This is a genomic window from Wolbachia endosymbiont (group A) of Pipizella viduata (assembly GCF_964028555.1).
Lineage (GTDB): Bacteria > Pseudomonadota > Alphaproteobacteria > Rickettsiales > Anaplasmataceae > Wolbachia.
Genome location: NZ_OZ034787.1, coordinates 1153428 through 1268770 on the forward strand (window position 1 = coordinate 1153428; position 115343 = coordinate 1268770).

At 36.3% G+C, this 115343-nt stretch carries 112 protein-coding genes, 1 tRNA gene and 11 pseudogenes (2 of these 124 cut by a window edge); 56 read left to right on the forward strand and 68 right to left on the reverse strand.

Features of this window, described 5'->3' with window-relative positions:
* A protein-coding gene (locus ABWU50_RS05570) for a WPE palindromic element domain-containing protein (protein ID WP_353275682.1) crosses the window boundary here: on the reverse strand, window positions 1-1772 show its 5' portion. 1111 nt of this gene lie to the left of the window's left edge; only the first 1772 of its 2883 coding nucleotides appear in the window; the start codon lies at window positions 1770-1772; its stop codon lies beyond the left edge, outside the window.
* A 107-nt stretch (window positions 1773-1879) separates the two neighbouring features.
* On the opposite strand from ABWU50_RS05570, the gene ABWU50_RS05575 reads away from it, so the two are divergent.
* The 6 genes from ABWU50_RS05575 to ABWU50_RS05600 all read left to right on the forward strand — a co-directional run bounded on the left by ABWU50_RS05575 (window position 1880) and on the right by ABWU50_RS05600 (window position 10362).
* Window positions 1880-4984, forward strand: coding sequence for an AIR synthase-related protein (locus ABWU50_RS05575; RefSeq protein ID WP_353275683.1), 3105 nt, complete (start codon window positions 1880-1882; stop codon window positions 4982-4984).
* A gap of 206 nt (window positions 4985-5190) precedes the next feature.
* Window positions 5191-5703 (forward strand): hypothetical protein, encoded by a 513-nt coding sequence (locus ABWU50_RS05580; protein WP_353275684.1) that lies wholly within the window; start codon window positions 5191-5193, stop codon window positions 5701-5703.
* A gap of 307 nt (window positions 5704-6010) precedes the next feature.
* The gene (gene uvrA / locus ABWU50_RS05585; RefSeq protein ID WP_353275685.1) at window positions 6011-8806 is read left to right on the forward strand and encodes an excinuclease ABC subunit UvrA; all 2796 of its coding nucleotides are present in this window, start codon (window positions 6011-6013) and stop codon (window positions 8804-8806) included.
* Window positions 8807-8860: 54 nt separating this feature from the next.
* Window positions 8861-9022: a hypothetical protein gene (locus ABWU50_RS05590; RefSeq protein ID WP_353275687.1), complete on the forward strand. Its 162-nt coding sequence runs from the start codon at window positions 8861-8863 to the stop codon at window positions 9020-9022.
* Window positions 9003-9509 (forward strand): hypothetical protein, encoded by a 507-nt coding sequence (locus ABWU50_RS05595; protein WP_353275688.1) that lies wholly within the window; start codon window positions 9003-9005, stop codon window positions 9507-9509. Before ABWU50_RS05590 ends, ABWU50_RS05595 begins: the two co-directional genes overlap by 20 nt.
* Before the next feature lie 121 nt (window positions 9510-9630).
* A complete protein-coding gene (locus ABWU50_RS05600; RefSeq protein WP_353275690.1) occupies window positions 9631-10362 on the forward strand; it encodes a ComF family protein in 732 nt (243 codons plus the stop codon).
* A 440-nt stretch (window positions 10363-10802) separates the two neighbouring features.
* On the opposite strand, the gene ABWU50_RS05605 is transcribed toward ABWU50_RS05600, so the two are convergent.
* The 5 genes from ABWU50_RS05605 to ABWU50_RS05625 all read right to left on the reverse strand — a co-directional run bounded on the left by ABWU50_RS05605 (window position 10803) and on the right by ABWU50_RS05625 (window position 17597).
* Complete coding sequence (locus ABWU50_RS05605) at window positions 10803-12227, reverse strand: Mur ligase family protein (RefSeq protein WP_353275692.1); 1425 nt, start codon at window positions 12225-12227, stop codon at window positions 10803-10805.
* Complete coding sequence (gene metC, locus ABWU50_RS05610) at window positions 12202-13443, reverse strand: cystathionine beta-lyase (RefSeq protein ID WP_353275693.1); 1242 nt, start codon at window positions 13441-13443, stop codon at window positions 12202-12204. The genes ABWU50_RS05605 and metC overlap by 26 nt, the downstream gene beginning before the upstream one ends.
* Window positions 13444-13450: 7 nt before the next feature.
* The gene (locus tag ABWU50_RS05615; protein WP_253309613.1) at window positions 13451-13735 is read right to left on the reverse strand and encodes a BolA family protein; all 285 of its coding nucleotides are present in this window, start codon (window positions 13733-13735) and stop codon (window positions 13451-13453) included.
* Window positions 13736-13823: 88 nt separating this feature from the next.
* On the reverse strand, window positions 13824-15746 hold the full coding sequence (gene dnaK / locus ABWU50_RS05620; protein WP_264731144.1) for a molecular chaperone DnaK: 1923 nt from the start codon (window positions 15744-15746) through the stop codon (window positions 13824-13826).
* A gap of 87 nt (window positions 15747-15833) precedes the next feature.
* Complete coding sequence (locus tag ABWU50_RS05625) at window positions 15834-17597, reverse strand: ribonuclease E/G (RefSeq protein WP_341822443.1); 1764 nt, start codon at window positions 17595-17597, stop codon at window positions 15834-15836.
* Window positions 17598-17746: 149 nt separating this feature from the next.
* On the opposite strand from ABWU50_RS05625, the gene rpmG reads away from it, so the two are divergent.
* Entirely contained in the window at window positions 17747-17947 is a 201-nt protein-coding gene (gene rpmG / locus ABWU50_RS05630; protein WP_064124823.1) for a 50S ribosomal protein L33, read from the forward strand.
* 25 nt (window positions 17948-17972) lie between these two features.
* Entirely contained in the window at window positions 17973-18248 is a 276-nt protein-coding gene (locus tag ABWU50_RS05635; RefSeq protein WP_264687833.1) for a helix-turn-helix domain-containing protein, read from the forward strand.
* A gap of 74 nt (window positions 18249-18322) precedes the next feature.
* Here ABWU50_RS05635 and ABWU50_RS05640 read toward each other — a convergent pair whose 3' ends face one another.
* The gene (locus tag ABWU50_RS05640; protein ID WP_264731148.1) at window positions 18323-19204 is read right to left on the reverse strand and encodes a zinc ABC transporter substrate-binding protein; all 882 of its coding nucleotides are present in this window, start codon (window positions 19202-19204) and stop codon (window positions 18323-18325) included.
* Here ABWU50_RS05640 and ABWU50_RS05645 point away from each other — a divergent pair.
* Both ABWU50_RS05645 and ubiB read left to right on the forward strand, forming a co-directional pair.
* The gene (locus ABWU50_RS05645) at window positions 19196-19936 is read left to right on the forward strand and encodes a metal ABC transporter ATP-binding protein (protein WP_064124826.1); all 741 of its coding nucleotides are present in this window, start codon (window positions 19196-19198) and stop codon (window positions 19934-19936) included. The genes ABWU50_RS05640 and ABWU50_RS05645 overlap by 9 nt on opposite strands.
* Window positions 19933-21363, forward strand: a complete 1431-nt coding sequence (gene ubiB, locus ABWU50_RS05650; protein WP_353275696.1) for a 2-polyprenylphenol 6-hydroxylase — start codon at window positions 19933-19935, stop codon at window positions 21361-21363. Before ABWU50_RS05645 ends, ubiB begins: the two co-directional genes overlap by 4 nt.
* 172 nt (window positions 21364-21535) lie before the next feature.
* Here ubiB and ABWU50_RS05655 read toward each other — a convergent pair whose 3' ends face one another.
* Window positions 21536-21928, reverse strand: a complete 393-nt coding sequence (locus tag ABWU50_RS05655; RefSeq protein ID WP_253302608.1) for a TraR/DksA family transcriptional regulator — start codon at window positions 21926-21928, stop codon at window positions 21536-21538.
* 107 nt (window positions 21929-22035) lie between these two features.
* Between ABWU50_RS05655 and ABWU50_RS05660 the strand changes: the two genes are divergently transcribed.
* The gene (locus ABWU50_RS05660; protein ID WP_353275698.1) at window positions 22036-22683 is read left to right on the forward strand and encodes a heme exporter protein CcmB; all 648 of its coding nucleotides are present in this window, start codon (window positions 22036-22038) and stop codon (window positions 22681-22683) included.
* 735 nt (window positions 22684-23418) lie between these two features.
* Window positions 23419-23625, forward strand: coding sequence for a hypothetical protein (locus ABWU50_RS05665; protein ID WP_353275700.1), 207 nt, complete (start codon window positions 23419-23421; stop codon window positions 23623-23625).
* 7 nt (window positions 23626-23632) lie between these two features.
* On the opposite strand, the gene ABWU50_RS05670 is transcribed toward ABWU50_RS05665, so the two are convergent.
* From ABWU50_RS05670 to ABWU50_RS05685, 4 genes are all read right to left on the reverse strand, one after another.
* Window positions 23633-24199: a hypothetical protein gene (locus tag ABWU50_RS05670; RefSeq protein ID WP_265016699.1), complete on the reverse strand. Its 567-nt coding sequence runs from the start codon at window positions 24197-24199 to the stop codon at window positions 23633-23635.
* A gap of 18 nt (window positions 24200-24217) precedes the next feature.
* Window positions 24218-24292 (reverse strand) — tRNA-Gln (locus ABWU50_RS05675).
* Window positions 24283-24618 (reverse strand): divalent-cation tolerance protein CutA, encoded by a 336-nt coding sequence (gene cutA, locus ABWU50_RS05680; protein ID WP_253309735.1) that lies wholly within the window; start codon window positions 24616-24618, stop codon window positions 24283-24285. Before cutA ends, ABWU50_RS05675 begins: the two co-directional genes overlap by 10 nt.
* A gap of 671 nt (window positions 24619-25289) precedes the next feature.
* Window positions 25290-26888: a hypothetical protein gene (locus ABWU50_RS05685; RefSeq protein ID WP_353275702.1), complete on the reverse strand. Its 1599-nt coding sequence runs from the start codon at window positions 26886-26888 to the stop codon at window positions 25290-25292.
* 454 nt (window positions 26889-27342) lie between these two features.
* Between ABWU50_RS05685 and hflK the strand changes: the two genes are divergently transcribed.
* The 4 genes and pseudogenes from hflK (at window position 27343) to terL (ABWU50_RS05705) (ending at window position 32347) form a co-directional block, all read left to right on the forward strand.
* Window positions 27343-28377 carry an FtsH protease activity modulator HflK gene (gene hflK, locus ABWU50_RS05690; protein WP_353275704.1) on the forward strand — a complete coding sequence of 345 codons (1035 nt, stop codon included), beginning with the start codon at window positions 27343-27345 and terminating at the stop codon, window positions 28375-28377.
* A gap of 2 nt (window positions 28378-28379) precedes the next feature.
* Window positions 28380-29252 (forward strand): protease modulator HflC, encoded by an 873-nt coding sequence (gene hflC, locus ABWU50_RS05695; protein ID WP_010962867.1) that lies wholly within the window; start codon window positions 28380-28382, stop codon window positions 29250-29252.
* Window positions 29253-29255: 3 nt separating this feature from the next.
* Window positions 29256-30740, forward strand: a complete 1485-nt coding sequence (locus ABWU50_RS05700; RefSeq protein WP_353275706.1) for a DegQ family serine endoprotease — start codon at window positions 29256-29258, stop codon at window positions 30738-30740.
* A 176-nt stretch (window positions 30741-30916) separates the two neighbouring features.
* Window positions 30917-32347, forward strand: a pseudogene (gene terL, locus ABWU50_RS05705) (phage terminase large subunit).
* 33 nt (window positions 32348-32380) lie between these two features.
* Here the strand turns inward: terL (ABWU50_RS05705) and ABWU50_RS05710 are convergent.
* The 4 genes from ABWU50_RS05710 to ABWU50_RS05725 form a co-directional block, all read right to left on the reverse strand.
* Window positions 32381-35074, reverse strand: a complete 2694-nt coding sequence (locus tag ABWU50_RS05710; protein ID WP_353275707.1) for a hypothetical protein — start codon at window positions 35072-35074, stop codon at window positions 32381-32383.
* A 24-nt stretch (window positions 35075-35098) separates the two neighbouring features.
* Window positions 35099-35296, reverse strand: coding sequence for a hypothetical protein (locus ABWU50_RS05715; protein ID WP_353275709.1), 198 nt, complete (start codon window positions 35294-35296; stop codon window positions 35099-35101).
* Window positions 35297-35539: 243 nt separating this feature from the next.
* Window positions 35540-35671, reverse strand: coding sequence for a hypothetical protein (locus ABWU50_RS05720; RefSeq protein WP_353275711.1), 132 nt, complete (start codon window positions 35669-35671; stop codon window positions 35540-35542).
* Window positions 35672-35673: 2 nt separating this feature from the next.
* Window positions 35674-37014 (reverse strand): hypothetical protein, encoded by a 1341-nt coding sequence (locus ABWU50_RS05725; RefSeq protein WP_410542072.1) that lies wholly within the window; start codon window positions 37012-37014, stop codon window positions 35674-35676.
* 875 nt (window positions 37015-37889) lie between these two features.
* On the opposite strand from ABWU50_RS05725, the gene ABWU50_RS05730 reads away from it, so the two are divergent.
* The 6 genes from ABWU50_RS05730 to ABWU50_RS05755 all read left to right on the forward strand — a co-directional run bounded on the left by ABWU50_RS05730 (window position 37890) and on the right by ABWU50_RS05755 (window position 47829).
* A complete protein-coding gene (locus ABWU50_RS05730; protein WP_353275714.1) occupies window positions 37890-38486 on the forward strand; it encodes a hypothetical protein in 597 nt (198 codons plus the stop codon).
* A 37-nt stretch (window positions 38487-38523) separates the two neighbouring features.
* A complete protein-coding gene (locus tag ABWU50_RS05735; RefSeq protein WP_353275716.1) occupies window positions 38524-39186 on the forward strand; it encodes a hypothetical protein in 663 nt (220 codons plus the stop codon).
* Between the two features lie 105 nt (window positions 39187-39291).
* Complete coding sequence (locus tag ABWU50_RS05740) at window positions 39292-40929, forward strand: hypothetical protein (protein ID WP_353275718.1); 1638 nt, start codon at window positions 39292-39294, stop codon at window positions 40927-40929.
* Between the two features lie 21 nt (window positions 40930-40950).
* Window positions 40951-46203, forward strand: a complete 5253-nt coding sequence (locus ABWU50_RS05745; RefSeq protein WP_353275719.1) for a hypothetical protein — start codon at window positions 40951-40953, stop codon at window positions 46201-46203.
* Window positions 46190-46984 (forward strand): ankyrin repeat domain-containing protein, encoded by a 795-nt coding sequence (locus ABWU50_RS05750; protein ID WP_353275721.1) that lies wholly within the window; start codon window positions 46190-46192, stop codon window positions 46982-46984. Before ABWU50_RS05745 ends, ABWU50_RS05750 begins: the two co-directional genes overlap by 14 nt.
* Window positions 46985-47103: 119 nt before the next feature.
* Window positions 47104-47829 carry a latrotoxin-related protein gene (locus tag ABWU50_RS05755; RefSeq protein ID WP_353275722.1) on the forward strand — a complete coding sequence of 242 codons (726 nt, stop codon included), beginning with the start codon at window positions 47104-47106 and terminating at the stop codon, window positions 47827-47829.
* 34 nt (window positions 47830-47863) lie between these two features.
* On the opposite strand, the gene ABWU50_RS05760 is transcribed toward ABWU50_RS05755, so the two are convergent.
* A complete protein-coding gene (locus ABWU50_RS05760) occupies window positions 47864-48787 on the reverse strand; it encodes an Rpn family recombination-promoting nuclease/putative transposase (protein ID WP_353275723.1) in 924 nt (307 codons plus the stop codon).
* A 496-nt stretch (window positions 48788-49283) separates the two neighbouring features.
* Here ABWU50_RS05760 and ABWU50_RS05765 point away from each other — a divergent pair, with 496 nt between their 5' ends.
* Window positions 49284-50243, forward strand: coding sequence for a helix-turn-helix domain-containing protein (locus tag ABWU50_RS05765; protein WP_353275725.1), 960 nt, complete (start codon window positions 49284-49286; stop codon window positions 50241-50243).
* A gap of 82 nt (window positions 50244-50325) precedes the next feature.
* Window positions 50326-50502 (forward strand): hypothetical protein, encoded by a 177-nt coding sequence (locus tag ABWU50_RS05770; protein WP_353275726.1) that lies wholly within the window; start codon window positions 50326-50328, stop codon window positions 50500-50502.
* 97 nt (window positions 50503-50599) lie between these two features.
* Here the strand turns inward: ABWU50_RS05770 and ligA are convergent, their stop codons facing one another.
* Window positions 50600-52630: an NAD-dependent DNA ligase LigA gene (ligA, locus tag ABWU50_RS05775; protein WP_353275728.1), complete on the reverse strand. Its 2031-nt coding sequence runs from the start codon at window positions 52628-52630 to the stop codon at window positions 50600-50602.
* 268 nt (window positions 52631-52898) lie between these two features.
* On the opposite strand from ligA, the gene ABWU50_RS05780 reads away from it, so the two are divergent.
* The 3 genes from ABWU50_RS05780 (at window position 52899) to ABWU50_RS05790 (ending at window position 54181) form a co-directional block, all read left to right on the forward strand.
* Window positions 52899-53642, forward strand: coding sequence for a helix-turn-helix transcriptional regulator (locus tag ABWU50_RS05780; RefSeq protein ID WP_353275730.1), 744 nt, complete (start codon window positions 52899-52901; stop codon window positions 53640-53642).
* A gap of 135 nt (window positions 53643-53777) precedes the next feature.
* On the forward strand, window positions 53778-53999 hold the full coding sequence (locus ABWU50_RS05785) for a hypothetical protein (protein ID WP_353275732.1): 222 nt from the start codon (window positions 53778-53780) through the stop codon (window positions 53997-53999).
* Window positions 53921-54181, forward strand: a complete 261-nt coding sequence (locus tag ABWU50_RS05790) for an ankyrin repeat domain-containing protein (protein WP_353276381.1) — start codon at window positions 53921-53923, stop codon at window positions 54179-54181. Before ABWU50_RS05785 ends, ABWU50_RS05790 begins: the two co-directional genes overlap by 79 nt.
* A gap of 33 nt (window positions 54182-54214) precedes the next feature.
* Here ABWU50_RS05790 and ABWU50_RS05795 read toward each other — a convergent pair whose 3' ends face one another.
* The 23 genes and pseudogenes from ABWU50_RS05795 to ABWU50_RS05905 all read right to left on the reverse strand — a co-directional run bounded on the left by ABWU50_RS05795 (window position 54215) and on the right by ABWU50_RS05905 (window position 70792).
* A complete protein-coding gene (locus tag ABWU50_RS05795) occupies window positions 54215-54589 on the reverse strand; it encodes a hypothetical protein (protein ID WP_353275734.1) in 375 nt (124 codons plus the stop codon).
* Between the two features lie 140 nt (window positions 54590-54729).
* Entirely contained in the window at window positions 54730-54885 is a 156-nt protein-coding gene (locus ABWU50_RS05800) for an ankyrin repeat domain-containing protein (RefSeq protein WP_353275736.1), read from the reverse strand.
* Between the two features lie 39 nt (window positions 54886-54924).
* Window positions 54925-55410 carry an ankyrin repeat domain-containing protein gene (locus ABWU50_RS05805; RefSeq protein ID WP_353275737.1) on the reverse strand — a complete coding sequence of 162 codons (486 nt, stop codon included), beginning with the start codon at window positions 55408-55410 and terminating at the stop codon, window positions 54925-54927.
* Between the two features lie 184 nt (window positions 55411-55594).
* A complete protein-coding gene (locus ABWU50_RS05810; RefSeq protein WP_353275739.1) occupies window positions 55595-56218 on the reverse strand; it encodes a hypothetical protein in 624 nt (207 codons plus the stop codon).
* A gap of 3 nt (window positions 56219-56221) precedes the next feature.
* Window positions 56222-57142 carry a patatin-like phospholipase family protein gene (locus tag ABWU50_RS05815; RefSeq protein WP_353275741.1) on the reverse strand — a complete coding sequence of 307 codons (921 nt, stop codon included), beginning with the start codon at window positions 57140-57142 and terminating at the stop codon, window positions 56222-56224.
* A gap of 27 nt (window positions 57143-57169) precedes the next feature.
* Entirely contained in the window at window positions 57170-57403 is a 234-nt protein-coding gene (locus tag ABWU50_RS05820; RefSeq protein ID WP_353275743.1) for a hypothetical protein, read from the reverse strand.
* 58 nt (window positions 57404-57461) lie between these two features.
* Window positions 57462-57914, reverse strand: a complete 453-nt coding sequence (locus ABWU50_RS05825; protein WP_353275744.1) for an ankyrin repeat domain-containing protein — start codon at window positions 57912-57914, stop codon at window positions 57462-57464.
* Between the two features lie 101 nt (window positions 57915-58015).
* Window positions 58016-58960: a contractile injection system protein, VgrG/Pvc8 family gene (locus tag ABWU50_RS05830; protein ID WP_353275746.1), complete on the reverse strand. Its 945-nt coding sequence runs from the start codon at window positions 58958-58960 to the stop codon at window positions 58016-58018.
* 1 nt (window position 58961) lies between these two features.
* Complete coding sequence (locus tag ABWU50_RS05835) at window positions 58962-59171, reverse strand: tail protein X (protein WP_353275748.1); 210 nt, start codon at window positions 59169-59171, stop codon at window positions 58962-58964.
* Window positions 59168-59512, reverse strand: a complete 345-nt coding sequence (locus ABWU50_RS05840; protein WP_353275749.1) for a phage tail protein — start codon at window positions 59510-59512, stop codon at window positions 59168-59170. Before ABWU50_RS05840 ends, ABWU50_RS05835 begins: the two co-directional genes overlap by 4 nt.
* Window positions 59512-61935: a phage tail tape measure protein gene (locus ABWU50_RS05845; protein WP_353275750.1), complete on the reverse strand. Its 2424-nt coding sequence runs from the start codon at window positions 61933-61935 to the stop codon at window positions 59512-59514. The genes ABWU50_RS05840 and ABWU50_RS05845 overlap by 1 nt, the downstream gene beginning before the upstream one ends.
* A 109-nt stretch (window positions 61936-62044) precedes the next feature.
* Window positions 62045-62302, reverse strand: coding sequence for a phage tail assembly protein (locus tag ABWU50_RS05850; protein WP_353275751.1), 258 nt, complete (start codon window positions 62300-62302; stop codon window positions 62045-62047).
* A gap of 88 nt (window positions 62303-62390) precedes the next feature.
* On the reverse strand, window positions 62391-62522 hold the full coding sequence (locus ABWU50_RS05855; RefSeq protein WP_353276383.1) for a type II toxin-antitoxin system RelE family toxin: 132 nt from the start codon (window positions 62520-62522) through the stop codon (window positions 62391-62393).
* Window positions 62519-62662 (reverse strand): hypothetical protein, encoded by a 144-nt coding sequence (locus ABWU50_RS05860; RefSeq protein WP_353275752.1) that lies wholly within the window; start codon window positions 62660-62662, stop codon window positions 62519-62521. The genes ABWU50_RS05855 and ABWU50_RS05860 overlap by 4 nt, the downstream gene beginning before the upstream one ends.
* On the reverse strand, window positions 62646-62855 hold the full coding sequence (locus ABWU50_RS05865; RefSeq protein WP_245611063.1) for a hypothetical protein: 210 nt from the start codon (window positions 62853-62855) through the stop codon (window positions 62646-62648). The genes ABWU50_RS05860 and ABWU50_RS05865 overlap by 17 nt, the downstream gene beginning before the upstream one ends.
* Window positions 62856-62907: 52 nt before the next feature.
* On the reverse strand, window positions 62908-63414 hold the full coding sequence (locus ABWU50_RS05870) for a phage major tail tube protein (protein ID WP_353275753.1): 507 nt from the start codon (window positions 63412-63414) through the stop codon (window positions 62908-62910).
* 24 nt (window positions 63415-63438) lie between these two features.
* Window positions 63439-64592: pseudogene (locus ABWU50_RS05875) on the reverse strand (phage tail sheath subtilisin-like domain-containing protein).
* Between the two features lie 54 nt (window positions 64593-64646).
* Window positions 64647-65213, reverse strand: a complete 567-nt coding sequence (locus ABWU50_RS05880) for a hypothetical protein (RefSeq protein WP_353275754.1) — start codon at window positions 65211-65213, stop codon at window positions 64647-64649.
* 4 nt (window positions 65214-65217) lie between these two features.
* Complete coding sequence (locus ABWU50_RS05885) at window positions 65218-66774, reverse strand: hypothetical protein (protein WP_353275755.1); 1557 nt, start codon at window positions 66772-66774, stop codon at window positions 65218-65220.
* Window positions 66771-66956 carry a hypothetical protein gene (locus tag ABWU50_RS05890; protein WP_264688187.1) on the reverse strand — a complete coding sequence of 62 codons (186 nt, stop codon included), beginning with the start codon at window positions 66954-66956 and terminating at the stop codon, window positions 66771-66773. Before ABWU50_RS05890 ends, ABWU50_RS05885 begins: the two co-directional genes overlap by 4 nt.
* Window positions 66956-68143 carry a hypothetical protein gene (locus ABWU50_RS05895; protein WP_353275756.1) on the reverse strand — a complete coding sequence of 396 codons (1188 nt, stop codon included), beginning with the start codon at window positions 68141-68143 and terminating at the stop codon, window positions 66956-66958. Before ABWU50_RS05895 ends, ABWU50_RS05890 begins: the two co-directional genes overlap by 1 nt.
* Before the next feature lie 13 nt (window positions 68144-68156).
* A pseudogene (locus ABWU50_RS05900) lies at window positions 68157-70088 on the reverse strand (DUF4815 domain-containing protein).
* Window positions 70089-70105: 17 nt separating this feature from the next.
* Window positions 70106-70792, reverse strand: coding sequence for a hypothetical protein (locus tag ABWU50_RS05905; RefSeq protein ID WP_353275757.1), 687 nt, complete (start codon window positions 70790-70792; stop codon window positions 70106-70108).
* 245 nt (window positions 70793-71037) lie between these two features.
* Here ABWU50_RS05905 and ABWU50_RS05910 point away from each other — a divergent pair, with 245 nt between their 5' ends.
* On the forward strand, window positions 71038-71367 hold the full coding sequence (locus ABWU50_RS05910; RefSeq protein ID WP_353275758.1) for a hypothetical protein: 330 nt from the start codon (window positions 71038-71040) through the stop codon (window positions 71365-71367).
* A gap of 23 nt (window positions 71368-71390) precedes the next feature.
* Here ABWU50_RS05910 and ABWU50_RS05915 read toward each other — a convergent pair.
* The 7 genes and pseudogenes from ABWU50_RS05915 to ABWU50_RS05945 all read right to left on the reverse strand — a co-directional run bounded on the left by ABWU50_RS05915 (window position 71391) and on the right by ABWU50_RS05945 (window position 77486).
* Window positions 71391-73171: pseudogene (locus ABWU50_RS05915) on the reverse strand (AAA family ATPase).
* Between the two features lie 334 nt (window positions 73172-73505).
* The gene (locus ABWU50_RS05920) at window positions 73506-74195 is read right to left on the reverse strand and encodes an AAA family ATPase (protein ID WP_353275759.1); all 690 of its coding nucleotides are present in this window, start codon (window positions 74193-74195) and stop codon (window positions 73506-73508) included.
* Between the two features lie 26 nt (window positions 74196-74221).
* Window positions 74222-74731: a hypothetical protein gene (locus ABWU50_RS05925; RefSeq protein WP_353275760.1), complete on the reverse strand. Its 510-nt coding sequence runs from the start codon at window positions 74729-74731 to the stop codon at window positions 74222-74224.
* Entirely contained in the window at window positions 74728-75225 is a 498-nt protein-coding gene (locus tag ABWU50_RS05930; protein WP_353275761.1) for a hypothetical protein, read from the reverse strand. The genes ABWU50_RS05925 and ABWU50_RS05930 overlap by 4 nt, the downstream gene beginning before the upstream one ends.
* Window positions 75226-75250: 25 nt before the next feature.
* The gene (locus ABWU50_RS05935) at window positions 75251-76087 is read right to left on the reverse strand and encodes an AAA family ATPase (protein WP_353275762.1); all 837 of its coding nucleotides are present in this window, start codon (window positions 76085-76087) and stop codon (window positions 75251-75253) included.
* Between the two features lie 12 nt (window positions 76088-76099).
* Window positions 76100-76906: an ATP-binding protein gene (locus tag ABWU50_RS05940; RefSeq protein ID WP_353275763.1), complete on the reverse strand. Its 807-nt coding sequence runs from the start codon at window positions 76904-76906 to the stop codon at window positions 76100-76102.
* Between the two features lie 88 nt (window positions 76907-76994).
* The gene (locus ABWU50_RS05945) at window positions 76995-77486 is read right to left on the reverse strand and encodes an RNA polymerase sigma factor (protein ID WP_353275764.1); all 492 of its coding nucleotides are present in this window, start codon (window positions 77484-77486) and stop codon (window positions 76995-76997) included.
* Between the two features lie 1056 nt (window positions 77487-78542).
* Here ABWU50_RS05945 and ABWU50_RS05950 point away from each other — a divergent pair.
* From ABWU50_RS05950 to ABWU50_RS06075, 26 genes and pseudogenes are all read left to right on the forward strand, one after another.
* The gene (locus tag ABWU50_RS05950; RefSeq protein ID WP_353275765.1) at window positions 78543-79019 is read left to right on the forward strand and encodes a crossover junction endodeoxyribonuclease RuvC; all 477 of its coding nucleotides are present in this window, start codon (window positions 78543-78545) and stop codon (window positions 79017-79019) included.
* A gap of 182 nt (window positions 79020-79201) precedes the next feature.
* Window positions 79202-80440 carry a DNA modification methylase gene (locus tag ABWU50_RS05955; protein WP_353275766.1) on the forward strand — a complete coding sequence of 413 codons (1239 nt, stop codon included), beginning with the start codon at window positions 79202-79204 and terminating at the stop codon, window positions 80438-80440.
* 21 nt (window positions 80441-80461) lie between these two features.
* On the forward strand, window positions 80462-80962 hold the full coding sequence (locus ABWU50_RS05960; RefSeq protein WP_353275767.1) for a hypothetical protein: 501 nt from the start codon (window positions 80462-80464) through the stop codon (window positions 80960-80962).
* Window positions 80962-81207, forward strand: a complete 246-nt coding sequence (locus ABWU50_RS05965) for a hypothetical protein (protein WP_253308919.1) — start codon at window positions 80962-80964, stop codon at window positions 81205-81207. The genes ABWU50_RS05960 and ABWU50_RS05965 overlap by 1 nt, the downstream gene beginning before the upstream one ends.
* Entirely contained in the window at window positions 81204-83042 is a 1839-nt protein-coding gene (locus tag ABWU50_RS05970; RefSeq protein ID WP_353276385.1) for a phage terminase large subunit family protein, read from the forward strand. The genes ABWU50_RS05965 and ABWU50_RS05970 overlap by 4 nt, the downstream gene beginning before the upstream one ends.
* On the forward strand, window positions 83042-83266 hold the full coding sequence (locus ABWU50_RS05975; protein ID WP_353275768.1) for a gpW family head-tail joining protein: 225 nt from the start codon (window positions 83042-83044) through the stop codon (window positions 83264-83266). The genes ABWU50_RS05970 and ABWU50_RS05975 overlap by 1 nt, the downstream gene beginning before the upstream one ends.
* A complete protein-coding gene (locus ABWU50_RS05980) occupies window positions 83263-83955 on the forward strand; it encodes a glycoside hydrolase family 25 protein (RefSeq protein WP_353275769.1) in 693 nt (230 codons plus the stop codon). The genes ABWU50_RS05975 and ABWU50_RS05980 overlap by 4 nt, the downstream gene beginning before the upstream one ends.
* Complete coding sequence (locus tag ABWU50_RS05985; protein WP_353275770.1) at window positions 83949-85367, forward strand: phage portal protein; 1419 nt, start codon at window positions 83949-83951, stop codon at window positions 85365-85367. Before ABWU50_RS05980 ends, ABWU50_RS05985 begins: the two co-directional genes overlap by 7 nt.
* A gap of 65 nt (window positions 85368-85432) precedes the next feature.
* A complete protein-coding gene (locus ABWU50_RS05990) occupies window positions 85433-86527 on the forward strand; it encodes a S49 family peptidase (protein ID WP_353275771.1) in 1095 nt (364 codons plus the stop codon).
* Between the two features lie 179 nt (window positions 86528-86706).
* Window positions 86707-87066 (forward strand): head decoration protein, encoded by a 360-nt coding sequence (locus tag ABWU50_RS05995; protein WP_353275772.1) that lies wholly within the window; start codon window positions 86707-86709, stop codon window positions 87064-87066.
* Between the two features lie 72 nt (window positions 87067-87138).
* The gene (locus tag ABWU50_RS06000) at window positions 87139-88143 is read left to right on the forward strand and encodes a major capsid protein (RefSeq protein ID WP_353275773.1); all 1005 of its coding nucleotides are present in this window, start codon (window positions 87139-87141) and stop codon (window positions 88141-88143) included.
* A gap of 102 nt (window positions 88144-88245) precedes the next feature.
* Entirely contained in the window at window positions 88246-88551 is a 306-nt protein-coding gene (locus ABWU50_RS06005; protein WP_264731113.1) for a hypothetical protein, read from the forward strand.
* Window positions 88552-88710, forward strand: coding sequence for a hypothetical protein (locus tag ABWU50_RS06010; RefSeq protein WP_353275774.1), 159 nt, complete (start codon window positions 88552-88554; stop codon window positions 88708-88710).
* A 15-nt stretch (window positions 88711-88725) separates the two neighbouring features.
* Window positions 88726-89061 carry a phage tail protein gene (locus ABWU50_RS06015; protein WP_353275775.1) on the forward strand — a complete coding sequence of 112 codons (336 nt, stop codon included), beginning with the start codon at window positions 88726-88728 and terminating at the stop codon, window positions 89059-89061.
* Window positions 89061-89534 (forward strand): annotated as a pseudogene (locus ABWU50_RS06020) (hypothetical protein). Before ABWU50_RS06015 ends, ABWU50_RS06020 begins: the two are co-directional and overlap by 1 nt.
* A pseudogene (locus ABWU50_RS06025) lies at window positions 89521-89984 on the forward strand (phage baseplate assembly protein V). Before ABWU50_RS06020 ends, ABWU50_RS06025 begins: the two co-directional pseudogenes overlap by 14 nt.
* Window position 89985: 1 nt before the next feature.
* On the forward strand, window positions 89986-90240 hold the full coding sequence (locus tag ABWU50_RS06030; RefSeq protein WP_264731107.1) for a PAAR domain-containing protein: 255 nt from the start codon (window positions 89986-89988) through the stop codon (window positions 90238-90240).
* Window positions 90241-90242: 2 nt separating this feature from the next.
* Window positions 90243-90578, forward strand: a complete 336-nt coding sequence (locus tag ABWU50_RS06035) for a GPW/gp25 family protein (protein ID WP_353275776.1) — start codon at window positions 90243-90245, stop codon at window positions 90576-90578.
* A gap of 2 nt (window positions 90579-90580) precedes the next feature.
* Window positions 90581-91363: a baseplate J/gp47 family protein gene (locus ABWU50_RS06040; RefSeq protein ID WP_353275777.1), complete on the forward strand. Its 783-nt coding sequence runs from the start codon at window positions 90581-90583 to the stop codon at window positions 91361-91363.
* On the forward strand, window positions 91363-92523 hold the full coding sequence (locus tag ABWU50_RS06045) for a phage tail protein (protein WP_353275778.1): 1161 nt from the start codon (window positions 91363-91365) through the stop codon (window positions 92521-92523). The genes ABWU50_RS06040 and ABWU50_RS06045 overlap by 1 nt, the downstream gene beginning before the upstream one ends.
* 165 nt (window positions 92524-92688) lie before the next feature.
* A complete protein-coding gene (locus tag ABWU50_RS06050) occupies window positions 92689-93381 on the forward strand; it encodes an ankyrin repeat domain-containing protein (protein WP_353275779.1) in 693 nt (230 codons plus the stop codon).
* A 233-nt stretch (window positions 93382-93614) separates the two neighbouring features.
* Entirely contained in the window at window positions 93615-94178 is a 564-nt protein-coding gene (locus ABWU50_RS06055) for an ankyrin repeat domain-containing protein (protein ID WP_353275780.1), read from the forward strand.
* A 220-nt stretch (window positions 94179-94398) separates the two neighbouring features.
* Window positions 94399-94650 (forward strand): hypothetical protein, encoded by a 252-nt coding sequence (locus ABWU50_RS06060; protein ID WP_353275781.1) that lies wholly within the window; start codon window positions 94399-94401, stop codon window positions 94648-94650.
* The gene (locus ABWU50_RS06065; protein ID WP_353275782.1) at window positions 94559-96172 is read left to right on the forward strand and encodes a recombinase family protein; all 1614 of its coding nucleotides are present in this window, start codon (window positions 94559-94561) and stop codon (window positions 96170-96172) included. The genes ABWU50_RS06060 and ABWU50_RS06065 overlap by 92 nt, the downstream gene beginning before the upstream one ends.
* Before the next feature lie 214 nt (window positions 96173-96386).
* Window positions 96387-97463, forward strand: a pseudogene (locus ABWU50_RS06070) (recombinase family protein); the annotation flags it as partial.
* Between the two features lie 203 nt (window positions 97464-97666).
* Window positions 97667-98437 (forward strand): hypothetical protein, encoded by a 771-nt coding sequence (locus ABWU50_RS06075; protein WP_353275783.1) that lies wholly within the window; start codon window positions 97667-97669, stop codon window positions 98435-98437.
* A gap of 5 nt (window positions 98438-98442) precedes the next feature.
* Here the strand turns inward: ABWU50_RS06075 and terL (ABWU50_RS06080) are convergent.
* The 17 genes and pseudogenes from terL (ABWU50_RS06080) to ABWU50_RS06160 form a co-directional block, all read right to left on the reverse strand.
* Window positions 98443-98754, reverse strand: a pseudogene (gene terL, locus ABWU50_RS06080) (phage terminase large subunit); the annotation flags it as partial.
* Window positions 98729-100756 carry an ankyrin repeat domain-containing protein gene (locus ABWU50_RS06085; RefSeq protein ID WP_353275784.1) on the reverse strand — a complete coding sequence of 676 codons (2028 nt, stop codon included), beginning with the start codon at window positions 100754-100756 and terminating at the stop codon, window positions 98729-98731. The gene ABWU50_RS06085 and the pseudogene terL (ABWU50_RS06080), both read right to left, overlap by 26 nt.
* Window positions 100757-100951: 195 nt before the next feature.
* The gene (gene uvrB / locus ABWU50_RS06090) at window positions 100952-102865 is read right to left on the reverse strand and encodes an excinuclease ABC subunit UvrB (protein WP_353275785.1); all 1914 of its coding nucleotides are present in this window, start codon (window positions 102863-102865) and stop codon (window positions 100952-100954) included.
* A gap of 212 nt (window positions 102866-103077) precedes the next feature.
* Entirely contained in the window at window positions 103078-103374 is a 297-nt protein-coding gene (locus tag ABWU50_RS06095; RefSeq protein ID WP_264735990.1) for a hypothetical protein, read from the reverse strand.
* A 91-nt stretch (window positions 103375-103465) separates the two neighbouring features.
* Complete coding sequence (locus ABWU50_RS06100; protein ID WP_353275786.1) at window positions 103466-103594, reverse strand: hypothetical protein; 129 nt, start codon at window positions 103592-103594, stop codon at window positions 103466-103468.
* Window positions 103587-104132 carry an ankyrin repeat domain-containing protein gene (locus tag ABWU50_RS06105; RefSeq protein ID WP_353275787.1) on the reverse strand — a complete coding sequence of 182 codons (546 nt, stop codon included), beginning with the start codon at window positions 104130-104132 and terminating at the stop codon, window positions 103587-103589. Before ABWU50_RS06105 ends, ABWU50_RS06100 begins: the two co-directional genes overlap by 8 nt.
* Window positions 104133-104327: 195 nt before the next feature.
* A pseudogene (locus ABWU50_RS06110) lies at window positions 104328-105480 on the reverse strand (phage tail protein).
* Entirely contained in the window at window positions 105480-106271 is a 792-nt protein-coding gene (locus ABWU50_RS06115) for a baseplate J/gp47 family protein (RefSeq protein WP_353275788.1), read from the reverse strand. The pseudogene ABWU50_RS06110 and the gene ABWU50_RS06115 overlap by 1 nt, the downstream one beginning before the upstream one ends.
* Before the next feature lie 2 nt (window positions 106272-106273).
* Window positions 106274-106609, reverse strand: coding sequence for a GPW/gp25 family protein (locus ABWU50_RS06120; protein ID WP_353275789.1), 336 nt, complete (start codon window positions 106607-106609; stop codon window positions 106274-106276).
* Between the two features lie 19 nt (window positions 106610-106628).
* On the reverse strand, window positions 106629-107579 hold the full coding sequence (locus tag ABWU50_RS06125) for a YhcG family protein (protein ID WP_353275790.1): 951 nt from the start codon (window positions 107577-107579) through the stop codon (window positions 106629-106631).
* 141 nt (window positions 107580-107720) lie between these two features.
* A complete protein-coding gene (locus ABWU50_RS06130) occupies window positions 107721-107975 on the reverse strand; it encodes a PAAR domain-containing protein (protein WP_353275791.1) in 255 nt (84 codons plus the stop codon).
* An 8-nt stretch (window positions 107976-107983) separates the two neighbouring features.
* A pseudogene (locus tag ABWU50_RS06135) lies at window positions 107984-108447 on the reverse strand (phage baseplate assembly protein V).
* Window positions 108434-108907, reverse strand: a complete 474-nt coding sequence (locus ABWU50_RS06140; protein WP_353275792.1) for a hypothetical protein — start codon at window positions 108905-108907, stop codon at window positions 108434-108436. Before ABWU50_RS06140 ends, ABWU50_RS06135 begins: the two are co-directional and overlap by 14 nt.
* A 3-nt stretch (window positions 108908-108910) precedes the next feature.
* Complete coding sequence (locus tag ABWU50_RS06145; protein ID WP_353275793.1) at window positions 108911-109420, reverse strand: phage tail protein; 510 nt, start codon at window positions 109418-109420, stop codon at window positions 108911-108913.
* Window positions 109421-109726, reverse strand: a complete 306-nt coding sequence (locus ABWU50_RS06150) for a hypothetical protein (protein WP_353275794.1) — start codon at window positions 109724-109726, stop codon at window positions 109421-109423.
* 93 nt (window positions 109727-109819) lie between these two features.
* Window positions 109820-110824 (reverse strand): major capsid protein, encoded by a 1005-nt coding sequence (locus ABWU50_RS06155; RefSeq protein WP_353275795.1) that lies wholly within the window; start codon window positions 110822-110824, stop codon window positions 109820-109822.
* A gap of 70 nt (window positions 110825-110894) precedes the next feature.
* Window positions 110895-110972: pseudogene (locus tag ABWU50_RS06160) on the reverse strand (head decoration protein); the annotation flags it as partial.
* A gap of 256 nt (window positions 110973-111228) precedes the next feature.
* Between ABWU50_RS06160 and ABWU50_RS06165 the strand changes: the two are divergent.
* Both ABWU50_RS06165 and ABWU50_RS06170 read left to right on the forward strand, forming a co-directional pair.
* Window positions 111229-111924, forward strand: a complete 696-nt coding sequence (locus ABWU50_RS06165; protein WP_353275796.1) for an ankyrin repeat domain-containing protein — start codon at window positions 111229-111231, stop codon at window positions 111922-111924.
* 8 nt (window positions 111925-111932) lie between these two features.
* Window positions 111933-112631, forward strand: a complete 699-nt coding sequence (locus tag ABWU50_RS06170) for an ankyrin repeat domain-containing protein (protein WP_353275797.1) — start codon at window positions 111933-111935, stop codon at window positions 112629-112631.
* Window positions 112632-112666: 35 nt separating this feature from the next.
* Here the strand turns inward: ABWU50_RS06170 and ABWU50_RS06175 are convergent, their stop codons facing one another.
* The 3 genes from ABWU50_RS06175 to ABWU50_RS06185 all read right to left on the reverse strand — a co-directional run.
* Window positions 112667-112822, reverse strand: a complete 156-nt coding sequence (locus ABWU50_RS06175; RefSeq protein ID WP_353275798.1) for a hypothetical protein — start codon at window positions 112820-112822, stop codon at window positions 112667-112669.
* Window positions 112823-113419: 597 nt separating this feature from the next.
* Entirely contained in the window at window positions 113420-114181 is a 762-nt protein-coding gene (locus ABWU50_RS06180) for a cytochrome c1 (RefSeq protein WP_410542062.1), read from the reverse strand.
* A protein-coding gene (locus ABWU50_RS06185) for a cytochrome b (RefSeq protein ID WP_353275799.1) crosses the window boundary here: on the reverse strand, window positions 114181-115343 show its 3' portion. It continues 61 nt past the right edge of the window; 1163 of the gene's 1224 nt are visible here — the last part of the coding sequence; its start codon lies off the right edge, out of view; the stop codon is at window positions 114181-114183. The genes ABWU50_RS06180 and ABWU50_RS06185 overlap by 1 nt, the downstream gene beginning before the upstream one ends.

Sequence of the window (115343 nt, forward strand, 5' to 3'; positions counted from 1 at the left end):
TGAAAGCTTGGCGCTTCATTAAATCCAGCGAGTATTACAACTTTGTTGTGATATAAGCTGAATTTATTCAAGTCATTTGCTACAGAGAAAAACTCTTTCTCTAAAAATAAGGTCAGAATTTGGCTATATAACTCTAAGGAGCACTTAATTTCTATACCCTCACATGCATTCAAGAAATTACAGGTGAAATTACCTATTTCACTATTTAGCTCTGAAAAATTTATACCAGATAGCACATTAATACACTGCAAATGAGTTGCCACCACATCAGAAATAGGGCAATTTATAGAGTTAAGTAAAAGATTAAGTATAGCCTCTAACCTATTGATAATAAGCAATATATCCTCTTTATGTTTTAGCTTTTTATAGGTATTAATAGCATCTATAATATCTTTAAGGCCATTTGTACTAAAGTTGCGTAATATCTCTATTTCAAATTCAGATAAAATCTGAGAGTACTCTTCTTGAGTGTAATCAAAAGTCACTAGCCTATGTTTAAGGAGCGAAAGTAATGATACACTGCTCCAATTTGAGGTCAAAACTTCGATACTATAAAGTAGGAGTGTTATATAAGGATAATTTTCCGGTATGGCACTGTGTTGCCTTGATAAACATGCTATACGAGCTGCAAGTAATTTATCAAAGACAACCAAAGAAACGTTTTCATAACCTTCATTCTCTATAATTAATGATGTCACTTGTGCTTCTTCCTCTCTGGAATCACAAGTGATGACTTCAATATTGCCAATATGTCCATTACTAACTTTGCTTAGATCGGCAGTTGTATCAAAAATGTAATCTAGATATTCCTCAGGACTTCCTGTCATTCCAGCCCTTTGATTTTTGGTGTATGAACATTGCAATTTGCAGGTAATTTGAGTAATAGATGGTGTCATTCCAGTGCTTGACACTGGAATCCAGTTTCTATTGCACAGCCACCTGGTGCGCTCATTTAAAGTTAAGTTTTCTGGATCCCAGTGTCTGGGCACTGGGATGACATCAGAACACGCTTCTGGCAGAAAACTCACATCTCTTCTATCTACATTTAAATAATCGAGTAGATCTTTCAGGCAATATTGATAATGTTTTTTATCAAGTGATTGCCAATCTTTCTCTTTAATTTTCAAATTCAGATTAGGAAAAATTATTTTTCCAAACGGCAGGTCATATATAGCCTTAATTAACGACTTATCCTTTCCAATTCCAACAAAGATTATATGTTGGTCTTTTTGTAAAGAGATTATCATATTGTTTATGTAATCACTCTTATGTTCTAATATATCTACTACTCCTAAATCTTTTAAAATTTTATTCCAACTCTCAATGAGTAAGCTTATGAAATTCTCTATTTTTTTTGAATGTTCATCGAATTGATAACAATCCGTTGTTTGGGTAGATTGAATTTTATCAAGCAATGATGGCAGGCTATAAGCTAAATCAATGGGGAAATTATCATTATTTTTTCTATTCCACTCCAATATGAATTGAATGAGTAGCAGCGTCCTCTTTGTTGGATTGATAACTTTAACTCTATCAAGATTTAATATTAAATCCTCCTCATCGATGTTCTCTAGCGAAACTATCTCTGGCAAAATTATGCATTTTTTAGCGTTATAATTCTTGAACGCACTCAGAAGCGCTATTACATCCCTTTTGCAGGGAAGTATGATCTTTATCTCGGGAATTTTTTCTCTTTCATATTCAGAAAATATGTGCTGAACCAATACATTGAAAAAGGACTCATCCACATTAACGGTAAAAACTCTTCCCACTAACAGTAACAATTAATACAATATTTTATTATATAGAAATCACTCAAAATATAAATGTGCTCGCAGTTTCTTATGTTATTATATATTAAAGTCCTTAATAACATTACATGACAAACATTAGAATAGAAGTTTTAAATAAATGTGAACAAGTTGGCCGCAGAAGGGTAGTTAATGTTTACTTGATTTACATAAGCAAAGAATTACCATCAAAATTACATGAAGAAATTTGTGGGCTATTTTATAATAAAGTCATACAAGACTGCCGTTATTATTTCTACAATGAAAACCTTGAAGAAGTTCAATATAACTTCATAGAACCACAAGCAAAGTGGGGCTTGGAGATAAGCTTTTTACCTGGCATGACCGACAATGTAGGCAACACAGCAAAACAAATTATTACAGAATATTTAATAAGCAAAGGCTATATCGACCAGCCTGTCATCCCAGGCCTCCCTTCTGTCATCCAAGTAGCTGACACTGGGATCCAGAAAGAGAAAACGCAGATTCCAGCGTCACGCGCTGGAATGACACCAATTGAGATCAAAGCAAGAAGTTCAAAATTGATTCTAAGTCAAGGGAATTTGCCAACTGAAGATGATATAAAACAAGAATTCAACCCTATCACTGAATATTGCACACTTATCTGTAAGAACTATAGCTGGAAATATTATGGTAAATCGAATACAACACCTGGTGTCATCCCAGTGCCCCGACACTGGGATCCAGAAAATTTCAAGCAATTGTATAATGCAAACTGGATTCCAGTGTCAAGCACTGGAATGACAGAAGGTAGGGTTGGGATGACAGAGGATAGTACTAAGTCTGTTGACCTCAATGTGAGTGACCAAGAGCTTGAAAAGATCAGCAGAGATGGAATCGATGGTAATGGCACTTTAGGGCTCTCGCTGGCAGCAATGAAAGCTATAAAGGATTACTTTAAAAAACTCGGTAGAAATCCATATGATATTGAACTTGAGTCTCTGGCACAGACTTGGTCTGAACATTGTAAACACAATATTTTTTGCTTCCCTATTGATGAAATAAAAGACGGTCTATATGCTCATTATATTAAGCGTGCAACGCGTGAGATAAATTCTGACATATGCGTGTCAGTTTTCTCCGACAACGCAGGAGGAATAATTTTTGATGACGATTACTTGATTGTAGATAAAGTTGAAACTCACAATAGCCCTTCAGCTTTTGATCCATTTGGTGGAGCAATGACCGGAGTGCTTGGAGTTAATCGTGATATAGTGGGTTTCGGGAAAGGCGCGGAGCCTATAATGAATACCTATTACTTTTGCTTTGCCAAAGAAGCAAAAGGCAAATTTTATAGGGACAAGGAGCGTACTGATGAGATTTTACCGCCAAAATATATAATGAAAGAAGTGATTCATGGCGTTAATGTTGCTGGCAACTGCTGCGGTATTCCAACACAACTTGGATCAGTATATTTTGACGATAGATTTTGTGGAAAGCCGCTGGTCTTTGTTGGAAGTGTTGGAACTATTCCGCGCAGTATAAATAATGTACCTTCACACATTAAAGGACCAAAAAATGGCGATAAAATCGTAATTATTGGTGGAAGAGTTGGAAGAGATGGAATTCACGGTGCAACGTTTTCTTCAGAGGCTTTGTCGGGAAACAGCCCTTCAACGATTGTGCAAATTGGCGACCCCATAACACAAAAAAAACTATCCAATGCCGTCATAAAAGCAAGAGAGCTTGGTCTTTATAATGCAATAACGGATAATGGAGCAGGCGGTCTATCATCGTCCATTGGTGAAATGGGAAAAGACGGATTTGAAGTTGATTTGAGCAAAGTTCTCCTTAAAAACGATGGTATGGCTCCGTGGGAAATATGGATATCAGAATCACAAGAGAGAATGACCTTAGCAGTGCCAGAAGAAAATCTTCCTATGTTTAAGCAAATCATGAAAAAACATGATGTGGAGGTTTGTGTGATTGGAGAGTTTAACGAAAGTGGTAAAGCTGTTGTTAAATGTCCTGAAGGGAAAGTAATAATGGACATCGAAACTGAATTTCTGCATGACGGTAATCCCAAAGTGCATTTACAGACAAAGCCATGGTCTAAGGAGCCTGCTGTCATTCCAGCGCACAACACCGAAATGATACTCAGCCAAGAGACTGAACTAAAAGAAATGCTAAGCAGACCAAACATATGCAGCAAAGAGTTTATAGTGGTGCAATATGACCATGAGGTTCAAGGATCGTCAATACTGAAACCACTGCAAGGCAAGGGAAGAGTGTGCAGTGAAGCTGTTGTCTCGAGGCCAGTCCTTTCTTCAAACAAAGGTGTTGTAAAATCGCAGGGATTTGGCTCAAGTTATGGAGAAATTGACACTTATCACATGGCAGCATGTGCGATTGACACTGCAATACGCAACTACGTAGCTGCAGGAGGAAATATAAATCATCTAGCGTTGCTCGACAATTTTTGCTGGTGCGATGCTTATAATCCAGAAAGGCTATGGCAGCTAAAGAGAGCTGCAGAGGCTTGTTACGACTTTGCAACTGCATTTAAAACGCCATTCATATCCGGAAAAGACAGTATGTTCAATGACTTCAAGGGATATGACGAAAATGGCGAGAAAGTGATGATATCTGCACCACCTTCATTACTCATTTCAGCAATTGGAGTTATAGAAAATATTGAAAATGCGGTATCGCTTGATGTGAAAATGCCAGGGGACTTGATATATGTGCTTGGTACAACCCACGATGAGCTTGGTAGATCTGAATATCAGTTATATAGTGGAATAGATAATAACAACGTGCCAAAAGTTGATGCAAAGAGCGCTAGGAAGTTGTATGAGCGTTACAACCAGGCAATAAAAGATGGCATAATTGCCTCTGCAATTGCACCAAACTTAGGCGGCTTAATTATTGCTCTGGCAAAATCGCTAATTGCAGGAGACCTTGGTGCTGAAATCGATCTTTCACTAGTACCAATAGGAAAAACACAAAATACAGACATAATAAACAAGATAATAATGTTTTCTGAATCGCAAAGTAGAATTTTGGTTACTATTGCACCACAAAATCAGCAGAGGTTTGAAGCGTTGTTTGAAGATGCGGCTTATTCATGTATTGGCAAAGTAACAGAGAAAAAGGTGCTAAACATAAAGGATGTTTTAAAAGTAAATCTGAAAGATTTGGGAAATAGTTATTATATAGCTAAAGTAACTTAGGTTTACAGACGATTTGATAAACGACAAACTCGTCATCCCGCTGCTTGTTAGCGGCCGCGGCGGTATGACGTAGGAAAACCTTTCTTGGGTAGCTATAGCATGTCAGTTTAAAATGTTTTTTGTTTTCCATTAGGTTAAATAACTCTTTCACTATGTGCAATATTTACTTAAAATAAACGTATGTCATTAAATTTGGGTAGGTAGTTATGTCTATTTTACCGACACTCTTATTTATCAGTCTTTCTTTACTCAACACTTCAAATAAATTGATGATATGTGCTGCTTTATTTATAGGAGCTGCTTTAGTTGTAAATTCAATGGTTGAATTTTATGGCAAAGAAAAAGCTACGTATAGCTTAATAGTGTGTACAGCGCTATGCTGTATTTTAAAATGGCAAAGTTTTAGTTTGATGATATTGACTTCATATGCTGCAATTTTAGTATCTCTTCTCTCAAGCATAATTGTTTTTGAAAAATTGAAGTCCAAGTTGAATTTTCATATGGCAAATTTCATTACTTTAATTATGGCATCAGTAATTGATAGTGCCGTTGTATGTGTTGGATTACTATACAAATTTTCTGCAGGTAAATGCTTAGCAATATATATTAGAGATTTAATTTTTAAGTTTTCTTATGCGTCAGTATTAAGCATCTGCTTGTTTGTAGGAATGTATTTATTTTGCTTGGCGAACAAGAAGTATTTTAAGATTTCCACATAACCTGTTTTCTGATATAGCTAAACTGACTTTGGGTCCTGGGGATGTATTTGGTGGTCCTAATACGTAACAACAGTTTAGAATTTATAGGTAGTAGATTTGCCCTAAGATTCTAACACAAGTTGTACAGCCCTACGTCATACCGCCCGGTATCTCAGCATAGATTCCGCTAACAAGTAGCGGAATGACGATTTACCAAACGCTGCCTAATTTTCCGTAACAGTTGAAAAAATCAATAGAAAATCAACATATCACTGTAAATTCATGTATTTTAAGGCTATAATGGTTAAAATACGTTATATAGTATAATATGGACGATTTTATAAGAGTTAAGGGTGCAAGGGAACATAATCTGCAAGGTATAGACGTCAATATACCGAAAAATAAGCTAGTTGTTATAACTGGGCTAAGTGGTTCTGGTAAATCTAGTCTCGCATTTGATACGATTTATGCAGAAGGCCAACGCCGATACGTTGAAAGCCTATCAGCTTACGCGCGTCAATTTCTCAACATTCAGGATAAACCAGATGTTGAGTCGATTACAGGTCTTTCCCCTGCAATATCTATCAACCAGAAATCGATCTCAAAAAATCCAAGGTCAACAGTTGGAACTGTTACCGAAATTTACGATTACTTGCGCTTAGTATATGCACGAATAGGGGTTCCTTATTCACCTGCAACTGGATTACCGATAACAAAGCAAACTGTATCTCAAATTGTAGATACTATAATTGCGTTACCTTTAGAAACTAAAATATATATACTTGCCCCTGTTGTGCGTGGTAGAAAGGGAGAACATCTCAAAGAGATATTGGAAATTAAAAGACAAGGTTACGTAAGGTTCAAAATAGATGGTGAAGTGTACAATGTAGATGACTTGCCTAAACTCGATAAGAACAAGAAACACAACATTTTTGTGGTTGCAGATAGAATATCAATATTGGGCGATATAGGAAATCGACTGCCAAGTAGTATAGAATCCGCACTAAAACTTGGTAATGGTCTAATGTATGTAGAAGTAGTAAACCTACCTGACAACCATAATTCCGAGTATAAAAATGGTCAAATTCTGACTTTTTCAGAGAATTTTGCATGCTCCGAGTCTGGTTTCACTCTTGAGGAAATAGAACCAAGATTATTTTCTTTTAACAGCCCTTACGGTGCATGTGGTTCGTGTAATGGGCTTGGTAAAAAGCTGGCTGTTGATGTAAAGCTGATAGTGCCAGATGAAACTCTTTCAATATCTGAGGGTGCTTTAAAGCCAGTAGGACCAATGTTCCGTCAAGTGCACACAAGTTATGGATTTCTAAAAAGTGCAATTCTATCACTGGCTGAAAATTGTAAATTTAGCCTTGATGTTCCGTGGAAGAACATAGATCAAGAAGTAAAAGATATGATACTCTTTGGCTCTAATAAATTTCAAGGTTTGATCAGTATCTTGGAGAACCAGATGGATTATGATGAAACGCTTGTTGAGCGATACTGCTCCGTTATTCATTGTAAGGAATGTACTGGCTATAGATTGAGAAAAGAAGCACTCACAGTGAAAATTGATAGCAGACATATAGGTGAAATATCAGGGCTCAGCATCGATAAATCCCTTAAGTGGTTTGAAAATTTGCCAGACAAGCTCACAGAACAACAGAAGCAAATCTCAAGTAAAATATTAAATGAAATAATCAAGAGGCTAGTATTTCTAAAGAATGTAGGGTTGAATTACCTAACGCTCGATCGAGAATCTAGCACTCTCTCTGGCGGTGAGAGTCAGAGGATCAGACTTGCTTCGCAAATTGGCTCTGGTTTAACAGGAGTGCTGTATGTGCTTGATGAACCCTCGATAGGCCTTCATCAATGCGATAATGATCGGTTAATTGCTACACTGAAAGACTTGAGAGACATGGGTAACACTGTAATCGTTGTTGAGCATGATGAAGATACAATAATGGCTGCTGATTATGCGATTGATATTGGTCCTGGAGCTGGCGTAAATGGTGGAAAAGTTATTGCAGAAGGAACACCAGACCAGGTGCAAAGAAATTCAGGGAGCATAACAGGGCAATATTTGAGTGGAGAGAAAAAAATTTTAATTCCAAGGAGAAGAAAGCAAGCAACTCAGTTCATAAAAGTAATAAATGCATGTGAAAATAACTTAAAAAATGTGAACGTTAAATTTCCTATAGGGAATCTTATTTGTGTTACTGGAATATCAGGAGGGGGAAAATCAAGTTTAGTCATAGAAACGTTATATAAATATTCAGCACATAAGATATATCATTCGTCTGCACGGTATGGTCGGTGTGATAGAATAGAAGGCCTTGAATATATAGATAAAGTTATAGAAGTTGATCAGTCGCCAATTGGTAGAACTCCTGCGTCAAATCCAGCAACATATGTCGGTATGTTTACTCATATAAGAAATTGGTTTGCAGGTCTTTCGGAGTCAAAAGCAAGGGGATATAATATAGGCCGGTTTTCATTTAATACCAGAGGGGGAAGGTGTGAGGCTTGTAAAGGTGATGGGCACTTAAAGATAGAGATGCATTTTCTACCGGACGTTTATGTGAAGTGTGAGCAGTGTAAAGGGCGAAGGTATAATCGTGAAACATTGGAAGTTACTTATAAAGGAAAATCAATCTCTGATGTGCTTGATATGACGATAGATCAGGCTTGTGATTTTTTTGAAAACCTTCCAATGGTAAAAGAAAAGTTGGTTTCTTTGCAGGAAGTGGGGCTTGGCTATATAAAACTCGGACAGTCGTCAACAACGTTGTCTGGGGGTGAAGCACAACGAATAAAGCTGTCCAAAGAGCTATCAAAACGATTTACCGGAAGAACATTGTATATTCTTGATGAGCCAACAACTGGATTACACTTTGAAGATATAAATAACTTACTAAAAATACTCCATAGATTAGTCGATCTGGGAAACACTGTTATAGTTATCGAGCACAATTTGCACGTTATAAAAACTGCAGATTATATAATAGAAATCGGACCAGAGGGCGGAATAAAAGGCGGAGAAGTGATTGCTACTGGAACTCCAGAAGAAGTGGCAAAAATTCCAGAAAGTGTTACAGGCAGGTATCTTAAAACGTATTTATTATAAACTATTTCTTAATTATATTAGGCTAGGTTGCATATTTATGATTTGGAGATAAGAATGTCAGTATATCGATACTTTAGAAGGTACGTTGAATATGGAGTTGTACCTGCTAAGAGAGCAGAAGATTACACACTAGTTCCAGAAAATAGTTTCTATAAGTCCGTACATTACGTTGATAATGTGCTAGGACCTGTGAAAGATGGTAATTTGTGGAGTTGAGAGTAAAGACAATTATAACAAGTATTATAAAGATAATGATAAATGTGAATACATGGGCCACAGAGCAGAGGGAGTGTATTCATTGTGTACACTGGGTGCTGTTTTAGCAGCCAACATAATATTGCAACCTTTATTTTTGATGGTGGCATATTTGTCATACTTTCCAGCCAAGTTATTGTCAAAAATAACAGGGGACTATTGTTTAAAAGCAAGTACAAAATCATTAGTTGATCATTCAAATGCATTTTTAAGTGCTGGGCAAGATTGTGCTAGTGCAGTAGCTGAAGTATTTAACAAGATTGTAAGTTATTCTTGCGCTGCTATCATTTGGGCTGCCGCGTCAATGATAACGCCACTTGTGTGGGCTTGCAACAAAGTGCAAAGTAAGTTAAGTGAAATACAGGAGCCAGAAAAACATCAGCTTTTATCTAATCGGAGTGATTCGGAGACTACTTTAGTCAATGGTATACCGCAAACTGATTTATAAGTTCTGCTTTTTCAGCAGTGGCTCAGTTTGAATTACATTGAGATGAAATAAAAAGTGAAAGAGTGTAAGCACAAGTTACTTTAGCTATACTATATAAATTTTATAATATATTTAATGAATTGTGAACCTTCTCTTACTAAAAAAAGCTACAAATCTTATATTTCCGAACGTATGCGTAAGTTGCGAATATATCATTGATGAAAATCTTAATCTATGTAGTGAATGCAACAAAAAAATCAATTTTCTAACTAAGCATTACTGCAATGTTTGTGGCGTAGTAATCTCAGACAATATTCATACGTGTAGTAAGTGCATCATCAATCCTCCACCGTTTAAAGTATTAAGATCAGTTTTTGCTTATGATCAACATAGTAAAAACATGATTATAAATTTCAAATTTTTTGATAATTTGAATTACGTAAAAATCTATGCAAAGTGGATACACCAAGCTAATCAGGATACGTTTCAGAACGCAGAGGTCATAATTCCTATACCGTTACATAAAATGCGCTTGTTTAAACGTAAATATAATCAAGCAGCACTGCTTGCAAAAGAGTTGAGTAAGTTGTCCAATTTATCCTATACGCCATTTGCAATAAAACGTCTTCGCCATACTGCGCCTCAAGCTGGTCTTTCACTTAAACAGCGTGAAAAAAATTTGAAAAAGGCTTTTAGCATAAGCAACAAGAAAATTATCGAAAATAAAATCGTGATATTAGTTGATGATGTGGTAACAACCGGAGCAACTGTAAGATCTTGCTCTCAAGAAATTTTAAACTCCGGTGAAAAAGAAGTGAGAGTGCTATCACTTGCAAGAACGGTGAATGATTGGACCTCTTGCATAAAAAATTAGCAGTCAGTTTCATCCAAGTAGCTTGACTACTTGGATCTATTTTTTTCTAGATTCCAGTGCCAGCGTTACGCACATAGCTGTACGAACATTGTCTGCCAAGGAGGGTATCATCCCAGTGCCCCGAAACACAGCTGTACGAACATTGTCTACCAGGATGATGTCATCCCAGTGCTTGACACTGGGATCCAGGAAAGTTTGCTTGTAAACTGATTTGTTGAGTATGAAAAGTAGCTGATCTTATACTAAATTGATAAGGTTGCATAAAAAGCTAAATTCCAGCATCAGCTACTTTCATGACACCAATCCCTGCCATCCACTGGATCTATGCTCTTTTTTTCCTGGATCCCAGTGTCAAGCACTGGGATGACATCACTTTTGCTTCAATATTCGCACATTAGCCACGTCCCTGAACAGATACGGAGGTAAGCCCATTGTGAAAATCAGTATGTTAAGGCATGATTTTTAATAACCTCAACATCACTGAATTCAAAAGTTTGGCCGCTCACGATTTGGTATCCTTCATGCCCCTTTCCTGCAACTAGCAGAATCATACCCTCATTATAGGCAATATCTACTCCTTTCTCTATAGCTTCTCTTCTATCTTCTATCTCTAGCGCATTAGGGCAATGTAGTAAAATACCACGACGAATTTCTGCAGGATTCTCATCACGCGGATTGTCATCCGTGATTATCACTTTGTCTGCATATATTTGTGCTACTTTACCCATTTCTGCGCGTTTTGTTTGATCACGATTGCCACCACAACCAAAAACTAGAATTATTTTTTTATTGAAGTGCCATTTTAAAGACAATAGGGCTTGTTTAAGCGCACTTGGAGTATGAGCGTAATCCACAAATGCAAAAGGTTTCACTTTTTCCATTCTTCCTGGTGGAGAAACGAGTTTTTCTACGCATATTTCTCTGTAATTCAGTCCAGACGAGGTAACTATACCCATTGCACACAACAGATTATATGCTTGAAATTGCCCCAGAACCGGAAAAAACGTATCATAAATTTCACCACCAATTTTTATTGTAAGGTGTTGACCATTAGGGGTTGGTGTTTGCTCCAATAAAGTAATATCAGAGCCTGTTTTTCCATAGGTGATAATTTTGTTGCTGCGTTTTTCAGCTATCTTAAGCAACGCGTAGTATTCATCTATATCCGCATTTAAAATCGCTGTTTTTCCTTCTGGTAATACCTCGTAAAATAACCTTTTTTTAGTTTCTAAATATTCACCAAGATTTTTATGGTAATCTAAATGATCTTGCGAGAAATTAGTAAAAGCTGCAGCACTCAACTTTAATCCATGGATTCTATATTGATCAATCCCATGACTTGATGCTTCTAACACTAAGTGTTCTACATTTATACCATGCAATGTTGCGTAAAGGTCATCTGCATCTGGAGTGGTAAGACTGTTGCTATTACCTTTTCTACCATTATTGATGCATGTTCCAAGTGTTCCAATAGACGCAGCATTATAGCCAGAGTTTTGCCAGATCTGGCGGCAAAATTCTACTACTGAAGTTTTACCATTCGTACCCGTTACAGCAGCAACATATTTGGGCTGTTTGAATTGATAAAACCTGCTGACTATTTCGCTGTATATTTCTTGAGGATTTGGGTGGAAAATATGAATTCCAGCGTCACGCACTGGAATGACACCATTTGTTATGCAATCACTTGCAATTATCTCTTTAGCTCCACAAGATAATATCTGATCTATGTAAATCCTATCCCTTTCTGACACACAAACGAAAAGATAACCTTCCTTGACTCTCTTGGGATTACATGTAACGCCCTTGATTTCAACGTCAAAGTTAACATCAACAATATCATGCAGTAATTCTCTCAGTTTCATGTCCTACTTCATCGTTTTGAAAGTCTAAACATGGTAACCTTTTTAGTGCGTCATTAAGGTCAAAGATTAAATCTTCAGGATCTTCCAGTCCACAAAATATTCGCACGAAACTTCCACCACAATCTGAATTCATTACAGATCTTGACATAGATCTACGATCTACTGGTAATATCAAACTGTCGCACCCTCCCCAAGAAGCACCAATACTAAAAATTTTCATATGATCAACCATGCAGCTTAGTTCTTCACATGAATATTCTCTATCTAGTACTATACTGAATGTGCCGCTTGCTCCTTTGAAATAACTTTTCCACAATTCGTGTTGAGGATGGGAGGGAAGTGCTGGATATAAAACCTTTCTAACTTTTTGCTGTGCTTCTAGCCACTTTGCCACTTCCATTGCTGTATTTTGGTGCCTTTTCATACGTGTGTGCAGTGTTCTTAGTCCCCTGTGTGCAAGGTAGCAGTCGTGCGATTGAATGGTTACTCCATAATTTTTATAGCTCTCATAAAGCAATTTAAAAATTTCACCTTCAGCAATAATAGCTCCCATAACTAAATCTGAGTGACCGGCTAGATACTTTGTCACTGAATATAGTGCAACATCAATTCCATAATCAAGCGGCTTAAATAACAAAGGAGTGGCCCATGAATTGTCGCAAACGGTTACGATTCCATGTTCTTTAGCAACTTTTACTATATGCTCTATATTCGAAATCTCAAACATTATAGAACCAGGAGTCTCGATCATTATCAATGAAGTATTACTCTGAATTAAATCAGTTATATCCTGCGTTGGATCATAAAAAGTTACTTCTGTTCCTCTTTTTGGTAGCTCATTTTCTGCAAACCTCCTAAGCCTATAATAACTATTATCTTGAATTAAAACGTGCGAGCCTGCTTTAGTGAAAGTCAAAATAGCAAAAGTAAGTGCAAATAGTCCGGAAGGATAAATAAGCGCTTGTCCACTCCCTTCAATTTCAGCCAGTGCATTTGAAAGATAATGGACAGTAGGAGTACCAACATTACTGTAGCTATAATCCCTTACAACACCATCGTTGATTACATCGTATATACTTTCTCCATTTGCTGCATTTAAGTAGTCCTTGTAAGTAGGAAATAATATGGTAGAAGAATGATAAACTGGCGGGTTCATAGAACCTTTATAGTCATTAAATTTTCTTCCTGCTTTAACTAATATAGACTCTTCCTTCACATTTTTATTATTTATTTTTTAAATTGTACTCGTTTTGCGTATACAAGTGAAGAGAAATTGCATGTATTAGCTCTATCTCACCCTTCAATAACTCATAAATCAACTTATGTCTTTTTAGAATGCTCATTCCAATAAAGCCGTCAGATATTAATATTAATTTAATGTGCGAAGGTAATGTTGAAGATGAAGCAAAATAATGATCAGCATGCTTTGCTGATTCATCGACAATGTTGATATCAATTACATCTATCGAATCGCGTATCTTTTCTTCTATTGTTTTAATAATATCCATAATGGTTTCTTTAAGCAACAACATGCTCCTCTTGTCATCCAAGTAGCTGACACTGGGATGACAGGAAAAGTGATATAACAATACACCCTTATTTATTCTCTTCCTTATTATCTATGTCTTGATAATCAGAATCTACTACTTTTTCTTCTTTATCATTTGGATTCCCTTCTGATGAAAAGCCATTTCCAGCACTATTTTGTTGTGAGGCATTATACATAGCTTCTCCAAGTTTCATAGATAATTGAGAAAGATTAGTAACTTTCTGCTGGATTGAATCAGCGTCATCAATGTTATCAGATTTACTAACTTCTTTTAATTCGTTAACTGCATTTTCAATAGCAGATTTATCTTCTGGTGAAACTTTATCACCATACTCTGTCAGAGACTTTTCTGTAGAATGAACTAAACTATCCGCTTGATTCTTCACTTCAATAAACTTTTTGCGCTTTTCATCTTCTTGCGCTTTTTCTTCAGCTTCTTTTACCATGCGATTTATTTCATCATCAGATAGACCACCTGAAGATTGAATGCGTATTTTTTGCTCTTTTCCAGTAGCTTTATCTTTTGCAGAAACGTGTGCTATTCCATTTGCATCTATGTCAAATGTTACTTCGATCTGAGGAACTCCACGAGGAGCAGGAGGTATCCCTTCCAAACTAAACTGACCAAGTAGCTTGTTATCAACCGCCAATTTTCTTTCACCTTGATGTACCTTAATTGTAACGGCTGTTTGGTTATCTTCTGCAGTTGAAAACACCTGAGATTTTTTAGTAGGAATAGTAGTATTACGTTCAATAAGTGGAGTGAATACTCCTCCTAGAGTCTCAATACCAAGAGAAAGTGGAGTCACGTCAAGTAGTAACACATCTCTTACATCACCTTGAATGATTCCCGCCTGTATTGCAGCTCCAATTGCTACAACTTCATCAGGATTTACTCCTCTATGTGGATCTTTGCCAAAGAATTCTTTAACTTTCTCTATGACTTTTGGCATACGAGTCATGCCACCAACGAGAACCACTTCGCCAATTTGACTAGCAGACAAACCAGCATCCTCAAGAGCTTTTTTACAAGGAGCCATAGTTCTTTCGATTAAACCATTCACTAAGCTTTCAAGTTTTGCTCTCGTTAATTTCATATTTAAGTGTTTTGGACCACTTGCATCAGCTGTAATAAACGGTAGATTTATTTCCGTTTCCATTGCACTTGATAATTCAATTTTCGCTTTTTCAGCAGCTTCTTTGATTCTTTGCATAGCCATTGGATCATTTTTCAAATCAATGCCATTACTTTTCTTGAATTCATCTAGTAAATAACTCACTATTGCGTTATCAAAGTCTTCACCTCCAAGATGAGTGTCACCATTTGTAGCCTTTACTTCAAAAACCCCTTCACCTATTTCAAGTATTGAGACATCAAATGTACCACCACCAAGGTCATATACCACTATTGTGTGCCCATGTTTCTTATCAAGACCATAAGCAAGCGCTGCAGCAGTCGGTTCATTTACTATTCTGAGCACATTTAATCCGGCAATTTTTCCTGCATCTTTTGTTGCTTGACGTTGAGAGTCGTTGAAGTATGCTGGCACTGTTATCACAGCATCTTTTACTTCCTCTCCAAGATAAGCTTCTGCTGCTTCTTTCATGTTTTGTAGTATGAATGCACCAATTTGACTAGGAGAGTATTCTTTATTATCAGTGGTTTTAACCCATGCGTCACCATTTTTTGCTGCAAACACTTTATACGGCACGTTTAGATTTTTCATTTCAGAATCACCGTATTGACGGCCTATTAATCTCTTAGTAGCAAAAAAAGTATTACTTGCATTGGTGGTTGCTTGTCTTTTTGCAGGAGCGCCAATCAACCTTTCTCCTGACGAAGTAAATGCAACTATAGATGGAGTAGTTCTTGCCCCTTCTTTATTTTCTATTACCTTTGTATCCTTGCCCTGCATTATTGCAACACAAGAATTTGTTGTTCCGAGATCTATGCCTATTGCTCTTCCCATAATGAGTACCCCATTGTAAATATTATCTGATATAAGAATATATAAGTATAGGACTTATTAATTACAAGCCCAATTTAGGGTTTCTAATTAGTTATTGGAACTTAAAAAGCGCGAAAGCCATTTAGTCAGCCAAAAATTGCCTCGTAGTTTATTTGAATTATCAACTTCTTCATTGCTGCTATCCTCAATTTGGTATCCAGAGTTCTGTAATGGCTTATAACCGTTTGAATTAACATCATCTCCTTGTTTTAAAACAAATGTATTTACATCTAAACTGTTATCAATACTAATGTTCAATGTAATATTAAACTCTTTTTCGATTGTAGAAACTGTATTCCTTTTATTATTAAAAATATGCGCTATAACTGCACTATGCGCTACTAAATCAAAAGACTTATTTTGGTTCCTATGAGCAATGTGTTGTAAATCCCTTAGTATCGATGCAACAATTACTTCGTTCGATTTTACTCTTCCAATACCCTTGCAGTGTAAACACTCTGTAGTATTAATTTCTTGTATGTTTGGTTTAATTCTTTGTCTTGAAAATACCATTAAACCAAAGTCATTTATGTAGCTAAATTGAACTTTAGCTTTATCGTCTTTAAACGCTTGCTTTATAGCAGACTCAACAGCTCTGCAATACTGATATTTCAACATGTCAATAAAATCGACTACTATTAATCCTGATAGGCCCCTAAGATTCACCTGTCTTGATATTTCAGGTACTGCTTCCATATTGGTTCTATAAGCTGTTTCTTCTATGCTATCTTCTCCTGTCATCTTTCCTGAATTTACGTCTATTGAAACAAACGCCTCAGTTAAAGTTATTACCAAAGACCCACCAGATGGCAACTCTACCCTATTGCTATATAACTCAGAAATTTGATCTTCAATTCCATAGTAAGTAAAGATTGGGATAGAACCTCTATACAATCTGTAACGCAACTTACTACCTTTTAATGCATTTTTAGTATATTGTCTCACTGCTTCAAAAGCTTCCTTCCCAGATACTATGACTTCTATACCATCGCTACAAAAATCACGAACAGATCTCATAATTACATCTGCTTCGTTGTAAATTAATGATGGAGCATTTACAGAGAAGGCATTTTTTTGAATGCTCTGCCATAATGAGGATAAGTAATTGTAATCCTGCTCAATTTCTTTCTTATCTTTTCCTGAACCAACAGTTCTTACTATTAAACCTGATCTTTTTGGCAAGTTTATTGAACTCAGTATATCCTTTAACTGCTTTCTGACATTAGCATCTTCAATTCTGCGAGACACTCCACCTTTACTCATGGAATTTGGCATGAAAACACAGTATCTACCCACTAAAGTTATGTATGTTGTAAATGAAGCTCCTTTATTGCCTCGTTCCTCTTTAGTTAGCTGGACCAATACTTTTTGATTTACTGAAATAACATCTTGTAATTTGTATTTTTTATATAAAGGTACCTCTCTTACAAAACCACTACCTAACTCGTTGACATTCTTACTAGCTGCAGAATCTGAAGAAACATTTGCTGAAGCTTCTTCTGTACAATCGTCATTTGAGTAGCCCTCAAAGATAGTTTCCTTTTCTTTTTCTGGAATATTGAAGTAATCTAGAGATATCTCGGAAAAAGATAAAAAACCTTGCTTGTTTTTTCCATATTCAATAAATACGGCTTGCAAAGAAGGCTCTATACGCTTTACATAAGCAACGTATATATTACCTCTTAATTGTTTTTTTTCCTTGAATTCTTGTTCAAATTCTACAACCTTATTATTAACTGATAAGGCAACTCTTACCTCATTAGAACAGGCAGAATTTTCTATCAATAATAACCTTTTGCCACTATTTGCCACTTATTTACCGTTTGCTTTTCATTCTGAAGTTAACTTCATGCTACTTAATGCACTGTTGATTGTCAAGAATTTTACGATCTGCATTATTCGGTTGACTTTTAGTGTTTTGCGTAATAAACTCGCATAGAATTTATTATATCATTATAAGTATGGCGAAAAAAAATGCTTCTTTGCTCGTTAAGTTAGTCAGCACTGCAATCAAGATAACAAAAACTGGTGAAGAAAAATCAACTGGCTATTTTTATGTAAAAAAGCGTAATCCAAAAAAGCTCACCAGAAAACTGGAGTTTAGGAAGTATGACCCAGTAGTCAGAAGGCACGTATTATTTAAAGAAGAAAAATTAAAGTAGTTTTTTTATAAGGAATTTTATTATTATGCAAAATTTACAATTAAGTTATCCTATAATAGTAGAGTTGGGGGATGTAAAAGATACAAAACTGAAATTAATAAAGGTCATTGCACAATTAATAAGTAAGAGGTACAAAACACAGAAAAAAGCAGCAAGCGCTCTAAAGATTGATCAACCTAAAGTATCTCAAATCAATAGGTCAAAAATCGAAGGGTTTTCCTTAGAATACTTGCTTAACTTATTGATTGCATTGGACCAAGACATAAACGTAAGAATAAAGCATAATTCTAAACCTGTATAATATGTAAAGGACAAATGGTGATTTAAATGCAGAACAATAAAACAGTAAGTCAGAGGCATTTTAAAAAGAACTTGTTACTCAACAAAACAAGATTTGAAATTTTGTGCAATGCTATTGATTATAGCTAGATATGCATCTTTTCCAGGCTCTATGTCTGATCCAATAGGATCAAGAACTACCATTTTTGCGTCATTAGAAAGAGCATTAGGCTTTATGCTATCTTCTTGTGAATGAGCAAATATACATTTAACGTTTTCTTCCTTCATTATCTTTTTTAGCTTCATTAAACTCTTCATACCTATGTACGAATCCTCTTCTATAGAAAGAATGGCGCTTGGGTGATTTAAACCAAAATATTTTTCAAAATATTGATAAGCATCGTGAGTGACGATGTATTTTTGATTTTTAAAATCATTCAGTTCTTTCACGATTTCTTTTACTTCTTGGTCTATTTTTTTTATGGCTTTTGTTGCATTAGAGTTGTATCGATGGAAATTTTCTTTATCTATTTTAGACAATGTTGCACTTATAAAAAGTACCATGCTCTTTGCATTTTCGGGACTCAGCCAAATGTGTAGGTCTTTTTCATCTTGAGTATTGGTAATTTTTCTAGAAAATGAATGTGGCCGAGCAGGAAGTAGGTTGATTACCTTTGACAATTGCACTAGTTCTTTATTATTTTTGGCGAAAGTTTGAACAAACGTCTCTAAGTTATCGTCAGTGTAAAATATAACATCACTTGATTCCAAATTACTCGCATCAGACGGCTTTAATATATAATTATGCGCAGATGTTGCATAGCCAAGCAATTCCGGTTCTAAAATCCCTTCTGTCACAGAAGCTACAAGTGAGTGGATAGGTTTGATTGTAGCTACAACTTTTAAATTGGATGAAAAGGCAATATTATAGTATAGTGTAAATGAAAGTAATAGAAAAAAAGGCAGTAAATGTCTCATATAAACGTTGAGAAGAAGTTAAATTTTGCCAAAAAGTTAAATAATGTCAATAATCGTGTTCTAAAAATAGAAAATCTTGCTCTCACATATGATGGTAAAAGAATCCTTGACAATATCAATATGTTCATGGAAAGAGGAGACGTAATTACAATACTTGGTCCAAATGGTGGAGGTAAAACCTCTTTAGTGAAAGCAATTGCTGGCATAAATAAAAGCTGTACCGGTAGTATCGTATTTGCTGACAACATAAAAATTGGCTATATGCCGCAAAATTTTAGTATTAGTAATTTGATGCCAATAACAGTTGAATATTTCCTTTTAAATAGCTCCTTGAAAAGACTAAAGAAAAATCAATCCATTATTACAGAAGCGATAGAGTTGGTTGGTATCGGTAACATTTTGAAGAATCAAGTGTTAGAAATTTCTGCAGGGCAAACACAACTACTACTGCTTGCACGTTGTTTAATTGCAGAGCCTGACTTGATCATTCTAGATGAACCAGTCAGTGCAATGGATATTAACGCGCGGGCTAAATTTTATGATATTATAAATAAAATAGCAAAAAAACGATTGGTATCGATTCTTATGACTTCTCATGATCTTAACTCTGCTCTACCATCCTCAGATTACGTAATTTGTATAAATAATACTATCTATTGCCAAGGCAAGCCTGATGAGATTATGAAAAATAGAACCCTAAATGAAATATTTAGCAGTTACGCAGCAAAATGATTCAAAATATTTTGCGTCTTCTGCACATAACTACAGTGCTAACACGTTACAATATATTACCTTATTTACTTCCACCATCAAAGAAATCAATAAATAAAATACAAGGCCATAAGCTAAAGTGTGCTCTTGAAAAATTAGGTCCGGTGTTCATTAAGTTTGGGCAGTCTATCTCATCACGTACTGATGTTTTAAATGAGGATATAACAAATAACTTGTTATTGATATGTGATAGATTGCCATCATTTTCACATAAAATAGCAGTTAAAACTATAGAAAGTGAGTTTAATTGTAAATTGAGCGACATTTTTTCAAGCTTTTCTGAAAAGCCAATTGCAGCAGCATCGATTTCTCAGGTGCATAGAGCGGTTACAACTGAGGGTAAGGAAGTTGCTGTGAAGGTTTTAAGGCCAAATATTGAGAAAACATTCTCAAGGGATATAAAAATGCTTTCCTGGCTCGCAGAAATTGCAGAAAAATTTAGCGAACAATCAAAAAGGCTGAGGCCAATTGAATTAGTCAAAACTTTTGCTGAAATTTGCCGATTAGAGTTAGATCTACGTTTTGAAGCTGCTCACTCTTCAGAACTAAAGGAAAACACAAAAAATGACAGAGGTTTTTATGTACCTGAAATAGATTGGAATAGAACTGCAAAAAAGGTTTTAACATTAGAATGGATAGAAGCAACACCAATATACGAAGTTGAAAAACTGAATAATCGTAAGCAAATAGCTATCAATCTTATAGAATCGTTTTGTAGTCAGGTATACAGGGATTGTTTTTTTCATGCTGATATGCATCCTGGAAATCTAATGGTTGATAGTAATAACAATATTATTGCCCTGGATTGTGGAATCATGGGTAGAATAGATCGTGAGACATGCTATTACGTTATAGAGATACTCAAAGGCTTTTTAAATCGGGATTATGACCACGTTGCAAAAATGCACTTTAAAGCTGGTTACGTTTCATCACAGCATAGAAATTTTGTCACAGCTTGCAGGGCAATAGGTGAACCCATTATTGGGCAGCCTATACAGAAGATTTCATTTGCTAGTTTACTTGCTCAGCTATTAAAAATAACTGGTGATTTTGATATGAAAGTTCAAACACAATTGTTATTGCTGCAGAAAACTATGATTTTACTGGAAGGGACATGTAGAAAGATCTACCCAGAAATCAATATATGGAAAGTAGTTGAAGCGTGGATAAGCAGTCAACATGAAAGTAAAATAGGGTATAGGGAAAAAATTAGAAATTCTTATCCTGTAAAAACAATCCAAGGGATATTTAGCCTTATAGAAAAATTAAACCTAATAGCTGATAAAAAATTAGAAAACATCCAAGTTAAAAATAAATCAAATGGAAAAGTCTATTTTTTACTGTGGTTTGTAATTATAATTCTAATCGTTAAATTTTTAATTTTTTAAACTATGGGAAAAAACTGCGTCAAACCCAATTTTTAATTCAACTTAATTTTTAATCTGCAGGAGTCGAGTTGAGAATGTCCAATTTTCCACTTTCTTTATAGCATAACATACTTCAGTCCTGATCCGCCTCTTGCTCCTCTTGAAGCCCAATAGCTCACCACTTATGTGTAAATTAATCGTTAATGTTGTACACGTTCTTTTCTTTTTCTACTCTCTCTTGCTCTTCAATACAATATATAGCAAGCGGATTAGCTTTAAGTCTTTCGACTCCTATTTCTTCTCCTGTTCCATCGCAGTAACCATAAGTGCCTAATTTTATTTTTTCTAACGCCTCCTTAATCTTTTCTTTTCTATCTTTTCGGCGCTTGATTAATTCCTCATTTCCACTATCTCCATCAGAATAGTATGTATCAATACTATTATCTTCTAGTTCTTGTTTCTCCAACTCAGCGAGTATTGATTGTAACTTTAAGCTGAAGTATTCCAGTTGTTTTACGCTCATATATTCTTCATCTTCTGAAGGAGTATAATCCTCTGGTGACTTTATTTTCGGTAACTTTTCCATAATTGCATTATCAAAAAAATAATAAAACCTATATAACTTATGAACAAAAAATTATACTACCCTCAAAGTAAACACTATAATTTATAATAAACATTTAAAAGCCTAGTATGATCGACTTAGTAAAAAAATTAGTAATAGATGGTAAGAACCTTACCTATATAGTATGTATTTTTATTATAATGTTAAGTTTATCTTCATTTACACTTGAAAACAACCATAAACAAGAAGTTATGTTAACATTAACATGGATATGTGCTACATTTGTTTTGCAGATCTCTACAAATAATTTGTTTACATCTGATTATCATGATGGAATATTAGAGCAAATCTTTGTACAGCCACTCTCTTCTAGGCTTATAGTTGCTTATAAAATTTTCGCTCACTGGTTATTATTTGGGCTACCGATTTCAGTGGTTTCTTCCATATTCAGCTTTGCAGTTCTAGGCAATAGTATTGAACACTCAATAGCAGTTGGAGTGTCTTTATTATTTAATACGCTGATAATCATTAATATTTCAGCTACTGGAAATGCATTGATGATTGGTCGAAACAACTTAGCATCAGGAGTATCGCAAATTCTTGTTTTGCCAATGATAATGCCAACCTTTGTGTATTTTAAAATGCTAACTCAATTTGAAAATTTGTCCTTGAATATTTATACACTACTAATCACCATGTTAATTTTTGTCGTTTTGATTGTTAACAGCACTATAACTACTCACATGGCACTAAAATTTGCTGTGGAACAGGATTGAAAAATCTTACTGTTATTCAGTAGGTATCCGTTTAGCAGAGTGGCAAAATAGGTAGACAAGATAAACCAAAAAATCAAGAAAAAGTGAGTTTACAACAAATGGTGTCATGCAAGTAGCTGACAACATAGAAACGAAAAAACTTGCTTGACAAACTCCGTCAGCCCCCTTATTATGACAATAAGGGTATTTATGACTCAAAACTTGTTTTTGACCTGCAGGCTCAATGACAAAATTCAGTAAAAAACTCAGGTATTTATTGGCGGATTACATAAAATTATAGCGGCTGCATGTCTTTTTTATTTTTTCTACATTCAGCCAAATCGCGCTTATTTTAAGCGTTAGCACATTATTACAGCGCCACTTACAGTAATATAGAGTCAAAACTCGCACCACGGGGCTTCTTTTGCCTTTTTTTTTATTTGGTAAATTTCTTAAATTTTATAGCTAATCAGTACTGGGATGACATTATAGAGAGGCACTGGGATGACATTATAGGGGCTACTGGGATGACATTATAGGGGCTACTGGGATGACATTATAGAGAGGCACTGGGATGACACCCTGACAATCGTCATCCCGCTGCTTGTTAGCGGGATCTGCTGTGGCGACATAAACTCAAATCATTTCAAATTTCAATCCAAAGAGGTATCATTATGTCAAACAACTTCAATTTTAAAGAATTTTTTTAACCACTATGAAACAAATAGTACGTCAGATGATATACAAAGGTATTATTTGCTGTGGAAATCAGTAATAGCGCAGGCAATGACTGATGCAGCAAGTCACTGTAAAAAAACAGAAAGCTTGGTAGAGAAACGTAAGGCGATTTCTTGGTTATCGGACTTTAGTCAAGATTTTGCACACACATGTATATTGGCTGATTGTGATCCGGTATACGTAAAAAACAAAATACAGCCAATCTTAAAAAGCCTTACTAGATAAAGCCTTTTTAATGAGGTTTACTCCTTTTACCGAAAAAAATATCATTCAATCTCCTATCTATAGTTGCCTCTATATCTTTGATTAATAGCTGCTTTATTATGTTTACTTTCCGCTTTGCATCTTGAGCGTGATGCTCACTGTTATTGCTGTAATTATTCTTATCACTATAACTACTGCCACTCGGTTTACTACTGTTACTGAACTCACTACCCTTTTTTCTTCTTGTGCTGAGTATCTGCACTATCTTTTCCTTTAAAAAAGACTTCCAGCCTGTGCTAAGGAACAACTTATAGAGAAAATGCGGAGTAAGGAATGCTACTAATATTCGAATAGAAATTCCGTAACCGAGGTCTTCCCTATTTTCATAATACCACTTGCAATATTGAAATAAATGGTAAAACGCATTTTTGAAAGAGCCAAATTCTACAGCATACCAAAAACCATTGCTGAGAAACATGAGCACAATGCTGGATGTGTAAAGATACATTGTGAAGAGAAACAGTTTCACAATTATATCTTTTAGACTACCTAATATATAATTCAATAATCTTAATTTATAGAAAAGTGATATCATTTCACACCCACTTCAATATGGCTGGGGTGGAAGGATTCGAACCTTCGCGTGACGGTATCAAAAACCGCTGCCTTACCACTTGGCTACACCCCAATACTACTTACATCAATAACACTATTAGCCCAATTAGTAAAAGATTTATTTGCTTTTTCTATGGACATCACAGCAATAGCTGGCTGATCATAAGAATGCATTGCTTCGATTTTTTCTACAATTTTATCAACTTGATCATTTTTGCTCTTCATAATTGCTACTACTTCACAACTATTACTAATTTTACCTTCCCATAAATACAGAGAATTCACTTCGGGAAATATATTTACACATACAATTAATTTCTCGTTTAACAATTCCTCAGAAACAGTTTTAGCCTCTTCAAAACTTGAAAAAGTTGTATAAATCAAAACTAAACTATTCATTAGTAGCTACATAAATGCATTTCTACTATACTCCACTTAGGTTTATTCATCAAGAGAAAATAGATGAGATTTTTCTGTTATTCTAGCACTCTCTTCTGTCATTCCAGTGCTCTCTTCTGTCATTCCAGTGCTTCCTTCCCCTGTCATCCCAGTGCGTGACACTGGGATCTAGGAATTTTGATTGAGCACTAAGTTGGTAAACATGAAAGTGGCTAACATTTTTTAAAACACAGCGTTTTCGATGGGATTGCGTGAAATGGCTAGATCCCAGTGTCACGCACTGGGATGACAAGAGGGGGTATTGGGATGACAAAAAAAGGAGGCTACTGGGATGACAAGAAAGGAGGCTACTGGGATGGCAAGAAAGGAGCAGCAGGATGACGCCTCACCATGTCATTCCAGCGCGTGACGCTGGAATCCAGCCTTTTCATAATCATCAAAATGTTGTATTTTAACATAAAACGGCTACTTTTATGCTTCCCAACTTAATAAAATTCCTGGATCCAAGTAGTCAAGGCACTGGGATGACACCTTTCCTAGCGGAGAAATCATAATGTTCATACGGTTGTGCGCATAACGCTGGGATTTTTCTATAGTTTAAAAACAAAAAAAGGATGTTACTCATTGAGTAACATCCTTTTGAAGAAGGTGAGTAGCTTTGTTTATAACTACTATGCTTTCACATTTGTAGCTCCTTGTATAGTTGCAAGCTGTGGATGAACGTCAGCTTCAAAAGCCATTTGCGTAGAAGGCTGTCCCACCAGTTTGTCCAGATAACCTGTTTTTTTCAGTTCTGCACGAGCTTTACTTAAGTCTTCTGGAGAAGGACTTTTTAGCGTAGAAGAACCAGATGAACCTCTGCCGCTACCATGGAAATCACTGGAAGTAAAATCCCTTTTCTGTTTTACCGGTTCAGATTTTAGTCTCTCCAACCTTCTCTTGAGCCCTTCGCCGTCAACCCCTTGTGAAAAACGATTTCCTATTGGCGTAGACACACCAGAAGCATTAGGTGTACAATATTCACTTGGCGTAGAAGAATCAGATAAACCTATTGCACTATCAGAAGAATTACTGCGAGTTAGAGTTCCCTCATCCAGTGAATTGCTTCTGGTTGATTTGGGTGTAGAAAGCACATGTTTTTTTACCCGCTGATCAACAAACTCTGACCATTCATCCTCTAAAGTTGGACTTTCAGGTACTTTTGGTAGAGCAACTGGAATAGACTGCTTACCAGAAGGTTTTTGTCCTATTGTTGCAGTTTTGTCAAGCACCCCAAGATCAGAACTAAAAGGTTCGTGAAGTTGTTTTTCTACGTTACTCCCTCCAAATTGTATAGAACCTTTGAGTGTACCATACTTTCCTGCTACTTTATTAAGGTTCTCCACAGAGTTAGAAAGTTTATGCCCTCTTTTGCACTCTTCAATAATCCTCTTAATTTCATCGTGATGCTCAGAGAAAATTTCATAAAGATTGTTATTATTTTTAGACAACAAACTTTGCAACTTCTTAGCGTCTAATTTATTGACAAAATCTGCTTGCTGTTTCAACTGATTGATCAACTGGTCCTTTTTGGCACCTTGTGGACCACCAACAGAATAAGCTTTCTCTAATATTTTTTCTCCCAGCTTAGAAAATATTTCCTTAGTTAAAGCAGAGCTATTCACGGCTTTGTCTTCAAGAACTTCCTTAATAAACATCTCCTTTACACTATTGAAATTCCTTGTTTTTTCTTCTGTTTTCAAAACAACAGTTTGACCTTCGTTACCTATTGAATATGGAATGGCGTCTAAACTAGACATACTTTCACTTAAATTACTTAAACTGCGCCCCATTTTTCCTAACGTAGCACCAGTTCCCTCTCTTGTTGCTCGTCTCACAGAACTTATAGCTCCTTTTACTGAATGATAACCTTCTCTTGCTTTTTCTGCAGTATATACTGACGCGTCCTTAACTTTCTCGGCAGTATATTTCGCCCCATCAACTGTTTTTTCTGCTGACCATTTGAGCCCTTTGAATGTGTATTCAACTGCTTTCACAGCAAAAAATAGAGTAAGGGCAACTATTGCACCTGTTGCAGCAACCGGTAAAGCAACTGCCACAAATGGAAGTAATGCACCAACCATCACACCTACTGCACCTACTGCAATCATTTGCTCTTTTGCAGACCAATTAGAGAAATTTTTTATATCTTTTAGTTTATCCTGCACAGTTTCCATGAAAGGAGAATTTTTTTTAACAGGACTTGAATTTGTTTGTTCACTGGCTAACATTTTAAACCTCAATATTAATTAAATATATTCATATTGTACACCCTCGATTCTTAAGTTAGTGTTAATTTGGCTGTTAATGTTCATTTGTCTTTGAATAATTCTGCTTGACGTGTTTTTTGGAAGCGTAGAAAATTAGGTCAAGAAGCCGGAGTATTTATGAGGTGCATAAAAAGGGCACTCATCTTTTTGGCTGTTATAACTTTAATAATAATAGCTTTACTATTTAGGTATAATTCCCATTTTCACGAAGACGTAGTGCACTTAAAGAGTGACAACAAAGAATTCAAAAAAAAGCCAGAAAATTCTATAGAGTCGACCATACTACATAGAGAAAAGGAAGTGTACGATCATGTTTTCCATCCTGATGATTAATTTGTAAATAAAATAGCAATTTATGTTTGCATTTTCTTATTAAAGAAGTAATATTAGCGTATTAATTATAGAATCAATCATTATGTTTGATGAGAATAATCCTTGGAATCTGGGAAAGAAACCGGTAGGGAACAAAACTCCTAATAATGAAGATATTTTAAGTAAAGTTGTATCTGATGTAAGATTCTTTCTTAATGGATTAACCAGAAACAGGGGCAAAAAACCTTATTTCATCATTTTCATTATTTTACTGTTCTATGCTTGCACTGGCTTTTATATTGTCCGTCCTAGTGAGGAAAGTATAGAACTTACCTTTGGTAAATATTCTAATACAGAAACACCTGGTTTGCGTTATCACTTCCCCTACCCTATTGGCAAGGTTTTTAAAGTGAATGTTAAGGAAGTAAATCGTGAAGAAATTGGGGTAAGTAATTCTTATGGGCGAGACACAGATCGCGGTGAAGGTGTGATGCTAACTGGAGATGAAAATATAGTCAACGTTAACTTCGAGGTTCAGTGGCGCGTTAGAGATGCTAAGGACTATTTATTCAAAGTGCGGGATTACAAACCCGGTTTCAGTGTTAAAAATGCTGCTGAAAGTGCCATGAGAGAAATAATAGGTAAAAACACGATCTCTTTTGCACTTGGTCAAGGCAGACCAGAAATTTCTAGAGATACTAGAATTCTATTGCAGCAGATTCTTGATGGATACCAAATGGGCATAGAGATTTTATCTGTTCAAATGAAAAAAATTGATCCACCAGAAAAAGTAATCAGTTCGTTTAGAGATGTACAAAGTGCTCGTGCAGACAAAGAGCGTACTATAAACGAAGCATATGCTTATAATAATGATATTATACCTCGAGCAAAGGGTGAAGCGATAAAGATAAAATTAGATGCAGAGGCATATGAGAATGAAGTAATAAATGAAGCAAAAGGTAATGCAAATCGCTTTTTATCTCTTTATGAGGAATATAGACAGAATCCTTCTCTCGTTAAGAATCGTATTTATCTTGAAACTATGGAAAATATTTTCAGTAAGGTAGACAAAGTTGTTGTAACTGATGATCTGAAAGGTATGTTTTCTTATTTACCTCTTACAAATTTAGGGAAATAACCATGAGTAGTAATATTAAAATTGTTTTTGTTTCTGTATTTGTTGTTTTATTGATTGTTTTATTTAATTCAATATTTGTTGTGCAAGAAACAAAGCAAGCGATAGTTATACAACTCGGTAAAGTTGTAAGAGATGTTAGGGAAAGTGGCTTATATTTTAAGTTACCATTCATAAACAGTGTAGAGTTTCTTGATAAAAGAGTTTTAGATTTAAGTCCTGATAAGATCCCAAGGGAAGTGATAACAGCGGATCAAAAACGTATTATAGTAGATGCGTATGCAAAATATAAAATAACAAATCCTGTTACTTTTTACCAGGCTGTGAGGAATGAATCAGGGCTGGTTAGAAGATTGTATCCGGTTATAGAAGCACACATAAGAGAAAATATAGGCAGATTTTCGTTGATTAGTTTGTTGAATGAAAAAAGATCAGAGGTTATGCAATTGATTCAGCGTGGAGTTTATTCTGAAGCTGAAAAATTTGGCATAGAAATAATAGACGTAAGAATTAAGAGAGCAGATTTACCAGAAGAAAATAGTTCTGCAATATTTCGCCGTATGCAAACTGAAAGGGAAAAAGAAGCAAAAGAAATTAGAGCAGAAGGAGAGCAAGCTGGGCAGGAAGTTAGATCAAAAGCTGATAAATTAAAAAGGGAAATTATCTCCAGTGCAGTAAAAGAATCATATGAAATAAGGGGCCGTGGTTATGCTGAAGCAACTAGAATTTATAATGAGGCATTTAAGGTTGATGAAGAGTTTTTTAACTTTTATCGCTCTATGAGCGCTTACAGTAAATCATTTGCCGAAAATAATACTAAATTTGTACTTTCACCAAACAATAACTTTTTAGATATTTTAAACAAAGGATGGAAATAATTTATGAAAAGTAAGGTATTTATTTTATCTATATTTGCATATTTTCTAATTGCGTTTTCTTCATACGCTAATATGTTTGATTGGAATGCAAAAAAGGTCGTTGATGCTAGCACTACTGCATGTAACTGTAATCAAGGACTTGCCGATTTAGTGGAAGAACTCATTCCTGCGGTTGTAAATATTTCAAGCGAACAAATAATCAAACAAGAAAGTAACAATAGAACTAAAATCCCTTTTATGCCAAGAAATAATTTCTTTGATGATTTTAGAGAATTTTTTGAGCATTTTGATCAGTTTTTTATGGATAGGGGCCCTAGTGTTAACAGAGAGGTGGTGCTGCTTGGTTCTGGGTTTATTATAGATAAAGGTGGAACTATAGTAACCAATTATCACGTTATTAAAAACGCCCAAGATATCACAGTTACTATGAACGATAATACTTATTTCAAAGCAGAAGTTTTAGGCTATGATGCAAGAACTGATCTTGCTGTGCTTAAGGTTCATTCTAATAAAGATCTTCCTTTTGTTGCATTTGGTAATTCTGATACAGCAAGGGTTGGCGATACAGTTATTGCAATAGGTAACCCATTTGGTTTGGGTAGCTCTGTAAGCACAGGAATTATATCTGCAAGGTCCAGAGACATTAGTATCGGCACTATGAATGAATTTATTCAAACTGATGCTGCAATTAATAGAGGCAACTCTGGAGGGCCATTATTTGATTTAAATGGAAAAGTTATAGGCATTAACACCGCTATCTATTCCCCATCTGAGTCTGGCGGTAACGTGGGTATAGGCTTTGCTATACCATCTAATTTAGCTATGTCAATTATTGACACATTAAAAAGTGGCAAAAAAATAAAACATGGTTGGCTTGGTGTGCAAGTTCAGCCTATAACGAAAGAATTTGCTGAGTCTTTGGGTTTAAAAGATACAAAAGGTGCACTGGTTGCAAGTATAGTAAAGGATAGCCCTGCAGAAAAAGGTGGAATTAAGGTGGGTGACATATTATTAGAATTTGATGATAAAAAAATTGATAGAATGACACAACTGCCTCAAATGGTTTCAAGAACTGAACCTGGAAAAAAAGTACAAATTAAGTTACTTAGAAAGGGCAAAGAGGTCAATATTAAGGTTGTGATTGAAGAATCTGCAAATGATGGTCAAGGTAATAATCAAGAAGAAAATAAATCAACATCCGATTACATAACTGGTTTAACTGTTTCAAACCTGCCAAAAGAATCAAAAGAAAGTAATCCTACAAAAGGTGTGATAGTTACTAATGTAGATAGTAACAGTAATGCCACGCTGCGTGGTATTAAAAAAGGAGACATTATTATCCAATTAGATGGAACCGATATAGAAAATACTAATGATTTTCAAAAACAAGTTGATTCAGCAGTAAAGAAAAACGGTAAAGATTCAATAATGTTGCTCATTTACCGCAATGGAAATCAGTTTTTTACTTCAATAAAGTTAAAGAAATAGCACTTTTCGTAGGTTATTTACTAAATTCACAAAGCAGTAGCGTTTGCCATTATAGCTACTTCAATCTTATCAAATAAATCAAATCTACATTAGATTTATTGCATAACCATATATAAAAACCAAAGGATGTCATTCCAGTGTCAGCTACTTGTAAGAACATTTACTAAAATATACACATGAACAAAATCAACTTTTTAAAATTCATTGAACTGTGCTTTCAAACGGTGGTGCCGGGATGTGAGTATAATGATTATCAGTACATAAAAGTCATAGAAGACAGGCTGAAAGCAGCGAATGCTGGCGAAGTAAGGCGCATAATATTCAATATGCCTCCGCGTTCAATGAAGTCCATGTGCATAAGCGTTGCGTGACCCGCATGGATACTGGGAAATCAGCCAACCGCAAGAATAATAGTTGCAAGTTATTCTCGGCTGCTCAGCGAAAAGCACTCGCTTGATACCAGGTGCATAATGCAATCTGATTGGTATAAAGAGCTGTTTCCAGAGGTAAAATTATCCAAAGACCAGAACACTAAATATAAATTCCAAACAGTGCAGAGAGGATACAGAATCGCAACATCAGTTGGAGGGACGTTAACCGGTGAAGGTGGTGATTTTATTATTGTGGATGATCCGCTTAACCCTGCTCAAGCTTTGAGTGAAACGTTTAGAAAGCGTGTTACAAATTGGTTCGATCAGACTTTGGTAACGAGGCTCAACGATAGAAAAAAAGGAGTAATTGTGCTTGTTATGCACAGGCTGCACCTGGAAGACTTAACTGGGCACCTCTTATCCAAGCCAAAAAACATATGGCATCACATTTGTTTGCCAATGATTTCTGAAAAAGTGGAGATAATCAACTCAATTACGACACTAGAAAAAGGTTTATATTCAAGAGAAGAGAATGAGTTATTATATCCCCTGGAGGGAGGAAGAGAAGAAGTTGAGATGATAAAAGTTGAACTCGGGAGTTACGCTTTTGCTGCTCAATATCAACAAAACCCCCTGCCGCTTTCAAGCGGTATAATTAAACAAGAGTGGCTAAAGCGCTATAAAAATTTCCCTGATAATCCCTCACATGTAACGCAAAGCTGGGACACTGCAGTTTCAACAAACGATTCCAGCGACTTTAGCGTCTGCACCACCTGGGCAAAAATAGATAATAAATTCTATTTACTTGATGTATATCGAGCAAAGCTTGAGTATACAAAGCTTAAAGAGCAAGTTCTGTCACTAGCTGCAAGATGGGCACCACATGCAATTTTGATCGAAGCAAAAACAAGTGGTCAGCAATTAACACAAGAGCTAAAGGCAAATAGCGATCTACCGATTATTGAAATAGTGCCACACAATGACAAACTCACTCGATTTTATCAAATTGTTCCGACTATAGAGTCTGGCAGGGTTTTTCTGCCGCATCAAGCAGTATGGCTCAATAATTTTGAGTACGAAATTTTAATGTTCCCAGAAACTCGCCACGATGATCAAGTAGACAGTACCGTGCAATATCTGCAATGGACAAGAAAAACTAACACCAGTGCTTTTAGGGTCAGGGACTTTGGCCCCAACCCTAATAAAACGCTTAGATGGCTGAGAGCAGTGGATTAGATAATAAACCTAAGTTAGTTTCCAAAAGGTCCCTTACCATTTTAATATCCCGGTTTTACTGAGATGTTTGCGGACTTGTTCGAGTGTGGAACCGGAAAGACCTGGGTGTGGTGAATCTCCTGCCTCTTCAGACGATGAATTACTGTTTTCGCTTTTCAGAGATCTTTTTGCTGGACTATCTCTACCTACAGGCGATTGAACCTTACGTTTTTGCAGTTTTCCTCCAGTATTCTCCCCACCAGATTTAGGCGATGAATTACTGCTTCCGCTTCTCGAAGATTCACTTGAACTACCTTCAGATGATGAAGACTTACGGTTTAGCGGGTTTCTTTCAGTATTCTCACAATCCATAGACTCATAACCACTTGATCCACTTGTTGTTGCCTCAGCTTTATTATCTTCGGACTTCATCTTTTCAGCTTTTGATGTACCTTTAGCAGGCCATCGCTCTCTCCTAAACGACTTTACTTCCAAAGGATCATAAATACGGTCAATCCAGCATCCACCTTTGCCTTCTATAATTGAAATATATTCTAATTCGCTTTCATCGGGATAACAGGATGTAATTGCTGCTTTAGGGCATAACCCATATTCTCGCACCTGGGAATTTACCCATTCGTCCTTTTCAGATTTCACATACTTTTCGACGATGTTAATGTCGATATCTTCTATTTTTATTTCTACTTCTTTCTCATGATTCTGAATAAAAAGTTTTTTTAAGTTATATAAGGCACCACAACTTATATTAGCAACAACTGTTGTTTCTTGGTTTTTCTCACAATTAGAAAGAAATTTAAATGGAAACTCATTGAGATCATAGGCTTCTTTCTTATTGACACGATACTCTTCTTTCGTTTTATCTATCACCTTCTGTAAATATTCTTTTACATTAACACTATCATCAATTAAACTAGCAATCTTCCCATTTTTTACAATAAAGTTAGTATGAAGAGGATCCAAAGCATAATTATTTAAGTTAAACCAATAAAGCAATGCTTTAAACAACTCTTGTTCTTCCTTTGAAAGTGATGAATCACTTTCAATTTTTTCATAATCCTCTTCAAAATCCTCACAAATCTTTTTACAATCCTCCTTTAAATTACTGCTTTGTGATGACCAATGGCCCATTGGCTGAGACCAAGGGTTAGTCCCTACTGGATTAGCACCTTTCCATGATGAAGCTCCACTCTGTGAACATGACGAGAATCCTGCACTTGGAGCCGGTAATGACCAACGGTTCGGTTGCTGAGTCCAAGCAATAGTACTTGCTTGCACATTTTTAGCAGCACCTTTCCATGATGAAGGTCCACTAGAACTCAACTGTGTCGGTGGCTGGAATCGTGGAACACTAATATCACTACTTTGTGCATAAAAAACCGGTAATGACCAACGGTTCATTGGCTGAAACGAAGCACTAGTCCATGCTGGCATATTCGCAGCAGCACCTACCTCAGCAGCACCTACATCATGGTGCAGGATTGACCCTTGCCTAGGAGGACTCACTTGCGAATGTGATATCTTAGACGATGGCCCTGGACCACCACTTGAAGAACCAGAATCCTTAGGTTTCGGAGGTGAATTACTATCATAACCACTATCTGTGTCTGCTTTCCTTTGGTTGGGCGGTGTTTTTGGAGGCGACAATGCTCGAAAATGAAGCTCAGGGTCAATGGACAGTTCATGGTCTTTATTGATTACAGAGCTTTCCATGATTTTATTCAGCACACAACAGGCAATGTCCAAGTCAGAAAAATCTATACCATATATTATACTGTCAGAGCTGTCAGACTTCGGTAGTCTCACTGAAATAGATTCACTAACATCACTTAATATCTCCATATTAAATGCACTATTAATCTTATATGCATCATTATCATCGAAAAGTCTATTATCTTTCGCATTTTTAGCAACAATAGGAATAAGAACTGAATCCTCATTGCTTCCCTTATAAGAAGTACGAATAATAGTGCGAACTGGGATACTTGCTACCTTATCCATAAAATTAACTATTGTATATTTCAATTTATCAACGGCCTTACTCTTAGCACTAGGAGTCTGAAAATGACGACATATTAAAGATGCATTGTACGCTTCTGTGTCTTTTATGAACTCAACATCATTAAAAATACTTTTTTTAATGTATACAAGATTACCATTCTCTTCCAAGTAATCGCTTGGAGCATTTCCGTAACGTCTAATTTGTGCTGAAAATGAATCAACAAAGTCTTTTTGTAGTCCTTTATCATGAAAAAGCATACAATATAAATAGGAATCCCTATCGAAATTTGTATCATATATACTCTTTTTTATACGTTCCACACCAAACTTACTTCCCATTTTCTCTATTATATCTCTGGTAAGTGCTTGAACTAGATAGCATTTTAAATTAAAAACCACTCCTTCATCTATTTCTACTGAAAATTTCTTTCTTCCTTTATCATCTCTAGGTAAATGTTTCGTGTTAAAAGCGAACGGAAAAAACTTCAAGTTATAAGATACACCAGCAGCTTTTTCATCTCTATAAGATCTTTTAATTATTTTCTCCTTCACGTTATTCAAATACTTCATACATTGTTTGGAATCCATATTTTTATCAAATGAGACAACAATATGATCCTTACCATGCAAATTTTGCACGGTAAGGTTAGTAATGGCAATACTATTATAACAAAGACTAATATTAAATGCCCTTACTAATTCTTGATTCATTTCATTTACATTAGACATCTCTCCTCCCTATTTTAAATATACTTATGACCTTGAACTACCTTTACTACTACTCTGACTATTACAACTACTCATAGAACTGCTAGGATCATTCCTTCTTGCCTTCTCCTCATCTTCTTGCTTAAACCTATCACGATAGTCATCAATATACTTTGGATCTATTTTGCTTAGATCAATTCTTCCTCCTCCTTTTACAGTACGACTAGATTCTTTTTTATCCATAACCACTCCCAGTAAAAATGTTATGTAATTAATATACTAAAAATAAAATTAAGTGCAAGCACTTTTTTATATTTTTTTTCAAAAAATTTTATTCACTCTTTTTCATAAAATTCAGTTTTCTAGATTCCAGCGTCACGCGCTACCCTTCCTTGTCATCCCAGTGTCCAGACACTGGGATCCAGTCTTTTTTGCAATTTCATCAAAAACACTCCCTTTTAACATAAAACCATACACTTATCAAACCTAATGTACATCCTGGATTCCAGTGTCACGCACTGGAATGACATGGTGAGGCGTCATCCAAGTAGCTGATGCTGGTTCCATCCAAGAGGGTGTCATCCCAGTGCCCAGACACTGGGATCTAACTATTTTCATGATTATGTCTTCCCTACTGACTGACCTTCTACACATTTCTCAACTTTTACATCATTAGTCAATTCTTTTGGTGGTTGAACATCACTTGCAGAACCCTGCTGAGCAGCACTAGCATTAGACTTTTCATTATCAGTAGTTCCTGATGAAGCTTGATAATGACCAATTGGATAATCATGTACAGGAAAAGATCTTTTAGTATCCCTTCTTATTATAGGCTGATCTTTGTAATCGTCACCTAGCTTTTTTCTTTCTAATTTATCGTTGTCACCAGCTTCAACCCACTCATTCTCTATCTGAACTCTTGGCTGCTCCGCAGGTTTCAGTGGACACACCTCTTTCTTCGGCTGTTCCACTTTTTTATCTTCCACTTTTGGTTTTGTTTCTTTTACCTCGCGGATCTCCTCCTTTATAACCTCTTTAGGCATTCGTTCTTTCATAGGTTTTGGTAAAAGATCAAGTTCTGGTTTGCTCAGAACAACCGGTCTTACAAATCCGGGTGAAACGTCAAAAAGGAAAACTGGCACTTTAGGTTTTTCTCTTTCATCCACTTTTATTTCTACATTTTCACGAACTTCTTTATTTTCTTCCTTTAATGATGTTTTTTCTGCTTTTTTATCTTCTGCTTTAGTTGTTTCTTCTGTAGATGCCTCTACTATAGCTGTTAGTTCGACTCTAAAAATCTCTGCGAACATTGTAATAATCCATCCGGTAACGGCGAGCTGTAACTTGAGTTTCAGATCCGTCAAGGCTTGTAGACGTTCGAGCACCCTTGCAAGCTCCTCTTCTGATAACTCACCACTGGCCAATTTCTCCTGCAATTCTTTTATCTCTTTGTCCAACCTCTGATCGAAACTTAAATCGCGTGCAAAAATCCTCTTGATCAACTCCTTAAGCTTATCACGCAAAAACTTCATTATCGCAGCAATCAGGTTTTTTTCCTTCTTCTCCTTGAGCATTTGGTAGATTTTCGGATCATCTACATCTACTTCAAAGAGGTTGAAGAGAGGTTCAAAGAAACTCCAGAAATCTTCCAGTGGTTTTTCACAATCGAAGTAGCCCTCGTCACCACCTTCGATATGTAGCTCTGCTTGAGATGATATTTCATCGATACAACTAGAAGCCTGACACTCACACTCGAGCCTTCTGAGCAAATCTTGTCTGTCAAGCTTCTCTATGGCTGCTTTTAGTTCGTTTAGCTTCTGCTCCGCAGAGAAATCTTGCTCCCTGATTTTTCCTTGGAAGATTGAGCTACCGTTTTTGTTATTATCTGAAAAATTTTCCATTATTTTTGTCCCCTCAATAAAATTACTGTCTTTATTGTTACCTGAAAAGCTTTCTATCATTTTTACTTCCTTCATAAAACTTAATAATTTAATTCTATAGTACTAAACATTTAAGAAGTGTTAACGTAAAGATGTCAATAAAATTATTTATATTTTTACACTATGTATAGTATATCATACGCCATTTAACCTTTCAATAATATTTTTTATTCTTGCTGCTTTTTCAAGCTCTAGCATGCGCTTTCCTTCTTATTAATGTTCACTTTTGCCTCTACCACTACTTTTTCTTGTAAAGTATTTGATATAAGTTTTATTATACTCTTTGGTATAACATTGTGCAAAGTTATTATATTCAGAGTGTAATGATATAAAATTACCATCATCAAAGAGCAGCTATCAGAGCAACAGAGGCAGAGCAATACAAATAGTAAAAAACTCTCTAAACCTCGATCCGGAAACTTGAAAATGGAGGAAATGCTTATTCACTAAAGATGCTCCAAAACATCCAAGATCTTAACTCTTGACCAACACATTCCCAACAAAATTGTTCTCACGTTTGCTGGAAATGGTTATATTATTTAAGTTATTAGTAATATATGTTGCTAAATTAACAATAATCCATTAAAAACTTTCATCAAAAATTATTTCAAAAAAATTTCTAAATGATGGTTGACAAGTTTTAATGATGGAATATCATGCTCAAAATGTAGTTGCTAGCATGGATAGGAAAGCGGTTTTTTCTATTCATTTCAAGAGGTAGCTATGTTGCGTGAGAAGGTGTTTCAGGGGTTTTGTCTTCCATTAGGGAGGGCGTTCTCTACGTGGTGTCCGAGCTTTTTCAAATTAGGCGTTGATGTTATTCAGAGATTTTCTTAATAGGGAAAGATGAGGCACAGTAATTAGCATAAGTTTTGTAGTAAAGGCATGGGGGTTTTATGGATTATGACGAACTAAAAGAAGCAGTTTTTTCTATCATTAAGGACGATGATCCTTACAAGGCATCTAAACAACTTCAAGTAAAAAATTGGTGTGGTGCATTTTTGAATTTATTTGATAGCTGGGGTGAGACAAGACTTCCGTTCTTCTTGGATGTATTATCGGATAAGGGGTGTTGGGAGAAAACTGATACAATACATGGTATAAAGCTTAATAGGAGAATAGCAGCTAAAAAGATGGTTGAGCCACGGAGCTGGAAGGGCACAAGTAATCCTTTAGATGATTTTGAGCGTTATCAGGTTGCGTGTTGGTGTTGCTTAGAAGAGGACATAGTTGCTTTATTTGAGCACTTTAAACAGGAGGATAAAATAAAGGATAGTGATGCAGCTTCATTAAAAAAGTTAGTAAAACCAGTAAGTGGAAATTACTGTACAGATCCAATGATGGAATACTGGTCACATGTAGTAAGTGGGTATGCTCCAGAACTAAAATTAGAAGGTAGGCACCTATATATATACGGACTTGATTGTGCACTAGGTATGTGGAGGAAACGGTTGGAAGCAGTGGAATTCTTTTACAATAAAATCATTGCCTGAAGATGAATTAAGTACTCAGCAGAAAGATGAAGTCTTTATGAAAACTGCAGTGCGTGCAGCGGGAAATGGTTGTAACAGTTATCCTGAAATATTTGAGTTCTGTTTCAGTCAAGTAAGTCCCGATAAATATTCAGACCTTCTAAAAAGAGATTTAGCTGAAAATCGTTATTATGGTAGTTTGAACACACTACAGGGCGCACTCCGCTTTGATCAATTTCAGAGATTATTTGACTGCTTAAGGCCAGCTGATATTCCAAAAGATAAGTATTGTACCTTGTTACGGTATATAGAAATAGAAAAACGCTGTGGAAGTTATTTAGATTCAGGTGTAAAGCTTTTTATGCATATGTGGGTGAGGGAGGGGTTTGACAGTCATCGTGCCTCAGCGTTGAATGGGACAATGATGAACAATTCTGTCTTTCAAGGAAGATTGTTAGTACCTTTTGTTAGCAAGGGATGTATGGAACCAGTGTGGGCAGTGTTGGACAAAGCTAGTCCTGATCAAATTAAAGAATTTATGGGTTCTAGACAAGCGGACTACATACGTTCTGTGCTAAAGGAAAGAGGAGATGAAAATTCACTAAATAAATTTTTATCATACGGTGGGTCTACAATTAAAGAGCTTGAGAATCCAAATGCTAGTCTGAGTGAGGTGGATTTAAGTGAAGCACATGAAGCTAAGCGACCTAAAATGAGGTGAGGTTGATTTATCTTTAAGTCTTTTCATAGGTAAAAGTGGCTTGGTTGTTGATGTTTTTAGTTGCTATGTAGTAAGTTTGGAAAATTGGAGGTTTTTATATTAAGGGTGCAATATCCAGTAGACTATCTGAAAAAAGAAAGCGCTCATTCAGAGGTAGAGCAAGTAGCTTGGCAACAAAAGTCTATCTTAAAGCGTTTCAAGCGTTCAGGTGATGATCTAGGATTACCAGAGGGTTTTGGGATAGGGGAGGCAGTTACTGATGGAAACTGTTTTTTTGACTCGTTTAGGCAAGGTCTGGAACAACAGCTAGGAATACGAATTACTGTAGAACAATTGAGAAATGATTGTGAAGAATTTGCGCGAGACAATCCGCCAGAATGGTTTATAAGTGCTATCGCTAACAGTCATGATAACAGTGGTAGAGTGCGAAGTGAGACTCTAGGATCTTACATAGAGAATATTCCAAATAACAACAGGTGGGGTGATCCAGATATTGAGGGTAGAATACTTTGTCAAAAATATAACGTAAAATTGCATATTGCTGAGAGACAACCCACTGCAGGGTGGATACATCAAATTATAGATAAAATAAGTTCGAAGTCGATTGATAATGCAGATTATAGAGACTGCAGCATAATACACATAATTAATGAAGGAAGATCACACTTTGTACCAATTAAACGACTTACGAATTCACTGTCAGAAGACCCGCAACGAAAAAAGGTGAAGCCATCAGAGTCAGAACCTCAAGATTTTGAGTTAATAGAGCTCTTAATTCAAAAACCAGCAGAAATTGGTATGCGTACCCCACCTCGATTTAGTAGTGGACTTGATGTATCTTTTGAAAAGAGATTTCAGTCATTTATAGATCAAATATCATCTTATTTGCATTCAGTGGAGAAGGAAGGGTTCTTTCCCCATTTTTTCTTAGGAAGTTTTTCTACTTTGCTGGATACACAAATTGCAGAAAAGTTAAACGTTAAAAAGGTTTATTTTCGTTTTGATACTGCAGAAACTTTAAGGGTGTTTGTTATTAGAAATGATCAAATTCGAAGTGCTGAAGATGCTATTCACAATATAAGTTTATTTTCCATTTCAGAGGAAGACGAAAAAAAAGGCAAAAAAGACGAGAATAAGAATGGCCTTCCATTTACTTCTGGTGAATTAGGGAAAATATTACAGGAAAACATAGGGTCTGAGGGACTGACTGATCAAGGTATTGAGGATATTAAGAAGAGGTTTAAAGATAGAGTAGAATCCAGGTTAGTACTGATTTCTAAAAAGAAAGAAGGTGGTATTTCTGTTGAGATGAAAGATGAAAAAATACTTGATTCTGATGCTAGCCACGAGCTTTCTGAAATAAAAAAAGAAGAGGAAATATGGAAAGATCCAGAAAACGAAGCGAAAGGCAAACCGGAAGATTACATAGCTGAGCTAGCTAGTCCCGATATTCAGACAGTAGAAAAATCTTCCAAGAAAGTTTTCAAAAACATTTATAAAATTTATTCTAAATATGAGAACTCACTTAGTTACGCTCAAGGAGCACGTGAGGCAGCACATCATGGGTTTGTGGCTGGTGTTTTTATGAATTTTCACTATAGGTATAATCTTAAAATTTACTTGGAGAAATTTGTAGGAAGAGGCTATGCGGATATTGTTTTACTAGCTCGTGGTCCTGATCGTTCGTTCCGATCCATTCTTATTGTTGTAGAAATGAAGTCTGTTGTTTATAAATTGTTATAACAGTTAAAGAAGTTAGAGGATTTGGAGAAGGAGCTAGAAGAAGAAGGAGGAGAGCTATCGGAAAAACAGAAAAGTGAGAAAAGTGAAATAATAAGGAAAATCGAGGATTCGCTAGTTGATGGTTTACAGCAAGTAAAAGGCTATGTAAAAGGCTATGTAAAAGGTTTGCAGCCAAGTTCAATGGGCTTTGAAACTTTTTCAATGGATGTTTTTTCTATGGTAGTCGATTTAGACTCGCCTAAAATGTATGATACGTATTTCTCCCCAGCTGCTGAGAGAGAACCTAGTCAACCTACAATGTCGCAGCTTTTGGAAAGAGTTTCAGAATGGAGTGGTGAAGAAGACACAAAAGATCAAGTAAAGAATGAAATAAAGGTACCACTAGAACGTGTTTATTATACATTTCCTGGTACAAGAGAGAAAAGTGGTAATTACTTTAGTGGATTTCTCCTGGGGCAACTTATTCTTGCCAACAAGTTTAAAAGGTCCGATCTAAAAAAATCCATATTTTTGTATGGTGAGTATCCACTTGAATCAAGACTGAGAGAAAAAGATCTTTCTGACTCTCCTGTGACAACATTTGTGTTGAGTAAAGAAAAAGGTTCTGAAAATAAGATATTTATTTTTCATATTAGAGAAGGAGGAAGAGGAGAACTTAGTAATAAGAAAGTACTTATTTCTGTAGATTCATCAAAACAAAGTGAAATCACAGAAGTATATATAAGTTTAGATGAGACAAAAAAATCAGATTTTTTTAGTATAGATAAGATTACTAGATATAACTCTCTAAGCAAGTATCGAGAAGAAAGAGAGTTTTTCAAAGGAGAATTAAAAGATGTTCCTTATCCTGAAGAGTTAAAAGAAGCATTTGATGAAGCAGTAAACTCCCAACTCAGTGGTGTGCAAGGTCAGCCTCCATCAATAGATAAATATAAGGAATTATTCAAGAAACTTGGAGAAGGGATATTTCCTTTTAAGAATCTCATTAATGCGGAAGCTCGTTTCCAGGGAATATTACACGGAGCGTTTAATCATTATATCGACCTAAAATTCCAGGAGTCTCCAAAAAATAGGATATTGTTTTTACCTGAGTTTCAACTTGGTCAAGGAAAACGCATTGATGCATTTGTTAAAGTCTCTCTTCTGGATGATGATGAAAATATCAAAGAGGGTTTTTCTGTAGGGTTAGAGTTCAAGAAAACAAAGAAGGGTGGAAATGATATATCATTAAAAAACGCAAAAAAATATGCAAATAATCAAATTAGAGAATATGTGAAAGGTGCTGCTTATAAGATAGTTGCAGATGGTGATGAAGTAAGATTGATTGGTGTTATTATGGACGGAGGAGCTAAGGATGGAGCCTCCCTTCTTGTAATGAGCAAAGAAAGTTTTTCTGTTGTTAATCTTGTCCATTCATCAATACGAAGAGCAGGCACTACAGGGGAGACCTTAGATAAGACACCTGGGACGTCTAAGAATAACCCTTCTTTGTCTCCTAGTGATGGTTCTCAACCTAAAAGACCAATAGATGCTTCGGGTGTTGTTATATGTATTTCTCAACCTAAAAGAATGAGATCAAAAAGAGCAGCGGATGTGTGTTTACTGGATATGGATGAAAACAGGAAAGTGGACGAAGAGAAAACAGGAATAGAGATTAACGAAGAGAATTTTGATGAGAGTAAAATAGACAATGAGAAATTAAGAGCATATCAAGAGAAAATAAAAGATGAAGGAAGTGAAATAAAAGATGAAGGAAGTGAAATAAACAACCAATTGAATCAATTAGTAATTGAAATTCAGCAAGCACAAGCATTTAAATCTTTTAGTGATGCTGATAAAGTAGTAAGGGAAGAACTATTTCCTGCTCTGGAGAATATAGATGGGATGCAGAGTGAAAATATAAGCTATTTTGAGCAGATGTGTAAACTCAATCTGTTGAGGATTATCTCGCCTATTATTAAGGATGAGGGTTTCAAAATTCTCCTATTTAACAGCCCAGAAAAATTGATTAGAAACAAGGATCTACTAGAAAATGTCTTTGCAAATGTTGAAAATCTTATTTCTGAAAAATACAAGCAACAGCAATTGCAATATGAGGATTTTGAAGATCTGGAAAATCAAATAAATAAAGAAATTTTAGAAAATGTAGAAAAAATAAAGAGCATTGCTAACCAAGATGTAGATAAGATTGATTTGTCGAACTATGTCCTTAAGTCTGTAGGGCTAAGTTTGTTAATGAATCAAGATACTGAAATATCTACAGATTTACAAAAAAGAATATATTATGAAACATTGATTAATTTGGGTGCACTTATCCACGATCATAAAAATCATATTCAGGTTACTCATAACGGAAATGAACGCATGCAACATATGCGCTATTTGGTGACTAAGATTAAACGTAGCAAATTATTAAACATAGCAAATGACTTATATTACTTGCGTAGAAGTGAGGGTAATGCAAGTGACTTACGTTCTAGTGAGGTAAAAAGTAAAATTAATCTATATGGCAGCATAAATAGTGAATATAAGTTAAATGATATACATAAAAAATTTGATATTGACGAGATCAAAAGTTACTTCAGTGAAGATGAACTTAAAAAGTTTGGTGCTGAATTTGAAGCCTATGATAAAGAAGTAATAACCATACATTCTCCTCAAGTTTTTACTAGCGGTAATGAAGTACATGTAAAAGTAAGAGATAACAATGGTGACGTTAAACAGTTAATAATAGGTAGTATTGAAGATATCAGAAATATAGTAAATTATGATTATAATAAGGAAACTCTTGAAATTAAGTTAAAAGTAGCAAGTGACAAGGATTATACTATAACATGTAAAAAGAGAGATGGAGAAGTAAAATATTACCTAAATATTGCAGGTTATAAGACAAAAGTTGGCGATATAATTAAAAGTTTTACTACTCAAGCAAAAGGTAATATTCGCCGGAAATTAGACCAGCTACAAGACAAAATAGAATTATTAACAACAAAAAAAGATATTGAAGCTATGACTGATATTGAAGTATCGGATCAAGATTATATCCGTGAAGTGAGGCAAAACTTATTGGCGCAAGGAGTAAGTGAGAGCACCTTTGATCGGTTTAAAGAGCAGCTTGACTATGTTAATGAAGAAGTTTTTGGGAGATATGTAAGTGATATATCAGAGGAACTGACAAAAAACAATATTGAATTTAACAGAAGCAAGTTCAATACAGCAAAAGTGAAAGGAGCTAAGGGTAACAAGTTTTTTTCTATTATGGCTATATATGATTTATTTGATAGTTTAAAAGACGTACCAACACTTGGACGACATGATAATGATGCTTTGAAACGAATATTTGGTATAAACGGTATATTGGATGCTGTGAATGACGTAAGAGAAAGCCTTAGTGCTGTCTACATGCGTTCTGATGGTAGGGTGGTAACAAAGATTCGTCCTGACAGTGCGGTGGGGAGGATATTCAGAAAAATACCGCTTTCTACACGTAAAGCTTTTGTTAAAGTTATCAGTAATCCAGTAGTTGAAAGTATAACATTTGCAACTGTTGCTTATCAATTTGGGCATAACATAGATGCAATAGTCAAAGGTGATCATCACCCATTAAACTATTACTTTGCAACAAGTAATGGTATAAAACTTGCAAGTATGAGTATGAAGCCCATCAGCATGGGAGTTGGTGCCGCAGTAAAGGGGCTCAGCGCAACAACTAAAGCTTTAAGAGTGGTGTCAGGTGTAAGTAAGGTTTTAGGGAAGCTCTCAGTAGCTACCGCAGTTGTCGACTTTGCAGTTACAATTGGCATAACTATACATGAAGCAGGAGAATATGTAAAGGCAATAGCAGGAAAAATACCCCTATCAGATCATGAGCAGTTTGAACTTTTTACTGAACGTATTTTAAAAGCCATGCTATGGTATCAATTGATTGGAGGTAAAACACCTTCTAGTGATTATTATGAAGATGCTATAAAAATTAAAGGTTTTTTGGATTTGATCTTAGCAGAAGGAAAAGAGATACTAAGTTACTCTGGTGTAGTTACAACTGTTCAATGTTTAACTAGTGTCAAAGCAGGTGATTATAATGTAGCTGCAGCTTTGAAATATTTACGTAAGAGAGACAATGATAGTCTAAATGCATATTTAACTAGTATTAAAAATCCTTGTGATGTAGCTGCAGTCACTCAATGTTTAGCTAGTAAAAGAAGTAATGATGGTCTATCTGCAGTTGTTCAATATGTAACTAGTATTAAGGATGAGTACTCTGAGATTATTGAGTCTTATAGAACCCCTAGGTCTGCTGCAGTTGATTGTATCACAGAACTCAAATACATCAACAGCTCTTTTGGTGAAATCAATAGCAATATAGGGAATTTGTCTTCGTTAGATATATCTAAAGTACTACCATTAGAACATTCTACTTTAGATGGTAAAGAAGTTTATTTTATTAATAAAGATATCAAGCATCTCCCTCGTGTAACCTTAGATGAATATAATGATGGCTTAAGGTTTGTAAAGGCGCCAAGTGGTTTTCGTGCAAGCAGCCTAATATGTGGTAATGTAATAAATAAGAAAATTAAATATTTTGGCTATCCCTCTACAGAGTGTAACAATGGTAAGGTTCATAAGAAATGTATAAAAACTTTTAATCTTACAGGTGAGCCCTTTATTTTTACTAATATAGAAAGAAGTAGTTCTCTCCCAATACTATATCTATCAGGACCTCGTCAGTTAGTAGCAGCAAGAAACTATCCAGCAGTGATGCATGTTCCGAAAGGTAGGGTAAATTATAAAGGTTCGGAATATCATGATAATACTTTTATTATCAATTATGATACTCACGGCTATATTACAGGAGGGACAGCAAATAATACTATAGTAATGAATTGCAATACCTCTGACATTTCCGTCAGATTACATACCGGAATTATTGATATTGCAGATTCACGAATAAGACTTGTTACTAATATATTCCGTCACTACATATATAATTACATCTCTCATTCTACAGCCAATCAAAATATTACTACTGGCTGCAAAACAAGATATGTTGATGCAGGAAAAGGTGGAGGAAATAATTCCATACAAAATTATGATGTTTACTGTCAAGACGAAGATTATGAAATAAGAAAGGTTAATAAAAAGGATATACACCTTAGAAGCATAAAACAGACAATATTCATCGTTGATCAAAGCAGTGGTAGTGGCGCTACTATAAGTTTTAGTAATACTCGATCAAAAAAAAAATTTGGACGTAATATATGTGAAGTGTTTTGATATCTCGCAACTAAGGATAAATGATCATCAAAATGGTTACAGGTTGGACTTTGTAGCGTATGATGAAGAAGTCAAGGCTAGTGTTAGGATAGATAGTTTCGAAAAACTAGTAGCTAAAATGGGAACAGCAGTAACAATTGTAATACGAGATAAATCCCTGCCTGACATAATAAAGGATATGGTACGTCAAAAGCTAAGTAACACAGGAGCTGATATTGATGATAAAATTATAGAAAACAGTAAAAAAAGATCAAAAGCAGTAATAATTGCAGATATTACAGGTTCAGAAAATACCACGGCTTATGCAGTTGCAAGAGGTATTGCAGAGAGTAGTGATAACTTAGGTATTACAGTATCTCAAATACAAGTAATTAAAGGTGATATAGTACTAAATTATGCTGTTAATGATCTAAACAAAATTAAACTTGTTCATAATGGCCGTGCTAGTACCAGTGATGATAATAGAGAGTGCGATAGGTTGTTGCTTACTAATTTATTATTAGTAAAACGTGACATTTTTAAAGATGTTCTTGATGATTGTACTGATGTCGAAGCTAAGAACGAGAGTGGTTGGACGTTTTTGCACTTAGCTTCTCAGAAAGGTATGTTAGATATGGCTGGATTTCTTCTCGATAGAGGTGCTAACATTGAGGCTGAAGGAAATAATGGTTGTACTCCTTTACATGAGGCTGTTCGCCATAATAAATTTAATATGGTTAAATTTTTGGTTAATAAAGGTGCTAACATTAATGTTAAAATGCGTTTGATCGAATACCTCTAGGAGAAGCAGATAGACTTAGTAGCCCAGAAATAGCGAATTTTTTAAGGGAAAAACAAAACGAGAGGCCTGTACAACGTAAGCGTCGTCATCACCATGGAGATCACCCTCATCATCACTCATTGCGTAAGCTTCTTGCTACAGATTTAAGTAATCAACCTGAGATAGCAGCAAGTAGTGCGAATCAGAAATCTTCATGGATAAATGTTTTTGCTAATACTATAGTAGATGCTGTTAAAGGTATTTCTCAGTTTATCTCTTCTCTTTTTAAGCCAGCTATAGATATGAAGCATTCCCAACCTTCTAAAGCTATTACAGCTCAAGGTATTGATACAAATGGTACACTTCTTTTATTAGATGTATTTATAAGAAAAGTTACAGGCCAAAAGTATATTTCTAACGATATAAGGAGTATTTCTGAACAGGAAGCGCAAATTTATGCATTACCTATTGCAAAAGAATTTGAACAAGCATTAGAGAGTGCTGCTATTGAGTCAGGAATACCAGTTACAAATCTAAAATTTAATCCTGTAGAAGTATTCTTAAAGGTGGCCGGGCAAATAAGAAGTGGTAAATTCTCTGAAATATCAAAAACCTTATACTCATCTGCAAAAGAAGCTTGTCCAGAGTTTGAACAAACTGGTGAGTTTCTAGTTCATGTGAAAAGCCATCTAGAAGAGTTTTTGGCTAAAAAGGAAACTGTATTTCTACAACAAAAGCAGACTGCAGATCAGCCAACATCTAGTGTTTCAAGGAAAGTAGTTGCAATGGAGCCATCTAAAAAGCCTGATACCTTCTTAAGCGATACATCAGTAGCTAAAGGCATAAAGCATGTTTTAGGGCTATGAAATCCCTCTTTTGTGAAGAGCTTAACAAAAATGGTTAAAAAGTATTTTCTTCCTGAAGTTGTTTTATTTCAGCTTTAGGAAGACCGGTCGCTTGGGAGATGGTATCAATGGAAACGCCAGCCTTAAGTAGGTTTTTTGCGACTTCAATATCCCTATCTTTTCTGCCCTCTTCCCTACCTTCCGCTCTGCCTTTTTCATGTCCGATTTTTATGCCTTTTTCAGTAGCATCATCAAGTTTTTGAGCGAGGACAGCCTGTTCATCAAGAATACGTTTTATTTCCTGTTCGTAGGCAATAAATTCTTTCTCTGACCAATTGAATCTATTTAGCTCTTCATAGGCCTTTTTAATTATTAGATCACTACCTATTATTTTTTCCAGCTCTTCTTCACTAGTCTCATCTGCATATTTAAAGAAGTATATCCATTTTTCAACTATATTTTCTAACTGATCTTCTTTTGTTTTCGGAAATTTTAGCAATTCAATAAATATAAAATAAAAATCTTTTAGATCGTGTTCATTAGTGTCTTCATCTCGAATAGTATGCTTTGATTTGTACTCAGATTTATTAGGAAACAGTACACAATCTGCTATAGCAATGAAGATAATTTCCTTAAGGTTATGGTATTGATCGCCCTTATCAGCTTGTCTTGAATAAGCTTTAGCTGCATAGTATTGGGCGCGTTTTTCAAAGCCTTTAGTTTTAGCGACCTGCATCTCGCAAATGTATTGAGCACCTGTAGAATCTCTACAGAGAACATCAACAATACTTTGCTTTTTAGCGGCGATATCAGGGTCTTGAATAGCACTTAAAAACTCTATATCCTGTATTGCATTTTTGCCAGCAAAACCCAGAATATCATTAAGGAAGTGAATGAGGATATCTTTATTCTTTTCAGTACCAAAGATACGGCGAAAGGCGACATCATTTTTGGGATCGAGAAACTTAGAAAGAGCCATAACGAACTAACCTAAAAAGCATTAATAATTATACACAATTCTGAAGAAATATTCAACTCTTTTGTGTTTGGTCTATTAAAGTGGTAAATTTAGCTAAATTTCAAGAGTTGGTAAAAAACTACCTTCATAGATGACCCTAGAATGCTACTACGCATCTTGGATGTCAGTTATCATCTTTTACAACTGCCTCTGTAAACCCTCTCAAAAGCCCAGCAAATGAATTCATGAGCTATAAAGAGCTTTAAAAACACTTATTTTTGGTGCAAGAGCCTAATAAAAGCACGAGCGTAAAAACTCGATTACCTAACAATCGAGAGATTAGCCCCTCACATCCTATATTGTAAAATATTCAAAAAAATAATATCAACATATTTCAGTGGCAATAGCATGCAGATGGAGCCAATTTTAGCTTGTCACGGAGTAGGCATTTAATATACTAGTTTTCAACAGGCATCTGAGAGTTAGTTTGTTTATGTAAAAAAGAGTAGTAACATTAATGGTAGCCCCTGCAAGATACAAAATAGCACAAAAGGTAAGAAGCTGGAGGTTAAAAAGAAAATATACCATAAAAGATTTAGCAGACAAAACAGGTACAAACTATCATACGCTACGAAGATATGAACAAGGGATATGTGGCATTCCAGATGAAGAGTTACAAATCGTAGCAGACGCATTGTCAGTTAGCTTGAGTGATCTACTTCCTAGACAAAAAGTACTCAAAGAAAATCGTTGTTGTGATAAGACTCAATGGATGTCCAATTTCATAGAAAAAACAAGGGGACGCAAGGCAATCTATGCATTAACCAAATCTATTCGAGCTGAGGAGGAAAGTGCTATAAAAGCAGCAAGAATAAGAATGGTGGAGAATATGCTAAAGGCCGGATTTGCTAATGATATAATCTACCGAGCAACAGGCTTATCAGCTGATGAATATGATGATAAAGAGGAAAAAGGTTCTAAGCGTCGAAGCAAAAGACAAGAGATGAAAAAGTGGAGAATAATACAAGGGTATACGCAAGAGGAATTAGCAAAAGAGCTTGGTGTAGGAGGTACGCAGATACATTACTATGAACAAGGGAGCACCATGTTCGGTGAAAGGTTATGGGAAATAGCAAGAAAACTATCAGTGAATGCTGAAGATCTGGCGCTTAAATCAACGAAAGAAAACTGCTGTGAAGACGAAGATGGTGAGGGAGAAAAAGAACTATTAAGTTGGGTGAGAGAGTCTAAAAAAATTAACAATCAAGAATCACTAGATGAACTGGATATATGGGTAGAATTTTTATCCCAAAGAAGGCAAATTTACAAAGAAAAGATTGATAAAGTAGAGTCAATCAAGGTTGCGAATAATCTACTTATACTAGGTGTTTCTATTGATGATATTTCTCAAATAACTAGCTTGACTGCAGAGGAACTTGAAACCCAAATAGGCATCTATAGCAAGAATTTCATATAGAGCTTATGGATACGTGGAAAAAAATAATAGACTTTGATAAAATTTTATGATACAATATATGTGGTTGTTTCTATAAAAAAGTATGGTTTCAAAAAAAGCTAACAATAACACAAAGTGTGCTACAAGGTATGAAATAGCACAAAAAGTAGAAAATTATATGCCAATGCGAGGGTATACCCAAAAGGATCTAGCAAGTAAAATCGGAGTATCATTTCGGAAAATGCAAAGATGTGCACATACAAATAACATTATAAAATAGAAGCATTAGTTGCTTGAATCAATAAAATATGAAGGTGAAAACAGTTAACTGTGCAGAGGAAATGACGCAGTAGATACAAGAATTGATCGAGAAGGGTTCATTCTTCTCCCAAGATTAATTTATTAAATTTTTCCTCAGTTAAAATTTTAACACCCAGTTCCACAGCTTTTTTATATTTTGACCCAGGTTTTTCGCCGACAACCAAGAAGTCCGTATTTTTGGACACACTAGAGCTAACTTTTATACCTAAAGATTCAGCTTTTGCTTGCGCTTCCTTTCTTTCCATTCCTGATAATTCTCCTGTGAAAACTACTATTTTTCCGCTAAAAGGGGAATTACTAACATTAGCACTTACAGGCTCAATCTTTAGTTGAGAGGCAAGGTCGTTTACCATTTTGATGTTGTCTTCCTCGCAAAAGAAATCTCCTAAAGACTCTGCCTTCTTTTCGCCAACACTACTAGTTTCGACTAACTCAAAGAAAGCTTTGCCAGAGCTCACCACGCTTACGGTTAGCAATATCTTGTCATCATCGTTAGCAAGAGCAGGATTTAAGGAAATCTTACTTGTTCTAGATACCCTAGACGATAATTGAGCCATGGCCTCATACCAATTATCATAAGATTTATAATGTCGTGCAAGTAATTTTGCTACATGTGGTCCTACAAGTCTAATTCCCAAAGAAGTTATAAACTTTTCAAGCGTTACAGTTCTTTTGCTGTTGATAGAGTGCAATAAATTAAATATGGATTGTTTATCCCATCCCCTTTGTTCACTTAAGTTGAAATTTTTTAGTTTTTCTTCGAGAGCAAAAATATCAGATATTTTCCTTATCAAACCAAGGTCATAAAAGAACTCTATTTGCTTATCACCAAAGCCGGTAATGTCCAACTGAGAAACAAAATATTTCAGTTTTTCTATTTGCTGTGCTGGGCAAACGTTTTCACCTGAACATCTAACTGCAGCTTCATCTTCAAATATATCTACTGCACTTTCACACTCCGGGCAAGTATCAGGAAACACAAATTTAGGTGCATTTGGAGAACGAAAACTTTTGTCTACATCTATGATCTTAGGAATCACATCGCCCGCTCGTTGCACTACTACGACATCTACTTCTCTTATGTCTTTACGCTTAATTTCATCTTTATTATACAGGTTTGCTCTAGTAACAACCACCCCACCTATGTTTATTGGCACTAATTCAGCAATTGGAGTGAGTACACCAGTTTTGCCCACTTGTACTGATATCTTCTTTACCTTAGTTTTCCCTTGAGTTGCAGAAAGTTTGTGTGCTGTAGATCCGCGTGGTGCCTTGTTAGTATTTTCAAGATGTTCTTGCAACTGTAAGTTATTGATTTTATAGACTATTCCATCAATATCATAACCTAATTCATGACGATTATCATAGATTCTGTTATAAAACTTTAGCATTTCATCCACATTTTTTGCTAAGCATTGATGCTCATTTACACAGAATCCAAACTTTTTCAGCTTATTCAATACTTCAGACTGGGTCTTTTCCGTTCCACCGATCAAAGAGTAAGCAAAATATTTCAGCGGTCTCCTAGCGGTAACTTCTGGGTCCAATTGTCTTAATGAACCTGACGCTGTGTTGCGTGGATTTGAAAATTGATTATCCTTATTTAATTTTAAAAAATCATCATTTCTTATGTATACTTCCCCTCTCACCTCCAATCTACCCTTTACACCAGGCAAAACTTTAGGAAAATCTTTTATGGTTTTTATGTTATCAGTAACGTTTTCGCCTAAATTACCGTCACCACGTGTTCCAGCTTTAATGAGTACGCCATTTTCATAGATTGCAGTAAAAGCTAAGCCGTCTATTTTCAACTCGCACATGATTTCCAGTTCATGCACATTTAGAAGTCTTTTAGACTTAGCAATAAATTCTTCAACGTCTTCTTGGCTGTAAACTTTGATTAACGAGAGCATGGGCACAATATGTTCTATCTTGGAAAACCTACCATCAGGTGCAGCACCAACAGTTTGAATACCTACTTTTTTCACCAGCTCATCATATTCTGCATCGGTGATTTCTGGCCTATTTTCCCGATAGTACAACTCGTTGTGACGCTTTATTTCTTCTTGTAATGCATTTTCACTCATAATAATTTACCTCAACCACTGTTTCAGTATACAGCGTCAATTGTAAATCAATTATTAACTTGCGCACTCACTTTCGTGGTATTTTACAAACAAAATTCCCGCTTTACTAGTGTTTTTTATTAAAAAGATAATATTTAAATAAAGATAGAAAAGTATTTAATATTAACAGAATTTTATGTAGCTGACTTAGATTGAGCTTTCTGTGAAGGACTTTAATAAAATTTTATAAAATGGTATATATATATTTGTACTGCAATTGAATAAAAACATGAGTATCGAAAAGAAGATAGATCCTGATTCTTTATGTTACCATATAATTCAAAAGGTAAAAGATGTTAGGCTAGAGCTGAAATGCACTCAAGCGGATTTCGCAGAAAAAACTGGTGTAGCAAAGTCACTAATAGAAAAGTATGAGCGAAGGGTACACAGTATTCCACCTAAAACGCTCGAGGAGATGGCAAAAAAATTATCGAAAGATATCGAAAAATTCTTCCCTGAATCAACAAATTGTATTAGTAGCGAAGATAAGAAGTCATTTGATTTAGTGCAAACCCTAAAAAGAATTAAGGACTGGAAGGTTCGTGATGCGGTGTGTGTACTAACTAGATTTTTGTCAGAAGGAATTCAAATTAGTAAGGTTACAGAAGAGATAAGACCTATAAGCTACCAAATGGTGCAAAAGGCAAAAGATTGGCGGTTTGCAAGAGGGCGTACACAGATGGAATTAGCGGATAAAAGTGGAATGCCCCATGGACAAGTAGTCAGGTATGAGAAAGGGGAGGTATCGTTCAAAATAGCACCCAAAATGGCAGAGGGATTATCATTGCATTATGGAGTTCTACTGCCTACATCAAAAGCAGAGAGGTATTGTGAAGATGAGGATGGTGAAGGAGAAAAGAAGATATTGAGTATAATGAGGGAATACCAAAAAATTGATAATCAAAAGTTAAAAGATTTATTGTATTCATTTTTGTCTGAGGTTGTAAAGATTAGTGAAGAGAAGGATAGCTAGCTTGAAACTTTATTCAATATTTTTATAGACAAGGTATACCTTTATAAGCATTATATGTAGCATTTTTAACAAAAACTTTATATATATGCCTTAAATTTAAGGAAACTTTTTTCTGTAAATAGAGAGGGGGTAAAGATGAGGAAGCTATGGAAAATAATAAGGGCTATAAAGGGTGTCTCCATAGGCAGATTCAGCGATACGTTATTTTGTGAACCTGAATTATACCAAGCTGTTTCAAACTGTGATGTGGATAAAGTAAAGTCATTGATAGAAAACGTATTGATCTCAACGAACGCAGCAGTAATGGCAATACACCTCTACACAAGGCTATCATGTTGGAAAATATACCTATTGTGAGATTATTACTAACCAACTGTGCAAAGCTTTTTATAAAAAATAAAAAAGGCGAAACAGCATACGATTTGTCTAAAGATAAAGCTTCAGTGCAAAGGCTATTTGCCAGCGAAAGAGAAGTTGGAGTACAAGTTGTTACACAGGGATTGAAACATGATATGGATTCCCGAAATAACCGTATGTAATTCAGGAATTTGCTACATTCTATGCAAACGGAGCTACCGCCCTCTTCCCTTATACTTACCTTGAGTTGAAGCTTGAGCTTTCACAAATAACTGCCAGTATCCCTTCTGATCGCCTTCTTTCTGTATCAATTGCGCCAAACGCTGCATCAATCCATCACTCAGTATAACCATTTTTGTCCACTTACCCACTGGTTTTGCAATAGCAACTATTTCCAGATTCTCTTTATAAACCTGGCTTTGATTCTCAAGGTGAAGTTTGTTTTCTTGATATATATGTTCTGTTTTCTTTTCACTCTCTCTCAGATGAAATAGAACCCTTCTTCTGACGAGGTTTGTGTATATTCTCCTAAAAAAGAGAAATATTTTAATAGCAACAATTAATATTATACCATATATAACGATAGACATTTTTCGTATTCCACTATTCTAAGGTTATTCCATGAAGCAGAAACAATGCTACAATTTTTTTGTTTCGATTTGCTACAGCGATTTCCAGTGCTGTATAACCTTCATTAGAGTTATAAGAACATTCCAGATGAGCGTTTGCCTTATGACGTTAATAACTCAACAATTTCTTTATTGCCATTCATAACAGCAAGATGTAGAGGTGTACAACCACCTTTCCCGATTGCGTTAATATTTGCCCCATTTCGCAATAAGATCTCCATAAAATCTTTACAATTGGATGAAGCTGCAAGGTGCAAAGGTGTATATCCATCTTTATTTTCAATGTTGATACAAGATCATCCTTTTGCTAGTAATCCCAATATTACACCATCAGAGCATTGAGCTGCAATATGTAGCGGTGATTCACCTAGATGATTTTGGCAATTGATGTCTGCACCAGATTGTAATAACTTTTGCATAACGTCCATACATCCATACTTTACTGAATAATGCAAAGGAGTGTCGCCATCGATATTCTGAACATTAACATTTTTGCTTATTGCTATAATAACCTCTGCTATTGCTGTGGATCCATATTGAGAGGCAACGTGTAGTACTGTATTACCTTTTCTATCTGCTAAATCAACATTAGCATCGTATCTAACGAAGGATAGAAATAAGTTGTAAAGATTGTGTTTTGCAGAGAAATATAAGATTTTAGTACCAAGTCTAGTATTAATAATAGTTTTGATAGTCTCGAAAACGATCAATGAAAGGAGACTAGGATGTCTGAAGTGATAAATTTTCTTTGCAGTCTTTTTTAACATCTTTTCTATTGTCATAACAACCTCACAAAAAATGTGTTTGTATATAAGTATGCAGCGACAAACATTTTTAAATTATTAACTCGCGCACTCACTTTTGTGTTATTTTACGAACAAAATTTTTGTTTTGCTAGTGTTTTTTATTAAATATATAATATTTAAGTAGAAATAGAAAAGTATTTAATATTAATATAGATGTCTATTATTTGGAAACTTGTTTAGATTCTTCTTTTATTGATTCGACTGATACATCTTGAATTTCTGCTGGCTCAGCTACTTCTTTGGCTTCTTGGGATTCTGCTGCTAATTTGCGTTGTTTGACAACTTTCTTCAATGTTTTGACTGCAATAAAATTAATACTGAAAACACATGCAGAAGTTATTGCTAGTGCTGGAAAAGGGGCCAAATTAAACATCGGCAAAATTGCCACAATCGTACCAGATGTCAGTAAAAGCGCTAACTTTTTGCTTCCAATGATCTTATTTTTCTTAACCTTTATGGGGTTTAATTTTTTTATTTTCCCTTTTAGCTTTTTGAAGCCTTTTTTGAACACGTTGCTTTTTTTTAAGTCTTTTTCTACGGGTTTTGCTTTGAAGCTTTTTATTTTTTCTTTTATTCCTTTTTTATCTTTTTTGACATTTTCTGCTTTAGAGGTTACTTTCGAGCATAGGTTAGGTTTCACCACAATTTCAGAGAGCGGTTTTGGCTTATCGTTTGAAATTTTAGCTTCTTGCCCCTTAGTCACAGTTTTATGCTTTTTGGGCAAAACTATGTTTTTTAAACCTTTCTTTGCTTTGTGGTATAATTTTTTTAGTTTGTTTGGCATCGTTTATAGTTCAATATTGCAGAATCTATCTATTACTTCCTGGTTGTCCTCTATCATCGCATTTGCCTCCTGCTGCAGACATTTAATATTTTTAGGTGTTACATTATCCATCTCAGCCGACGCTATTGTCAGTTGTGATTGTATCCTTATATATCTGTCGTCCATTACATTACTCATCTGATAATTTACTACATCAAGGCTCGATGCAAACATCACATTTAACAGAGGTTTTATCCAGGCTATCTTCCCTAATTTCCTGTACTTTATTCGCTTAGAGAGCCTACCTGTACCAATTGAAACCAGAACTATTTCTTCATTAGGGAAAAGTTTTTTGCTATTTGCATACGCACATGCCACTGGGTTATTGGCAAATACTCCGCCATCTACTAGTACCATTTCCTTTTGGTTAATTTTTAGATGTTTTGGTATGAAATAGGTAGGTGCTGCTGTTGTGGCTCTGAGCGCGTCTTTTAGCCTGACAAAATTTCTGTCCTCTTTCCAGCTTTTGAAGAAAAATGGGCAGTTATTGTGAATATCATAACTTGTAATTAGTACCTTACTTAAAGTGTTTTTTAGAATATCGTCACTAAAATACTTGTCCAATATCGACTCGATGTTTTCATATGGGTATTGTGCACAGTTAAACCACGATAGTATTGATTGCCTAAAAAATGAAGACTTGAAAATATATGCCCCATACTCTTGGTAAAGCTCAACTAAATCATTTGCAGAGTATTGAGGTTTGCCTTGATCATCTTTCTTGCATAACCCAGCCACAACAATCCCACCGGTTGAGGTTCCTGCCATCAGATCAAAGATTTCAGCTATCGGTTTTCTTGCTCTCTTTTCTATTTCTGCTAGTATTATGGCTGGTATTATTCCTCTTATGCCTCCGCCGTCAACGGACAAGATATATTTAGTCATTGTGAAATGAAAATTTAGATAAAGATATTAAGGTTTAATTTTTCCGCTTAAAACTTGTAATTTAAACTCATCTAACTCCTCAGAAAGGTTTTTTATTCTCTCCTCAAGCCGGTATACCGTAACGGTCAATCCGTTCTTCTGCTCTATAAATTTATCATGAATGTGAACCCGTAAATCTAGCTTGGCGAGCCACCAAATTGTTGCCACAGTTTGTATTACCATCGTTATAATTACTGCGATTGGAATCTTTTGGTTCTGCATAATGTTAATTTGTTATAAATAGTTATTGAAAGTTTGTATTACGCGTTGTACGTACGGTTTATTGCTCTGGCTTATACTGTTTTTCTGCTTTAGCAAGTAGATCTATGATTTCTCTGTAAGGCTTATTACTTTCATGATAAGATGACCTAATTGCTATAGTTTTTGCAGTTCTCCCTTTCCAGTCTCCAACATGAGGGTTAGCTCCTCTCTCCAACAAAAGTTTTACAACCTCTAATTGACCACCGTCAGCAGCATCAAGCAGTGCTAAACTCATAGTGTTTATGTCTACTCCTTCATCTAACAGAAATTTGACAACTTCTAAGCATCCTTTCTCTGCTGCACAATATAATGCCTTTTTACTAATACTTGAATCATCTCTACTTTTTTTTACTAATGATTTCACAGTTTCTAAGTTACAGTTCTTAGCTGCCACTTCCAACATTTTCTGATACTCCTCAGCAGCCTTAGATTTTTGATAGTAATACGTAATAACAACACATACTATTACCACTATAAACCACAATGTAGCTTATTTCTTGGACTTTTTGCTCATGTTCAGCATTTTTTTCCACATTAAATCAGCAATTTACTTTTTTTCTCTTAACATAAATCTCACTTACTCAAAGATGCCGATAATGCAGTACGATATCCCGAACTATTTAAAGTATGTTCTGCTCTATCAATTACCCATTCACCATCTATGTCTTGATTGAACCCTACAAGACTAAGTTTTGCTTCTGCAAATAATTCTGGATTACCTGGTATTGTCATTTCTAGAGTTTCATTATTACGCTGTAGTTGTTTAAATCTGGCATTTGCTTCACTAATTGCTGATTCTGCATTTGGGTAAATTGTTTGTATAGGGTAACTTGGTTTACCGCTACCTACTGTTTCTGATATTGGTTCTCCCTTCTCATAGCTATACCATTTTGCTATCACTGAATTATATTTATCACGTGCAGTAAAATGCACTTTCCAATTGATTGTATCTTGAGGTCTAATAGTCGTTGTTCCTAAAGCTTTTCCTGTTGCTGATTTTGCTGCACCTTTTGGAATAAACAATATATATCCTCCTGCCAGTTTTGCCATAGCTTCGCGCTCTATAGCTATTCTAGTTAACAAATTTATATCACTCTCTTCAGTCTGATCAATGTGTGGTATTAATATATCTTTAAATTCTTCAGCAACTTTATATCCATACCCATGTTTATTTGCTATTTCTTTGACTAAATCAACTAGTGTAATCTGATGCCATTCCCTAGATACTTTTTCCTTTAGTGATATCATCAAATTTGTTGCATGACCTTTGATCATCAAGGTTTTTGGTGGACTTTGCACCGTAACTTCATTAACTGTATATACACCTATGGGTAGTACTCCTGTTTCTCTATATCCCAAAGCAATCTTTAGCTCTTTTGGAACTTTTATGTTATCATCCCTGTAATCAACACATATTTCAACTACATCTTCTATAGTCCCTGATTCATCAGTAATATGCATTGATACTAAGCGATCTTTTGTTAATTCATACCCTTCAATGACAAACTCTGGTTGCATTTTACCCCCAAATTTTTAAAGTTGATTTCTGTAGAGGTTTCTCAATTACAGGCAGCTTGATTTTTAGCCCCGCTGGTAAAAAGCTTCTGTATTCTGCAAGTCCAGGGTTTTCCTCTAATACTATTTCTACTGCTCCTGAAGTAAATCCGTAGTGTTTCCAACAAATATGGTCTAGCATCTCATTTTCTTTTGCTAAGTAGTATATAGTCATAAATAACGCCTTAAACTTAAATTAAATTCAACTTTCTTTGGTAACCCGCAAGGGAAAAATGACGTTCGCTTTTCTTCAAAACGAGTAATTACAAATTGTCCTAAAACATTTCCCATGCCATCAACTAAAGTGCGGGGTATTTGATTTGCTTCTGCTTCTTTCATATTCTTTAATTCACTTAAATTACTAAGATAAATAACCCCTTCTAGGTCTATATTTTCTGCCCCTCGGCCAATGTTCTGTAGTAACTGCTTGCCAATACACTCAACCACACTCCAACGCTTCTCTTTGCTATACTTTAAACTCGTTGGGGAAATTTTATATGGACCAAGGGATAGCATCAGTAAATGGGATCTACCGTATCAAACATAACATCTCGTGACTTTTCTCTTATTCTTTTTATTACTTCATCTGCAAGACTACGAACATCTTGATTTGGCTCTGCTTTAATGCTGATAGTGTAATTATTAGTGATATTCTGAGTTTTATTCATAGTTTTTTGTTCTTTATTTTCAAACTGACTCCTTGCAAAGTCTGCAAGTATCTTATCATTATCGCTCTCTGTGGACTTTTTCTCCTCAATAAGGCTTTTATTATTCTTTCTTCTCTCAGATATTTCTTTAATTATACTGTTATTCAACAAAGGATTTCCATTGCTGAGAATGCTGCTCTTAAGGGGAGTATGGACTGCTTTTATTTCAGTAACAATACTTTTTCTTTTTTCAAATTCTTTCAGTGGGCTATTTTCGGCAACCTTTCCAAATATGCTACCAACAGTATTTCCCAGCCATGAAAACATCTCTCCAATGGGTTTTATTATCGATTTTATATACTCCCAGATGCTAGAAAAAAAGTTCTTTACCTTTTGCCAGTTAGATATAACAAGTATCGCACCAGATGCAAGTAAGGTAATAATAGCCCCTATAGGGTTGCTCACAATTGCTGCTGTCAAAAATCTCACTCCTGCTGCTACTGCAGGTAGAGCTGATGATAGTAGAGGAAAAGCTTTCGTTGCTAAGCTCAAAGTTGTAGCTTTTAAAACACTCAGCCCAGTAATTACCGCTGGAATAGCATATGACGATAATGATATCAGTGCTGGCTTAACTACCCCATGCAAAATAACCGAAAAAGTTAACATTCCACCTCTAATCAGATTCCATGCATAACCACCACTTACTGCTAGAACTTTAAGACCTATTAGTGCTGCTATGACACTCATTATTCCTGTAGTAATAACTGGAAACTTTTCTGCAAACCAAGCTATGGGGTTAGTTATCTCTCTTAAAATATTACTTATCCACTTTAAAGGAGGTAGCATTACTGAGCCCAGGTTCATTCCAACCTCTGCTATCGCATTTCTCAGTAGTCGTAAATTATTTGCTGTAGTTGCTGCGCGATTGTTAAATTCTTCTTGCATGGACTTTTCAAATTTTTTCTCGTCAGCTAAATGATTTATGGCATCTTTATAATTCTTTAAGCTTCCGACTAATAATGCAATATCATCCTGATATTCTTGACCAAAAAGATTGAGAAGAATTTGCGAACGTTCCTGTTTATCTACTTTCTCCAGAGTTTCAAAAAAATAAAGTAGTGCGTCTTGGCCATTTTCGCTAATCCTTTGTGTCATCTCTTCTGCAGTTATTCCCATGTCTTCCAATGCTGCTTTGAACTCTTTGCTCTGTCCCTCAGCGGTCTGAAGTTTGCTAAGTAGAGCATTTATTGCAGTAGCAGCTTTTGCCGGTTGTTTGCCTAAACTAATAAAGGCATTTACTAAACTACTTGTTTCCTTAATATCAAGACCAAACTGTTTTGCACTACCACCAACTATAGCTAATGCTTTAACCATATCTCCTGCTTTAGCAGCACTATTATCTGAAAGGTGATTTATAATATTACCTACCCTTTCCATGCCTGCTACTTCAATTCCATAAACGTTGGCAAGTTTAGCTATGGAATCACCTGCTTCTTCTGCAGACATATCGAATGCTGTAGACATTTTAGCTACTGTTTCTGTGAATGAAAGCAGTTTCTCTTTTTTAATACCAAGTTGTCCACCACTTGCAGCTATTTGTGCTAACTCTGCTGCTGATAGTGGTATTGTACGGGATAATTTCTTTAACGTCTCAGCAAACTCGTTAGCTTCATTTTTTTGCTCGTCAAAATCTACTACTTTCTTAACATCAGCCATAGCACTTTCAAAGTCAATTGCAACTTTAATTGGCGCTGCAAGCGTTAATGCGAGTCCAGCCGTCTCCAACATTTGTGATTTAAAGTATGCTTTTCTTCCCAAAAACATGTCCCGATTTTTGATAGCGGTACTTAACTTACTATACTGACTTCTCAACTTCTCTGCAGAAGCACCTAGTTTATCTTGATCTCTTATCAAAGACTGTATATTCTTTCCACTTTTCTTAAATTCTTCACTGAGCGCATGTAAAGTGTCTCTCTTCTGTAAGTATGCTGTTTTGGCCTTTATTGCCGATTCCTTAGCCTTATCAAACTGAGCCTTTAAATCTTTACTTGGCTTTGCTGTTGTTTTCATTTGCTTAGCCAAGGACGTTACTTGCACTTCTAAGCCTTTCCAGGATCTCTTGGCAACTAATGTGTTACGACTTAACTCCTTAAATTTTGATACCGATTTCATCGATGCATCAAGTTGCCTTATTGTACTCCCAAGACGGGAAAGTTGAGCACTACTTCCTGCCATTGCGCTATTAAAGCTACCATCTAGTATTGCACCTATTTTTACTGATAATGTTGACATTTAAACTCTCCCGCAGCTTTGGCCCATAAAATAAATTCGTTTATTTCCATCTCAAGTACCTGCTCAATTCCGCCACCTATAACGGAACAGAGCATTAGTACATTTAGCCTTAAGTCCTTTGTGTAACCGATGGAAAAAAATCTTTCAATTCCTCCTGTATTTTCATGTAGTCTTTAAAGTATAACTCCCAAATTGTTTCTTTTGTCACAGATGCTAGGTTTGCTATTAATCCAACTTCTTTTTCAAAATCACTACTACCGGCACGTTCCATTGCTAGGCAGTCTCTTACTTTGACTGGTCTAAAAGTTAATTCCGAAACCTCAATTCCTTCTACTGTTATTGGATTATCAAGTTTTACTGTTGTCATGTTTCCCCCTAAAAGTTAATTAAATAAAAGTCTTCGTGGCTTTTATATAACTAATTTTTTTATTATGATTATGGTGCTATAAATAGGATTAGCTTTGATAAGAATCTTTTCTGTGTTCTATGGAGGTAATAACTACTGTATGTTCTGGTACATCTATGTAATAAAGTATACGATAGGTACTTACGCGTAGACTACGTTGCCCACTTAAGTTGTGCTTTATGGCTTTCCAAGTCCAATTGGATCAACTGTTAAACGCTCCAGTATCGCCTTTTTGACCATTGACTTCACTTTGACTGGAAGTGCTGGAATGTCTTTTTTTATGACAGATTCTGAATATTCTATATTATACCCAGAAGGCATCTTGATGTTTAACCCTCTTTTCTTTGTAGCGTTCGTCAGCAATCTTAGATAATTCCATATCTTCAATTTCTTCTTCCATTAACTCAGCCAATAGTTTTAAAACGGATTTGTTTTGAGATTGAGCTACACTAGTGAGTAAACTAGTCAACTGATCTTCAGAATTTACATGAGCTTTAGAATCCATAGCAGCCATATACCTACAACTTATTATATTTTAACATTTTTATGTGACTTTGTCAACTACATCAAATACCTAAAATCGTTTGTAGCAAGGCCATCTGGTCAACACCATTAATCTTGCGAATCATATTCTCAGCATCGATTTCGATAAGTTCTCTAGCACCGATAGTAAGTTTGTAATAATGCGCAGCTACGGTACATTTCAGCGTTGCTTTCTCAGCAGGGTTCCAGCTACCAAAATCAAATTCTCTGAATATTCCTCTGAGATTGATAATTACTCCTTCAATATCATTACTTCCACTGCCTTGAAGACCACCCCTTAGCGTCAAAGAAACCGAATTTCCATCTATTAAACCAAACAGCCTAAAAAGCTCTGAATCATATTCGGCAAAAGTAAAATCAGCTTCGAGCTTTTCCATGCCCATATCAATATTTATTGGAATATCCATACCACCAGCTCTATATTCTTCTGTTTTTATGGTAAGTTTTGGCAAGGTTACTTCATCTATTTTTCCTGCATAGCCTTTACCATCTACGAATACGTTAAAATTCTTTAAAATCTTCGGTAACATTCTTCTCCCCCTTTTCTCCCCTTTTTACGATATTGCGCCACTCACAAGGTGTGACCTGAAAGTAATCTGTTCTGCTGGATATGGTGGTGTAAACTCAAAGTCAAAATACACTTTCCCGTTTGCAATATTTGCCGGTGTATTGAGTTCTGGAGTTGCATAACATCTTCCACTGATAATCGCTCCTTGGGCTTTTAAATGGGCAAGATAAGAATTCACCCCCTCAATCACATCATCTATATAAGTTTTGGTAATATTTCGATCAACTGCCCATAGATGAGCCCGAAGTAGACTATCATTGATTAGATCTGCAGTACGCCTAACCGGCAGAAAAGCCCACCTTTCATCGTTTGAACATGTTCTATTCCCCCATAGTCTGTAGCCATTTTGGTGGATTATCGTTGTTACTTCATTTTCATTTAAATAATTTGCTCTACAACTTGTATCACCGAGCGTAAAATCAATAGCCCTACTTGTCCCAACAATACCATTTATCTCTTTGTTTGAAGGTGATTGCCAAAAGCCTTGTTCACTATCTACTTTTGCTATTAAACCAGCAACAAATGGACTTGGCGGTTTTTCCTCCCCTTCAAACACCTTTACCCATGGATCAACTACGTAAACTCTGCTACTGCCTACACTTTTTCTCCACTTTATTGCTTCTTCATCATTGGTATTTGGCCCATCTGCTACTATTATTGCTCTTAGCTTTTCTGCTATCGGTATTAAAGCGCTAACCACTGGATTCACAGACCCTTCGGGCAATTGATGAGTAAACTGAGGGGCAATTAGTATTCTTGGGGCAACATGAACTATACTTTCACTGCTGAGGAATGCTTGAATCCCTTGATATTCCCCGGTTTCTTCATCACTCCTCCAATGATGTTTTTTAACGTTTCTTCTTCTTGATCAGCATCTTTAACTCGAATAACTACTACTGTTGCACCAACCTGGGAAAATATTCCATTTACTGCAGAAGGCAAAGTTCCTCTTTTTCCAAGTTTTGCTGCCTCTTTTAAGCTTCCTACTATTAATACTGGACTATTGAGTGGAAACTTTTCCCCGTCAGCATCAGGTGCAGTACCTATTACTCCTATCACTGATGATTTAGCTGTTCGTACTGTTCTTGCTCCAGAGGTAATCTCAATAACATTTACCCCATGTAAAAACTGTTCTGTCATTTTTCTCCTTGTAATGTTGAATTTTGGAAGGTGGATAGAGAAAAGGTTTCTTTTTTAACTTTCTAAAACCTTTTGCATTTTTTGCTTAAAATCGTTGAGTAAACTCTGCAGCTCTTCTTTACCCCTGACTTCCTTAATTTTCTTCTTGGCTAAATCTTCAAGCTCTTCGCATTTGATTATTGCTTTTACTGCTTTTTTGGCTTTTTCCTGAATTATTCTTGCCATTTCTACTACTGAAATTCCTCGGACTTTTGCTAAAGGCTCTATAATTTCTGCATCTTTTTCGTCTATAGATTCTGGTGCTGCTAGAATATTCTCTGCGGCTTTTGCTTGTATTTCATACGACTTAGACTTCTGACGAGAATATCCTGTGTATTCGTGAGTATAGTTATCATAATAAGCACGAAGACTAGAAAATGCAGAAAGTTTCGCAGTTTCCAGTAATTCCAGCTCAATATCTTCTTGACTCCTTTCAACAATTTTCCCTCCTTCTGTTAACCGATAACTCTTTTGCCAGTCGAAATTCTTTGGCGCTTCGTACCAATCATTCCCAGTTGGCTTGCTTTCAAGCGTTGTTGTTTCAATTTGTTTGTTGTCTTTGAATCTAATATAGATAGGCACTCTTTTACCTCCAAATCTCATAGGTATTAGCTAACCCTGGACATTGCCAAGCTTTTAGCGTTCTCTCTACATCAACTTCAAGCCCTGCAGTTAAAAAGTTGTTACGTATGTTATAAATTCCCCACTGGATAAATTGACCATAGATATGTACATCACCTGAAAGCATACCTTCACTAACTTTTCCTCTGGAATATAGATAAGATGATGTATAAAGTAATACTGCAACTGTTTTTCCTGCTGGAATTTCTACATTGCCGGATCCAGCAAAGCTGCTACTATAACCCGTGTGTACGTAAACATTTTTCCACGTTATCCTTGAAATTCCTGACTTATTAGCATTGGTGTTATCAGGAGTTCCCACAAATAATCCTGCACTTGCATATTCCGCACTCCAAGATGATCCAACAAATTCTATTGTTTTATTTATGTTCGCATTGGTTGTATCTTTTACAAATATTACTCCAAGTGCAGCATATGGGTAGTAATATATTGAATCATGACTACTCGAAAAACTGTTTGTATATAACTCTCCGTAAATAAATGTTCCTTTATTTCCCTCTATAAAACTCAATTGTCTTGGCCGATAAAAACTAACGTAACTTGTATCGTATATATGGCTACCTGCTAGTAGTTGTAGCATGTAGTCGGTTCCACTGTTCCACTTTCCAAGTTCAGTTGTGAAAGTTCCATAGCCAAGATAATTATTTTTTCTACTTAGCACACCAAACAAGAAAGGTAATGACCCTGGTTCAACCATATTCCTCTTTTTCACTTCTCTCATAATTGATGAACTGCTAGGCACATCATTGATGGAGTTAAATTTGGTTGTGAGTGTATTTAGTTTATCTTCCCTGGTTTTTACCTCCTTCATAATTGATGAACCGCTTGGCAAATCATTGATGGAGTTAAATTTGGTTGTCAGTGTTTTTAGCTGATTTTCCCTGGTTTTTATTTCCTTCATGATCGATGAACCATCTGGCACATCATTCACACCACGAAAATCTTCTACTAAACCTTTAAGACCATCTTTATGATTGTTGCTAATACTGTTTATTGCCTCAATATTCGCATCCTTTCTCGTATCAAGTAGCGATACATATGAATCTGATGACGCTTTTAAAGTATCCAAGGTGTTAGTTTTTAGCGTATTGATCTCATTTACAGACTCTGCCTTTGCTTCAGTTATCGCCGATATTGAATTTTCCTTATTGCTGTTTATCTCATTCAAGTGCGATCTTGCAGCGCTCAAGAGTTCTTTCAACTTTCCATCTGTCATCTGTACAATTTCAGACACTGCACTTTTGTCGACTATTGATTCCAATGCTTTAGCAAGATATGCTAGCTGATCAGGTGTACTGTTTGCTGCTAAATCCTTAAGTCTCTTTTGTATTGCATCAATTATCCCTTTTACCCCAGTCATCTGCACAACGTTAACGTTGGAAATAGCTTTTTTATCTGCTATCAATTCCAGCGATTTTGCAAGATATGCCAGTTGATCAGGTGTGCTATTTGCTGCTAAATCCTTTATCCTTTGGTGTAATGCTTCTATTGCTTCTTTCATTCCCAAAAATTCAAAAAAGTTTCAAATCTAAATCGTTCAAAATTATTTTTAAGTTCATCTTCTCTTTCACTCATATCTTCATCTATCTTTTCTATGGCTCTGCGAATACGTACTACATCTTCCACTGCAATGTTCTCTGGATGCGGCAAAGGATATCCTCTTTTGGTCTCTTCGTTTGGCATTACGTGATAATTACTCGTAGATTCTTCACCTTTGGACGATAGACAACCGTTCCACTTAAAACCAATTTTATCCTTGTCTCATTACCATTAAAATTTGATAGCACGTGAGTTCTTTCCACCCAATTTTCTCCGATTGGTTTTCCCGCTGTTAAATCAACTAACTGCCATTTTTCTCCTTTTTCCACCCCCTTCTGCACATATGCTTTAACGTCTGCAGTACCAGGTATCAGCGCATCATAGGTAATTGTTATCTTAGTGTTGGATCCTGCTGTAATGCTCCTAGTTACATAATCTCCGGACTCTGAAATATTCCCCATAACTAGCTGTAACCCAGGGTAGAGAACTGGACTTTTTTTCCCCGATCCTTTGAGCGCTACTTTTACCGTTAATTCTCCACTTATTCTTGCGCGCAGTGCGAGCGGCAAATTATCAGACAGAAAATTTTCTTCTCCTTTCTCATCTGTTAAGATAAATTCTACATTAGTATCAAAACCCACTTTTTCTATGTTGGTTAGAGCGATTAAGTCTGATGTATTATTTGCAGTAACTTTGCCAAGATCAATAACGTGAAAACTTTCAGTAAATTTCGCTGCTAAAAGTCGAAAGGTAAGGTCAAAATTCTGATGCGGTGTCCACGTACTTGCATTGCTCGATGACAGTAATACTCCTACTTGATAAGGCTGACTGGTTACCCAACGGCTGTTTACTGCATCATATTTGCCAAGTTCTGCTATCTTTACCGCTGTATCTGCATCATCAGTCAGTAAAACTATCGCATACTCTTGCCATCCATGGCAAAATACTTGTGACCAAGTTATACGTGTTGCTGTGCCATCAGTATTGATCTTAGTTGGCTCGATGGAATTTTCAGCGACAACTGTTTGCGAGGGCACTCCAACTGTTGTTTCCCTAATCTGCACAACAACACGTCTTTTGCCGCTATTTGTAAACCATAAGTCTATACCTCCTATATGTCTACTCTCATCCAAGGTAAATGTCTGTGCTAAAGGATCAACACGTTTGCTGGAAAAAACTCTTCTTCGCTCTTCTATGGTAATAGTTTTTTTACCAGTATACGTTGCTTCTCCATAACTTCCCTTATCCCCGTAAAACTGCACTAGTTTAGTACCTGCTGGAATATTTGCCGGTATTTTTATCTTTCCCTTTATTTGTCCTTGATTGTTCACTTTTTTTCTACTTTTAATTTAAGGGTTGAATGCTGATGCCATCGAATTTTATTTCTTTAAGTTTCTCACCGACCGAAAAACCTTCGATCTCAAAATCTTGTACTGCTTCTCTCATAAATTCAGCTTCATATGAATTACTTGACAATAGCTCTGTTGTTTCTCTAGTATTAAATTCTCTTGTCACTGGACTTGACCAATTTGTCTTTACCTCTGTCCAGTGATCGATGTTTTTGTTCATGGTAACTTTTGCCGGTACTGGGTCAAAAGCTTGATAAGGATTAATCCTTTCACTTTTAGTCTGTAAAAGCTGTTCCAATACCGGCTCAAGTTCATACGGCAATAAATAAGGTTCCTTACCTCTTTCAACATCAATAATTTCCACGTTTATCGGCAATATCAGTTCCTTATTTACTATTGCTGCAAACTGAACAATTCCTTGATCGCGCATATCATCATCAAAGAAGGGATCGACAAATACTCCTTTTTTAGTAGTAGGCTCTCTTGAATTTGCATCACTGCGTAGACGCTCCTCTGCAAAGAGTGCATAAAGATCTCTTATTCCACTCTTCATTGCTTCCAATTCATTCATCGGCACAGCATGGATAGCATTATTCACTATCTTTATTTTCCCCTCTTCCCCTTTTTTCCACGTCTGATGAATGTAGCAAAGCAAAAGTTGTCCGCTAGGGGCTTTTGGCATTGATGGTCTCCAAGGGTGGGCAATTCCCTTGATTCTTCTTACCACTCCTTTTGCATCTAGAGTGATTGAATCATAACGGGGCATTTTCCAAGTGTAATCAACTGAAACTAAACTGCCATCAACCGCCCCCTTTATTTTACATCCTTGTTCATCCACATCTTCAGGGCTAACATGAGTGCGAAAGCGGTAGGTTATCAGATAACTACTTCCTGGTGCTGGTTCCTTTCCCGGTAATGACCAATCAACATTTCCTCCACTGAGCTTGTAATCTGTACTATTTTCATAAATTACATCTCCTTACTTAACTTGAATAATCTCCTGAACTGCAGAGTCAGGTATCGGATCAACAACTCCAGAATATGAACCATGCGTCATGGTAATAGTTTTCTGAACAGTTATATCTACCCTTTTTATCTCACTAACCGGAAAATCATGAACTTTAAGCTCCATTACTCTTTGGCTATTTGCCTGAAAGGTGTGAAATTCTGATTTAACTGTTTTTATGTCTGGATCTTCATCAAAATAAACACGAATACTGTGAGGAAGTTCAATCTCATAGCCATCAACATGAGCTTTTCCCTCATTAATCACAAATATTTGTGCCCCTCTTTCTCCCCCTTTTTCTTCCCTCTGCAAAAACATTACTTCTAGGCCATTTACTACGTAGGAACCATTTGCCTCTTTGTCATAACGAGCAAGAGCTGTAGTTACTATGTTTGCTTGTGGTGGCGGTGAATGTTCTACCAACACTCCGTTTTCAATGTTATAAATTGGATAAAATTCTCCATTTGCAGAAAAAGGGGAAGAAACACCTTGAGCTTGATAACCCCAAATGGTGGAAACTTTAAGCCTTGCAGCTCCAACTTCTTGATAATTACGTGTACCAACTGCAGGATCACGAAGATTTTCATCCTCAAGTTCTGTAATGGTGGATTCTACATAATAAACACCTATGCGAACTGTGGTATTTAGTGGAATAGTAAACTTTTCCTCTTTTACCCCCCTAACCGCTCCACGAAGATAGATTTTTCCTGCTTCAAGTGTAACTTTTCCCCCGTCTATGATACAATTGCTTCCCGTTATAATATCACCATCACGAAATATCGCATCTCCTATGCCTTTAAGCCTTGAAAGAGCATAATCTTGAATCTCATTTAATTCTGCTGACTGCAAACCTCTTCCTGCTAAGAATAAACTTTTCTCGTATTCTTTGTCAGAGCGATTATAATAGTTATTCAGGGTCATTTTATCTCAAGAAATTGTCAGAATGTAACAACAAATGAAAAAGTTTCACGGGTTGCTGCAGTTCTAATAAGTGGTACCGTGTGTTCTAAAACTAACAAAATCCCCGGGTCTTCTATATCTTGTGGTTCAAAATATCTCTGTCCTGGAAGCAATTCTTTTTTCACTTTTGTACCAACCATAACCCCGAGTTCCCTTATCACTTGATTTGCTGCGTCCGTGAAATCGAAAGTGAATTTAAGGTAGAGATTGTTGGTTGGTACAGCGGAAGATTTAAACCTCCCAGAAGGGGTCAAAAGCTCTCCATTTTCATCACCTGTGCAGAAAAGAGCCTCATCAGCGGTACGTCTACCAAGTTCATTGAGCAGTTTTTCAGACGTAATGGACTCTGGTGGTGTATCTTGAGTATACTCTACAGTAACTGCATTATTTGCCGTGATAGAGCTATTTTCTGTGCGCTGAATAACACCAGTACCGCTATCAACTGTATAGTCTATACTTGGCTGATAAATTGTCTGTCCTGTAAAAACTTTTACGTTTTTAATAGTGGTATGATCAAGCTTTATTTCGCCATCAGGGGTGAAAGAATTTTCGACCTGATGGCTACTTCCAGAGTTTCCATCACCACTGCCCCAGGCAAGATGTATAACTTGCTCTTTTATACTTGCTGCTATTGCTGCTCTTCCCGTTTGGGTGAGAATTGACATTTGAAAGTTTGACTCCTGTATTATATATATACGTAGTAATTTCAAAATTCGTCCAAAAAATCTCTACTTTTTATTGAAAATGTGCTATAATGCGCTTGTTTAACATGATAAATTAATAAACGTTGCAAACTCCTTCTACTAAGCTATCTCAGCCTAGGATACTGTATTTACATATTAGGGGTAACGCAATCTATATAAATAATGTCGAAGTTGTCAGTAAGCACTCAGCAGCACGTCTTAATATCATGCATGTTTTATTAGCTCAGTTTTGGCAGAATTTTAAAGATGGGCTGCCTGCAGAAAAATATAAGTTCCTTAATATCACTCAACTAGCAGAACGTTTGGGTTTTAATCCGGAAATTCACAACTTAGAACACAAAATCAGAAAATCACTAAACAGAATGATCCAAGCAATAAAGGAAAAATTATTTGAAGAGCTTGGGCTTGATTGCAAAGACGTCATTGAGAGTATTGGCTGGCCAGGATATTCTGACAAAGGGCATGGTTATCGTCTTAATCCCTTTATACTTTCTTTAGGTGCTACTAAACCTCAAGTTCTTGATTTTATAGAATAAACTTCTTGCTAGCACCTTTAACTTTAAAAGAATTGAGGTTTCAATGTTATTGGAGAATGAAGCTTGAGCTCAGCACCTAGCTTGAATTTACCTTCACCTCTTGCAAAAGGACCAATTGATACATCAAGCCATTTATCTTCTTTTGAGTTTGCAGCCATACCTTTCACTACCTTATGTTCGTTTAATAAAATCTGTACTAAGTGCTCAAGCCTATGCCTACTGATATTATGAAATATAGCTGATAATCTGTGCCTTTGTTTAAATATTCCTGCTCCACCTGTATGAGTAAATGGATGTCCTTCTTGTGCTGAAATTGTAATGGCTTGCGTAAGTATCTTTTTTAAGTATTCATCAGACAATTCACTAAGCTTTAGCTGCTCAGATATATCTTCAAGTAAGCCAATTGGCGAACGTAAGTAAGTTCTTATGCTCCTGTCCGATGGCCCATTGGATTTAACTATAGCTCCTTGATAAATTGCATTGTTAACTTTTGCGACTTTCAGATCATTAAATACTGAATTCTGACATTCCGTCGATGCAGGCCATAATGCAAAAGAACATCTAACCCCGTCAACAAGTGCAGTAGTTCCTCTTATTGCCTCTCTTGCTTGTTCTACAGTTGAAATTTTAGGTTTTCTCATATGATGTGCAGTAATTACGCTAGCTCCTGTTTCAGTTGCTAAACTTGCAAGCAATCCTGTAGAAAACCAGCCAAGTTCTGGATCTGAATTTATATCTGCATGAACAAATGATATTAATGGATCAAAGATGATTAGTTTTAAATTTTTGATTGCATTTAATTGTCTACTAATATCTTCAAACTTTTCTGAAACTTCAGGACATTTACCCCGCATGTTGGTTTTTAGTATAGAGAAAGGCCCTCCTGTATTTGGCATAGGTATAATAAACAACCGATCATGATATTCTGCTCTTTTGCCTTCAGGATCAAGGCGATCAAGGCGACGGTGTATCTCATCTGCATCGTCCTCTGCTGAAAAAATTACCACCGCTCCGTGTTCTGTAACAAGTGGACCAAAACCACATACTTGATCTGTATCACTTGCAACCTTAAGCGCTAGATCAAGAAGAAGCATACTTTTGCCTGTGTCTCCCATTGCAGCTACTATTGAAGTAACACCTAAAGGAAATAATCCTTCAACAAGAAATCTTTGTACTGGTGCTTGACCTAAATAACGACTCACACTCCAATCTAAAATGTTAAGTGACTGTTTTGCAGAATTTTTTTCGATAAATTCTTCAACGTTCACTCCCTCTAACACACAATTAGCAGCATCCCAGCCTTTCGGTTTATTTTGTGGAATATTAAGAACAACAAGTGATGCAACTCCAAGCTCTGAAAGCTTTTTTTAGCATTTTTTGCGTATTTATTACCTGCTTCATCATTATCTGGCCAAATAATAATATTTTTACCCTTAAGCGGTGTCCAATCTGTTTTATCAATTGGTGCGTTTGCTCCAAACATTGCTGTTGTTGCAGTAATTCCTTTCTCTATGAGCGCTTCTGCACATTTTTCTCCTTCAACCAGAATAATCTTATCAGATTTTAGAATACCTGGAATGTTATAGAGTGGCCTTATATCTGGTTCACCAAAACTCAGCTTCTTAACATCAAATGGACGATATTCTTTCTTTCCTTCAGGAGGGTCATAACGGTAAACTATAACAATAACTTGGTTGTTCTCATCGTAATAATTCCAGCTACAAGTCAGGTACTGTTCTAGATCTTTGATACTCTTTTTTTCTCTAGTGTGTTGTTTGCCAAGCCATTCACCTGTAGAAGCCATTACTTCAGAAAACTCTGTCCTCGCATTCTTCCCATGTACAGCTGCCCAAAGGTCGATAATGTCACCACTATCCCCGGTCGCAAAATCGTTCCATAACCCGGCTTTACTGCCACTTAGTTCTACTCTTAAACTTTTTCCTCTATTACCCCAGACATCGCCTACTTGAAAATCATTTCTGCAAAAAGTGCCATTGGGTAGTAAGTAAGAAAGGCATGATCTGATGTTTTGTAAAAGCTGAGTTTTAAGCTCTTCTTTTTCAATCGATATGCCCGTTTTTCTGTAGTGCAAAATCACAATAGATTTAACAATTTCAAGATTTAGCTTTGAAGTTCTGCTATGCTATAGCCACAACCTTAGAAGCTTTCCAACATCCGTTAGCCCTGCTAATAAATTTTGCTGGTATAGGTTTTCCGTTTCCAAGTTCATATGCTACCTGCAGGATATTTTTACGTCTGTCAGGTTGAAACATTACTATACCAGATGTATAGAGGCTTCTTAATGCATTAGCTCCAAATAAAGCTTGAAATGGATTTTTTTCCAGTGTAGCTGTGGATACTTTTTTAGTGTGATGGGTCATGATTATTCCAATGCCAATAGAGCGTAATTTTTCAATCCCACTCCGTAAAAGAGAAAGTGGCATCAGATGCGTTGTCAGAGAGTCTATTGCAATAAGATCTATCATCTTTGTCCCAAATTTTTCCACAATAATGTCTTTGATTCTCTCTACTCCTTCGTCATTCAACGTTATTTTTATTTCTGAAGTAATAACCAGGTTTTCTTTTACCAAACTCATAAGCTCTTTGAGTTCCTGCACGCGCCTTCTCATGCCGTCATATCCCATTTCGTCCTGTAGATAGAGTATCCTAAGCGGTCTTGTAGGTGTCATCTTAAGAAATGGTACTCCTGCTGCCATATGTGCTAATAAAGAAAGCAGAAAACTACTTTTTCCCACCTTTGGAGTACCACCTATAACTAAAAGCCCACCTGGTGTTAGAATTCTTGGTCCTATGACATCTTTCGGCATTGGAGATTGATCGCTTAAATACTGTCTCAGAGAAAACGCTCTTTCCCCCCTTTTTTTGCTTCTTTATTTTGTAATTTCTCAGTATTTTTAGTATTTAACCACTCCTTAGCAGAATCTATATTACCTTTAATTAAAGTCCAAAGATCAATAATGTCACCACTAGCCCCTGTGGTAAAATTACGCCAATTACCAGCTTTTTTACCTACTATTTTGACCATAATGGTATCTCCATTTAAGCTGCCGACATAAGTCTTCTCTTGGTAAAACTTACCATCTGGAATTAGATGAGACACACATTCCTTAATATTATCAATTAATGACACCTTTATTTCCTTTTTAGACATAAAACCTCCATAACCTAACAACATGTTTTTCATACGTTTAGAGCTGAGATTAGCTAGCTCACAAACAGTTTCAAAAGACTCCGAATCAAACCATTCAATTGCTTCTTTCTTTAGCTCTGCATTTTTTCCTGCTGCATCTTTGATAGCTCTCTTAATGACAGCAATCCAGAGCTTCTCCTCGTCGTACTTCAAAACGGGATCCAATCATTTTCAGTATTTTGAAGTTGCTCTGGGGTAATAACCGTAGCAATCTTGTTCTTTTCCCCATACCGATCAACTTCAATACTTACCTTTGCTCTGAATTCTAAACCATTTAAATCTGCAATAGAGTTCAGCTTACGAGCAAGAGTTGCCTTTTCTGAATTATCATGTGGATGAATATTGCGTGCTGACTCCAAAATGCTTCGAATCATAGAACGACCCATTTCTCCCCAAACGTCTTCTCTTTCAACGTTTGCTTTGCCGCTTTTTATCCCAATTGCTTGATAAAGCTTTTGCCTTGCATATGGCCCTTCAATGACGGTAAATTCTGCGTTTAAATAGATACTACCAGTAGTGGGACTTTTAGTGAGCCAGCATTCATAACCCCCAGGTTTAATAGCCATTTTGACTTTTACCGTTGTACCTTTAGGTATTAAATTACTTTGCGACTTTGCAGTGTTAAAATCAGTTAAATCCTGTAACATAAATGTCTCCATAATAAAGTTGAAATCAGCTATTCCATTGGTCCACAAACTGCCAGCGACCATCTATCTTATCGACAGTTTTGCGCAGAATATGTTTTCCATTGCGTAACTCAAAAACTATTTGACATGCAGTTTTTTCTTTTCCGTTTTCTTCTCTGTTTTCTTCATCCTTTCGGAACATCACCATACCTGTGGTGTAAAACCCTCTTAAAGACCCAGCACCACTTAAACCTTGAAATGGATCTTCTTCCAGCATCTTTTTGGACAATTTTTTCGTATGATGGGTCAAAATTATTCCGGAATCTGGATTGATAACATTTCTCAGTCTTTCAAGCGTTTTTTGCAGGAAGAATAGCATAGCGCTGTTATCGTTCTCATTACCATATTCACCTGAATTAAAGATATTTCGTAGAGGATCTATGGCAATAATATTAGGCTTAAAACATTTGTCCTCTAGAGAGTTTTTTATTTCATCTATCTCTTCACTACTGAATGATAGTTGCACTCTTGGCGTGATCATGAAATTGTTTGCACCAACGTCCAAAAATTCTTTATCGAGTTTTAACTCTTGTAGACGCTCTTTTAAATATCCATCATCAATTTCAGTCTGCAGACAGAGAACTTTCATAGGCTTGTTTGGAATCATGCCAAGAAATGAAACACCAGCAGCCATGTGCATGAGCCATGAAATTAGAAAATCGCTTTTACCAATTTTAGGTGGCCCGCCAAATACCAACAAACCCCTTGGAGTTAATATCCTTGGGTAGATGATGTCTTCTGGGATTGGTGCTTTGTCACTTAAATACTCTTTTACGCTGAAAAAAGGAATTTTTTGACCAATAGTGAAAATGTTTTGTAGCATAATTATTCTCCATTAAGCAGCAGTAGAAAAGGCTTTAGCTTTAATTTTCGCAAGTAATTTACCGAGATGCGGCTCTTCAACCATATCAAGGCATCCACTTCGATCTTTAGCAGGGTATCCCCAGGAATTAATCGTCTGACAGACAAATGAACGTATTTCTTTCCCTTCATTATTTTTTAGTCCAACCATACTGATCATTTCATCAACAATTCCAGGAATTTCGTTATTAGTTTTATTACCTCCACACTGTAGAGTCCAAATTTGACGATTGAACTCATCTAGAGATTTTCCAAGAGTAGCAGTTAAAATAATATCCTTGTCTTTTATGTGTTGGAGTTGAATTAACCAACCTATCATTTCTTGGGCAAGTTTACCAAATGCTGCCCATTCATTTGCCTTTCCTGTTTTTTCAGAGAAAACATCTGGATGTAACTGTGCCCATGCCAAACATAGTCTTGAAGCAGCTGTCATACTGTCGAAAAAAATGCATTGATATTGGGACAGTTTTTGAGAAAGCTCTTTCTTTTTATTGAATGCATACTCATAGTGTTTCTGGCTATATGCTTGATCAGCTCTGACAGCAGGATTAGGTCCACCAAGAAGACAAGCTATATCACGTATATCGTTCCAAGTTTCAATCTCAATGGACCCTCCATCCCAATCCTTAACGGAGCCAAGACCCTCTTCGATATCAAGACAAAGTGTTGGTTTATCTATAGTCTTAAGCAGACTAGTTTTGCCAATACCAGCAGGACCAATTATCACTGCTGTTATGCCTGCTTGTGTTTTCAGTCGTTCATCTCTATCGATTATTTTCATTTTTCTCCTGGTTTTTATCACCCGGATATATATACGTAGTGACCTATGCAATTCGTCCAAAATTTACAAAAAAAAGTTTAAGTAAATCTCATTTTAGAGATAAAAATTTATCGCGTATTTGCCTTAAAATGTTGTAGACAGTTGTTTTTGGTATGCCTGTTATTTTGGAAACTTCGGTAATAGTAAAAACCTTTAGCAGCTCACATAAATCTCTATGAGACTTTGGTAGTTTTGAAATTATATTTTTTACATCAATGTATACCATCATATCACTTTCAAGGTATTTGCAATCTGGTATATCATCATCGATACCAAAGTCTATCTGATGTTTAGCACGTAGTTGACTACGCAAGAGGTCACGTGCACGATATTTGGTTAAATTGGCAACAAAAGTATTAAAACTACTTCTTGTTTCGTCATATCGATTAAGGTCAGGCCAAACCTCACAAAAAAGTTCCAATTCTATATCTTCAAGACTTTCGTGAATAAAGCACCCAACATGATTAAGACAACTAGCATAATACTTTATATATTTAACAATTATAGGATCAATACCTGAAAAAGAGTTCCTTGATTGCATAAAAACCTCCAATAATTAAAGGTTTATTACTAATTGCCTTCCTAAGACTCTGCAGAATTTAAATAAGAGAGATTTATCTATTATGAAAAATTAAATAAGACAGTTCTAACTTTATTAATAAACTAAATAAGACAATTCTAACTTTATTAATAAGTGAAATAAGACTTCTCTAAAATTAAATAAGACAGCAACTTCCAGAAGACAAGGAACGCTTTAGCTAAAATTTGATTTCCGGTTTTGTAAAGTTTTATGATTTCCAGCGAATTATCTAAATTTGGAAACGTAAAATATACTGCAGCTAAGTTATTGAAGTTCTATGCTTTTTGCTTGCTTTATGTGCAAAAATCTTGCGTTTCCATTCTTAAAAATTTAGAAAATTGGAAGGGGGTGAAACCCGCTATACTGGCTGATTTCCAATTTCCGAGAACCTTATATATTATATAATATATGTAAATATTATATATACATATAATATAAATAATAATAAAATAGTAAGAATGGAAAATAATAAATAATACACTACTAAGCAAAAAAACTATAAGAGATTTCAGAAAAGAACAAATGCCGGTAATTGCGTTTTTAAGCGATTCTGTGATGGAATCATACCACCCTCACTTAACAAACGCTTGTAGACCACATTTAAACCCGAATAAAAGGCACCTTTAGCAATTTTGTTACTGCAAAGTAAACTTACAAGTAAGTCTATCACGTTTTTTACGCCTTGCCAAAGAAAATTTTTCAAAAAAGCTTTTATAATTTTGGTGAATATAGTAAAGGACCAGTAGACAACAGCTTTCTAAAAAATATATTCAAGGCAGAACAGATTTTAAGCTTTGGTTAGGAGGAAAAACTCTCTCAAATATTTCTAAAATAGAAACAACTCAAATAGCGAAGAAGCTGCTGTAAAAGATATAGCTGGTTTTCAAAGCTCTTTAATTCCTTAGCTGCCTTAAAATTATTTTAACTTTTTTTTACATTTTTTGGACGAATTTCTGAGAAATTACGTATATATATTACATGCATATATTTGCTGTCTCTAGATAAAAATTTCCAGTTATGTCAATCCTAACACTTGACCTCGGCAAACAAACTGGCTGGGCTATTCTTACAGATGGAGTAATTCAAAGTGGGAGTGAAAACTTTCATGGTAGCCGTTTCAGCGGAGGTGGAATGACATTCTTAAAGTTTCGTAGCTGGCTTAATTCAATGAAAAAGAAGTTTGGGACGGTATATTTTGAAGAAGTAAGAAGACATTTAGGTACTGACGCTGCACATTGCTACGGAGGCTTTCTAGCTCATTTAACAGCTTGGTGCGAGGAAAGCAATATACCTTATCAAGGTGTACCTGTCAAGACGATAAAACGTTTTATCACCGGTAAAGGCAATGCAAGTAAGGGTGAAGTCATTGAAGCTGTGAAAGGCAAAGGTTTTTTTCCTCAAGACGATAATGAAGCAGATGCTTTGGCATTAATGTTTTACATAATGAGTTTTAGCGAATGCTGTGATATTAATATTTTACATAATGAGTTTTAATACTAATTCTACTATAAGTAACGATTTTAATAATATAGAAACGGGGTGAAATGTGGGTCCTTCCCGCCAGGCTGGGGGATTTGGGCGCGAAACCCCAGGCCCTCTCTAGCGTCAGACGTATTTTGATTGTTAACTTTTTAACAAGTCGTTAAGAATCTCCACTAATAAATTATTCCACTAATATGAACTTAGCAATACACTACTATCCTATTGAAAATCTTGTCGAATATGAGCGTAACCCTCGCAAGAACGACGATGTAGTAAACAGAATGTGTGCTTCAATCCGGGAGTTTGGTTTTCGTATTCCAATAGTTGCAAAAAGCGATGGCACTGTGGTAGATGGTCATTTACGCCTTAAAGCAGCAAGAAAACTGGGTATGGAAAGTATTCCAGTGGTGCTCAGTGATAACTTAAGTGAAGCCCAAACCAAAGCTTTTCGGTTACTGGCAAATCAGTCAGCTAACTGGGCAAAGTGGGACGATGATCTTTTAAAGGTAGAAATTCAAGAGTTAGAAGATTTGGAGTTTGACCTCAAAATGACTGGATTTGAGCTAGAAAAAGTCCAACGCTTTCTTGATAACCTTGATGGAAGGGAAGAACAAGGGGAAAAGGGAGAAAAATTTTCTGATTTAGCTGGTGATGACAAAAAAGTGGAAATAACAAAACCAGGGGATCTATGGATTTTAGGTGGTCATCGAATCTACTGTGGTGATAGTTGTCTGGTTGAATCATTTAAAGCGGTATTAGACGATAAAATGGCAGATATTACCGTGTGTGACCCTCCGTATAACGTAGCATATGGTGACAGTCAGGAAAGAGAAGACAAAAAAATACTAAACGATGATCAAGATGAAAATTACGAACTTTTTCTGTATGACATTTGCACTCATGTTTTAGCATACACCAAAGGGGCAATTTACATCTGTGCATCATCATCAGAGCTTTCGACCTTGCAAAAAGTATTTGAAGAAGCAGGTGGAAGATGGTCAACATTCATCATTTGGGCAAAGAATCATTTTACGCTAGGAAGATCTGATTACCAAAGACAATACGAAGCAATACTCTACGGTTGGAAAAACGGCAATAAACGTGAGTGGCATGGAGGACGCAATCAAAGTGACCTATGGTTTTACGATAAGCCAACGTACAACTCGCTGCACCCAACGATGAAACCAGTGGAGTTAATGGAGAGAGCGATAGTAAACAGCAGTAGACCAGGAGACATAGTTCTTGATCCATTTAGTGGTTCTGGGAGTACATTAATTGCCTGTGAGAGGACAGGAAGAATCTGTAGGACGATAGAGCTAGATCCTACGTTTGTAGATGTAACCATAAAACGTTGGCAGGTGTATACGGGAAGAGATTCCACCCTTTTCGGTTCTGGTAAAACTTTCGCACAAATTCAAGAATCAAGACAGTAAGGTAAAAAGAGGAAAAAAAAAGTGGAAAGAGGAGGGTCGAAAATCACGCAGACGGAATGGGCAAGAGAACTGGGAGTTTCAAAGCAATACGTCTGTTACTTAGTAAAGAAAGGAATAGTTGAGCTGGAGGATGGTTTGATTGACCGAGAACAAGCAAATAGAGCAATAGAAGCAATTAGAGATCCAAATCAACCACTGAGGAGAAAAGGTGGAGAAGAAGGGGAAAAAAGAGGAAATAATGAACTTTCCACGATGTTGCTTAAAACCCGGATAAAAAACGAGATGGAGCGGGGAAAATTGTTGGAGGCAAAGGCAAAAGCTGAAATTGGTGAACTTATCTCAGTAGAAGAAGTAAAGACTGAAGCATTTAACGTGGCAAGAGTAGTGAGAAACAATCTTTTGAATATCCCAGACAGAGTATCAGCATTACTGGCATCGATAAATGACACAGAGAAGATCCATAAAACGTTAACAGAAGAGATTACCAATGCACTCGAAGAATTATCGAAAAATACATTTTAATGACTACTGTTAATTTATATTCAAATAATTTAAAATTATTAAAGAAAATTAGTAGACGCCTTATAATAATAGGCTCAATAGCTATAAGCATCTCTATTTCTACAGCATATGCAGGAATAATTGCAGTCATTATTCTAAGTTGTTTTGCTAAAGAATCAACAGATGTCCACTGTAAACAACCAAGTTCTACTTTTACCGATATGGAAGTAGAAAATGTAGCAAAATTTTGGCAGGCAATGGTGTGATGTATAGCAGTAGCTTTTATACATGGTTAAAGCCAGATCCGCTACTTAAAGTATCAGAGTGGGCAGATAGAAATCGTCAACTTTCAACGATAGCATCATCAGAACCAGGAAAATGGAGAACAGAGAGAACGCCCTACCTCAGAGAAATAATGGATTCACTATCTTCGTCTTCACCGGCTGAAAAAGTGGTATTCATGAAAGGAGCGCAGATTGGAGGAACAGAAGCAGGGAATAACTGGATAGGTTATATTATTGATCAGACGCCAGGGCCAATGCTGGTAGTACAGCCAACAGTAGAAATGGGCAAGCGTTGGTCAAAGGGAAGATTTGCGCCGCTCATTGAAGATACCCCATGTTTAAGGAGTAAAATAAAAGACCCAAGGTCGAGAGATTCAGGCAATACTGTGCAGAGCAAAGAGTTTCCGGGAGGAACGGTAGTAGTAACTGGGGCAAACAGTCCAGTGGGTCTGCGCTCTATGCCGGTAAAATATCTTTTTTTAGATGAAGTAGATGCATATCCAGGAGATTCAGGAGGAGAAGGAGATCCAGTTCTTCTCAGTATCGCGCGAACTAATACTTTTGCTCGTCGAAAGATTTTTTTGGTATCGACACCAACAGTTCACGGAATAAGCAGAATAGAGAAGGAATTTGAGAGTTCAGACAAACGTTACTTTTTTGTACCTTGTCCACATTGTAATTACTATCAGGTGCTAAAATGGCCACAGATAAAGTGGGAAGATAAAGAACCCTCAACAGCCCAATACGTTTGCATAGAGTGTAGGGGAGAAATAAAAAATCATCAGAAAACAGAGATGCTAGCCCGTGGAAAATGGAGAGCTACAGGGAAAGAAGGAAAAAAAGAGGCAAAAGAAGGGACAAAAATAGGATTCCACCTTTCAAGCTTGTATAGCCCAGTTGGCTGGTATAGTTGGAAACAAGCAGTAGAAGATTATCTGCATGCGAAGGAAAATGAGCAATTACTGAAAGTTTGGATAAATACAACACTCGGAGAAACCTGGGTAGACAAAGGAGAAGTACCAGACTGGAAGCAACTATTTGAGCGTCAAGAAAATTTTCCGATAGGTATGGTGCCAAAAGGTGGAAAAATAGTGTTGACGGCAGGGGTTGATGTGCAAAAAGATCGGTTAGAAGTAGAAGTAGTAGCATGGGGAAAAAACCGAGAAAGTTGGTCAATAGACTACCAGGTATTTGAAGGAGATCCGGGAGGGGAAGAAGTATGGGGAAAACTTTCGGAGTTATTAAATCATCATTTTATCGGTGAAAATGGGCTTGAATACATGATAAGTATGATGGCGGTTGATGCTGGTTATGCAACACAAGAGGTATACAACTGGGTAAGAGGTCACCAGGGCTCTGGGAGAGTAATGGCAGTGAAAGGGGCAAACAAAGCGCTAGTGCCACTGAGCAGCCCAAGTAGAGTAGATGTAACAGTTAGTGGACAAAAGCTAAAGAGAGGAATGAAGCTGTGGCCAGTTGGGGTATCGATATTAAAGTCCGAGCTTTTTCAATTACTTAATGTTTCAATAGAAGGGGCGCCGGGGTATTGTCATTTTCCAGAGTATCCACCTGAATATTTTAAGCAACTTACTGCAGAACAACTAATTACCAAAGTAGTAAAAGGGTATACCAAGCAAGAATGGCAAAAGATAAGAGACCGAAATGAAGTACTAGATTGCCGAATTTACGCAAGAGCAGCGTCTATTGCCCTGGGGATTGATCGTTGGCCAGAGAGTAAATGGGAAAGTTTAGTAGGAGAAAAAGCTAAAAAGTCAAAGAGAGTGAGAAGAAGTCAATGGTTGAGTGAGAAAAGTTGATGTACAACCAAGAATATTTAACTCAAGTAGAAGAAGCGATAAAGAAGCTACAGAGCGGAGAGAGAGTAGTATCAATTGCGTACGGCGATCATGTGGTTAGGTATGGAGAAGTTCAGATAAAAGATCTATTGGATTTAAGACAACGAATTAAATCTGAATTGAAAGTAGCAGGTGTGAAGCCGAAGAGAAAGATTGTTATTGCAACTAGTAAAGGAGTGGTATGAGAAGTTATATGATGGAAAATGAGTATCCGGACTTTTTAGAGCATTTAAAGTATATTATAGCCACAGGTAATATAGCATCAGGAAAGTTTATAAATGCAGTGGTAGACCTCTCGCATTGGGATAAGAACGTAGATTTCAAATTAGCAAAAGAAGATGGTATAGCTGGCGTCATTCATAAAGCAACGCAAGGACTGAAGTATATTGATCCAACGTATGTAGAAAGAAGAAAAGCTGCTGAAGAAGAGGGACTTTTATGGGGTTCATATCATTTTGGAGTAGGAGAAAACGGAAAAGATCAAGCTAACCATTTTTTAGAAACAGTAGGAGATCATTCTCAAGCATTGCTTGCGCTTGATATTGAAGAAAACCAAAGCGGAAAAAACATAACGCCAAAGCAAGCAGAAGATTTTGTTGATAGAGTTCACGAAGTAACAGGTCGTTTACCACTGATTTATGGAAGCACCTATTTTTTAGAAGATTTTGTCACACCAATTTTGACGGAGTGCCCATTGTGGATTGCAAGATGGGGAGAGGAGCCTGTGTTACCAAAGGGGTGGAATAAGTGGGTTTTATGGCAGTACACTGATGGAAAAGTGGCACATGAAGTTAAAGGAATAGGAAGATGTGACAGAAATAAGTTTAACGGAACAATAGAAGAATTAAAGAATTTTTGGTTATCAGGATGTTAAAGACCTTAAAACAACTATTTAGTAAGCCAAAAATCAAGAGCTCAGCCTGGGATGCATCAGGTTCAGGAAGGAGATTATTGCACTTTCAACCAGAGTCAGGAAGTATAAATAGCTTACTTTCCCAAAGCCTTGAACACTTACGCAGTCGGTCTCGTGATATGGTAAGAAAGAACTCCTATGCGGCAAACATAATCGATACGATAGTGAGTAATTGCGTTGGAACAGGGATAAAACCGCAATCAAAAGCTAAAGATGGAGAGTTTAGGAAAAAAATCCAAGAATTATGGCTGAGATGGACAGATGAAGCAGACAGTAGCGGAGTGAGTGATTTTTATGGGTTACAAGCTTTGGTTTGTAGGAGCATGATAGAGGGAGGGGAATGTTTTGTAAGACTCCGAACAAGAAAACGAGAAGATGGTCTTTGTGTGCCGTTGCAACTGCAAGTACTGGAATCAGAGCATTTAGACAATAAGAGCAATCAAACCCTTGCCAACGGTAATGTAATTAGAAACGGGATTGAGTTCAATAGGCTTGGGCAGAGGGAAGCATATTACCTATTTAGAGAACACCCTGGAGAAGGATCATTTGGCGAATCAGTTCGTGTACCAGCAAATGATGTTTTACATATCTATAGACCACTAAGACCTGGGCAGATTCGAGGAGTACCGTGGTTGTCCAGTGTACTGTTAAAGCTCTATGAACTTGATCAATATGACGATGCGGAATTAGTGAGAAAAAAGACTGCAGCGATGTTTGCAGGGTTTATTACCAGACTCGATCCTGAGGCAAATATTTTAGGTGAGGCGCAAGCAAATGAGCATGGAGTAGCACTATCAGGTTTAGAACCTGGGACTATGCAACTTTTAGATCCAGGGGAAGATATCAAGTTCTCGGAACCATCAGATGTTGGAGGAAGTTATGAAGCATTCATGAAACAGCAGCTCAGAGCAATAGCAGTAGGCATGGGAATAACTTACGAGCAGCTAACAGGAGATCTAAGTGGTGTCAATTATTCATCAATCCGAGCTGGGTTAATAGAGTTTCGCCGGAAGTGCGGAATGTTACAGCATAACATAATGGTATTTCAATTTTGCCGTCCGGTATGGGATAGGTGGTTAGAATTAGCCCTACTCTCAGGAGAACTTGATATAGGCAAAGAATGGACGAAAAAAGGGGGAAAAGAAGAAGTAAAATGGATAGCACAAGGATTTGATTGGGTGGATCCGCTAAAAGACCAGCAAGCACAGCAAATGGCGGTAAGGAATGGGTTTAAGAGTAGGTCAGAGGTGGTTTCGGAACTTGGTTATGATGTAGAAGAAGTCGACCAAGAAATTGCCGAAGATCAAAGACGTGCTAGTGAACTGGGCTTAAATTTTGATTCTGATGTGAATTCTAATGCTGAAATGATATAAAATTCTATTTCTATGACAAATGGGTTTTTATTGCCCCAGACACAAATAAAAAATTTTAAAAACATATGACGACACAAATAAATTGGATGAATAAGCCGATGATGATAGAGCAAAGGAGTTTTGAATTATTGTCATTACATGCTGGAAAACACCCTACGTTTAAAAACATAAAACACACTGCAGAAAACAACGTAGAAAAAATAGCAATAATACCAATACATAGAATTTTGACCAAGAAACCAGGAGCTTTTGATGACATGTTGGGAATGACATCGTATGAGCAAATAGAAGAACAAATTAAACAAGCATTAGCAAATAGTAGTATAGAGACAATTTTACTGGACATAGACAGCCCCGGAGGGGAAGTAAACGGTTTATTCGACCTTTCTGACTTTATTTACGAAGCAAGGGCATTAAAAAAGATCGTAGCAATAGCAAATGACGATGCATATTCTGCGGCGTATGCGATAGCGTCAAGTGCTGAAAAAGTATTGGTAACAAGAACATCAGGAGTTGGAAGTATAGGAGTAATAGCAAGTCATATAGATCAAAGTGGGTTCGATGAAAAACAAGGGATAAAATATACCACAGTATTTGCAGGAAGTCGAAAGAACGATTTAAATCCGCATGAGCCAATAACATCAGAAAGTGTGGAAAGCTTACAAAAAGAAGTAGATCGTCTATATGAAATGTTTTTGCAGCTTATAGCAAGAAATAGAGGTCTTTCAACGGAAAAGATCAGATCAACGGAAGCAGGGCTATATTTTGTTGAGAAAGCAATAGAGATTGGACTTGCGGATGGAATCACAACGTTTTCTGAATTTATAGATAATTATAGGAGAAATAATATGACTAAAACTGAGATAAAAGAACAAGCAATAGATATTGATGATCTAATTGAGCAAGGAAGATGTTTAGGGTACGAGAGCTGCCGCACGGAAGTATTAGAGGTAATACGATTATGTAATTTATCAAAGATGCCAGAGAAGATAGGGGAATTTATTGAGCAGAATGTAAATGCGAAACAAGCGCAAGAGATATTAATGTCGATACTAGCAGAGCGTACGAAGAAGACAGAGATTTTGAGTACAATACCGCAAAATACACCAGAAGACTTGATGATGCAGGTAGCAAGAACTCGAGCGCAATCTGGCATTTGAGAAATTTAGGTACCAGCAATTACAAATGCCGCGGTAAATAAGTCCGCCAGAACAGGCAATTATAACCGCGGCGTATAGCAATAATAAACACCGCGGTAAACAAAGCGCGCCACAACTATAACCGCCGCATATAACAACTATAAACACGGCGGTAAAACTAAAGGAAAAAAAGGGGAAATATGACAAGTATAACTGAAACAAATAATTTAGGTGATCTTCTGAAATATGAAGTATATAGAGATTATACAAGAGAGGAAATAACCTTAGCCAAAGGACAAAACCTCAAACTTGGAACAGTTGTTGGCTATGATAAAGATAACATGATTAAGATAATAAATCCGACAGCCACGGATGGGACGCAAACAGCAATAGGTGTAATCATAAGTGATGTGAACGCAACCAAAGCAGTAATCATTACACGGATAGCAATGCTAGCTGATCATGCAGTGATGTGGCCAGCAAATATCATCGAAGAGCAGAAAGCTGCAGCAATAAAGCAACTTGAAACACGAGGGATCATCATCCGCAAGGGAGTTTAACGAGCTACCAGACTCAGCAACTTACATAGAAACAACTTAAAACACACAGCATTAAAGGGAAAGGGGGAAAGAATGCAAAATCCATTTACAAATCCAGCATTTAGTATGACGGAATTAACTAAAGCAATAAACATATTGCCGATAAATTATGGTCGCGTCGAAAATTTAAATTTATTTCCAAGTAGATCGGTAAGATTTCGACATATTACGATAGAAGAGCAAAACGGGGTATTGAGTTTATTACCAACGCAAGTTCCGGGAGCACCAGCAACAGTGGGAAAACGTGGAAAACGAAAAATAAGAACATTTACGATACCACATATTCCCCATGATGATGTAGTGTTACCAGAGGAAGTGCAAGGGATAAGGGCATTTGGGTCAGAGAATGAGCTGAAAGCATTGGCAGATGTAATAACGGATCATTTGCAGATGATGAGAAACAAACACGCGATAACGTTAGAGCATTTGCGGATGGGGGCGCTCAAAGGAATAATTTTGGATGCAGATGGCAGTGAGTTATTAAATCTGTATAACGAATTTGAAATTACACCAAAAGTAGTAAATTTTGCACTGGGAACAGCAACAACCGATGTCAAGCGTAAGTGTCTGGAAGTATTGCGCCATGTTGAAGATAACTTAAGTGGTGAATATATGACGGGGATTCATGCGCTGGTCAGTCCTGAGTTTTTCGATGCATTAACTTCTCATACCAAGGTAAAAGAAGCATACGAGAGATGGCAAGAAGGAGCAGCATTAAGGAACGACATGAGATCAGGATTTACGTTCTGTGGAATAACATTTGAGGAGTATAGAGGGCAAGCAACTGACCCTGAAGGAAATGTGAGAAGGTTTATAGAAAAAGATACGGGGCACTGTTTTCCACTTGGTACAGCCAACACATTTACTACTTACTTTGCGCCAGCAGACTTTAATGAGACGGTAAATACACTAGGACAACCGTTATATGCAAAACAAGAGCCAAGAAGATTTGATAGAGGGACCGATTTACATACTCAGTCAAATCCTTTACCAATGTGCCATCGCCCAGGAATATTAATCAAAGTCGTTGCAGCATAACAATACTGGTAGAGCAACTACAAAAGTGGTGAGGCATGAAAGTGCTCTACTAGTATGCCCCTTCTTAGCGTGCATGTAGAGATTAGTGCATAAAGGTAAAGTATGCAAGAAAAAATAAAAAGATTATTGAAAGATTGTTTTGCACATTTAGGAGAGCAAGCGTTGTATGAGTCAAGGGATAAGTCGTACATGGTGCAGATATTAAAGCAACAGCCAGATAAATTATATGGAATTGGTGAAGGACAATTTGTAGGAGAAATTTTGACTTTAGAAGTAAGTGTGTTTGATGTATTAAAGCCAATGGTGGGAGATACTTTTTCCATAGGTAGTTGTAGATACAGAGTACACTCACCGCCGCTTAGGGATAATTCAGGAATAATCTGGAAAATTCAAGCGTCAGGGGTGTAAATGCGTATTAACGTTGAAGTTACCGGTAGTATTGAAAAGGTAATACAAAGTATAGATGCTGAAAGGAAAAAAGTGGAAAAAGCGACGGTGAGGGCATTAAACAAAACAGCGCTGTGGGTAAGGTCACAAACTGTCAAACAAGTTAGCGAAGAAAAATAAATACCAAAAAAAGCGATGAGAAAAAAGTTAAGTGTGGATAAAGCAAATAGAAAGCGTTTGTGGTCAGTAGTAAAGCTTAGTTCCCAGTGGATAGGAGTAGCAAAACTTGGAAATATAAAGCAGACAAAGATAGGAGCAAAAGTAGGAAGCCGTATGTATGAAGGAGCATTTATAGCAACAATGAAAAATGGTCATATAGGAATATTCAAAAGAAGGTACATGACACCGTTACCAATAGATGAAATTAAAGTAAACACGCAAGCTCGGGAAATAATGAAAGAGTTAGTTGATAATGAAGTAGAGAGAGTATTTGAGAAGTATTTTGATCAGCAAATGAGTTATATGAAATAATGTTCTGGGGAAATTTACATCAGGCAATCTGTAATAAGCTCAGGGAAGAAATCCCAGCAATACAAACGTGCGAAATGTATAGAGCGGTACGTCGGGAAATAATAGCGCCAGCAGTGTTTGTAGAGCTTGTGAGTTTGGAACCAGGAAAAGATCCGGGAACAGAGGAATTAGCGTTGAGGGCAAGATTTGAGGCAAGAGTAGTAGTTGATGGAACAGTTGAGGATTCTCAGGTAGTGGTAAGGTCACTGGCAGCGGAAGTTGCGAGAGTAGTGAATAAGAATACTTGGGACGTGGAAAATGTTTCAGCAGGTGAATTTATATCAGCAGGAGGAGATGATTTTAGGCCAGAATTAGATGCATATCTAGTGTGAATGGTTAAATGGGTGCATGAAATCCATGTAGGCAAGTCAATATTTTCAGGCGGAGTTACGCCGCATATTATAGAGATAGGTGAAGTACATGTTAGACCATAATTTTGCGATTGCAGAGCTAAATAGAAGGCTAGCGAACATTATTCGTATAGGTCTAGTTAAAGAGATAGACTATGAAAAGGCAAGAGTGCGGGTAAAAGTAGGAGAATTTTGACCGATTGGTTACCGTGGATAACAACAAGAGCGTGAGAAGATAGAAGTTGGTTTTCCCCAGATATTGATGAGCAGGTGATGGTATTATCGCCATATGGAGAGTTGTCATTAGGGGTGGTGTTACCGGCAATATATCAGGAAAAGTATCCTCCTCCGGAAAGTAAAAAAGAAGTAAGTAGTGTAGTATTTAAAGATGGAACAAAATTATCGTACGACAAGGAGAATCATCATCTTGAGATTGAAGTAGTAGATAAAATAACGCTAAAAGTTGGAAAATCGAGTATAGAGATGACAAAAGAAGGAATAAAACTTAAGGGAAGGAGAGTTGATCTCAATTGACATGAGAAGAGCTATAGTTTGTATAGGAGATCATTGCATGGGGATACCGGTTCATGTTTGTATGAGTGGTAGTAACGACGTTTTTGTAAACGGTAGATCTGTTTGTCGAAAAGGAGATATCTTAACTCTAGGTGAGAAACTAACGCAAGGGTCAAACAGCGTATTTGTTAATGGTATTGGCGTAACAAGAACAGGAGACTTGGCATCGTGTGGTTTTCATGTAATGAGTATTAGCAAAAATGTATTTGCGAGCTAAAAATGCGTGGGATGAGCAATAAAACGGGAAAAGAGTTGGAAGGACTAGAGCACCTGAAACAGTCAATAGTTGATATTTTGACCACACCAATTGGTAGTAGAATCATGAGAAGAGATTACGGTTCAAGATTATTTGAATTAGTAGATAAGCCAATCAATAGGGATTTTACGCTAGAAATTTATGCAGCAATAGCAGAAGCACTACAAAAATGGGAAAAGAGATTTAAGTTAGAAAAAGTAAAAATAACAGAAGTGAAAGAAGGAAAAGTAACGCTTGACCTAGAAGGATTGTACTTACCAATGGGGGAAAAGATTCGCTTTGATGGAATTGTGGTATAAAGATGGAGCAGCCTAACATTATTGAGCCACTGAACTTCGAAGAAATCTTTTCACGTATGAAGGAGGAGTTGATACGTCGAGACTCAAGTTTTACAGCATTAGTAGAAAGTGACCCAGCAATAAAGATTTTAGAGGTAGCAGCATGGCGAGAACTTTTGCTCAGAGAAAGAATAAACGAAGCAGCAAGGGGCAACTTACTTAAGTTTGCAAGGGGAGAAGAACTTGATGATTTAGCTGAATTTTACGGAGTGGAAAGGGAGAACGGGGAAAAGGATGAACGATTTAGAAAAAGAATCAAGGCAAGAATAGTTGGCTCAAGCACAGGAGGAAATTATCGGTATTATGCATTATCAGCAGATACGAGAGTAAAAGATGCATTAGTAGAATCACCTGTACCAGGAAAAGTACAAGTTTCAATCTTATCCACAGAATTATCCACACTGCCAGAAGAATTACTAGAAATTGTCAGAAATCAGCTAAACAGGGAGGATGTGAGGATTTTAACAGATACAATTGAAGTGGTAAGTTGCAATATTATTGAAATAGATATCCACAGTAAAATTAGCATTAAAAGACCAGATATTATTGAAACGGTGAAGAAGAAATTTATAGAAAAATTTGAAACAACGAAAAGATTAGGATGGAAAGTAACGAAATCATGGATTATAGCCAACCTGTTTGTGGATGGGGTAGAAAACGTAGAATTAATCGAGCCAAGAGAGGATGTTGTGGTACTGGGGAATGAGTGTGCTTTCTTAAAAAGTTTAAATGTTGAGTTGAATTAATGCTATTACCACCAAACGCAGCAAAGCAAGAAAAAGCGCTGATTGATGCAATCGATTACAAAGTAGACCCAAGCTGTGTAAAAGGATTTAAATTTAGCCCAGGGGAAAAAGTATTGCCGTGGATAATAGAGGAATATGGGTTAGAAGAGATTCTGCGTTGGGCAAAAGAGAAAAGAAGAGCGATAAAAGAAGGGGTAGAATTTCAGCGTTTAAGAGGAACACCAGCGTCACTAAAAATAGCATTAAAATGGGCAAATATAGAAGATATTACAATTATTGAAGAGCCACCCGGAGAACACTTTTTTGAATTACAGATAGGGATAAAAGATGTTCCGAAAGACTTCTTTGTTGATGCAGTAGTAGAACTAGCAAAACTATCATTACCTGCAAGATCACGGCTAGTGAGGATTTTTAACGATTATTATAATGCGCAGAGATTTATATTGGATGAGAGTTTATTTGGAGATCTTCTTTCTGACTATTCAGGGGTAAAAATAGAAAAAGATGGACCAGTGTTATCATTTGGTCGGAAGAACACATTTGAGCTAAAAATCTTAAATCCAACTTTTAAGTTTGGTACTTTTCGGATTCATTATGAGCAGGCATTAAGTAATGATCTGTATAGGCTAGATGTAGCAATACTTGGAGAAACCGAGCCTCACACAAAGAATTATAACGGTATTTATGAAAGAAGTCATCAGTGGAATAATTTAAAAACGTTATATCCGCTACCACAGAGCTTATTACCTGAGATTAAGTTTGCTAAAGCGCAGATAGTATTATCGGACAGTTGGAGTTTAGGAGAAATAAACGCATGTTTTCCAGTAAGTAGTATAGAAGAGAGGGGAAAAAGGTTTTTACTAGGAAGTGATAAGCTATCTGAACAAGTGTGGAATTTAAAATACAAGCCAATTTTAGAAAGGTTTAGCGTTACCTATCATTACAAAGTAGAAAACTCTACCGATCAAAAAGTTATAAGATTTGGTTTAGCAAAGCACTATGTTCATTTTGAAAGCGAATTAAATTCAGAGCAAAAGGATGCAATACAGGAGTTAGAAAATTACATTTTAGTATTTTACCCAGGTGTACTAACTTGGCATGAACATCGACATTTGAACAGGTCCTGGGAAGAAAAACAACCTATATGCTTAATGAATTAAATACATATATTTATATCTTCATATACTACATTAACATTCGGTAAAAATGTGTGTTTTTTGAAAAAAAGAAGTTGCTTTTCCATGCCAAAACAGCTATAAATTAGGTAGGTGTAGGTAAACATAAGAAATTGATCTTGCACTGAAGTGAGCCAAATTGGCGACTTTATGTATGTTTTTATAGTGGGGTATGAAATGAGGTTTAGCAAGGAAAAGAGAGAAGCTTTTAATAAGTCATTTTATGAATTATTAGAGAACTCGTTTAAGAATATTAATGAAAAAGATGAAAAAGGGGAAACGATACTACATAAGGCAGCAAGAATGTCGACAAGAAAAAAAGTAAGTTTTCTAGTCAAGAAAGGAGCGAACGTCAATGCGACAGATAATAGGGGTTTTACACCATTGCACTGGGCAGTATCTGCGAAACGTCTAGAGAACGTAAAAGTGCTGATGGAAGAAGGAGCCGAAGTCAATGCTACTGAAGGAATGAGCAAATACACGCCACTGCACCTTGCATGTATAGTAGGTGCAGAAAGTGTAATAAAAGAGCTGGTAAAAGCAAGAGCAGCAGTTAATCAGCCGGATAAATTTGGTAATGCACCAATGTATTGGCTAATGGACAATGAAAAGAATAAAGAGGTGAAGAAATTCCTGGAAAAGCAAGGTGGTGTAGTAAGAGATACACCAAAAATATGCGATGAAGTAGTGGAATCAGTTGGAGAAATGGTAGATGTATGGAGTAGAAAATTTTTACCGAAGTTAAAAGGGAAGGTGGTAAGTTTAGAAGAAATAAGAAAAAGAGATGAGTCGCTAATAATAGAAGATTTTAACAACGTAATAAGCAGGGTGTGGGCAAAATGAACACTATGATAAAAGAGCTTGATGAAAGGTAAGGCAGGCCTGCTATTATTAATGGATTAAATATATAGATTTACATCTTAATATATCACATTAATATGCGAAAAAAATGTGTATATTTTGTAAAAAAAACTTGCTTTTGATGGTAAAACAGGCATAGCTGGAATAGTGGTAGGTAAACAAAAAAAATTTACCAAGCACTAAAATTTTGTGGTTTTTATAGTGTGGTAACTAAAATGTTCAATTTAAATAAAAGACTGGAAAAATTAAAGGAGAATTCATTTAGAAAAATAGATGAGAGAGGAGAAGATGGTAACACTGTGTTGCATTTAGCAGCATACCTTTCTGATGAAAAAGTAATAAAGTTACTAATAGAAAAAGGAGCAGAAATAAATATAGAAAATAATAACGGAGACAGACCATTACACCTAGCGGCATTCTATGGAAAGGTAGAAAATGTAAAAGTACTGATAGAAGGAGGAGCAAATGTAAATGCTATAGACGATGGAGGATATACGGCATTACATAGTGCGAGCTTAATGAGTTGTGAAAAGACAGTAAGGGAGTTAATAAAAGCGGGGTCAAATGTTAATACTGGGAACTACATAGGAAGAACGCCATTGCATAGTGCGGTATTTATGAGGGAAATAGGGAACGTGAGAGCAATATTAGAAGCGGGAGGCAATGTAAATGCGAGAGATCATAAAGGATATACACCAATAGATCTGGCATATATGGCAAAGACTAAGGAGATAATAAGAGAGTTAGTGGCGAAGCAGAAGGTTATGGAAGAAAAGTGAGAAAAGGAGGGAAATGGTGGTGTTGTCATTAGAGAGAAAACCTTTGGCAGAGCTGAGGGAAAAGGGACAATTATTTGGAAGAGTGCTTAATTGATGAAAGATAGCGCTATGTGTTTCCAAAATTGTGCATAAAAGTAAAATAAAACGAAGGTTAACAGTTGCGTCTTTTTCGCAAGAGTAATGGATTTATGGAAAAAGGGAGTGGTCAGGCTCCTGAACTATGAAAACATTTACAGGAGAAATTATGAGAAAGAGAACGTTAACTGTGACCTGTCGATATGAGCCTGATGAGTTAGCAGATAAACGCTTATCGGATGTATACGGGCAACTGATAGAGAGATTAATAAAGAGAAAAAAAGAAAATAGAGAGAAAGAAACAAATGAAAGTAGTGAGTTTATATGCGAGAGTATCATCAGAAAAGCAAGCACAGAAGGGAACAATAGAGAGTCAAATAGCGGAGTTGGAGCGTAGAATTAGTGAAGATGAGCACAAGCTACTAAATGAGTATAGATTCATAGACAATGGGTATAGTGGATCAGATTTAGAGCGTCCCGATTTAGATAGGTTACGCGATAAAGTAGGAAAAGGAGAAATTGATAAAATTTATATTCATTCACCAGATAGGTTATCACGAAAAACTGTATATCAAATGATCTTGCTCGACGAATTTGAAAAAGCAGGAGTAGAGGTAATCTTTTTAAACTATAAAACGGATAAAAGTCCGGAGTCAAACTTACTATTGCAAATGCAGGGAGCAGTAGCGGAGTATGAACGAGCGAAGATGATGGAACGGTATCGGCGGGGAAGACTCCATGCGGCAAGAAGAGGCAGTGTCAGTGTAATAGGCAAAGCATCTTATGGTTATCGATACATAAAGAAGGGCACAATAGGTGAAGAAGGGAAACTTGAAATTAATGAAGAGGAAGCAAAAGTAGTGAGAGAATTGTTCATGTGGGTAGGGGAAGAAAGAATAAGAACTATAGAGGTAATATGTAGACTAAAAGAAAGGTCAATAAGGACACAAACAGGAAAAGAGAGGTGGAACAAAAGCACCATCAGTCAGATATTAAAAAATCCTGTATACAAAGGGCAAGCAGTGTATGGCAGGACTAAGGCAGGCCAAGTAAAACCAGAAATAAGGCCAAAACGGAATGCTGGTAGGCAGAAAAGTTGTTCTAGGTACTCTCAAGATAAAGAGAATTGGATTTATATTGCAGTACCAAGAATAGTTGATGAAGAATTGTTTAATACAGTACAAGAGCAACTGGCTGAAAATAGAGAAAGAGTGAAAAGACAGGAAAGGAGAGCAGCGCGCCTGCTACAAGGTTTAACTGTGTGTCAACGCTGTAGATATGCTTATTGCGGTACATATGTTATAAATAGGAGGGGAACCTACTATTATTATTATCGTTGTATTGCTCCAAGTTATAAGGAAGCATGCGGCAACAGACCGGTGCAAGCAGATGCATTAGAAACAACTATATGGAAAAAAGTAAAAGGTATATTGAAGAAACCAGAAAGGTTGATAAATGAATATCAACGGCACCTGCTAGGAAGTAAAGAGTTGCTATTGGAGGAAGGTCTTGAGAGGGAAGAAAGCAAATTAAAACGAGGTATTTCTGGGCTGATTGATAGTTATGCAAGTGGGTATATAAATCAAGAGGAATTCGAGTTAAGAATCAAAGGAATGAAACAGCGATTAAAAGAAAAGGAAGAGGAAAAGAAAAGGATAAAAGATAAGAAAGAGGTACAGGAAGAGTTGACTAATATAATAGGTAACATAAAGGAGTTTTGTTCTGGGATAAAATTAGAGCTAGATCAATTGGATTGGTTAGATAAACGTAGTGTAGTAAGGAAGTTAATTGAGAGAATAGAGATTAACGTTGATAATATAACTATAGTATTTCGAATAAAAGAATTTGTTACCCAAAATAAACAAAATCAAGATATACAAGCTATCAGAGAAAGAATTGCACGACCAAAAAGCGAGTAAGGTGCAGCAATTTATGATAGAAATAGGCGAGGTCAATAAAAAAGAATTGATATAGTAGATGGGGAAAACAAAAGGTGCATTTGTAGGAAAAATTGTAAGACAGAATTAGAATAGGTAGTTTTTCACAGAAGAGCTACTAACTGTAAGAACAACAAACCGTAAAAAGCTGTTATGAGTTTAGTGTGAGAAGTTAAAGGAGGAAAGAAAGGTGCAAATGAAAGTAGTGAGCTTATATGCAAGAGTTTCATCGAAGAGACAAGTACAAGAAGGAACAATAGAAAGTCAAGTAGCTGAGTTGGAGCGTAGAATTAATGAGGATAAGCAAGAGCTACTAAATGAGCATAAATTCATAGATAATGGGTATAGTGGATCAAAATTAGAGCGTCCTGGTTTAGATGAATTACGAGATAAAGTAGCAGAAGGAAAAATTGATAAAGTGTATATTCACTCACCAGATAGGTTATCACGTAATTACGTACATTAGATGATATTGCTGGAAGAATTTCAAAAAGCAGGAGCAGAGGTGATCTTTTTAAACCATCAGGTTGGTAATAGTCCAGAATCTAATTTACTACTACAAATGCAAGGAGCAATAGCAGAGTATGAACGAGCAAAGATTATGGAGAGGAATCGCCGAGGAAGACTGCATGCAGCAAGAAAAGGCTGTATAAGTGTAATGGCTGTAGCGCCTTATGGTTATCGATACATAAAGAGTGGCACAACAGGTGAAGAAAGGAGATTTGAAATTAATGAAGAAGAGGCGAGAATAGTAAAAAAACTGTTCATGTGGATAGGTGAAGAAAGAGTAAGCATTAATGAAACAATACGTAGGCTAAAAGAAAGGTCAGTAAGGACACAAAAAGGAAGAGAGATGTGGAACCAAAGCACCATCCAGCAGATATTAAAAAATCCTGCGTATAAAGGGCAAGCAGCATTTGGTAAAACAAAGTCAAATCCAGCAAAACCAAGAATAAGACCACAAAGAAATGCTGGCAGCCAGCAAAAGCGTTCTCTTACTTATCCAAGCAAAGAGAATTGGATTTACATTCCAATACCAAGGATAGTAGATGAGGCATTATTTAATGCAGTGGAAGAACAACTGGCTGAAAATAGAGAAAGAGCGAGGATACAGAAAAGAAAAGCAACATACCTGCTACAAGGTTTAATCGTGTGTCAACACTGTAGATATGCCTATTGCGGTGTGCGTAGCGGAAGTAAAAAAAAAGGAAGGGTCAACTACTATTATCGTTGTAGCACCATATATGCTTTTAGCAGTAGTGTTAGGGGAACATGTAACAGTAAATCGGTCCGTGCAGATGTATTAGAGATGGCTATATGGGAAAAAGTAAAAAGCATATTGAATGAGCCGGAAGGGATGATAAATGAATACCAACAAAGACTGGAGGGAAGCAGAGAGTCACCATTGGAGCAAGATCTTGAGAGGCAAGAAAGCAAATTAAAACGAGGCATTTCAAGGCTGAGAGCATTTTTAGTGTGGAACCTGAAAAACAGCAAGTTACTGATAAAAGTGATCGAGAAAGTAGTGATGAGTGTTCTGAAGCAAAGTCACAAGAGAGTGAATCTCCGAAGAAACATGGGGGTGATGTTCAAAAAATAAAAAAATTGTTCTTTTCACCTTTTAAGCTTAAGCAACGTGACGCAAGCCTTAAGCGACATGATGTAGGGCGTGATACAACGCGAAGTACTCCTGAAACTCCTGTAACTGAAAGACTACCTGTGTCTAAACTATTTCATTCATTCCGAACTAGAATAAGAGCAAAAAGTAATTCACCCTCAAAAGAGACTTCTCCTGTACATTCTACAATTAGTGGTAGTATTCCAGGACTCCCGTCACAAGGTACTACCGTGGTAGAATCTAATAGTGGACTAAAGTCGCAAAAACGTCTTGATCCTGATCAGAGGGAGGAACTACGCCCATTTCTTTCTTCTGAGATGAAGGAGAAGCTAGACTCCAACTCTTTCTCCCCTGGGGAGGAGCAGCATTTATATTTGACGCATACTCCTTCGGGGAAATGGGAGCTAAGCAGATCTCTATGTGAGGGTAAAGAATCACAGTTATTGCGACTTGCAGAAGCACAATTATCGTCACCTGATAACTCTAGTTCTAAAAAAGTCGATAGAGATAGTGGTTTTTGTTCTATGGGTTCTCCTGCTGTGCCACATAAGGGAAGTGTCTCTTCAGAGTGCAAAGAGTGTAGTGTGCAACAGGCAAAGTATATGTCAAAAGTTTTGGAGAAAAATTGAGGTTTTTAGATATATCTTAACCACCCAAGTGTTTTATTAGGGTTGGGGCCAAAGTCCCTGACCCTGAAAGCACTGGTGTTAGTTTTTCTCATCCATTGTAAATATTGTACCGTACTGTCCACCTGATCATCATAACGGGCTTCTGGGAACATTAAAATTTCGTACTCGAAATCGCTGAGCCATACTGCTTGATGCGGCAGAAAAACCCTGCCAGACTCTATAATTGGAACAATTTGATAAAATCGAGTGAGTTTGTCATTGTGTGGCACTATTTCAATAATCGGTAGATCGCTATTTGCCTTTAGCTCTTGTGTTAATTTGCTGCGAATAAGCTTGCGTAACATCAGTACGTCGAACATCCTTAATAGTCTCGATTGACTCTGTAGGTACATTACCATTTTTCTTAAAACCTTTCTCTTCTATAGCTTCCAGAACACTTTTTCCTCCCAAAAGACAGTTTTCTCCTAAACTTTTCTTCTCAGCTTTTAACTCGTTAAGCCTTTCTTCACTCTCATCATCAATTTCTACTTCTATTTTATTACTATCTTTCTCACTAGGACTTAGATAAATATTAATCTCTCCTGCCTCAGTGGTAAAAAACATTTTAATGCTACTTTCTAAGACATCTGTGTAATTTCTTTTTCCATCTTTTGTACCTTCAACTCTTACTATACTCTCCCCAACTTGAAGTATGCCGACTTTTAAATTTAAATCTTCAGCTTTGTTAAAGATTTTCACAGGTTCAATAATACTATCTTGTGAATATTTCACATAAAAACATACATTATCTATGTCTACCTCTTCTGGCTCCCCCTTTTGAGCTTGTCTATCTCTGCCTACAATACTTTCATATGCTATACTCTTTAGCTTGTCTTTAGTTTCTTTATATTTCTTAGAGAGATCATTTATATAATTAGATCCATAATTTTGTGCTAGCTCAGTATTACCGGAGAAAAATTTTTGTCTTGCTTTCCCACCTTTTAACAATAACCTGTTAGTGATGCTTTCTATGATGCCTGAAACTTTATCTTCGTTGCCATCGTCTTGGTCGGCGATACCATCAGACTGCCTTTCACGCGCTCTGGTTTCATCGCGTGGTTTCACACGATTATTAAGAACACCTTCTATTTCTTCAAGTATTAAACTTGTTACAGTTTCTTTATCACCATTGTCATTTTCATTACCATTACTACAACTTGAATTCAACCTTATTCCTTTCTTCAAGTACTCATTTACTATTTTCTCAATACTTTCTAGAATACTTTCTTCAGATTCTTGTTTATTTTGTGCTGTTATACCTCTTATCTTCTCACAAAAATCTTTAATTAGCCCCTCTTCGCTTGTAGTTAATGGTATTTCTAGCTTCATCGAAAGTAAGTCTTCTAGAAAAAGATGATCACTTGAACTACAGCTCGAATCCTCGTCTTTCCGGTCACAATCACTCGGTTCAGTAGAAATTGTTTTATTATCGTCACCGGAGCTATACCCTGGATCATCACGAAGTGCCTGATCATCATTGTGCTTGTTAGGGTAATTACTAGAATCATTTGTCAAATTCCCTTTATCTTTAGTAGGAACTGTTTTATTATCATCACCGGAGCCATTCCCTTCATTTTTACGAAAATCATCTGAATAATAGCCCTGATCCTTGTCTGGATCCGGATCACTTAATTTAGTACAAGTTGTTTCATCATTAGAACTACAACCTAAATCCTTCAAAGCTTGAAGGCAGTTATGTTCAGTAACATATTCAAATGGAGTCTTTCCACTTTGATCTTGCACATTTCGATCAGCTCCTGCTTTTAAAAGAAATCCTATACCGTCAGTATCGTTACGTTCAGCAACGTAATGTAACAGAGTTTTTCCATCTTGGTTTTGTACATTTGGATTAGCTCCTGCTTGTAGAAGAAACATTATACGTTGAATATAATCATTTAATATACCTCTATCGATTGCTAACCAACCTAAAATATCAGATAATCTTTTATCTAAGTAATGTGACAGAGTTTTTCCATATCGGTTTTGTGTATCTCGATTAGCTCCTGCTCCTAGAAGAAATATTATATGTTGAGCATAATTATCTAATAGACTTCTATCGATTGCTAACTTATTTAAAATGTCAGATAATTTTTCATTTAAGTAATCTGACAGAGTTTTTCCAGCTTGGTTTTTTGTATTTTTATCAGCTCCTTCTCCTAGAAGAAAAATTATATATTTAATATTATCGGAATTATCTAATAGATTGCTATCGCTTTCTAACTGATCTAAAATGTTAAGTAAAGTTTCATTTAATTCCTTGCTTGGTACCCCATCATTCATATTCTATAACCATTACCCACTAATTCTTTAGTGATTACCGTAACACACAGGTAAGTCAATAAAAAAATACACCTTTCCTTCTTCAGTTCTAAGAAATTGTCAAAAATCTCAAAAAGATGAGTTAAAGTAAGAAGGAGAATAGTGGAAGTTTAGTTGTTTACACTTTCATGCTATGCCCATAGCATCATATATTACTTAACCTTGCAATAATTTTTTTATTCTTGCTGCTTCTTCAAACTCTAAATTTTCAGCATGCTCTATCATTTGCTTTCTCAAGTCATCCTTATTAGTATTTACTTTTGGTTCTGCTATTGCCCTCTCCTGTAAGGTGTTTGATATAGGTTTTATTATAGTCTTCGGGACAATATTGTGCAATATATTATGTTCTTCTTGTTTTTTTCTTCTTCTTTCAGTCTCTCTTAATGCACGATCTAAAGAACCAGTGATTTTATCTGCATACAAAATTACTCTACCTTCAGCATTACGCGCAGCACGACCGATCGTTTGAATGAGCGATGTTTCTGATCGCAAAAATCCTTCTTTATCAGCATCTAAAATTGCAACCAAACCACACTCTGGAATATCAAGACCTTCCCTAAGCAAGTTAACACCTACTAAAACGTCAATTTCTTTAGATCTTAATTTACATATAATTTCTATTCTCTCCAGCGCACCAATATCAGAATGCAAATAACTCACTCTCATATTTAATTCACTCATATATTCAGCTAAATTTTCAGCCATTTTTTTTGTCAGTGTAGTGATTAAAACACAAAATCCCTTTCCTATTGTCACTTGTGCCTCATGAATTACATCATCAATTTGACTCTCTATTGGTTTCACAATGCAGATTGGGTCTGTAAGTCCTGTTGGACGGATAACTTGCTCTATAAATACATTATTGGTCTTTGCCAACTCATACTTTCCAGGAGTAGCTGAAATGTAAATAGTCTGCGGCCTAACTTTCTCCCATTCTTCAAATTTTAATGGACGGTTATCAAAAGCGGAAGGGAGCCTGAAGCCATAGTCAATCAATTTCTTTTTACGTGCCTCATTACCACTGTACATCGCACCAATCTGAGGAACGGTGACATGACTTTCATCAACAAACAAAATTACATCTTTGGGTAAATATTCAAACAAAGTAGGCGGTGGATCCCCAGCTTCCATTCCATAGAGATAACGCGAATAATTTTCAATACCTTTACATATTCCTGTTGTTCTCATCATTTCAATATCAAAATTAGTGCGTTGCTCGAGGCGCTTTGCTTCAACAATCTTGTTTTGCAAGTAGTAATAATCCAAGCATTCATGCAGCTCTTTTTTGATTAGCTCAACTGTCTGCAACAGAGTCTCACGTGATGTAATGTGATAGCTGTTTGGAAAAATGGTGATTGTATTTAGGCTTTTGGTAATATTACTCGTTATAGCATCAATTTCAGAAATTTCTTCTATTTCATCACCAAGCAGCGATAAACGCCAAGCTTTATTTTCATAATAGGCAGGAAATATATCGATAATATCGCCACGCACTCTGAAATATCCTCTCTCAAACCTGGTATCAGAGCGCTTGTATTGGAGATCAGCTAAGTTACTCAAGAAATCATTAACATGAATTTTATCTCCAACACTTAAAGATATAGTCATGCTGCGGTAGCTTTCAGGCGAACCAAGACCGTATATGCAAGAAACACTGGCAACTACGATCGTGTCCCTGCGCTCCAAGAGGGAGCAGACGGCAGAATAACGCAGCATGTCAATTCTGTCGTTGATTGCAGAGTCTTTTTCGATATAAGTATCAGTTTGCGGCAAATAAGCTTCGGGCTGATAGTAATCATAATAAGAAATGAAATATCCAACAGCATTATTGGGAAATAATCCTTTCATTTCCTCATAAAGTTGTGCTGCTAAGGTTTTATTGTGTGCCATGATCAGCGCAGGTCTGTTTGTCCTTGCTATAACATTTGCCATAGTGAAAGTTTTCCCAGAACCAGTAACCCCAAGTAAAACTTGTTCTCTTTTATTGCTATTTAGCCCCGCAATTAAACTATCGATTGCCTGCGGTTGATCTCCAGCGGGTTGAAAATGTGTAGTGATTTGAAATTTCATAGACTTTATTTACTATCTTTGATTCATTGCATAGTGAACACTATATTGCTTTTAAGATAAGTTGTATAGCTATAAACTTTCCGTAAAGCCATAAAACATTAACCAACAATAGACTTCTTGCATAACCATATAACAAACTTTTATTGGGAATAGAAACGAAAAACTTCCTTGACAAACTCCGCCAGCCCCCTTATCATGAAACTGAAGCTATTTCATTTAACTTCACAATCTGTGCAGATTAAAACGACAAGAAAACTTGTATTTGTCGTACTATGCTTAATTTTTTGCACGATGACACTCTCGCATATAAACTCACTACTTTCATTTGTTTCTTTCTCTCTATTTTCTTTTTTCCTCTTTATCAATCTCTCTATCAGTTGCCCGTATACATCCGATAAGCGTTTATCTGCTAACTCATCAGGCTCATATCGACAAGTTACAGTTAATACCTTTTTTCTCATTGTTTCTCCTGTAAATATTTTTATAGTTCGGGCACTCCTTTTTTCCATAAATCCATTACTCTTGCGAAAAAGACGCAACTGTCAACCTTCGTTTTGTTTTACTTTTATGCACAATTTTGGAAACACATAGCTGCATCCGCTATCTTTCATCAATTGAGCACTCTCCCAAATCATCAAATAATTGTGCCTTTTCCCTCAGCTCTGCCAACGGTTTTCTCTCTAATGACAACACCTCCTTTTCCACCATTTCCTTCCTTTTCTCAATCAACTTCCATAACCTTCTGCTTCGCTACTAACTCTCTCATTATTTCCTCACTATTTGCCATATATGCTAGATCTATTGGTGTATATCCTTTTTGGTCTTTCGCATTTACGTCACCTCCTGCTTCTAATATTGCTCTCACGTTCCCTATTTCCCTCATAAATACTGCTTCATGTCTTCCTATTTCATTTCCTATATTTACTTTTGACCCTCCTTTTATTAGCTCCCTTACCGTCTCTTCATACCCCATTAGGCTCGCATAATGTAATGCCGTATTTCTCTTACCGTTTCTAGCATTTACATCTGCTCCTTCTTCCAACAGTACTTTTACATTCTCTACCTTTCCATAGAATGCTGCTAGGTGTAATGGTGTTTCTCCGCTATTGTTTTCTATATTTACTTTTGCTCCCTTTCTTATTAGTAACTTTATATCAGAAAGGTATGCTGCTAAATGCAACACAGTGTTACCATCTTCTCCTCTCTCATCTATTTTTCTAAATGAATTCTCCTTTAATTTTTCCAGTCTTTTATTTAAATTGAACATTTTAGTTACCCCACTATAAAAACATACATAAAGTCGCCTAATTTGGCTCACTTTAGTGCAAGATCAATTTCTTATGTTTACCTACACCTACCTAATTTATAGCTGTTTTGGCATGGAAAAGCAACTTCTTTTTTTCAAAAAACACACATTTTTACCGAATGTTAATGTAGTGTATGAAGATATAAATATATGTATTTAATTCATTAAGCATATAGGTTGTTTTTCTTCCCAAGACCTGTTCAAATGACGATGTTCATGCCAAGTTAGAACACCTGGATAAAACACCAAAATGTAACTTTCTAACTCATGTATTGAATCTTTTTGTCTTGAATCTAAACCATTTTTAAAGTGAATATTGTGCTCTGCCACACCAAATCTTATAACTTTTTGGTTGGTAAAATCTTCTACCCTGTAGTGGTGAGTAACGCTAAACCTTTCTAAAATTGGCTTGTATTTTAAATTCCACAGTTGTTCAGATAGTTTATCACTTCCTAGTAAAAACTTGCTCCCTTCTTCTTCTGTACTCGTAACCGGAAAACATGCGTTTATTTTCCCTAAGTTCCAGCTATCCGATAATACTATCTGCGCTTTAGCAAACTTAATTGCTGGTAATAAGCTCTGTGGTAGCGGATATAACATTTTTAAATTATTCCACTGATGACTTCTTTCATAAATACCGTTATAATTCTTTGTGTGAGGCTCGGTTCCTCCAAGGATTGCTACATCTAGCCGGTATATATCACTGCTTAAAGCTCGTTCATAATGATCGCGTAAATAGTTTTCTATAATCCTAATAACTGGACCACTAGACCTGAAAAAATTTACTCTCCCAAATGATAACACTGGTCCATCTTTTTCTATTTTTACCCCTCGATAACAAACTGCCAAAAAAACTTTCATCTAAAATAAATCTTCCAATATTATAGTGGTCATTGAAAAGCCTCATTAGCCGTGATCTTGCAGGTAATGATAGTTTTGCTAGTTCTACTACTGCATCAACGAAGAAGTCGTTCGGAACATCTCTTATCCCTATCTGCAACTCAAAGAAATGTTTTCCAGGTGGTTCCTCGATAATTGTAATATCTTCTATATTTGCCCACTTTAATGCTATTTTCAGTGAGGCAGGTGTTCCTTTTAGTTTTTGAAATTTTACTCCTTCTTTAATCGATTTCTTCTTATCCTTCACCCATGATAGAATTTCTTCTAGGCCATATTCTTCGATTAACCAAGGTAGGATTTCTTCTTTTAAGCTGAATTTAAATCCCTTAATGCAACTTGTATCAACTTTGTAATCAACTGCATCTACTATCGCTTGCTCTTGTTTCGTAGAATTTGGTGGTAATAGCATCAGTTTTGCCTCACTAATTCGATTCTCAAATTTTCCAATTTAGCACACTCATTTCCTGCTACAACAACATCTTCCTTTGGCTCTAACAGCTCTACGTTACTCATTCCATCTACAAAAAGATTCGCTATAATCCATGATCTTGTAATACTCCATCCGAGTTTTTTGCTTGCTTCAAACTTTTCTATAAATTTCTTCTTCACCGTTTCAATAATATCTGGTCTTTTAATGCTAATTTTACTGTGGATATCTATTTCAATAATATTGCAACTTACCACTTCAATTGTATCTGTTAAAATCCTCACATCCTCCCTGTTTAGCTGATTTCTGACAATTTCTAGTAATTCTTCTGGCAGTGTGGATAATTCTGTGGATAAGATTGAAACTTGTACTTTTCCTGGTACAGGTGATTCTACTAATGCATCTTTTACTCTCGTATCTGCTGATAATGCATAATACCGATAATTTCCTCCTGTGCTTGAGCCAACTATTCTTGCCTTGATTCTTTTTCTAAATCGTTCATCCTTTTCCCCGTTCTCCCTTTCCACTCCGTAAAATTCAGCTAAATCATCAAGTTCTTCTCCCCTTGCAAACTTAAGTAAGTTGCCCCTTGCTGCTTCGTTTATTCTTTCTCTGAGCAAAAGTTCTCGCCATGCTGCTACCTCTAAAATCTTTATTGCTGGGTCACTTTCTACTAATGCTGTAAAACTTGAGTCTCGACGTATCAACTCCTCCTTCATACGTGAAAAGATTTCTTCGAAGTTCAGTGGCTCAATAATGTTAGGCTGCTCCATCTTTATACCACAATTCCATCAAAGCGAATCTTTTCCCCCATTGGTAAGTACAATCCTTCTAGGTCAAGCGTTACTTTTCCTTCTTTCACTTCTGTTATTTTTACTTTTTCTAACTTAAATCTCTTTTCCCACTTTTGTAGTGCTTCTGCTGTTGCTGCGTAAATTTCTAACGTAAAATCACGATTGATTGGCCGTTCAACTAACTCAAGTAATCTTGACCCATAGTTCCTGCGCATTATTCTGCTGTTAATAGGAGTAGTTAAAATATTAACTATTGATTGCTTTAAATGTTCTATTCCTTCTAACTCTTTTCCAGTATTAACGTCCATTCCTCGCATAAACACGTTGCCTTTTGTGTTATATCTGTTTAATCATTTTCTTCTTAGTACTTGCGTATTTTTCACGAGCTATAGAGATAGCTTTTCTCAACTTCTCCTCAAGGATTTCCTTAGGAGGCAACTGTGTTAAATACTGTGCAACATGAATATTAGATCCTTCAAGCTCCAGGTATTCTATATCTTCTTGATCCTTATCAGCACACAAAATAATACCTAGGGGTTTTTCTTCATCTGGTTTTCGTTCATTTTTATCTAAACAATTTAAGTACCATTCCATCTGTCCTTTATAAGCTGGTTCAAATCGACCAATTTTTAGTTCTATTGCAATAAGGCGCCTTAATCCCCTATGAAAAAATAGCAAGTCTAAATACCTATCAATTCTTTCGGTACTCATCCTTTTTTGACGTGTCACAAAACAAAAATCATTACCAAACTCTTGTAAAAATTTTACCAATTCATCCAAAATCGTATTTTCTAGATCAGTCTCACTATGACTTGATGGCAATTCCACAAAGTTAAGGAAGTATGGATCGTGAAAAATGAATTCGGGGGCTAACGTATTTTCTTCACGTAACTGTTTGATGCTTTGTCTTATGAAGTCCTCAGGCTTTTTTGCTAGTGCTGTACGTTCATACAACATGGTATCGATTCTACTACGTAGTGCTCTAACACTCCATCTTTCAATACGACACATTTCTATATAATAATTACGCTTCAGCTCATCAGAAATTGCAATAATTTCTACAAAATGTGACCAACTCAATTGTTGTGACAGTGTCGCGACAATTTCTTGATCGGGAAAGAATTTGGAAAATTGCACCATCCGAAACAATGAAGCTCTATCAAATCCACGTCCATATTTCATCTGAAGTTCTTTTGCAAGTTGGGAGATGATTTGCTTCCCATAACCTGCACGTTTGTGCTTTAAGATATCTTGATCAATTCTGGAGCCAATTTCCCAGTTTAACAATACTAGAGTAGAATTGAATTGAATTGAACAGAAAGATGATTCTTTGCTCTATCTATTAAATTACTAACGTCTCCTAATAGGCTAGTAGTTATATCCATGTTCATAATTTTACTTTTGGTAAGTATAGCACATGGTTTATTTTTATTCTGAAAAAACATTACTACTTCCACTTATTACTTTAAACCCACAAGATACTAAATCCCCAACTCTTCCTATACCATGACCATTTGCAAACACTGTTTTTGACCCTTGTGCCATTACCTTACCTTCTGTAAAACTATCTCCTTGCCGACAAACTGGTCTTCCGTTTACAAATATATCTCTGCTTCCACTTATACAAAAATGCGGCAACGCTTCCCCGCAGTGATCTCCTAGGCATATAACTGATTTATTCATTCCTTTTCCTAATTTAGATTTATTCTTTGTGCCTTAAGTTTTATTCCATCCTTTGTCATCTCTACGCTTGATCCTTCTACTTTCAACGTTATTTTATCTACTACTTCAATCTCAAGATGATGATTCTCCTTGTCGTACGATAATTTTGTTCCATCTTTAAATACTACACTACTTACTTCTTTTTTACTTTCCGGAGGAGGATACTTTTCCTGATATATTGCCGGTAACACCACCCCTAATGACAACTCTCCATATGGCGATAATACCATCACCTGCTCATCAATATCTGGGGAAAACCAACTTCTATCTTCTCACGCTCTTGTTGTTATCCACGGTAACCAATCGGTCAAAATTCTCCTACTTTTACCCGCACTCTTGCCTTTTCATAGTCTATCTCTTTAACTAGACCTATACGAATAATGTTCGCTAGCCTTCTATTTAGCTCTGCAATCGCAAAATTATGGTCTAACATTTTCCCCCACACTAATAATATGCGGTATAATACCAGTTTCTAACCACATTGATTGACCTATATGTAGCTCATGAGTCCACTCCACTAACCACACAAGGTATGCATCCAACTCTGGCTTAAAATCGTCTACTTCCGCTGATAAAAACTCTCCAGGTGCAATATTTTTCACGTTCCAAGTATTTTTACTTACAACCCTTGCAACTTCCGCTGCCAGTGACCTTACCACTACCTGAGAATCCTCGACTGTTCCATCAACTACTACTCTTGCCTCAAATCTTGCCCTCAACGCTAATTCCTCAGTCCCCGGATCTTTTCCTGGTTCTAAACTTGACAATTCTACAAATACCGCTGGAGCTACTAATTCTCTCCTTATTGTTGGATAAATTTCACATGTCTGTATTGCTGGTATTTCTTCCTTTAGCGTTGTACAAATCTTCTGATGTAGATCTCTCCAAAACATACGTTATGATCCTCTTAAAATAAAATTAAGTTCATGGTCGAAATACTTCTCAAATACTCTTTCTACTTCATTATCAACTAACTCTTTCATTATTTCCCGAGCTTGCGTGTTTACTTTAATTTCATCTATTGGTAACGGTGTCATGTACCTTCTTTTGAATATTCCTATATGACCATTTTTCATTGTTGCTATGAATGCTCCTTCATACATACGGCTTCCTACTTTTGCTCCTATCTTTGTCTGCTTTATATTTCCAAGTTTTGCTACTCCTATCCACTGCGAACTCAGCTTCACTACTGACCATAAACGCTTTCTATTTGCTTTATCCACACTTAACTTTTTTCTCATTGCTTTTTTTGGTATTTGTTTTGCTTGTTTGACAGTTTGTGACCTTACCCACAGCGCTGTTTTGTTTAATGCCCTCACCGTCGCTTTTTCCACTTTCGCTTTCTCTGCATCTATGCTTTGCATAACTTTTTCTATGCTACCGGTCACTTCGATGTTAATACGCATCTACACCCCTGATGCTTGAATTTTCCACAATATTCCTGAATTATCCCTAAGTGGTGGTGAATATACTTTGTACTTACGCTTACCAATAATAAAGATATCTCCTACTACTGGCTGCAATACATCGAATATACTCACCTCAAGAAAAACCATCTCCCCGACAAATTGTCCTTCACCAATCTCGTATAATTTATCTGGCTGTTGCTTTAATATCTGTACCTTGTATGACTTATCCTTTGATTCATACAACGCTTGCTCTCCCAGATGTGCAAAACAATCTTTCAATAACCTTTTAATATTTTCTTGCATCTTTTGCTTTTATGCACTAACCTCTACATGCATGCTAAGAAGGGGCATACTGGTAGAGCAGTCTCATACTTTGTAGTTGCTCTATCAGTATTGTTATGCTGCAACGACTTTGACTAATGTTTCTGGACGATGGCACACTGGCAAAGGGTTCGACTGAGTATGCAATTTAGTCCCTCTATTGAACTCCTTCGGCTCTTGTTTTGCATATAATGGCTGCCCAAGGGTATTCACTGTTTCATTAAAGTCTGCTGGTGCAAAGTAAGTAGTAAATGTGTTGGCTGTACCAAGTGGAAAACAGTGCCCCGTATCTTTTTCTATAAACCTTCTCACATTTCCTTCAGGGTCAGTTGCTTGCCCTCTATACTCCTCAAATGTTATTCCACAGAACGTAAATCCTGATCTCATGTCGTTCCTTAATGCTGCTCCTTCTTGCCATCTCTCGTATGCTTCTTTTACCTTGGTATGAGAAGTTAATGCATCGAAAAACTCAGGACTGACCAGCGCATGAATCCCCGTCATATATTCACCACTTAAGTTATCTTCAACATGGCGCAATACTTCCAGACACTTACGCTTGACATCGGTTGTTGCTGTTCCCAGTGCAAAATTTACTACTTTCGGTGTAATTTCAAATTCGTTATACAGATTTAATAACTCACTGCCATCAGCGTCCAAAATTATTCCTTTGAGCGCCCCCATTCGCAAATGTTCTAACGTTATTGCGTGTTTGTTTCTCATCAACTCCAGGTGATCTGTTACTACACTCGCCAGTGCTATAAGTTCGCTTTCTGACCCAAATGCCCTTATTCCTTGTACTTCCTCTGGTAACACTACATCATCATGGGGAATATGTGGTATCGTAAATGTTCTTATTTTTCGTTTTCCACGTTTTCCCACTGTTGCTGGTGCTCCCGGAACTTGCGTTGGTAATAAACTCAATACCCCGTTTTGCTCTTCTATCGTAATATGTCGAAATCTTACCGATCTACTTGGAAATAAATTTAAATTTTCGACGCAACCATAATTTATCGGCAATATGTTTATTGCTTTGGTTAATTCCGTCATACTAAATGCTGGATTTGTAAATGGATTTTGCATGTTTTTTCCCCTTAATGCTGTGTGTTTTAAGATGTTTGGTAGCTCTGCTCTTCAGTTAGGCAGTTGGCGTTTAAACTCCCTTGCGGATGATGATTCCTCGTGCTTCAAGTTGCTTTATTGCTGCAGCTTTTTGCTCTTCAGTTATATTTGTTAACTATAGCCTTTTATCCTCTCTTAGTTCTTTTGATAATATTTGCTATTCTGTTTTTTGCTCTGCAGCTTGCATAAAACACCTTATCTTGACAATTAATGCCATTTATATTGAACAATTACATAATGTGCAAACATTTTTTTACATAATTTAATTTGTAGAAAGTTTTGCCTCAAATGCCTTTTAATTGACTCTCTTCTACAGGGTAGTCATAATATATTATTTAATCACAAGATTTAAGAGGGGGAATACTATGGGTCTGCTATATGAAATATTAGAAACATTAAATAATAATGATCAAAATCTAAACTCAAATAATATAGTTGAAAAGATACAACAAGAGTTCGAAAGAAAAATGGATGAATTGTACCTAAAGTGGGATTCTTGTAAGAATGAATATAAACTATATGAGAAAGAGTATCAATTATGGAAGAGTAATAATTTTTCATTGGATTGTCAATTTGATAGCTATCACCTAGGAACAATTCTGCACATTGCTGCTGAAAATGGTTATGAGAGAATCGTGAAGCACCTAAAAGACAGAGGTGCAACCGTCAATTTACTTAATAAATATAAGTACACACCTTTGCATTATGCAGTAAGAAGAAATGACAAAGACATGCTCAAATATCTATTAGGAAGAGGTGTTGACATAAATTGTGGATGTGGAATTTTATGTGTTGCTGTTGAAGTTGGTAATAAAGACATAGCAAAGTTCTTGTTGGACAATGGGGCAAATATCAATGCAAAAACTGAGGTACGTGAAGAGACCTCTCTACACATTGCCGTCAAAAAAGCTCGCGTTGCCCTTCAACAAAGTAACATTTCCGATTATGAAAAGTATATAGAGGTAATAGAATTCCTCATAGAGAGAAAAGCAGATGTTAATGCAGCAAGTCAACATGGGTCTACACCTTTAGGTTATGCGATCGGTAGTAGAGGTGTATAGCAGAGCTATTGATCAAAAATGGTTCTAATATTGATTTTCAAGATGAAGATGGCGATACTCTTTTGCATAATGCTGCCCATAATGGCAATATAGAAGAAATAGAATTTCTGACGGAAAACAGTGCAAATACTGATATCAAAAATGCACAAGGAGATACCCCTCTACATAAAGCTGCTTCGCTATTTCAAGTGGACACAATTAAGTTTCTGGCAGCAAAAGGAGCAAAAATCGATATAATAGATAATCTTGGACAGACTCCATTACATGTAGCTGCACATTTAGGTTCAGAGAAAACAATATTAGCCTTAGTAGAACTTGGAGCAGACCCTTGGATAGAGGATAACAATGGTGCAACCCCAATAGACCATTATGTGTATGAAAGGCAAGCTTGGCAAAGCCGTGTTGATTGGGGTTTCACACAAGACCGTCCTCGTGAAACTGGGTACTTAATGAAGTTAAAACAAGCATACAATAAAGATCTATTTGTTCGTTATTCAACACTGTTACTGGGTGCTGTAGCAGCAATAACACTTTTCACAACTGGCAACATTACACCAGATGCACCACGTATAATAGGTGCAGCGGCTATAGTTACAGTAGCAGCACTTGCAGCTGGTCGTATTACATATGAAGCGTTTAAACCCAGTACTAAAATGGCAAAAGTAGAATATGAGCGTTTTGTGGCAGCACAGCAATCACCACAGTAGTCTATTTCTAAATAAAAAAACTGTTGCATTATATCTCATATTGTGGTAAGCTTAGCGTTAGGTGGTTCATATGAGGTAAAAATGAAAAACATTATCATCGCAGGCTCTGGTCCTGTTGGTTCATTCATGGCAGTGCTCTGTGCACTGGGATGACATCCTCCTAGTAGAGATCGCTTTTGTAATTGCAACATTCGTGCAATCTTTAGCTATAAATATTTAAGAAATTTACCAAACAAAAAAAAGGCAAAAGAAGCCCCGTGGTGGTTGGCTATTCACTATGTACTAAAATATCGGCGTTTTTTTTATTCTAAAACGCTTGATTAAGAGCGATTTAGCTGCTTTTAACTTGCAACTAACCTACATCGCAAGTGTTTAAGAAATTTACCAAGCAGGAAAAAAGGCAAAGAAACCCCAGGGTAGCTAGTATTCAAATTCTCCCTTGTCAATTTGACGTTTTTTGCTGTCTTAAACGCTTTATAAGCGCGTTTCGGCTTGTATAGGTAGAAACCTAAAGTTTTTATAAAGACATGAGGTGCACATAGTGCAAAAAATTAAGCATGATTTACGCCAAATACATTAAGTTTTTTTGTCATTAATCCACTGCAGAGATTGCGAAGATAAATAAATAGCTTCAGTTTCATGATAAGGGGGCTGGCGGAGTTTGTCAAGTAAGTTTTTCGTTTCTATGTTGTCAGCTACTTGCATGACACCTCTGGGCACTGCCGTCATAAAGGAACCAGTGTTAGCTACTTGGATGACAACCATTGTATTTGAGGCAAAATTGACTATCACTTCTTTTTATAGAGCTTGCTCCAAATTCTATTGTTAGTTAATACAAAAAACACTGTTAAAATTATAAAATACTCCACTACTTTTAATCCAAGTTTATGCCGGCGCTCTAATTCTGGCTCTGCTGCCCATTGTAAAAAATTTATCACATCATACGCCATATTTTCAACTGTGGCTTGTCTTGCACCATCATATTCCACCATTCCTTCAGAAAGTGGTGGCGCCATAGCTAACCTGCCTGTTGAAAAGTAAGGGTTGAAGTATAAATCATTTTCATCGTGCTCGCCGTTTTGATAGCCTGTTAACAGTGAATAGACATAATTTGCACCATCATGCCTTGCTTTAATAATTAACGATAAGTCTGGTGGAACTGCACCATTATTGCTTGCTGCAGCTGCTTCTTTTGTATCAAAAGGTGCAACAAAATAATCCGAAGGTACTCCAGGTCTATCGAACATTTCACCCAAATCATTCGGACCATCTTTAACTTGATAAGAAGCTGCAATCTGTTTTATATCTTCTTCAGAAAAACCAACATCTTGCAAATTACGAAATGCTATCCTATTCATTGAATGACAAGCAGCACAGACTTCTTTATACACTTTATAGCCTCGTTGAATTGACTCTCTATCGAAAGATCCGGTAATTCCATCAAATTTCCAGTCCATTTTTTTATTTGGTGATGGCTTGAATTCTTCTGCATACACAAAATTAGCAAAAAACAATATGCAAAGTATAGCTAACATACTTCTCATCAGCATTACTTCATCTCCGGCACAGAATAACTTAAGGTTTTTGGTGGTTCTTTTGGCTTTTCATATTTACTAAGCAGTGGTAAAATTATTACAAAATATGCAAAATAATAAAGAGTGGATAGCCTACTCATAGTGATGTAAGGCTCTTTCACCTCTTGTCCTCCAAGCCAGGCAAGAAGTGCAAAATTTATTGCGAAAACCCAAAAAAATTTTTTGAACACTGGGCGATAAGCACCACTTTTAACTTTTGATTTATCAAGCCAAGGTAACAAAAACCAAACTAAAATAGACGCAAACATGGTAAGCACACCAGTAAGTTTATCTGGAATTGAACGTAGCATTGCATAAAAAGGTAAAAAGTACCACTCTGGCACTATATGTACCGGAGTGACCATAGAATCAGCTTCTATATAATTGTCTGGATGTCCAAGATAATTAGGAGCATAGAAAACAAATGCAAACAAAACTACAAAAAACAGACCAAAAGTTATGCAATCCTTGACTATATAATAAGGATAGAGAGGAATGGTATCCTTATCTGATTTTACCTCCACTCCACTTGGGTTACCAGAGCCAAACCTATGCAGAGCTATCACATGAAGCATAGCTAAAGCAATAATAACAAAAGGCAGAAGATAATGCAGAGCGAAAAAACGGTTAAGTGTTGGATTATCAACGGAAAAACCACCCCATAACCATATAACTATTTTATTGCCAATTAAAGGTATAGCTGAAAATAAGTTGGTTATGACTGTTGCACCCCAGAAACTCATTTGTCCCCAAGGCAATACATATCCCATAAAGGCAGTTGCCATCATTGCAAAAAATATAAATATACCAACAAACCACACCATCTCTCGTGGCCTCTTGTAAGATCCGTAATATAATCCACGCATTATATGAACATAGACTACCATAAAGAAGAGCGATGCTCCAACAGCGTGAGTGTAGCGTATTAACCACCCGTAATTCACATCTCGCATTATGCGCTCTACACTATTAAACGCATAATCAACATGCGGAGTGTAGTGCATAGCAAGAAATATACCTGTTATTATTTGTAAAATTAGCGCTATACCAGCCAAAGAGCCAAAGTTCCAAGCATAATTTAAGTTTTTTGGCACTTGGTAAGAAGCAGTGTGTTTCAAAAAAGAAAATATAGGCAATC

Excerpts from the sequence above, each read along its gene's own strand:
- ABWU50_RS05785 (WP_353275732.1), top strand. The coding sequence starts at position 53,778 with ATGAGGAAGCTATGGAAAATAATAAGGGCTATAAAGGGTGTCTCCATA.
- ABWU50_RS05860 (WP_353275752.1), bottom strand. The coding sequence starts at position 62,662 with ATGCCTTCTGGGTATAATATAGAATATTCAGAATCTGTCATAAAAAAA.
- ABWU50_RS06035 (WP_353275776.1), top strand. The coding sequence starts at position 90,243 with ATGCGTGGGATGAGCAATAAAACGGGAAAAGAGTTGGAAGGACTAGAG.
- ABWU50_RS05710 (WP_353275707.1), bottom strand. The coding sequence starts at position 35,074 with ATGTCTAATGTAAATGAAATGAATCAAGAATTAGTAAGGGCATTTAAT.
- ABWU50_RS06030 (WP_264731107.1), top strand. The coding sequence starts at position 89,986 with ATGAGAAGAGCTATAGTTTGTATAGGAGATCATTGCATGGGGATACCG.
- ABWU50_RS06150 (WP_353275794.1), bottom strand. The coding sequence starts at position 109,726 with ATGCAAGAAAATATTAAAAGGTTATTGAAAGATTGTTTTGCACATCTG.
- ABWU50_RS06140 (WP_353275792.1), bottom strand. The coding sequence starts at position 108,907 with ATGTTTTGGAGAGATCTACATCAGAAGATTTGTACAACGCTAAAGGAA.
- ABWU50_RS06000 (WP_353275773.1), top strand. The coding sequence starts at position 87,139 with ATGCAAAATCCATTTACAAATCCAGCATTTAGTATGACGGAATTAACT.
- ABWU50_RS05975 (WP_353275768.1), top strand. The coding sequence starts at position 83,042 with ATGTACAACCAAGAATATTTAACTCAAGTAGAAGAAGCGATAAAGAAG.
- ABWU50_RS06055 (WP_353275780.1), top strand. The coding sequence starts at position 93,615 with ATGTTCAATTTAAATAAAAGACTGGAAAAATTAAAGGAGAATTCATTT.
- ABWU50_RS05660 (WP_353275698.1), top strand. The coding sequence starts at position 22,036 with ATGATCGACTTAGTAAAAAAATTAGTAATAGATGGTAAGAACCTTACC.
- ABWU50_RS05955 (WP_353275766.1), top strand. The coding sequence starts at position 79,202 with ATGAACTTAGCAATACACTACTATCCTATTGAAAATCTTGTCGAATAT.
- ABWU50_RS06165 (WP_353275796.1), top strand. The coding sequence starts at position 111,229 with ATGGGTCTGCTATATGAAATATTAGAAACATTAAATAATAATGATCAA.
- ABWU50_RS05920 (WP_353275759.1), bottom strand. The coding sequence starts at position 74,195 with ATGCCGAAAGATGTCATAGGACCAAGAATTCTAACACCAGGTGGGCTT.
- ABWU50_RS05575 (WP_353275683.1), top strand. The coding sequence starts at position 1,880 with ATGACAAACATTAGAATAGAAGTTTTAAATAAATGTGAACAAGTTGGC.
- ABWU50_RS06015 (WP_353275775.1), top strand. The coding sequence starts at position 88,726 with ATGAGAAAAAAGTTAAGTGTGGATAAAGCAAATAGAAAGCGTTTGTGG.
- ABWU50_RS05885 (WP_353275755.1), bottom strand. The coding sequence starts at position 66,774 with ATGAAAGAAGCAATAGAAGCATTACACCAAAGGATAAAGGATTTAGCA.
- ABWU50_RS06130 (WP_353275791.1), bottom strand. The coding sequence starts at position 107,975 with ATGAATAAATCAGTTATATGCCTAGGAGATCACTGCGGGGAAGCGTTG.
- ABWU50_RS06120 (WP_353275789.1), bottom strand. The coding sequence starts at position 106,609 with ATGCGAGGAATGGACGTTAATACTGGAAAAGAGTTAGAAGGAATAGAA.
- ABWU50_RS05595 (WP_353275688.1), top strand. The coding sequence starts at position 9,003 with ATGGTAATTTGTGGAGTTGAGAGTAAAGACAATTATAACAAGTATTAT.
- ABWU50_RS06115 (WP_353275788.1), bottom strand. The coding sequence starts at position 106,271 with ATGGAGCAGCCTAACATTATTGAGCCACTGAACTTCGAAGAAATCTTT.
- ABWU50_RS05985 (WP_353275770.1), top strand. The coding sequence starts at position 83,949 with ATGTTAAAGACCTTAAAACAACTATTTAGTAAGCCAAAAATCAAGAGC.
- ABWU50_RS05645 (WP_064124826.1), top strand. The coding sequence starts at position 19,196 with ATGTCTCATATAAACGTTGAGAAGAAGTTAAATTTTGCCAAAAAGTTA.
- ABWU50_RS05815 (WP_353275741.1), bottom strand. The coding sequence starts at position 57,142 with ATGACTAAATATATCTTGTCCGTTGACGGCGGAGGCATAAGAGGAATA.
- dnaK (WP_264731144.1), bottom strand. The coding sequence starts at position 15,746 with ATGGGAAGAGCAATAGGCATAGATCTCGGAACAACAAATTCTTGTGTT.
- ABWU50_RS05670 (WP_265016699.1), bottom strand. The coding sequence starts at position 24,199 with ATGATATCACTTTTCTATAAATTAAGATTATTGAATTATATATTAGGT.
- ABWU50_RS05770 (WP_353275726.1), top strand. The coding sequence starts at position 50,326 with ATGGTTTCAAAAAAAGCTAACAATAACACAAAGTGTGCTACAAGGTAT.
- ABWU50_RS05820 (WP_353275743.1), bottom strand. The coding sequence starts at position 57,403 with ATGCAGAACCAAAAGATTCCAATCGCAGTAATTATAACGATGGTAATA.
- rpmG (WP_064124823.1), top strand. The coding sequence starts at position 17,747 with ATGGCGAAAAAAAATGCTTCTTTGCTCGTTAAGTTAGTCAGCACTGCA.
- ABWU50_RS05995 (WP_353275772.1), top strand. The coding sequence starts at position 86,707 with ATGACAAGTATAACTGAAACAAATAATTTAGGTGATCTTCTGAAATAT.
- ABWU50_RS05590 (WP_353275687.1), top strand. The coding sequence starts at position 8,861 with ATGTCAGTATATCGATACTTTAGAAGGTACGTTGAATATGGAGTTGTA.
- ABWU50_RS05850 (WP_353275751.1), bottom strand. The coding sequence starts at position 62,302 with ATGACAACAGTAAAACTTGATAATCCAATAACAGTAGAAGGAATTGAG.
- ABWU50_RS05640 (WP_264731148.1), bottom strand. The coding sequence starts at position 19,204 with ATGAGACATTTACTGCCTTTTTTTCTATTACTTTCATTTACACTATAC.
- ABWU50_RS05605 (WP_353275692.1), bottom strand. The coding sequence starts at position 12,227 with ATGAAACTGAGAGAATTACTGCATGATATTGTTGATGTTAACTTTGAC.
- ABWU50_RS05835 (WP_353275748.1), bottom strand. The coding sequence starts at position 59,171 with ATGACTATATACTACTTAGCAAAAGAAAATGAGATGCTAGACCATATT.
- ABWU50_RS05935 (WP_353275762.1), bottom strand. The coding sequence starts at position 76,087 with ATGCTACAAAACATTTTCACTATTGGTCAAAAAATTCCTTTTTTCAGC.
- ABWU50_RS05700 (WP_353275706.1), top strand. The coding sequence starts at position 29,256 with ATGAAAAGTAAGGTATTTATTTTATCTATATTTGCATATTTTCTAATT.
- ABWU50_RS05795 (WP_353275734.1), bottom strand. The coding sequence starts at position 54,589 with ATGTCTATCGTTATATATGGTATAATATTAATTGTTGCTATTAAAATA.
- ABWU50_RS06050 (WP_353275779.1), top strand. The coding sequence starts at position 92,689 with ATGTATGTTTTTATAGTGGGGTATGAAATGAGGTTTAGCAAGGAAAAG.
- ABWU50_RS05655 (WP_253302608.1), bottom strand. The coding sequence starts at position 21,928 with ATGGAAAAGTTACCGAAAATAAAGTCACCAGAGGATTATACTCCTTCA.
- ABWU50_RS05720 (WP_353275711.1), bottom strand. The coding sequence starts at position 35,671 with ATGAAAATAGTTAGATCCCAGTGTCTGGGCACTGGGATGACACCCTCT.
- ABWU50_RS05715 (WP_353275709.1), bottom strand. The coding sequence starts at position 35,296 with ATGGATAAAAAAGAATCTAGTCGTACTGTAAAAGGAGGAGGAAGAATT.
- ABWU50_RS05615 (WP_253309613.1), bottom strand. The coding sequence starts at position 13,735 with ATGGATATTATTAAAACAATAGAAGAAAAGATACGCGATTCGATAGAT.
- ABWU50_RS05685 (WP_353275702.1), bottom strand. The coding sequence starts at position 26,888 with ATGTTAGCCAGTGAACAAACAAATTCAAGTCCTGTTAAAAAAAATTCT.
- ABWU50_RS05840 (WP_353275749.1), bottom strand. The coding sequence starts at position 59,512 with ATGCTATCCCTTGGTCCATATAAAATTTCCCCAACGAGTTTAAAGTAT.
- ABWU50_RS05990 (WP_353275771.1), top strand. The coding sequence starts at position 85,433 with ATGACGACACAAATAAATTGGATGAATAAGCCGATGATGATAGAGCAA.
- ABWU50_RS06010 (WP_353275774.1), top strand. The coding sequence starts at position 88,552 with ATGCGTATTAACGTTGAAGTTACCGGTAGTATTGAAAAGGTAATACAA.
- ABWU50_RS05890 (WP_264688187.1), bottom strand. The coding sequence starts at position 66,956 with ATGCCAAACGAAGAGACCAAAAGAGGATATCCTTTGCCGCATCCAGAG.
- ABWU50_RS05980 (WP_353275769.1), top strand. The coding sequence starts at position 83,263 with ATGAGAAGTTATATGATGGAAAATGAGTATCCGGACTTTTTAGAGCAT.
- ABWU50_RS05965 (WP_253308919.1), top strand. The coding sequence starts at position 80,962 with ATGACTACTGTTAATTTATATTCAAATAATTTAAAATTATTAAAGAAA.
- ABWU50_RS05725 (WP_410542072.1), bottom strand. The coding sequence starts at position 37,014 with ATGATAGAAAGCTTTTCAGGTAACAATAAAGACAGTAATTTTATTGAG.
- ubiB (WP_353275696.1), top strand. The coding sequence starts at position 19,933 with ATGATTCAAAATATTTTGCGTCTTCTGCACATAACTACAGTGCTAACA.
- ABWU50_RS05910 (WP_353275758.1), top strand. The coding sequence starts at position 71,038 with ATGCATGTTTTATTAGCTCAGTTTTGGCAGAATTTTAAAGATGGGCTG.
- ABWU50_RS05865 (WP_245611063.1), bottom strand. The coding sequence starts at position 62,855 with ATGGCTGCTATGGATTCTAAAGCTCATGTAAATTCTGAAGATCAGTTG.
- ABWU50_RS06105 (WP_353275787.1), bottom strand. The coding sequence starts at position 104,132 with ATGTTCAATTTAAATAAAAGACTGGAAAAATTAAAGGAGAATTCATTT.
- hflK (WP_353275704.1), top strand. The coding sequence starts at position 27,343 with ATGTTTGATGAGAATAATCCTTGGAATCTGGGAAAGAAACCGGTAGGG.
- ABWU50_RS05810 (WP_353275739.1), bottom strand. The coding sequence starts at position 56,218 with ATGCCAAACAAACTAAAAAAATTATACCACAAAGCAAAGAAAGGTTTA.
- uvrA (WP_353275685.1), top strand. The coding sequence starts at position 6,011 with ATGGACGATTTTATAAGAGTTAAGGGTGCAAGGGAACATAATCTGCAA.
- ABWU50_RS05870 (WP_353275753.1), bottom strand. The coding sequence starts at position 63,414 with ATGTTACCGAAGATTTTAAAGAATTTTAACGTATTCGTAGATGGTAAA.
- ABWU50_RS06045 (WP_353275778.1), top strand. The coding sequence starts at position 91,363 with ATGCTATTACCACCAAACGCAGCAAAGCAAGAAAAAGCGCTGATTGAT.
- ABWU50_RS05580 (WP_353275684.1), top strand. The coding sequence starts at position 5,191 with ATGTCTATTTTACCGACACTCTTATTTATCAGTCTTTCTTTACTCAAC.
- ABWU50_RS06040 (WP_353275777.1), top strand. The coding sequence starts at position 90,581 with ATGGAGCAGCCTAACATTATTGAGCCACTGAACTTCGAAGAAATCTTT.
- ABWU50_RS06005 (WP_264731113.1), top strand. The coding sequence starts at position 88,246 with ATGCAAGAAAAAATAAAAAGATTATTGAAAGATTGTTTTGCACATTTA.
- ABWU50_RS05635 (WP_264687833.1), top strand. The coding sequence starts at position 17,973 with ATGCAAAATTTACAATTAAGTTATCCTATAATAGTAGAGTTGGGGGAT.
- ABWU50_RS05905 (WP_353275757.1), bottom strand. The coding sequence starts at position 70,792 with ATGTCAATTCTCACCCAAACGGGAAGAGCAGCAATAGCAGCAAGTATA.
- ABWU50_RS06145 (WP_353275793.1), bottom strand. The coding sequence starts at position 109,420 with ATGCGTATTAACATCGAAGTGACCGGTAGCATAGAAAAAGTTATGCAA.
- ABWU50_RS05730 (WP_353275714.1), top strand. The coding sequence starts at position 37,890 with ATGGATTATGACGAACTAAAAGAAGCAGTTTTTTCTATCATTAAGGAC.
- hflC (WP_010962867.1), top strand. The coding sequence starts at position 28,380 with ATGAGTAGTAATATTAAAATTGTTTTTGTTTCTGTATTTGTTGTTTTA.
- ABWU50_RS06060 (WP_353275781.1), top strand. The coding sequence starts at position 94,399 with ATGAAAACATTTACAGGAGAAATTATGAGAAAGAGAACGTTAACTGTG.
- ABWU50_RS05765 (WP_353275725.1), top strand. The coding sequence starts at position 49,284 with ATGGTAGCCCCTGCAAGATACAAAATAGCACAAAAGGTAAGAAGCTGG.
- ABWU50_RS06180 (WP_410542062.1), bottom strand. The coding sequence starts at position 114,181 with ATGCTGATGAGAAGTATGTTAGCTATACTTTGCATATTGTTTTTTGCT.
- ABWU50_RS05780 (WP_353275730.1), top strand. The coding sequence starts at position 52,899 with ATGAGTATCGAAAAGAAGATAGATCCTGATTCTTTATGTTACCATATA.
- ABWU50_RS05735 (WP_353275716.1), top strand. The coding sequence starts at position 38,524 with ATGAAAACTGCAGTGCGTGCAGCGGGAAATGGTTGTAACAGTTATCCT.
- ABWU50_RS05805 (WP_353275737.1), bottom strand. The coding sequence starts at position 55,410 with ATGACAATAGAAAAGATGTTAAAAAAGACTGCAAAGAAAATTTATCAC.
- ABWU50_RS06155 (WP_353275795.1), bottom strand. The coding sequence starts at position 110,824 with ATGCAAAATCCATTTACAAATCCAGCATTTAGTATGACGGAATTAACC.
- ABWU50_RS06095 (WP_264735990.1), bottom strand. The coding sequence starts at position 103,374 with ATGGAAAAAAGGAGTGCCCGAACTATAAAAATATTTACAGGAGAAACA.
- cutA (WP_253309735.1), bottom strand. The coding sequence starts at position 24,618 with ATGAATAGTTTAGTTTTGATTTATACAACTTTTTCAAGTTTTGAAGAG.
- ABWU50_RS05945 (WP_353275764.1), bottom strand. The coding sequence starts at position 77,486 with ATGCAATCAAGGAACTCTTTTTCAGGTATTGATCCTATAATTGTTAAA.
- ABWU50_RS06085 (WP_353275784.1), bottom strand. The coding sequence starts at position 100,756 with ATGAATGATGGGGTACCAAGCAAGGAATTAAATGAAACTTTACTTAAC.
- ABWU50_RS05830 (WP_353275746.1), bottom strand. The coding sequence starts at position 58,960 with ATGCAACCAGAGTTTGTCATTGAAGGGTATGAATTAACAAAAGATCGC.
- ABWU50_RS05940 (WP_353275763.1), bottom strand. The coding sequence starts at position 76,906 with ATGAAAATAATCGATAGAGATGAACGACTGAAAACACAAGCAGGCATA.
- ABWU50_RS05930 (WP_353275761.1), bottom strand. The coding sequence starts at position 75,225 with ATGTTACAGGATTTAACTGATTTTAACACTGCAAAGTCGCAAAGTAAT.
- ABWU50_RS05845 (WP_353275750.1), bottom strand. The coding sequence starts at position 61,935 with ATGTCAACATTATCAGTAAAAATAGGTGCAATACTAGATGGTAGCTTT.
- ligA (WP_353275728.1), bottom strand. The coding sequence starts at position 52,630 with ATGAGTGAAAATGCATTACAAGAAGAAATAAAGCGTCACAACGAGTTG.
- ABWU50_RS05760 (WP_353275723.1), bottom strand. The coding sequence starts at position 48,787 with ATGGCTCTTTCTAAGTTTCTCGATCCCAAAAATGATGTCGCCTTTCGC.
- ABWU50_RS06065 (WP_353275782.1), top strand. The coding sequence starts at position 94,559 with ATGAAAGTAGTGAGTTTATATGCGAGAGTATCATCAGAAAAGCAAGCA.
- ABWU50_RS05950 (WP_353275765.1), top strand. The coding sequence starts at position 78,543 with ATGTCAATCCTAACACTTGACCTCGGCAAACAAACTGGCTGGGCTATT.
- ABWU50_RS06175 (WP_353275798.1), bottom strand. The coding sequence starts at position 112,822 with ATGTTGCAATTACAAAAGCGATCTCTACTAGGAGGATGTCATCCCAGT.
- uvrB (WP_353275785.1), bottom strand. The coding sequence starts at position 102,865 with ATGAAATTTCAAATCACTACACATTTTCAACCCGCTGGAGATCAACCG.